Below are 115,343 nucleotides of genomic sequence, written 5' to 3'. Positions count from 1 at the left end.
CAATTCCATACTCTAAAACAACAGTCTTTAAGTATTTATTGCCGACATCAAAACTGATAAATGCAGGCTTCTCTTCGAGAGGGAAATAGAAGCTTTGCTCGCGCTCATGCACTCGGACTGTGAAAGTTTTTAGGTTCGGAGTTGAACGTGCCCAACTGTCATCGTCTGCTTCTTTTTCCGGCTTGTAACCGAACCCGATCGGAATTTTTAGGTCAAAGACATCTTTGCTGTTGCCGTTGCCATTTTTGCTGTCTTTTACCTGAGTTTGTGTTACAGTCACTTTTGCTAATTTGCTGTCACCATCCCAGGAATAAGCAACCTTATAATCTGGATGGCCGCCACGATAAACGTACTGGTCAAACAAAAACATGAGATTGCGACCGGTAGCCTTTTCTATCGCCCTGAGCAAATCGATCGTTTCTACAGTTTTGTGAGCGTTATCCCGCACAAAAGTGTGAATTGCTTTGTAAAATAATTCGTCACCTAACTCGGCGCGAATCATGTGATAAACGCAAGCGCCTTTTTCGTACAAATGGCGATCGTACAATTCAATGGCTTCGCGGTAAACGTGAGTAACCATCGGTCGGCGGTAGCGGGAACTGTCTTCTGCTAAATAACTGCGGGCTTCATTTAACATATAGTAAGCCGCGTCTTCTTTGCCATATTCTTTATCAGTCCACAGCACCTCGGAATAAGAAGCCATGCCTTCTTTCAGCCAAGCGTGGGACCAATGTTTAATTACTACTAAATCGCCGAACCATTGGTGAGCCAATTCGTGGGCGACTAAGCTTTCAGTACCTCGATTGTCGAGGGCGGCGCGTTCGTCTAGCAAGCACCTATCTGTTAGCAAAGTTGTCGAAGTATTTTCCATACCGCCGAAGATGAAATCATCGACGCAGACTTGAGCGTATTTGGGAAAAGGGTAAGGATAGCCAAATGCTTCCGAGAAGAATTCAATCATTTGAGGCGTTTTGCCCATGCTGCGCTTAGCGTCTGCTTCGCGGCTTCTTTCCACGTAATAATTAACTGGTTTGCCGTTCCATTCGTCTTTAATTTCGGCAAAATCTCCGACTGCTAAGGTCATTAAGTACGTCGGGTGTACCTGGGTTTGCGACCAGTGATAAATTTTCTCGTCTCCGTCGTTTTTTGTGCTAATTAATTCACCGTTGGAGATGGCAAAAAGTTGTCTGGGAACTCGCACTCTAATTTCCGAAGTTGCCAACTGTCCGGGATAGTCGAAACAGGGAAACCAGAAGCGGGAATCTTCGTCTTCGCCTTGAGTCCAAACTTGTGTTGGTTTGTCTGGATAGTTTTTGTCCGGGCCGACGAAATAAAGGCCGCGTTGGGGTTTTTCGACCGAGTAGTCGATCGCAATAGTAATTGGTTGGTAAGCTTCTGTTGGTTCGTGCAGTTGAATTTGCAGCACTTCGCCGTCGCTGTCGAAATTTTGCTCGGTTTCGCCAACTTTTACCGATTCAATGTTCAAGTTTACCGCATCTAAGGTTAATTTGTCAATACCGCTGCGGACTGGATTGATGCGGATGCTGCAAGTGCCGCGAAAGCTTTGTTTGGGAATATTCAGCACTAAGTCGAGGAAAATGTGCTCTACTTGACCGGGGCGATCCGGGTTGTAATGCGGCCGAGCACCGGGCATCTCGAAGGATTTGTGAGCGTTTTCAGAATCGAAGTAAGTATTTGACATTGTGATGGCAAAGTTGTGAGTCGAGCGGCGATCGCTGGCAGCGCCGATCCGGCTGAACTGCCAGCTTATTATAGAGTAGCGCGTCCTAGCTGCTGTTGTCGCTAAATTGTTAAAAACTGGGTCTATCGTTGAGGGGATGGAAAAAATGATTTTTTCGTTACAATATCAGCAAGGTTAATGTCTGCAATCATCAGCCTGCAATTGAAATTGAGAGGGAAATCTGCGTCAGTAACTCAACCCTAAAGGGATTGAGCTTGTAAGAGAAATTCTTGCAAGCTGTACTGACCAGCCTAAGTCTTAATTGACTACGTTTTTTGAGTCACGACACCCCGGAATGCGTAGCTAGTTCCTTGCTCTGTCATCTGCAATTAAACAGTTTTAAAGTCACTGAAACAGTGTTGCAGGTCGAAAAAGCTCTTAAAACATTGACCGACAAGCTAACATTACCCCGAAAGGGAGGCTCAATTGAGCGAACCATTATGCGTACAGGGTTGGGAAGTTTGAGATGGTAATTGTCCCATCGAAAGTGCATTACAAAAGTACACCAAATTGAACAACTCCAAGGCGGTAATGGGTAAAGAAAGATTCAATGCGGTTGAAACCGCTTGTGTGATCCACGCTCGCGTAGCCGAAGTGTCATTGTCCTCTCAGGGCTAAAGCCACTGAGTTTCGCACTTACTGAGATTCTTTATGACAGCTACACTATCAGTTCCCAGTTCCATCGAGTCTTGGCTTGGCGACGAAGCCGAAGACTTGCTCACCCATGAAGCAAAAGTTTCTAAAGATTTTTTGCACCTGCCGGGCCCGGATTGGGTCGATCGCATTTTTGCTCAAACCGATCGATCTCCTCAAGTTTTGCGATCGCTTCAGCAACTCTATTCTAGCGGACGCTTGGCAAATACCGGCTATTTATCCATCCTGCCAGTAGACCAAGGAATCGAACACTCAGCGGCCGCTTCTTTTGCACCAAATCCCATTTATTTTGACAGCGAAAACATCATCAAACTAGCAATCTCTGCAGGCTGCAATGCTGTCGCGACAACGCTGGGAGTTTTGGGAAGCGTATCTCGCAAGTACGCGCACAAAATCCCTTTTATTGTCAAGCTCAATCACAACGAGTTGCTGACTTATCCCAATCAATACGACCAAATAATGTTTGCTTCTGTCGAACAAGCTTGGAATTTGGGAGCAGTTGCAGTCGGAGCAACAATTTATTTTGGTTCCCCGGAATCGACGCGACAAATCCAAGAAGTCAGTCAAGCTTTTGCACAGGCTCACGAATACGGAATGGCGACAATTCTGTGGTGCTACCTCCGCAACGATATCTTTAAACAAGACAAAGATTATCACGTTGCAGCCGATTTAACCGGGCAAGCAAATCACTTGGGAGTGACAATTCAAGCTGACATTATCAAGCAAAAATTGCCCGAATGCAACAACGGCTATGCAGCAGTTGCTAAAGCTAGCGGTCACAGTTACGGCAAAACCGACAAGCGCGTTTATTCGGATTTAACAACGGATCACCCGATCGATCTAACTCGCTATCAAGTCCTCAACTGTTATGCGGGAAGGATGGGTTTAATTAACTCCGGCGGTGCTTCCGGGAAAAGCGATTTTGCAGAAGCAATTCGCACGGCGGTAATCAACAAGCGCGCTGGCGGCTGCGGCTTAATTTCCGGTCGCAAAACTTTTCAGCGTCCTTTTGAAGAAGGCGTAAAATTGTTCAACGCCATTCAAGATGTTTATTTGTCGCCTGAAATCTCGATCGCCTAAAAATTTACCGCACTCAATATCACCACCTAAACCTAGCGTGCACCTTACGCACAAATTCCCCTAAACGTAGGGTGCACACTCTGCACCTTACGTGATTAAAATTCCTTAATCTGGCGTTGCAACTTAGCTGTAATATTAATACTAGCTGAACATATATATAGCGGTTCTCAAGCGTGGTGAGGTATGGGGTGAGTCCTATGCCCTATGTCCTATGCCCTATGCCCTATGCCCTATGCCCTATGCCCTATGCCCTATGCCCTATGCCCGCGTGAGCACCTCATGTTACTGAGAAAGGCTATACAGACACAGTATATAATTTAAAAATGCCCCACAGCCTTGTTTTAAACCTGCGGCCAGTTGCACCAATTCCATCCCAGTTTTTAACGGGGCGGCATCTCCACGCTTTATTTTTGAACCTTGTGAGTGCTGTAGACAGCGATTTGAGCGCGTACCTGCACGACCAATCTCATGAAAAAGCTTTCACTTTAAGCCCTTTTCAAGTAAGCAGAAAAGAGGCTTACAAAAGTACCACGCCCCAGCCACAAAAGAGAGTTTTTCCTCCGGCTTCCCGCACAATATCTCCGGCTGTACAGTGGGAACACAAGCAAGCAATTCAGGAAAATACGCCGATTTGGTGGCGAATTTCTCTGCTGGATGACGGTTTGTTCGATCGCCTAACTCAACTTTGGCAGCAACTTAATTTCGCTCGCCCTTGGCATCTCGGCCCGACAAATATATACATTACTAATATTTTGAGCGAACCGCAATCAAACCAGCCGTGGGTAAACTTTTGTACTTACGCCGAATTGTTCGAGAGAGCTTCGGAAACTGAGCGCCAAATTGCTTTTACTTTTTGCACTCCTACTAATTTTCGGCAAGGTGTATACGATAGTGCTATGCCCACTCGTGAGAGTATTTTTGGCAGTTTAGCTAATCGCTGGAACAAGTACAGCCGGATTGCGATCGAACCTACTTTCACAGAAGCTATTTTTCCCAGTTTCTTCGATATCAGAACAGAAGTTAGTACGGATTCTCGCAGTAAATTTATTGGCTGCGTCGGCGATATTAGTTACCGAATTATGGGAGATATAGCTCCTGCTACTATCAAGCAAATTAACACTTTAGCAGATTTTGCGATTTATAGCGGAGTCGGGCGAAAGACGCCGATGGGAATGGGAATGACGCGCCGGTTGCATGATTTTTAATTATTCACCTTTGGGCTGAATTTCACTGACTATTTCATAAACATCAGTGTCTGGTATTTTCGCAAACAAAGGCGCCATCTGCTTCAATATTTCCTGATAAGCTTCGCTTTGATTGGCTGCCATATCTTCTACGCTTTCCCAAAAAATGATGGCAATACCTTTGTCTGTATTGGGCAATTGCAGCAGGTATGCTCCCTTAAAACCTGTGGCATAAGTTGCAACGGCTTTTTCAAAAAGTTGTTCTGCAGCTTCAAATTTTCCGGGTTTAAATTCGCCAATGGCAACGTAGGCAAACTGATGTCGGAGAAAGTCGAGAAATTCTGACATATCTTTTTCCTCACTTAATAGCGATACACTAAGTTATATTTTACCCGATCGCCCGAAATTTGTGAATATCGCTGTTTATAAGTAGATCGACCTAAAAAAACCTCACAGCGATCGCTCTCTCTCTTATTCTGCTCTATCCAACCAAACCATTAAATCGGATAAACTAGAAAATCCGACTACCTCCTCTACCAAACTCTCTAATTGCTCAACCGATAATTCCCCAATCCGCGAAACTACATCGGGATTAACTGCTCCTAGCCGTCGCTCCAGCAGACGCAGAATTAATGCTCTTTGACCTGCTCTAATCCCTTCTTGAATCCCTTCTTGACGGCCAGCTTGAATCCCTTCTTGCATCGCTTGAATCCTAGCTGGCTCCAAAGCTCGCTCCAAAGCTGGCTCCAAAGCTCGCTCCAGACCTTCTTCTACGCCCCTAGTAATTATTCCCCGCTGTTCTTCGATCGCCATTTCTTGGGCTTCCATATCCTCGAACTCTTTCAAGCTTAAGTTAGCCTCATTGGCAATTTGAAAAGCTTTTTCTAGTTCTGGAACTGTTTCCATTGTGGCTGGGATTGTTTCTAGATCGGGAGTATTTTTCAGAAAATAAATCCATTTATCTGTCAAACTTGTGAGTTCATCTAACTCTTTTTTGAACTTCGGCAACTCGACAAAAAACATTTCTACTTGGAGATGGGGATAATCAAATAGTTTCTCTTTTTCTTTGAAAACGAAATGAGAAATAACATCAGGTTGTTCTTTAAACATTTCAAAATCAGTAATCGTCAAAGCAATTACTGGTTGTAATCTAGGATAACCTTCTCTAATTTTGAGTTGGTTGGCATAGGTTTTGGCTAAGTTGTAGATGACTCGTTTTTCAAAAGCGGCTACATTCAGAACTTGCATTTCAATAATTACCGTCTTGTTGCCGGTAATTCGAGCTTTGACATCCAAATAACTATCTTTGAGTCCGCTAACGGTAGCAGCCGAGTAAGGGTCAATAATTTGCAAGTCTTGGATGATTGGCTCACCGGCGTAAATTAGAGCATTTAAGAAGCTGATGAGGATGTCTTGGCTGTCGGTAGAACCAAAGATTTTTTTGAAGGCAAAGTCTGTTTTAGGGCTGATAAATTTCATGATATTTTTCCTAATCTGTTTTATTGATTTATGAAAGATTTTGATGAAGCGCGCTCGCTTCGGGGCTGCGAAAACTGGGTCGCTGCAATAGCCCACTTGAATTTATGAAAATACGGGTGATATAAATTTAACATACAAGTAAAAATAAAACCAACATAAAAGTAACAGAAATGACCAAAATATTAGTAATTGAAGACAATAACTTAATTCGAGAAATGGTATTAGAACTTCTGGCATCGCGCGGTTTTGAAGCTGTAGGCGCTGAAAATGGAAAAGTTGGTATCCAGTTAGCTGCCCAAATTCCCGATTTAATTTTGTCTGATGTCATGATGCCGGAACTAAACGGTTTTGAAGTATTCGCAGCCGTGCGATCGCACCCTGCAACTGCCAGCATTCCGTTTATTTTTATGACAGCCTCGGAGATGGAAAAAGTCCTGGAACTCAAAGCAGACGGCTATCTCCAGAAACCTTGCAGCGCCACAGAAATGCTCGCGGCGATCGCCACTCAACTAGAAAAACCGACAGTTAGCAACCCACAACATCAAAAAGTACAGGACAATTCTGTGCCATCAAATCTCAGCTTGCGCGCCAGCAATCAAAAATCTCGGTTTGAGATTGCCTCGGTTTGCTCGCAATGACACGCACAGTAACGTTATGGATACATAAGTTGAGAGAATTTCAAATTGGTTCCCCCCAGGGGTGGCTTAGACTGGGTATGTTGAATTTGGTTAAATATTTATGAACGCACAACCCAAAGGCCGCCTTGTTTGGAACCACTCTACCCACCTTCCCGGTTTGATACCAATTTTAGAGCGCCTCACCCTAAAAATGGGCATTCAAACAGTCACTCCTGGGGTCATCAACAAAGTTAAAGGACACATCCCCCGCATGACATTAAGAGTGTCAGTACCCATCCGCGGGGGATTTAAAATCATCGCCAGACAAGGCAAAACCGTACAAGAAGTCTTTATATTAACCACTCTCAGTCAAGGGGACTTGGAAGAGATGATCGCCCAAACCCTAGCCAAGTGACAATATTTTCTTAGCAAGCAAAGCCCGAGCCTTAACTGAAGTAGTTTCATCGCTTTGGGTGATTTCCTCAAGTCTGGCCGAAACTTCCGCTAACCAATCCGGTTTAACAGTCGCAGCACCCGCCAAAGCTTGCAAACCCCCCGCTGCTGCGTAGCGAACCACCCATTCTGGATCTCGGGACGCTTGCAGTAGCGTTTTCACAGCGCGAAGTTGAGCATCTGCAATTTGTTCTGCCGGCATCAATTCCCAGCAAATCGTCCCCAAACCCCTAACCGCCGCCCGCCGCACGCTCAAAGCAAAGTCATTCGCCGCTGCATCAAGCAAAATCTCCAAACCCCTGGGGTCGCCAATTCCCGCCAAAGCCCGAACAGCCCAAGCTCTCGCCCCGTAATTGTAGCCGTCAAGCTGTTCTAGAAGCGGCAGCACCGCAGCTTCTCCGAGTTGAATCAGCCCGTCAACGGCGGCAACAGCGGCGCCTGGGTTGTTGTAACCGAGGACTGTAATTAAGGTAGGAATTGCTTGTTTTGAGGAAGCTGCCGCCAGTGCTTTGACTGCGTTTAACAAGCCTTCGGAAGAATCTGCTTGTTCGACAGCCTGAATTAGTTCTAATGCCATTTATTTGTAAGCTTTACCGTGACTATTGTAATTGTAGGTTGGGTCGATCGCGCGATCGAACTTTTTGCAGCGTGGGTGAGGCGCGGCGATTAACTTGAAAAGCTTACCCTGCTCGAAGTAGGACTGTCTTGGTTAAAGAGTCGAATCGGCAAAAAACTCGACTCGATACCCCCGCTAGGAATTCTTGCGCTGTGCATCCTCACCGCCTTGGCGCTTCCTATAAGACTTAGCCCAAGCATACCGCTGCGGATTTTTTTTCAGCAGATATTCCACAACTTCCCGACGCTTATTCTCATCCTTAGTATTTTTGACAACCTGCTTGAGTTCGGAATCTATATCTTCTGATTTAGCACCGCGTTTAATTGCCTCGTTAAACCAACGCTCACCCTCGGAAAATTGACTCCGCTCAAAACAAATAGCTCCCATCAAAGTGTAAGGATGATGACTCTGAGGCTGATACTCAATAGCTTTGAGCGCGCACTTTTGTGCATCATCTAATTTATCAACATCTCGAAAAGCACCGCCCCTCGTTGTTAGCAAAGCTGACTTGAGCTTATTTTCTTTGATTTGGTCGAAGTCCAGATTTTCTGTCACCTTCAATGCACTTTCCGGTTCATCTGCCTTGCGCCAATGACTGCTGGCGTTGGGCAAGTTCCATTTATCTCCAGTGCGCTCATATTCCCGATCGTAGAAAAGCGCTTCCAGCCTGTGGTAAGCCATAGCAATCTTTCCATGACTAGCTAAAAGTCCCTGTTGTATTAACTGAACAACTAACACAGGATCTAGACGCTCTTCTTTCTCCAATTTGACCATGATTGCGTAAAACGGATCGAAAGGGAAATCACGATCTATAATCCGATACTTGACCTTGAGAGCAGCAAATTCCTTTTCTTGGGCAAAAGTAATTACGTCTTCACGTCCATTCTGTTTCAGCCAATCAATATCAGCCTCACTCAACTGCTCTCCCGATTGAATCTTAGACTTCAGACTAGCAGCATATTTGTCAATAGCAAAAGTAATGACATCCTCACGTTCATTCTTTCGTAACTTTTGTAACCAATCAATATCAGCCTCACTTAACTGCTCTCCCGATTGAATCTTAGACTTCAGACTAGCAACATATTTTTTAATAGCAACAGTCATTGTCTCAGTCAGTTTACGCTTTTTCAGAAAGTTAATATCCGGCTCACCTAGCGGATTTTCTAAATCAATTTTTTTGAGAACTTTATACAGATGGCTAGAGAGGGATGAATCCTCATAAGTAGTAGCTTTATACTTAACCTTCAGTTCAGCAAAGTGCCGTGTTTGTTCAATCTCCAAAACAATGTTAAGCGTTTCGCTAAGTTGATACTCTTCTAGCCAGTTAAGTTCTGACTCGCTCAACTGCATATCTGCATCCAGGTTTTTCAGGATTTGATAGAGCGGACTACAGACAGATGTTTCTGGGTATTCACTAGCTTTGTACTTATCCTTGAGTTGGGCAAATTCAGCTTCTCGTACAGCTTTTTGTTGCCAAAAAATTTCTAGAGTATCAACCAGTTGGTTATTGAACAGCCAGTTAGCCTCTACATCACTTAATATTTCTCGTGCATCGAGTTGCTTGAGAATTTGATACAAGGGGCTATCAAGTGAACAATCTGGATATTCAGTTGCTTGGTACTTAGCCTTTAGTGCAGCAAATCGCGCCATATCTTCAGCGATAGCAACTGTTTGAGTCAGCCCCTGTTCTTGGAGATATTTAACTTCTAAATCAGTTAGCTGATTTTCTGAATCAAGTTTCCAAAGGATAGGATACAAAGGACTGGATATGCTTAGCCCTCTGGTTACTTTAAACTTAGACTTGAGTTGAGAAAAGTTAGCATCTAGTTTTCTTCGTTCTTCAGCTTTACGTTGTGGCTGTTGCTCGATAGCTTCTATTGTTTCCAAAAGCTCATGCTCTCGTAACCACTTCCGCTCAAATTTACTAATCTCAAATTCTAAATCAGCTTTTCGCAGAATGAGATACAGAAGACTAGAGGGAGATGAATCTTCATATTTTGTTGCTTGATACTTGGACTTCAGCACTGCAAAATGTTGCACCTGGACTTCAAAAGCGTTGTTGCTCATGGTGAATCCCCCGATTTATACTTCTAGCCGCTACACAACCATCTCCCAGCATTCCGCGATCGCCCGCAGTTAAAACCCAAACTTTTTTAACTGAAAACTCATCCAGATGGTAATATTATTTTAACAGTTCGGTTTCACCAACTACAGCTACAAACCTCAGTATTTTCACTGAAATTTATAATAATTAGTACCTAAAGCCCCCTCCCTCATTCCATCAAATAATCGGTCATAGATTCACGCGGATCAAACCGATAAAATAGTTCTCAACTCCATGAAATACAGATATGCGGTAGGGAAACAGCACGGCGCTCTGTCCTGAAATGTGCTGTCTCCTGAATGTACGGCAGACAATTGAGAATCGCTACAGCAATCCTATTTCATTGGTGAACTAATTTTTTAACTACCAGCCAGGAAGTCCCTCGGTATATTTAGAGGGGACACATCTGAGCGCTGCGCGAAGTACCCCGTTGGGAATTACGCCCGCGTGATGGAAAGAAGCGTCGGATGTCGCGGACGGAAGCCGACAATTATTTCTTTATACCCATTGATAATCTGGAAATACTCTGGTACTGTATTAGTCAGTGGGGGTGGAACTACCTCACTATAAAAAGCATGAGCAAAAAAGGAAATACGAAGCCTGCGTACTAACGGTACTCCGTTGAACGCCTGGTTTGTTCACAGTAAACTATCCATTAAATCCATAACGCGGATAGCTTCATCTGACAAAGATAGAGATTCTTGTTGATTGAGGTGATGCTCCAAAACTCCTTTGAGCGCAATCAATTTCAGGCTATTTTCTGCTAAAGTCTCAGAAATAGCTTGCGCTCCCGGCAAATAGCCGATCGCCCCCAAGTCCATCAAAGCCGATCGCCTCAACTGCAAATTATCCCCATTCAAAGCACTTACCAACCGCTCTCCGTAAACCCGCTCACCAGTTAGCTGATACATCGCCCGCGCCGCAGCGTACTGCACCCGCTCCACAGAATGTTCTAAAAAAGGTGAAATTAGCGGTATTGCTTCTGTCGCTTGCAGGGTTCCCAAAGCTTCAATTACCGAGTCGTAAGGTTGCACGAGGTGCGATTTTCCTGGCACTCGCACAGCCACAGCTACGCCCCCATCCAATAGCTTCATTAGCGGCTCAATAGAATCGCGATAGCCCAGCATTTCTAGAGCTTGAGCGGCCGCTTCTCGCACGTAATAATCAGCGCATTCCAAACAACGAATCAGGGCCGGTAAGGCTTGTTTGTCGCCCAATTTACCCAGAGCCCGCGCCGCATTTCGTAATAGGGAATAGTCGCCGATTTTTGTTTGTTCTGACTCTTCTTCCAATGCGGCAATTAAAGCTGCAATAGCTGCCGGTTCCTTGACTCGAAATCTGCCCACCCACCAAGCAGCATAATACCGGAGACTGTAATCTTGGGAGTGCAAATTTGCGATCGCCTGTTCAACAGTTAAAGACTCGCCCTCAGCTACACCCGCCGGCGCTGAGTCGGATTCGTAATAATCCATAGTGATTAGTTGTTAGTTATTAGTTATTAGTTATTCGGCTATTGAAATCGCTGCTACACAGAAAAAACCTGCAAGGGTTAGGGAAACTGGCCGATTAAAATCGCTACTAAACAGACAAAACCCGCCTGGGCGGGTTACATTAACTCTTAGTCCGCTTGGAGTGGACTTTGTTTGTCTAGGAGCGATTTTCATCGCCCCTTCTAGCTTATCTAGGAGCGATTTTCATCGCCCCTGCAACCAAACTATTGGTGATCGTGCGATGATTCATGGGATGATTCATGCGATGATTCTGCACCCGCGTTTAAAGGATGAATGCTGACAATTTTCCCGCCCATGCGAGTAATCCGCTGCATTTCTTGATTCATCCGATTGTAAGGCACGTTGATAAATGTACTCGCGCTCGATCGAATCGAATAATCCACATTATCTGTTTCATCGCTTTGGCGCAAGCCGACAACTTCATACCGAAAGCAGCGACCAGCCGAAGCTGTATTGCCACTTTTTCCACCTACAATTTGACCCAACATAAGCTTCTTGGTAATTGGTAATTCTGACTGTTGACTGTTGACTGTTGACTGTTGACTGTTGACTAAAAGCTAGTAACTGCCAACTACCAACTGCCAACTGATACCAATTTTTTATGAGGCTGCATAGAATCTGATCCCCCCTAACCCCCCGCCGGAGGGGGGGACAAGATTCTTCTCAAAGTCCCCCTTCTTAAGGGGGATTTAGGGGGATCGAGATATGTGCAACTTCACATTAAATTGGTATGACTAAATTGGAGTAATGCTGGCGATTTTCGCGCCCATGCGTTGAAATTTCTGCATTTGCGAGGACAACTCCTCAACAGGTACGATGAAAGCCTTGCTGCTGCGGCGCACGCTGGGATAGCCGCCCGTGCGAATGCCCGAAACTTCCACGCGCACCAGCCGTCCTTCTTTGCCGTAAGCTGCAGCGCCGCCGAAAGTGCTGCTGGGAGTTACGTTTCTGGCAGAAGGCCGATATGCCCAACCTTCGTTACCGCCAGAAGGCCCAACTACAGCCGTAGCGGTGTTAGTGCCGAGTTCGACAGCTAAGCGAGAGTTATTGCCTTCTAGTTGAGATGTATCGCTGTTTGCATAGCCGCGATACAACCGGAACATCCGGGTAAAACCGACGGTTTTTTGACCACGCTGGGTGTTAAAGCCGCGGTAGTAAGGGACGATACTTTCGCCAAAGTTTTCTTGATACTCTACTGAATCGATGTAAGAATCAATATCAGCGTCGTAGCCTTGTGTTTGGTACAAATCTAAGTGCTCAACTACTTCAGATTCGTCGTAGGGAGCGCGACCGAGCAAGTGTTTGTAGTTTAGTTCGATCGTCCGAGTTTGGAAGCTGTTGTAGAAAAACTTGGTTTTGTACAGTTCTGACTTAGCTACAGCGCGTACAAATTCTCGTACAGTCAAACTGCCGTCCCGCAGCAAAGACTCGGAACTTATAAGTCGCTCGGATTTCATTAAATAGTCGTTGCCCAGCACCTGACGGTAAACCGCACGAATCACAGTTTCAACGTCGTCTTTGGTGTAGTTTGGGCGCAGTTCTACCTTCGGCGCATCGCTCAATGCGGATGTTCCTAGTCTGGACGCTGCTGTTGTAATCGCCACCAGATTTTCTCCTAAATTATTAATGACAAAAGTTTTATGCTTGGTTGCACTTGAAATTTTTAGGACTAAAGATAATATGCCTCAAAGTAGGGTGTACACTGCACACCTTACATATCCACATAAAATTGAAGAATTTTTTAGCCTTAGTCCTAATTTGCTAAAGACGTTTCAAAAAAACGTCAATACACAAACTTTAAGCTGTGGTAATACTTACCACTTTGCCGCCACATTTGTTGATTTGCTGCAAGCGGCTCGAAAGTTGCTCGTAAGGCACGAGATATTCGGTAGTAGTCCGCCGCACTTGGGGCGAAAAATTAGCCGAACCTTGCATTGCGGTGACTCGGTAGAGTTGGCCGCGAGAACCGCCGGAGGTGCCGCCAAGGGCTTTTCCGGTGGAGGCCGTGTATATCGGCGAAGCCATATTTCTCGCTACTTCCCAAGTCAGGCGGGCTTGGGTTTGGTTTTGCGATCGATCGCTAGAAGCAAAACCCCGGTACAGTTGAAACATCCGGTTAAAACCGACGGTTTTTTGACCTCTTTGAGTCGCGAAACCGCGATAGTAAGGCACTATACTTTCGCCAAAATTTTCTTCATACTCAACTGAGTCAATGTAAGAATTGATTTCAGCTTCGTAGCCTTCTGCATTGTACAAATCAACGTGGAAAGCAATTTCCGACTCGTCGTAAGGAGCGCGGCCCAACAAATGCTTGTAATTAAGCTCAATTAACCGCGTTTGCGAGTTCGGATAAAAAAACTTTTTCCGATAAGTTTCGGAATGTGCAATTGACCGCACAAAATCTTTCACTGAAATCTGCCCTTGCAGCAGCAGAGATTCAGCACTGGTAAGTCGTTCGCTCGACATTAAATACTCGTTGCCGAAAACTTGGCTGTAAGCAGCGCGAATTACTGCTTTCGCATCCTCTTGCGTCCAGTGGGGGCGCAGTTCTACCCGTCCCGCTTCTTCAAATGCTTTTATTCCCAACCGTTCTGCTGCACCTAATCCCGCCATTTTCGCTTCTTCCTTTTTTGCTTTAAAAATTGAAAACTGCTTAAAAAAGTATTTGCAAAACTAGGCTTCGATCGCAGATGCCCGGAATTCTAAACAACCGCTAACACTTAAGCTAACAGCAGCTTACAATTCCGGGCATCACGCAAATCTAGCTCAGAGCGTTGATTGCGTAGTCGATGTAGGAATTCGCTTCAGTTGCAGCGTCGCCACTCAGACCGTGGTTGCCTTTGATGTACTTGAGAGCTTCAACGTACCAGCTAGGAGACAATTCAAATGTCCGGTTGATTTCGTCAACACCTGCAATCAGGTACTCGTCCATCGGACCGGTGCCGCCTGCAACTAAGCAGTAGGTTACCATGCGGAGGTAGTAGCCGATGTCGCGAGAGCACTTGGCTTTACCGGTTGGGGTAGAAGCGTAGTTAGGGCCTTGCATTTGTTGTGTGTACGGGAATTTGTTGTACACAGCTTGAGCTGCACCGTCGATCAAGCGCTGAGAGTTGGCGGTCAAAGCCTTGGCTGCTTCCAAACCGGCTGCTGCTTGGCGGAAACGTCCGAAGGCGACTTGCAGTTCAGTGCTGCTCAGGAAACGGCCTTGAGAATCGGCTGCGGTTACTGCTTCAGTCAAAGGGGTTTTCATTGTTCTGGTTTCTCCCTAATGTTGTGTTGTTTTTGTACAAAAATGATTGTTTGCAAAAATGCGATGCTCGCTTCTTTACAAGAAAGGTTCGCTTGGCTATTTTTAGCCGACTGCATTGGCTGCGCGGTCGAAGTAGCTGCCGATTTCAGACATCAGCGAGCTGCAATCACCACGGGTAACACCGTTGGGGTCGTTAGCGATCGCGATCGCTGCTTCTTTCATTTTTTGCACGCCGGCTGCAACTGAGCCACCGGGAACTCCCAGAGCTTGGTATGTTTCACGCAGACCGTTCAAGCAGCGGTCGTCCAAAACGCTGGCGTCGCCTGCAAATGTTGCATAGGTGACGTAGCGCAAAATGATTTCCATATCGCGCAAGCAAGCTGCCATGCGGCGGTTGGTGTACGCATTGCCACCAGGAGCGATCAGTTGAGGCTGTTCGGCGAACAGGGTGCGAGCTGCATTGGCTACGATGCTGGATGCGTTGCCGGTGATGCGGTTTACTGCATCAATCCGCTTGTTAGCGTCGGAAACCATGCTGCTGAGAGCATCTAGTTGACCCGGAGCTAGAAATTCGCCGCGAGCGTCTGATTGGGAAACCACTTTTGTAAATGCGTCAAACATGAAAGAACTCTCCTATTTGAGTTAATTGAGTTTGGTTGCGGTATAAAACCGTTAAGTTAAATTTGTTCAGGCTACGAGTGCCTGCAAGGGTTGAAATTTGATGCCAGCTAATCTGCTGGTCCCATCGATCTCTCCCTTTCCGCTACCTGCACTATTGTTACATTGCAACGGAGGTTTAAGAAACCTTAGAAAATTTTACACCTTTTATGAGATGCGACAAACCTTGTCAATCAGGGTTTTTGTTAACTTTGGCCTGTCGTTTCAACCCTCTGATAATCTTTATACAATGCTCGCCTGCGTTTGTTTATTACAAATTATTACAGAAACTTATCTCTCTAAGAAGGTAAATATTTGGGGTGCAAGTGCGGGCAAATCTCCTTCCGAGGGTAGATGCGCGAAGGTACGCATAAACGAAGAGTTTGCTTCGATCGCCCTGCCGTGGGGGTGGAACCCCCCCGAACCGTCCCGTGGGCCGATCGCCTTTGTTAGCTTTCTGTGGAAAAGCGGGATTGTTAAGAAGTGTTAAGTAAATTAAAGTTTTGGTAATAGAAGGCTGGGGGAATAGGGAAAAAAGCAAAAATTCTGCCCAATGTCAGGAGGCCTGCAAAATTCGGTGTGGGAAAAATCCCCAAGATTGTGAAGCCCCTCGCCAGAGCCTCAGCTTTTGCCGGAAATATCACCATTTGAAGACTAAACTCAGCCGTTGGGCATTGGGTAAAAGCCGAAGAAATTGCTAATTTTTAGTAGTAAGGTGGATAGGTGCTATCAGATACATTTAACCCGGTAAATCCAGGATTGCGCCTCGATATACTGTGTATGGCAGATCGGGCATCGCTTTTAGCGATCCCTAATAGGGAGGTATCTCTCAAAGCTTTCAACAAAATATTGAAAGCGCTATTCAATGCGTTACGTTTTTGGGGGCTGAGCCGTTACGCTTACTACGAAACTTTTTCGCTTAGTCCGATGCTTCGGCGCTGGTTTTAAACGGTAGCCTATCCTATTACATACTACCAATGTCTACCGCTATCTTCTAAGAGTTTACAAGAATTCGTTTACTATACGAAAACAGCCGTAGGCGTACAAAGGGCGCGATCGAGCCACCAGACGCATTGAAGTTAAAAGCTTTTTGCTTCCCCGGCATCGAACCGCCCCAAACCAGTCCCAAGTTAAACAGTTTTTTATTCAGAACTCAAAACTTAAAACTCTCTTACTGTAATCAGCCAGATGGATCGGCTGTAGCTGTCCGGCCACAACCACCTTTATGCCCCACGCTCGATCGTAATTTATGTCTTCAAATTCTCCCTCTTCTTGGCACACCGTAGCAATTGACCAAACTCTCCAGCAGCTCAGCAGCAACAAAGACGCTGGCTTGAGCAGCCAACAGGTGTCAGAACGCTTGCAGCAATACGGCCCCAACGAACTCGAAGAAACAGGAGGCCGCAGTCCGTGGTCGATTTTTGTCGATCAGTTCACCAACATCATGTTGTTGATGCTGATGGGTGTGGCCGTGATTTCGGCTTTCTTGGACATCAGGTCGAATACTTTTCCCAAAGATGCGATCGCCATTTTTTCGATCGTCATACTCAACGGCATTCTCGGCTTTTTCCAAGAGCAAAGTGCTGAAAAAGCCCTCGCAGCCCTCAAAAACCTCGCTTCCCCCCTAGTCAGAGTCCTGCGGGACGGCAAAACTTCGGAAATAGCAGCCAAGGAACTCGTACCCGGAGACGTGATGCTGTTAGAGGCAGGGGTAAAAATAGCAGCAGACGCACGCTTGATCGAAACATCAAATCTGCAAGTCAGAGAATCTGCTTTGACAGGAGAAGCCCTAGCAGTAACCAAGCAAGCAGAGCTAGAACTTCCAGAAGATGCTTCCTTGGGCGATCGACTCAACCTGATTTTTCAGGGCACAGAAGTTGTTCAGGGACGAGCAAAGGCGATCGTCACCAACACCGGAATGAAAACTGAACTGGGCAAAATTGCCACCATGCTTCAGTCAGTAGAAACCGAACCGACTCCCCTGCAACAGCGGATGAGCCAGTTGGGAAATGTTCTAGTCTCCGGAGCCCTAGCCTTAGTCGCAATAGTCGTCATCGGCGGCATGATTACCTTCCAAAACGGCGGCATCGGGTTCGATACCAGCAGGTTTGAAGAGTTGTTAGAAGTTTCTCTAAGCATGGCTGTGGCTGTGGTTCCCGAAGGACTCGCAGCAGTCGTGACAGTCACTCTGGCACTCGGAACTAGGCGGATGGTGAAGCGAAACGCCCTGATTCGCAAACTGCCTGCAGTAGAAACTTTGGGATCAGTTACTACCATTTGTTCTGACAAAACAGGTACTCTGACTCAAAATAAAATGGTAGTTCAGCTAGTCTCGACGGGCGACTGCACAGTCGCCGTAGCAGGCGACGGCTATGCCCCGATCGGAGATTTTACCGATCGCCTGACATCGGCCAAAATTAATAATTTAGAGGAATATCCAGAACTCGAATCTTTATTAATTGCCTGTGCAGTTTGCAACGACGCAGTATTGCAACAAGAACAGCAACAATGGCAGATTTTAGGCGACCCCACAGAAGGAGCTCTGCTGTGTGTAGCCGGAAAAGCAGGCATTTATAAGGAAAAACAGTCTCAATTGCTGCCACGGACGGCGGAATTTCCTTTTTCTTCCGAACGCAAGCGGATGAGCGTGATTTGCGAAGTGCCAGGCCGATCGGGACATTCGGGATTTCCAGCAGTTGAAGGACAGCAGCCGAATTATTTGATGCTGACCAAAGGTTCTCCAGAGTTGACTTTGGAGCGCTGCAAAGGCATTATAGTCGGCGATCGAGTACAACCTTTAACCCAGGAAATGCGCGATCGCATCCTCGTCGAAAACAACAACATGGCAAGCGGTGGTTTGCGAGTCCTCGGGTTTGCGTACAAACTCTGGGAAAACTTGCCGCCCGAAGGTTCTGAGGAAACCAGCGAACAAGACATGATTTGGCTGGGACTCGTCAGTATGCTGGATGCCCCGCGCCCGGAAGTGCGGGAAGCAGTGGTGAAGTGCCGCGATGCTGGCATTCGGGTGGTGATGATTACAGGAGACCACCAGTTGACAGCCAAAGCCATCGCCTACGATTTAGGTATTGCAACAGAGGGCGATCGAGTTCTCACCGGTCAAGAATTAGAAAAGCTCAGCCAAGAAGAACTCAAACAGCAAGTCGAACAGGTTAGCGTTTACGCCCGCGTCTCCCCCGAACACAAATTGCGGATTGTCCAAGCTTTGCAAAGTTGGGGCAAATTTGTCGCCATGACCGGCGACGGCGTTAACGACGCCCCAGCCTTGAAACAAGCCGATATCGGCATCGCAATGGGGATTACCGGCACCGATGTCAGCAAAGAAGCTAGCGATATGGTGCTCCTCGACGACAACTTCGCAACTATTGTCGCCGCCGCTGAAGAAGGGCGAGTGGTTTATAGCAATATTCGCCGCTTTATTAAATACATTTTGGGCAGCAACATCGGCGAAGTTTTGACAATTGCGGCCGCACCTTTAATGGGTTTGGGAGGAGTGCCGCTAACGCCACTCCAAATTTTGTGGATGAACTTAGTAACAGACGGCGTTCCCGCTTTGGCCTTGGCCGTGGAACCGGGGGAACCGAACGTGATGAAAAGGCCTCCTTTCAGTCCGCGAGAAAGTATTTTTGCGCGGGGTTTGGGTTCTTACATGATTCGGATCGGGATTATTTTTGCAATTTTGACGATCGCGATGATGTCCTGGGCTTACGGATATACCACCAACCCTAACCATGTTGGAGATCCCGAAGCTTGGAAAACAATGGTGTTTACAACTCTTTGTTTGGCGCAAATGGGTCACGCGATCGCAATTCGGTCTAACACTCAGCTAACTATCGAGTTAAATCCCTTCACTAATGTTTTTGTGTGGGGGGCTGTAATTGTGACTACTATGCTGCAATTAATGCTGATTTACGTTCCGCCACTGAGAGCCTTTTTCGGCACTCATTATTTAACGGGGTTTGAGTTGCTAGTTTGCTTCGGTTTCAGCGCTCTGATGTTTGTCTGGATTGAAATGGAAAAACTGTTTGTGCGCTTTTACAACAAATCTAGGAAATAGTGTTAACGGCTGACGGATAGTGAGCGATGTTTCATTATTCGTTAGATGGCTCTCATTCCGCGCTCTTCTCAACATCCGCAAGATATCCCGCAGGGGTTTTTAACCCCTGCCTCAAAGCAAAAGTCCTCGCTATGAGGACTGAAAAAACTATGTTTTAAAAATACAAAGAAAAATAAAGATTTTTCTGGCAGGGTGATTATCAATAACCCACGTCAACAGTCAACAGTCAACAGTCAACAGTCAACAGTCATTATATTATGTATTTAAAAACGCTGCACCTACGGCAGTTTCGGAACTACTTCGATCAAAAGGTAGCGTTTGACGCTCCCAAAACCATTTTAGTAGGAAATAACGCTCAAGGAAAATCTAACTTGTTAGAAGCGGTAGAGTTGCTTTCCACATTAAAAAGCCACAGGGTAGGGCGCGATCGCGATTTAATACTCGACTCAAAGCCGATCGGGCAAATTGATGCTACACTCGAACGTCAAACCGGAGCGATCGACTTAGCTTTAACTCTTCGCTCTGGGGCGCGTCGGACACTGAAGCTCAATGGTGAACCGCTGCGTCGCCATTTAGACTTTTTGAGCGTCTTAAATGTAGTGCAATTTTCTTGTTTGGATTTGGACTTAGTGCGTGGCGGGCCCGAAGGAAGGCGCAATTGGATCGATCGCCTAGTCATCCAATTAGAACCGATTTACGCTCACATTTTGCAGCAGTATAACCAAATTTTGCGCCAGAGAAACGCTCTGTTGAAACGTTCTAAAGAAATCAGGAAAGCTGAATTTTCCGACAGTTTTGACAAAATGCGATTTATCGGATCTGAAACTCCCGAAGACCAAAATATCACAGAATTCCCAATGCCCGATGCCCAATGCCCAATGCCCCATTCCCAATTCCCAATTCCCCGTTCAGAATTAGCTTTGTGGGACGCGCAGTTGGCGACAGCGGGCGCTCGCGTCATCCGCAGGCGCGATCGAATTTTGGAGCGATTGATGCCTTTAGCTCGAAATTGGCACCGTTCAATTAGCGGTTCAGCAGAAGTTTTGGATGTGAAATACGATGCTAATATTGAAGTAAGTTCAGAATTTATCGCTAAAGATAATCTCGAAGGAGTGCGGCAAGCATTTTTAGAGAAAATTCAAAAAAGGGCGATCGCAGAACAGTTTCAAGGAACCACTTTAGTCGGCCCCCACCGCGACGACATTACATTTACCATTAACAATACCCCAGCTCGTCAATACGCATCCCAAGGTCAGCAGCGAACTCTGGTATTAGCATTAAAATTAGCCGAACTGCAGCTTATTGAAGAAGTCGTCGGTGAAGCGCCTTTACTGTTGCTCGACGACGTACTTGCAGAACTCGATCTGAGCCGCCAAAATCAACTTTTAGAAACAATTCAAGAACGATTTCAAACTCTGATTACTACAACTCACCTAGGCGCTTTTGATGCTCAGTGGCTGCGACAAACCCAAATTCTCTCCGTCGTTGCTGGACAAATCAATCGATTTTAGATTTGAGATTTGAGATTTTAGATTGACAAATTTTCTGTTTCATGGTATGAGAACAAAAAAATGTAGAAAGTGGCATTATTACCTCAATTCGAGATAGGATAAAGGTTAATTTTGATTGCAGCTTTCGCTTCCATTTTTCTAACCCTTGTCAACGACCCAGGTCTAAAGACACTGGGCTTCTAGCCTAAGACTTAAACCACAGTTGACCAGACTAAGTACCTCGCGTACTACGTTAACGGTAAGAGTTTAAAGACCTACCAAGGGATGCGAAGCTAGTTCCTTGCTCTAGAAATTTAGGATTAAACAGACTTATTGGGTTAAATCAGTGTCCTAGATATAGTACCGGCCGTTAACTTTGTCGAAGCTAACATTACCCCGAAAGGGAGGCTCATAAAAGAGCGAACATTATGCGTACAGGGTTGCGAAGTTTGAGATGGTAATTGTCCCATCGAAAGTACACTACAAAAGTACACCGAATCTAGCAATCCCAAGGCGGTAATGGAAAGATTCACGCCGGTTTCAACCGCCGAGTCGTTTCCCTCTCAGCACTCTTCGTGACTGAGTTTCCCACTTACCGAATTTTTTATGAAGCATTACATTTCCCGTCTGTTAGCCCTGGTATTAGTTGTTGTCATCGGCGTAGCGGGCTGTACCAATGTTCCCGCCACTCTGAGTGGAGATTATGGTCAAGACACATTAGCATTAGTTAAGAGCTTGAGAACAGCGCTCACTTTGCCAGAGGGCACGCCGGAAAAAGCAGCCGCTCAAGCCAAGGCTCGCACAAGTATCAACGATTTTTTTGCTGAATACCGCCGCGATCCCGCTCTTACCAAGCTGGCCTCTTTCACGACAATGCGGACGGCATTAAACTCTTTGGCCGGACATTACAGTTCCTATCCAAACCGTCCCGTTCCTGAAAAATTGAAAAAGCGTCTTGAGTCAGAATTTCAGCAAGTAGAAGCTGCTCTTAACAGAGGATCTTAATCTCAAAATTTAGGATCAAGGATAAATTTTAATAATTCATCTTTCATCCTTGATATTTGAGTGTTAACAATTTTTAGTAGAAATATCAACTGCTTTTAGCGCCCACTGTATCCAGGCGCTTTTTTATGCAGCATTTAGGGAAAAAATACTGCAAAACCGTTTAATCGCGGAGTCTTGTCTTACCCGATCGCCCTTATGGAATTTAAATAGCCGCCAGATAGAATTTGCATTGTGCGATCGACTTATGCCATAACTAGGTTAACCCAAAAAAGTAGAAAATTTGTAGCTGCTTGTTGAGGGCGATCGGCAAAATGCGATCGTCACCCAATTTAAACCAGAAAACCCCATCCAACTCTCCCATGAAAATTGCACCAACTCGCATCGCGAATTTGCAACACCAGCGACGCTTTTTAAGTGCGGTAACTGCTGTTTTAACCAGTAGCTTCATCAGCCAGCTTGTTTGGCCGTTTATCGGAAATCAACCAGCTTTTGCCCAAACATCAGCCTATTGCCAATTATCCCCAGAACAAGTCAATCAAAAAGAAGACTTGCGCCGCGCCGCGCTGTCGGGAAAACGGGAATCTCAGCAAGCATATTTTGCTGTTTTGAACAAACACGCGCGGGAAATAGCAGAATGCCGCCAAAAAACTTGGCCCGAAACCCAAGCAATTTGGCTGCGTTTGTATCCCTGCGATGTCAGACCCGGAGAACTCGATCGAGTATTGGACAAAGTTGTGAATAAAGGCTACAACCAAGTCTATATAGAAACATTTTACGATGGTCAAGTGCTTCTCCCAGCCGCCGACAATCCAACGGCTTGGCCTTCTGTTGTGAGAAATCGCGGTTACGAGAAATACGATTTGTTAGAAAAGGCGATCGCCAAAGGCAAACAGCGAGGTTTAAAAGTATACGCCTGGTTATTTACCATGAACTTTGGGTATAGCTATTCTCAGCGTTCAGACAGACAGCAAACCCTCGCTATCAACGGTAAAAATCAGACAAGTTTAACAGTAAGCGAATACGCAGCAATTAACGAGGACTTCGGAGAAGTTCCGGGCAATCAAGCCTTTATCGATCCGTACAACCCACAAGCACGGCAAGACTATACTTTGTTAGTAAATCAAATAGTCAAGCGCAAGCCCCAAGGAATGTTGTTCGACTACATTCGCTATCTACGGGGCATCGGACCCGCTTCAGTTGCTACCAAAGTTCAAGACTTGTGGATTTACGGCCCAGCATCGCAGCAAGTTCTTTTGCAGCGGGCTAGCAATCAGCAAGGGCGAGATTTAATTCAGCGATATTTGACTAAGGGATTTATCAATCCTAATGACGTTCAAGCAGTAGTCAAACAGTATCCAACTGAGCGAGAACCTCTTTGGCAGGGTCGAGTTCCGCAGGCGATGTCAGTAGCAACTACAGCTTCTAGAAGGCCGAATGCCGCATCAAGATCGGCCTCAACAACTCCCGCCACTAACAAGCCAAACCCTGCAACTCCGACACCAAAACCGACACCGCCGCTTCCCGATACCGGCACTCTGCAAAAAGACCTGTGGAAACTGAGCGTTGCTCACGCAGTACAAGGGATTTTAGATTTTTTGGGGATAGCAATTCAACCCGCTCAAAGGATGGGAATTCCTGTAGGAGCAGTGTTTTTTCCCACTGCAAATCAAGCGATAAATCAAGGGGGATATGATTCGAGGTTGCAGCCTTGGGACACATTTCCGGCTGCAATGGAATTCCACGCCATGTCTTACGGAAATTGCGGGGATGTAAGCTGCATTGTGCCACAGGTGCAGCGGACAGTGAGTTTAGCGCCTCCGGGAGCAAAAATTATTCCTGCCATTGCTGGAGATTGGGGAAAACCTCTTAAAAATCGGCCGTCTTTGGAGATTCAAATGCAGGCAATTCGCGCCGCGACGCCGCAAATTAATGCGGTGAGTCATTTTGCTTTTGGGTGGCAAGAACCGGAGGATGAAAGAGCGCGGCAAACTTGCAGATTGTAGATACATTTCTGGACGCACAGGGTGTCATCATCTAGTTTTATGGTTGCGGAGCCTAAAAGCGTAGATTTTGGATCAATAAACCGGGTTTTTCTATCGGAATCGGCGGCGAACCACGATTGATTTGCCTAAAAAAAACCCGGTTTTTGCCTCAGTATTGATTGAGTGCGATCGACCTTTGGCAAAAAAAATTAATTTACCAAATTTTCGACCTAGCTGAACAATCAGGCATAATGAGATTGTTCAAAAATTGCTGGAAATGCAAGCGGGACAAAAACAGCCAATTGCCGATCGCAAATCCCAATGAACAGACATCTGGGCCAAATTAACTTACTCAGAATTTCATCTGCGTTCATTTGCGTTCATCTGCGGTTAAAAATCCAAATTCTGCTAAAGTTATTAATAACCATAAAACCCTTTATTAATCATAATGCAAAAACTACAAGCAAGAGATGTCAACCTCCGCTATCTAATCGATAACTTCGGTTTACAGCGAGTTCGTAACAGCGAATTTTTCCGAGAATGGCAAGAAAACTTACCCGAAGTAACAGACTCAGAAAAACAATTGCTCGATCGCGTTCAAGACATATACTTCAACTTGGTAGATAACCCGCCTGTATGGGAAAATGCAGTCAAGCTAACAATTATCAGCCCCATTTTGTTTATTGCCGGTCTGTATGAGTCTCCTTTTCAAGTCAAAGCCGAAAAGTCGATCGCAATTCAAGAGGAAGACGAAGGCAGAATCATCGAAGGCAGAATAGATATCCTAATTATGAAAGCAAACTTGTGGGTGACAGTAATTGAATCCAAACAACTTTCGTTTTCAACAGACGAAGCACTCGCACAACTCCTGACATATATGCTGGCAGATCCCAACCCAGAAACTCCTACTTTTGGCATGATTACCACAGGTGCTAACTTCTCTTTTGTCAAGTTAGTTAGAGGGGAAACTCCCCAGTATGCGCGATCGGCTGAATTTGTTATTTCCAATCCCGGCAATGAATTGTACCGGGTTTTGCAGATTTTAAAACGCCTGAGTCAACTTCCAGACTAGCAATAAAAGCCATTTTGAGTTATCTTTCAAAGCAGACAATATCTAATATCTCAAATTTCAAACTGGTGCGAGCATGGTAAATTACTGGATAGTCGGCGCTGTGGCAATAGCTTCTGTCTGCTGGGCAGAAATAATACGAGACTTTTATCACGTCGTGTCGCATTATTGGGCACCCCTGCAAAAGCTGCACACTTGGCATCACCGCGTTTTCCGCCCGAATTTGACCCCCGTCAGCGAGACAATTTACAAGCAAGCACACTGGCGTCACGACGTGCCCGAAGGTGCGGCGATGATGGTTTTAGGCTTGTTGCTGTGGGTTGTAGCTTATTTTGGGCTGCCGGAATATCACTGGGGTGCAGCCGCCGGTTGTATTTATACTTTAGGCTTTTTGTTGAGCGCGATCGCCCGCGCGATCGGCATCAAAGGTGCAGACGAATTAACCGACATCACCCACCAACCGGGAGACTTCCTGACTCCCCCTGGCAAGTGGTTAGTTAATAAACCTTATCACTGGCGGCACCACTTCGACAATCAAAATGCTTACTATTGCGGTACTTTCACCTTAATAGATAAACTTATGGGTACAGCACTTTCTCTCAAAGGCAAAACTGTAGCCGTCACCGGTGCATCTGGAACTTTAGGGCGTTTGCTACTCAAACACCTGCACAAAGCTGGTGCAAAAGTGATCGCCCTCTCCTCTGGAAATGAGGAAATTACTTTGAATTTAGACGGCGAAAATTTACCTGTGAAAACCGTAACTTGGCAAGCTGGCCAAGAGGCAGACTTAGCCCTATTGTTAGAAAAAATCGATATTCTCGTCATCAATCACGGGATTAACGTACAGCGAGAAAGAACAGGAGAGGCGATCGCAAACTCATACGAAATTAACACTTTTTCCGCGTGGCGGCTGATGGAACTCTTTTTCTTAACAGTCCGCACTAACGAAAACATCGCTTGCAAAGAAGTCTGGATCAACACTTCAGAAGCCGAAGTAATTCCCGCTGTCAGTCCTCTTTACGAACTCAGCAAGCGCGCCCTCGGAGATTTAGTCACCCTGCGGCGACTAGACGCACCCTGCATCGTTCGCAAACTGATTTTAGGGCCGTTTAAAAGCAACTTAAACCCGATCGGCATCATGTCTCCTGACTGGGTAGCACAGCAAGTTGTCAAACAAGCTAAAGCTGATGCCCGCAATATCATCGTGACAATTAATCCTTTGACTTTTATCATTTTTCCAGTCAAAGAGTTTTTTGTTTCCCTCTACTTCCAAATTTTCAGCCGGAAAGCGATTTCAGAGATTAAAGCAGTGGCGACATCGGAAAAATCTAGCGTTGAATCTAAGATTAATTAATCAACCAAAACCGGGTTTCCGCAGGGGCGGCGGCTGTGACTGTCCGCCCTGCTGCTAAATTCCACAAAACTAAAGCCTTTCTCACATCGTCACGAGTAAGCTGACGCCCCCACTCCCACAGCCGCAAACCCACTCTTCTGACTCATGGGGTAAAAACCGTTGGCGGGGAGTGGAATCGAAAGCTGTTTCGGGCCCCATTCCGAACATGGTTATGCTTACTGATATAAATTATTGAATATTATTACTAACTATTGTCTCTCCTGATTCACTTCTATCCGCACGGGGTACTGTACGCTACCCGTTGCTGGTGCGGAATGTGGGTGTCAACTATGGTCGTTGGTTAGTTGATAAGCTGTTCAGCATTTAAATAAAATGTCAACAAACAATCTAAGTCTTGTGGGGAGTAGGGGTTGGGCGTCTCGCCCGCCCTAAATATGCAATTTAAATGCGTGACAGCTTACATCCAAGACTCATAAGTGTAATTTGATAGTGGTGGAATTGGGCGATCGCGATCGTTAAATAGAACAAGCAGCACACCGATCTCGATCGGCAAAAATAAACTTTTGTAAAAGTTCAAGAAAATCCCGGAATTTACTTTGGGACAGACGTAATTAGTGAAATCACTGGTCGAACAAAGACTTTGGATAACAAGTATGAATTGATAAACTCTTTTCACACGTTGTCAGAGGCAGGCAAAAGTTTGGCGATCGGGATCTTCAGGATGCGTCCTTCCAGTTCATCTACCTTTTCCAAAGGAAAAACTAAAATGCCAAGAAGATCACTTGAAATCTTCGGCGATGGTCGCGTGTACGAAATAAAAGACGACCTAGCCGTTAAAGTCACCGAGACAAATGGGCAAGTAAAAGCATTAATTGATGCTTTAAAGTTCAGCGTGGCTAAAACATACAACATTAATCCTCCAGAAAAACAACCGCCTGATGTGGCAGAACGCAGAGGTTCAAAGCAAATCAATGGAGAAGGCTTTAAGCTTCTGACTACGTTTGAAGGATGTAAGCTAACTGCTTATGATGACGGCGGTGGAGTTTGGACAATTGGTTATGGACACACTGGCAACGATGTTTTTCCAGGACTGACGATTAGCCAAACGCAAGCAGAAGAATTGCTGAGCAAAGATTTAGAAAAATTTGAATCCTTTGTTGAGGATGCCGTGGAAGTTCAGCTCAATGACAATCAGTTTTCTGCACTGGTTTGTTTCTGCTTCAACGTGGGGCCAGGAGGTTTTGGAGATTCAACTCTTCTGAGGCTTTTGAACGAGGGAAATTATCAAGGAGCAGCTAATCAGTTTCCTGTGTGGAATAAGGTCAACGGTCAACCCTGGCTAGGGCTGACACGCCGACGATTGGCTGAACGATCGCTGTTTTTGGGAAAACCCTGGCAGTCATTCTTAACCTATGAAGGAACAGGCGAAGAAGTAACAGGTGAAACAATCTCAGAAGCACCTCGCACTTTGAAACTCACCGATCCTCTCATGCAAGGTGAGGATGTTCGTCAAGTGCAAGAAGCTTTGAAAACAGCAGGAATTAATCTCGAACCTGATGGATTCTTTGGCAATGATACTGACAAGGCAGTGCGGCAGTTTCAGCAGCAGAAAGGGCTAACGGCGGATGGTGTTGTAGGTGCCCAAACGCGAAAAGAATTGGGACTATAACATCGATTGTGTAACCAAATTCAAACCGATAGGAGAAAACCATGACTGACTCAAGCGATCTTCTCTTTAATCAACCTGTAATTGTCGAGGCCTGTGAAGAATTTGTCGAACGGGATCGGTTGGGAATTAGAGGCAGTTTCCCCGGATTGCTTCAAGATGCACCCATGTCTTCGACTGCGGTGGTAAATGGCTTATCCCAGCAGTTGATATATCAACTCCAACTGATTGTGCCAGATGCCTTTGTCAGTTTTGATGACCTGAATGTAGACTTGCTAGAGGCAGCCTTTCCCTATGTACAAGCCCCTGCAAAACAGGCACTCCAGAAAGCCATTCAAGATCGAGGTCAAACTATGCAGGTGAACTCTGCCTACCGCACGATCGCTCAGCAAATGCTGCTGTATAACGATCGCTTCAACAACTCTAATCCTGTAGCTCCACCGGGAGCCAGCAACCACCAAACTGGGTTAGCGATCGACATTGAAGATGCAAGAGGCTGGGAAGTTTATTTAATGCGGTATGGCTGGAATCCATTACCGGGCGATCCACCTCACTTCGATTACCAAGGTGGCGGCACGATCGATCTTCGCAGCAAATCAATACTCGCATTTCAGCAGCTTTGGAATCAGAACAATCCTAATGCAAAGATTAGCGAGGATGGCGGTTTTGGCCCTCAAACCGAGGATGCACTTAATCGATCTCCTGCTCCAGGGTTTCCTAAAGCGCCGTGGGATGGCAAACCCAGAACTTTGCGCTTGGCGATACCCAGAATGGAAGGTTCGGATGTACTCAAGCTTCAGGATGGTTTGAAAAAGGCTGGGATTGTAGTTGGGGCTGATGGTGAATTTGGGCCAGCAACAGATAAAGCCGTCAAGGAATTTCAGCAGAAGAAGGGTTTGAAGCCAGACGGAATTGTCGGACCAAAAACCCGCGAGCTAATGGCTTGAACTGTTCGCGATCGAATTAACAAAATCTTGAGCTGAAGGATACGTTGGTGTATCGGCAGAGTTTTCTGAAAAGCTTGAACTTGCGGCTCTAGAACTCTGCCGATACACCAACTCTCTGAGTTAAATACAGATGCTGGAGTGATGAGGTAAAAATGGCTGACCAACCCGATCAAACACTGAATTTTTACGCATTATTAATTGGCATTGACTACTACTTACCCAATCGGTTGTACAAGAGTCTTAAAGGAGCCGTGCGTGACATTAATCTTGTAGCAAGCTACCTCTCCGAGACACTGAAGGTTCCATCCGAACGGATTTTCAAGCTGACTTCTCCGAATCCTGAAGTCGCGGAAACAATCGAGACCAAAGACCCGGAACCAACTTATGAAAATATTGTGGCAAAGTTTAAGGCTATTACAGAAATAGCTCAGCCGGGAGAGCAGGTTTACATTCACTATTCTGGACATGGAGGACGGACGACAACTATTTATCCCGAATTGAAGGGGAATGACCAACTCGATGAGGGAATTGTGCCAATAGATGTTGGCAACGAATCTGGGCGCTACCTGCGAGATGTGGAATTGGCGACACTGTTGAAGCGGATGACGGACAAAGGGTTGATTGTCACCCTAGTCTTGGATAGCTGCCACTCTGGAGAAGCAACTAGAGGCGACGATGTTGCAATTCGAGGCCCCGGAGAAACCGACACAGCACTGCGAGACTCTGAAAGCTTGGTTGCCCAGCGACAGGAGCTGATCGCAAACTGGCAGGCTTTGACTGATGGGATTCCTGCAAGTATTACCCCTGGGCAGTGGCTTCCTCAACCTAGAGATTATGTATTGCTAGCTGCCTGTCGTCCTAGCGAGTATGCCTACGAGTATGCGGTGAGCGGTAAGGAGCGACATGGGGCGCTGACGTACTGGATGATCGATACGTTAACCAGTAGCCCTTCAGGATTGACGTACAAAACATTGCACGATCGCGTCAGTGCGAAAATTCAAAGCAAGTTCCCTCAGATGCCAATGCTGGTGGGCGAGAGCGATCGCTTTGTCTTCGGAGTTGAGCGCGGATCTTTACAATATGCCGTCAACGTGGTTGAGGTAATTGAGGCAGAGGTAACAGAGGCAGACTCAGAACCGAAGAAAGTCGTCAAGCAAGTTCGGCTGAATGCGGGGATGGCAAACGGTCTCAGTCCAGGTTATCGTTTCGCAATCTATGCGTTTGGCACGACAGATTTTACCCAGAAAAATAAGCAATTGGCGATCGTTGAAATTGCCAAAGTTGGTGCTTCTGATGCCTGGGCAGATGCGATCGATGTTCTGCGTCAGGACAAGATTGACCAAGGTTCTCCAGCAGTGATGCTATCAGCCCCTGTCGATTTAGTACAAGGAGTACGCGTTTTCAAAAAAGAGGTTGGTGACAAAGACAATCAACTGCCTCAAGCAATTGCGGACAAGCAAAATAATGCACTCTCAGCAGTCGAGGAAGCACTGACAGGAAATGGCTGGTTGAAACTGGCGGATGCCCAACAGAAGGAAGATTATCAAGTTGCGGTTAATCAAAAAGGGGAGTATGAGATTTGCACTGGTACACCGATCGAAAACCTCACACCTGCACTAAAGATTGACGACTCTGATGCTCCGCAACAAGTAGTGAAGCGATTGGTACACTTAGTAAAATATCAGGCGATTCAACAGTTGAGCAATCAATTTTCTGATTTGACGAGCAAATTAGAGGTGGAATTACTCACACAACCAAACTGGCGACCGGGGATGTCTAAAAAACCGCAGCCGTTTCCCGATCCGACTAATCTAGTTGTTAAATCGGGTGAGTACGCATTCTTGCGAATTAAGAATACTTCCTCTCAAGTTTTGAATGTTGCTGTGCTGGATCTCGAATCAAACTGGGCGGTTTCTCGCCTTCAACTCCAAATACCAGAGGCGATTTTTTATCCATTCAATCCCAATCAAGAAATGTTAATTCCGCTTGAAATCAAGCTACCGGATACTGGTAAATATTCCAAAGGAGCCGAAACCTTGAAAGTTTTTGCGACTGTCAGACCGAATGATTTTCGTTGGCTGGAGTTGCCCTCACTTGATGAAGAAATTGAGAAAAAGGCAGAGAAACTCTCTCGCGGCGATAATCCGCTGGGACAACTTCTGGCTGCGATCGGTGCTGATGTTGATACTCAACCAGAAATTCCCAGTCCTAAAGCAACAGCGATTTTCGATCCGAGTCAGGAATGGACAACGAAGGAGATTAAAATCACAATAGCGCGATAGGTGTTTGGTAAATTGGGCTATTCACCAGATTAGAACGGTTCGACTGCGCTCACCGACCACAGATTACTGCTTCTTTGTATAGCAATCCTAAATGATTCCGATAAATTTGTAGGGGTAGTGCCCCCGTGCCTACCCCCTATCTATCGGGCAACCACGGGGGGATTGCCCCTACAATAATTATGAGAATGATTTAGGATTGCTATATGAGTTCTCTGTTGAGTTCTGGAAGAGCCCTCAAATTATCAGAGGATGTTGCTTTGTATGTCAGAATTTCAACACAGCTACGCTCTAATTATTGGCATTAACGACTACAAAAACGGCATCTCTGCACTCAAAACAGCCGTCAGTGATGCGACAGAAATTGCCCGCATCCTCGAAACCGAGCATGATTACACCGTCACTCTGCTTCTGAATCAAGCAGCTACCCTCAGCCAACTTCGGCAGGTATTAGAGATAGAACTGCCGAAACAAATTCAGGCGGGCGATCGCTTTCTCTTCTACTTCGCTGGACATGGGATTGCCCTCAACGGTGAGGATGGCCCTGAAGGCTGTCTGATTCCTCAAAACGCTAAGTTGGGCAATGTTCGCACTTACCTGCCGATGTCAGACGTGAATAAAGCCTTGCTTCAGCTTCCCTGCCGTCACTTTTTAGGCATTCTCGACTGTTGTTTTGCGGGTGCTTTTCGCTGGTCAAGCCTACGCAAAGCGGTTCCTGTTGAACTGGTTACGATCCACAAAGAACGCTACGATCGCTTCATTCAAGACGCCGCATGGCAAGTCCTCACTTCGGCTGCCTACGATCAATCTGCATGGGATGCTTTTAACCTGAAAGACGATCGCGGGCAAATTGGAAGCCATTCACCGTTTGCCTCTGCCTTGATAGAAGCACTTGAGGGTAAAGCCGATGCTTTTCCACCAGCCGAACCCGGTAAGCCAGCCGGGGATGGTGTAATTACGGCAACCGATCTCTATGTGTATTTGCGCGATCGGGTTGAAATTGCGACTGAAGCGCGGGCTATTCGTCAGACGCCAGGGATTCATCCCCTCAAAAAACACGATAAAGGCGAGTATATTTTCCTGACACCAGGACACGCGCTTAATCTACCGCCCGCCCCACCATTGGATGTTTCCAAAAATCCCTATCGTGGCTTGTTACCCTTTGAAGAGGAACACAACAAACTGTTTTTCGGTAGAAACGAACTAATAGAAAAGTTACAAAATATTGTCCAAACTAATCCTCTAACAGTGGTTTTGGGTGCTTCGGGTTGTGGTAAATCCAGTTTGGTAAAAGCCGGATTAATCCCCAAATTGAAACAGCAAAAAAGCGACAAATGGTGTATTCTATCACCAATACGCCCCGGAGCAACACCTTTTCAAGCCTTGAATAATGCGCTGATTGATGCCCAATTACCCAAAATTGAATTACAAAATCAACAAAAAACTCTGAGTCAAAGTATTGCGGTTTGGGCTAAAAATCATCCCGATTCCCATTTATTAATCTTTATAGATAAAAGCGAAGAAATAATTACACTCTGTCAAGATGAGGATGAGCGCCCGGAATTTTTCCAACAAATACTTACAGCAATTGATGCCCATCGGGATAAATTACGAGTAGTGTTAAGCCTACGTTCTGACTTTGAAACCCAAGTCAGAGATGCTGGCTTAAAGTGTTTCCCCACAGTCCTTAAAAAAGAAGTAGGAAACACTGACACTGAGCTTAAAGAGCGTTGGCTCAACGGACGATTTATTGTACCAGCGATGACACGAGCCGAACTACGGGAAGCAATTGAGAAACCCGCTGAAGCACGGGTAATGTATTTTCAACCCCACGATTTAGTAGAACAATTAATTAATGAAGTGGCCGATATGCCGGGAGCATTGCCACTGCTTTCTTTCGCGTTGAGGGAACTTTATCTAAAGTATTTAAAGCGACAACGGGATGCAGAAAACGGAGGGAGCACAATTGACCGGGCGCTGACTCAAGAAGATTATCAAGCTTTGGGAGGAGTCATCCAATCGCTAACTCAAAGAGCTGATGAGGAATATCAGGCGCTAGTTCAAGAAAATCCAGCTTATAGCCAAGTTATCCGTCATGTAATGCTGCGGATGGTAGCCCTGGCTGGGGGTGAATTAGCGCGCAGACAAGTCCCGTTATCGGAATTGGAATATCCGCCAGATAAAAATAGTTTAGTTAAGAAAGTAATTGAGCATTTTAGCACAGCCAGGTTGTTAGTGAAAGGGCAAGATGCAGAGGGGAATCCCTACGTGGAACCAGCCCATGATGCTTTGGTGCGGGCTTGGCAAAAGCTGCTGAATTGGGTAAAAGAGGAGAAAGATTTAGCACTGCAAAGGCGTTTAACTCCATCCGCTTTAGAGTGGAACGCTGGGCAACAGGCAAAGTTTCTTTGGAATGCTAATCCCTATTTGGATGTATTGAATAAGGAGGTACTCAACTCCCCTGATAATAATTGGTTAAACCAGGTAGAAACTGAGTTTGTGCAGTACAGTTTGCAAAAAAGGCGAAACAGTCAGCGTAGTTTGGTTGCCACTGTGACAGGAGTCATTCTTTCTCTAAGTGGATTTGCCATTTTTGCTGCATATCAGTGGAGACAAGCAGAAATAGGACTAATTGATGCTTTAACACAATCTTCAAAAGCTAATTTCGCGGTGAATCGAACTTCTTTTGATGGCCTGATTGATGCACTGACAGCTAATAAGCATTTGCAACAATTACCTTGGGGCAGCACAGACCAAAAACTCCAGACTAATGTTCTCACAACTCTGGCACAATCCGCGAGCTGGGTAAGGGAGGAAAACCGCTTGCAAGGGCATCACAAGGCTATTGAGAATGTTAGTTTTAGTCCGGATGGTCGGATGTTTGCTACAGCTAGCGACGATCGCACAGTTAAGTTGTGGCGACGGGATGGAAGTCTAGTCAAAACTTTGTTAGGACATACAGAAGCGGTGATGAGCGTCCGTTTTAGTCCTGATGCGAAGAAGATTGCTTCCGGCAGTCTAGATGGAAAAGTCAGACTTTGGGACAGTAACGGCAACCTGATACGGGTTATTCATGCTCATAATAATTATTGGGTGATGAGTATCAGTTTTAGTCCAGATGGAAAAACAATCGCTACTGCCAGTGGTGATAAAACCGTAAAACTCTGGCGGTTGGACGGTCAATTGATGGGTACCCTTAAAGGACATCAAGGCTTGGTAAGGCAAGTGGGTTTTAGTCCTAGTGGCGATCGGATTATCACAGTCAGTGATGATAAAACCGTAAAACTGTGGAGTCGGGATGGCAAGACTCTAATCAAGACTCTCACCAAACACTCTCAGCCTGTTAGGAGTGTAGATTTCAGTAGTGACGGTCAGATTTTTACCACTAGTAGCCGAGATGGAACAGTCAAGATATGGAATCGAGAGGGGCAACCTTTAAATACCCTTCGGCATTCTGGAGGGGTATGGAGCGTTAGTATCAGTCGGGATGGACAAACCATTGCTTCTGGCAGTGAGGATGGAACCGTAAGACTATGGGCACAAGATGGCAGATTACTGGATACTTGGGTAGGTCATAACGGGCCCATTCCCTGTGTTACTTTTAGTCCAGATGGAAAAATGCTTGCGACTGGAGGTAACGATAACATCACGAAGCTTTGGCAGATCGATCGAAACTGGTTAACTGTTTTGTTTGGACATCAGCAAGAGGTGAATTCGGTTCAATTTAGCCCAGATGGTAAACGGATTGCCAGTGCAAGCTCTGATGGAACAGTGAGGATATGGAATCGAGAAGCTAAGCTACTTTTGACTCTGAAAGGACACAACAGTAAGGTGAACGCCATTAGCTTTAGTCCTGATGGAAACACGATTGCTAGTGGCAGCGATGATAACACAATCAAGATTTGGGGTCTAGATGGGCAACTCCAAAGAATACTGAAAGGGCATAGAAAGAAGGTCCTATCTGTTAACTTCAGTCATGACGGACAGACAATTGCCTCTGCCAGTGCTGATGGAACCGCGAAACTTTGGAGTTTGGAAGGTAAAGAACTGAGCACCCTAAAAGGACACAAGAAGAGAATGTTGAGTGTGGCTTTTAGTCCTGATGGACAAACAATTGCCACTGCTGGTGATGACACAACGGTAAAATTATGGACTTCTAGGGGGCAAGAATTCCGAACACTGAAAGGACATACAGATGTAATTTGGTCCGTTAGTTTTAGTCGTGATGGAACACAAATCATTACTGCTAGTAATGACAAGACAATCAAACTTTGGCACCGAGATGGAAGGTTAATCACCACACTGAGAGACACTGCTGCGGTCCTTGATGCCAGCTTTAGTCCTGATGGAAAAACGATCACCTCTGCGAGTAGCGATGGCACAATAAAGCTTTGGCAACGGGATGGAACGTTCATCACTTCCCTGAATGGGCATACTGCGGCGGTGCAGACGGTGAATTTCAGTCCCGATAGCAAATGGTTGGCCTCTGCCGGGTCAGATAAAGTTGTTTTGCTATGGAATGTCTCAGATATTAGTTTTCAGGGGTTGTTAGAGAAAGGATGCAACCATATCCGCAATTACTTGCCAACTCAATCAAAAAAAGTAAAAGAATTATGTAATTGATGTCAGTTTTGCAAGTTAACTATTAGGACATTCTACTGTCTTATCACAACGCGATCGCCAAAAGCTTGGGTTCCATCAGTAGGCAGACTATCCAGCGCAAAAAAATCCCGTTCTTGAATGCTTTTGTCATATTGCGATTTTAATCCTGGAGTAGTTTCCCGATCGACCATCAAAACACCTATTCTATAATCGTAATTATCCGCTCCTTGTTGTAGACCGATGCCCAGGGTTACTTGCCATTCTCCCTCTGTGGCATGATAGTTATTGATTATTAACACTAAATAGAATTTACCTTCTATTCTCGCGTATACATAAGCCCACATACTTGCACCTTCATCCAAGTTCTTGAAAGTACCCCTACATTCACATCGAGCAGGAACTTTGCTTCTCTCAGCAGGTTCTATCATCTGAATTTCCGGTTGCGGCTTTGATCCAGTAAGTTTAATATATGTGTCTGTATCTCCCGTCATGGGCAAAGCAGCGGTCCTTCCCTTTAAAAATGCCTGATCTATACCCCCTTGATTGAGAACTTTACCTTCTAAATATCTGTAAAAGTTTTTGGAAAATTCGACGGCGGCTGTTGTCTCAATATAACCCTCTACTCCAATCACACATTGAATGTGTTGAGCAATTAATCTGGTAGCTTCAGATGAATAGCAAAAATTGAGAATCACACAGTTCACGTCTGTGGCGTTACTAAAAAATGCTGCTAGCTCCTCTGCTTTTACGCGGTCTATTTTCTTATTATTATCGGGGTTTGGGATCTCGACTGTTCCATCGGGTTTTCCTTCTCCACAAATATGAATAATTTGAGGGACAGGTTTTGTCTGCTGAATTAGATCCGAAATCTCCCCAACAGAGGTGACATATTCAGAATCAAGATCGAATCTACTGTTACTGCCGCGTATAACAGTTTTGATTTCTCGCAACTCCTCCGCTATGCCTATATTAGGAGTGTGCGTTGCTATATACATAATTTTTTGTTTGTCCTGTGTCACTTCATTCATCTGCTAAGTTTACTCCCGTTTATGTATGTAAAAATATGTGTTGGGTTCTCCCCACTATTTATTTTGGATTTCCGCTTGCTTGGTTTGGGTTTCCGCCTCCTCCAGGCTGACCCTTTTTAACTCTATCTCCTCCAGCTTGGTTTTGGTTTCCGCCTCCTTCATCCTGATGCTCTAGAATTCCACTTCCTCTGATTGAAGCAAGATAAAGGATATATTGGTCACGCCATTTTGTCTTATGTAGTTCTTGAATAGCAAGTAGTTCGTTTTTGTCGAGTTCTAGCTCTGCAATACTTTCACTCTGTTTTATTTTTATGATAACAGAATTTTTTGTTATTTGAATTGTACCATAGGCAAAAAAAAGCTCGTCCAGATCGGATTTAGTAATATTAACTGGTAAGCCACTAACCTTTATCATTGTCAACTACCTCTAATCAATCAAAATAACAACCAACTATTTGGGAAAAGATTATAAAACCAAGCACACAAGTAGATGACAGAGAAGTTTTTAAAAGTGATTCACTATCTTCTGTGATTTTATGATTATAGGTTAGATGTTCGCAAGCAATATTAATTTTTGTTGCTATTTGTTTACTTTCATTGAATTCTTGAATAAAAGTAAACAAATAGTGCGATCGCCATCTCTGCGACGATTATAGAATCGATTATCGCCTTACCCTAGAATTTCTGTTGCTAATTCAAGTTTGTAGCTCAGATTGCAGGTTTTACCAAGCTTTTTTCCCAAGTCTCGCAAATTCCAGTAGCCAGGTATTTGGAAACTTTTTTAATGATTAGAGTAGCCAGGAGAGTAGCAACAGCAGGAGCTAACCCAACTCCACTGACTAAAACAGGAGCCAGCATCCCAGCCGCTTTAGTATAGTTCTGATTGACTGTTTCATCTAAAATCTTCTGAGTCTCTGCATCGTCCCCGAGGGGTTTGCACATAAGTTGGTAAACTAAGGGGTTGACGCGATCGAACAACTGGCGACCAGCATCTAGAAATCTTGGATCGATCGCTGCTCTAGCCGCAACGTTGACATCAATAGATTCCAAGGAAGCTGGGTCTACCCCTGTTGCTCCACGTCCAGCAACATCATCCCCTATGGCTTGTACGCGAGAGCCTAGCTGAGCTTCCAATACATCATCATCCAGCTCCCACAAACTTGCCACAATGGCTTCAACGTCTGTCATTTCTACTTATCTCCAGGCTTTACTTAACAATAGAGTTACTGATTATTCTGGGGATATAAAAATATCTTCCGAAACCAATCAAGCTAGTTTAACCAAAATATAGTGATATTTCAAAAATCTCAACTATTCTTATCATTTTTTGATTGAGCCATTATCTCTCAGGAGATGAGCCGTGTTCGCGACTAATATCATTCCGGGTGGGCCGGAATGATATTACCCAACAAAAGAAGCCGGGGGTAGCGCGGGAGATCGTTTTACTTTTAATTAGAACGACCTACTTAATTACTAACCTCAGCCATTTCAATCACGCGACCATCGTAATCCTTAACCAAAAAATTCAGAGGCTTTTCCCGGCGAATTTTATAACTAATGCCGCGAGTTTGTACCCTCATCAATAGCTGATCCAAACATTCGCGATCGAAACAAACGTGACGCGGGCGATTTTTTTCCCCTGCACCGGCGCCGCTAATAATGTGCAGTTGCGTATTTTTCATCAACTGATACCACAAACCATCGGGACTCCCCATTGTTTGAGAGGTCGTTGCCCTCCCGACATTCGGCGACAAATACAGCGGATCGATACCTGTTGTCCCCAAAGTTTGCTCGTAATTGTAGTAGTAGTGCAGCGGCACTTCTGCTACGGGCAGGTTTAGCATACCTTCATAGAACTCCCTCGCTTGTCCGAGATCCGATACCATCACGGTGTGTACCTTCGGAGCACTGGTGAGAAACATCCACATCGCCCCCGCATAGGCGGCCAGCAGCATCACCATAATCCCTTGAGTCGAAAACAAGCTGTCCAGGGACGGCAAAAAAGAGCTCAAGTACAAAGGCCGAAGTCCAAAAGCAATAAAACTAACTGCTAGAGTCATGAATTATAAGAAAGGGTAAACAACGAAATTTATCAAGATTGCAGTCGCGATCGCCCGCGAGACTTAAACTATTAGCTTAGCCATCTATGTTAGCAAAAACTAGCGGTTAGGCCCTACCCGATGAAAGTCTTTGTCTACGGCACTCTCAAACCGGGGGAGTGCAACTACCTCCGCTACTGCGAAGGAAAAGTTGTGAATGCTTACCCCGCGATCGCCCGCGGTCAACTTTTTGCGCTGCCGATCGGCTATCCTGCGATGATGGCCGGAGATGGCACAGTCTGCGGTTTTCTCCTCAGTTTCGCAAACTCGGCTATTTTGGACGATTTAGACCGATTGGAAGACTATCATCCGCTGCGGGAACCGACACAAAACGAATATCAGCGGCAGGAAATTGAAATCTTCGATCGACACCTCAAACCTTTAGGCACGGCTTGGGCTTACTTCATGTTACCCGATCGCGTTCGTTCCCTAGGAGGCATCTGGCTGCCCGACGGCACGTGGGAAAATAGGTTTTTCACCAAATAAGGTGGTTAATGCCGATGAGCTTAGTTAATAGCTATTGCCGTGCGATTCGGCGGATCGAACCTGTAACCGTAACCCCGAATAGTTTTAATAAACTGCGACGCATTAGCATCAACTTGAATCATTTTCTTGCGAATCTGGCCGATATGCACGCTAACAACTTGCTTTTCTCCTGTGTCGTCGCAGTTCCACCCCCAGATTTTTTCAATTAGCTGTTGGCGACTCCAAGATTGACCGGAATGACTAGCCAAAAAATACAAAATATTAAATTCCAAGGCTGTTAACTTGATAATGCGATCGTTGAGTGTTGCTTCCCGACGCGCTGAATCGATCGCGAATTGATCGAATACAATACGTGATGAAGTGACAGGCCTCATACCAATTTTTTATGAGGCCCCGTAGAATGCGATCCCCCCTAGCCAAGAGGGCGGGCACGGGGGCACCGCCCCTACTAAGGGGGGGACAAGATTCCGATCAAAGTCCCCCTTCTTAAGGGGGATTTAGGGGGATCGAGATATGTGCAACTTCACATTAAATTGGTATCATCCGTCTCAACACAACTTCTATACGAATTGCCAAGTCTGCCAAACCAAAGGGTTTGCAGATATAGTCATCAGCACCTGCAGACAGGACTTTAAGTTTATCAGCTTCGTCGGTGCGGCTGCTTAGCATAATCACAAAAACATTAGTACGGCGATGCATTTCCTGGCAGAGGTGATAGCCTGTAGTATCCGGCAAATTCCAATCAAGAACTACTAGCAGTGGCTTTAATTTCTCAAACAATTCTAAAGCAGTCTCGCCATCTGCTGCCGAATCTACTTGATATTTCTGATTTAAAAAACGATGAACAAGATTGCGGATTGATGAGTCACTCGATTTTAGATTTTAGATTTTAGATTTTAGATTTTAGAATTGAAGCATTGACCCCACGGATAAATTCGGGGGCAAGTTTCATCGAATACAGGTTTTTTATTTCTGGACTGATGAATCCGGGGGCTTGTATCCTGGATGCTTTCGGTCATCATCCACAACGAGAATCTTGGGAGTAGTATCAGTAGTCATAACAAAAAAGTTTCTTCCTAGCGTCAATTTAAAGCTGGCAATTACAGCACAGCTTTAGTGGAGCGTAAATCCCAGATCGTTCCAACTAATACAGACTTTTTTGGGGCAATTCTTCTCTCAACTTCGCTTGAATGTCAAAAGGCTCTCCCCAATCCCAAATTTTTACTTCTAGGTGTTCGTTAAATACCATTATTTCAAGCTCTATCGGAGTTTCTAATGGCAGATTTTTGTGAGCGTGGCGAACAGCATTCGTAAACCCTTCAATCACAGCAAGTTTACACTGATGCAAAACGACTAGGGGAATTGGTAGAGGATCTAGCTGTTCAACCCACGATAAAACTTGAGCAACAGCCTTGATATCAGTATTTATTTGAAGGCGGATTTTTTGAACTAGCTGGTTATAACTTGGCTCGGATTGGGGAAATCGTTGCTTTTGAAACCCGAAATTAAAGCTGGTTAAAACATCGATAGCCCGCTTAAAAAAACCATCTTGAATGCTGCTTTGGGATGGTACTAGACCAGGCTGCTGATAATATTTTACAATGAACAGACAGTTCCGACCGTCAGAAGTGCGGGTATAACTTAGCTCATCGGCAATTTTGCCAATAATTTTTATACCTATCCCACCTGACGGAATTTCATCTATGTTATCTATCATGGTGCTATCCTTTGTCATCATTTAATGTGTACTTTTTTACCTAAAAAAGACAGTGGCATTCTGAACGATTAAGTTTGCATGATTTATGCCTGACTTTTCCCGTATGCCGTGCAGTTGTTGTCCCGATCATTTTCTCTTTTTTGATCGGGTCTTGACAAACTCAGTTTGCGATCGCTAAACTGATCGAAAACTGACGTTGACAATTAGATAAGTAAATTATACAATGACCACCCTCAAAGCCTCTGAGGAGGGATTAGTAAAAATTAAGCAAGCTAGAAGAGAAAGGGGCTCGACTATAGAAGACCCGATATGGCTAGTAGAAGCTAGTCAAAAATTAGAGCCCGATCGAACTTGGACAGAAGCCGGGCCCTATGCTGATGGCCTCTCGCTGCCCACTTGGAGGCGTTTTTTAGGAGGAAGAGAACCAATTAAAGCCAATGCTTTCAGGGCTTTCTGCAGGGTTTTGCAGTTGAATTGGGAAGAAATTGTCGATCGTCCTCCTTTAGCCCCCCCTTACCAAGAGGGGGTTGGGGCAGGGCTGTTTAATTCTCACCAAAAACATGAATTTTGTAGGGGTAGTGCTACCCCTACTCCCCGTGCCTACCCCCGACCTAGAGGATTCGATCGGCAGATCCGACCAAGAGGGCCGGCACGGGGGCACGGCCCCTACGGATAATGAAACAGCCCTGGGGGTTGGGGGGGTTAGAGATTTTTGCCAACAGCATATTGATTCGGTAGTGGAAGAGATCCGGCAAAAATGCCACAGCAAAATCCAACAGCTTTACAGCAAAATGCAACTGTTGGATATTGCACAGCCCGTTGATGTCAGCAACCTTTATGTTGAAGTCAACATTTTGGAGGAAATTACCAGTTGGCAGCCGGGAGAAATTCGCGATTTACTCAGAGACTTCAACCCAGATGCAGATAACTTTAACCGCTTGGGTTTAGGCAAAGTGCGCCAGAAACGAGTACCAGGATTGGATGCGGTGAAATCTCACTCTAAACTGATGGTACTCGGCAAACCTGGTTCCGGTAAAACTACCTTTTTGAAACACATCGCCCTTCAGTGCGATCACGCAAAATTTGAAACAAACAAAATACCGATTTTTATCCCCCTAAGAACCTTTGCTGAAATCCCTAATCTTGACTTATTAGAATATATCAGCGACGAATTTGCTTGCGGAGTTGAGGCGCGATCGCAAACTGAATTCGTACTCAGTCAAGGCAAAGGGCTGATTTTATTGGACGGCTTAGATGAAGTGCCAGAATCAGATAGCGATGCAGTCGTCAGACAGATTCGTCAGTTTGTCCAAAAGTATTACAACAATCAGTTTATTATTACCTGTCGAATTGCCGCTGCTAAGTACCGATTTCACGACGAAGCTTTTACCTGTGTTGAGGTAGCCGATTTTAATAACAAGCAAATCGCTGCCTTTGCTCGCAATTGGTTTGTGGCATTTTCCCAGAATCTGGAGGCAGGGAAAGCTTTAGCGTCTCAATTTGTAGAGCAGCTAAAAATGAATAAAAATCAGCAAATCCGAGAACTGGCAGTAACGCCTATCTTGTTGAATCTGACTTGTTTAGTATTCCAAGCCAAAGCAGATTTCCCATCCAACCGAGCCAAGTTGTATGAGGAAGGACTGGAAATTATGCTCAGAAAATGGGATGAAACTAGAGGCATTCAACGGGATGAAGTTTATCGAGATTTGAATTTGTGCCGCAAGAAACATTTACTTGCTTTTGTGGCAGCTATTACTTTTGATCGGGGCGATTACTTTTTTGAAAAAAATCAAATCCAACAAGTGATTGCCGACTATCTAGCTAACTTACCCGATGCCACAACTGACCCGGTTCAGTTGGAGAGCCATAGTGAGGTTGTGCTGAAGGCGATCGAGGCACAACATGGCTTATTAGTGGAGAGGGCAAGAGGGATTTATTCGTTTTCTCATCTAACATTCCAAGAGTATTTTACTGCTACAGAAATAGTTAACAATTCCACTCCACAAGCTTTGGAGAAACTGGTCAGCCACCTGACCGAGAAGCGTTGGCGAGAAGTCTTGTTTTTAGCAGTTGGGATGTTGCCAAAAACTGATGACTTGTTACTATCAATGAAACAGCAAGTTGATGGGATGGTTGCTGAGGATGAGCAGTTGCAGCAGTTCCTAATGTGGGTAAGAAATAAATCTTTTTCCATTAAGGCTCCCTATAAACCATCAGCTATCCGCGCTTTTTATCTGGGTCGAGAGGTAGAGCGCGTTAGTAACCCTCGTTCGGACTTGAATTTTGACCTAAGTTTGATCCGTATTCTTGGTTATGCCATTGACCATACCTTTAAACCACCCCTTGAACTTTTTTTCTTGGACTTTACTTCTTATTATGACAATGAACGTGACTCTGGCTTGGCTACTGAACGCCACTCTGACTTGGCTACTGATATTGTTCTTGACGTTGCAATGGTCTATGCAATTGACCTTAATATTCCCTATATTTATGCTGCAGCATCAGGTCGCAATCTTCTCTCTATCCTCGCCTTTTCTCTCAATTTAAATCTTGAACCAGAATTGAAGCAATCTCTGCAACAACTCAGAGACCAACTATATGCTTCAGCATATCCAAACAGAATACAGCACTGGTGGAGAAGCGAGCGGGAGTGGTGGAATGCTAAAGGTCGAGATTGGACTCAGCAATTAATAAATGTGATGATTAAGTATCGCAATATAGGTCGCAATTGGATATTCAGCGAACAGCAGAAGTCATTGCTGAGGAAGTATTATGATGCTAATAAATTGCTAGTAGATTGCCTCAATAGCGGTTGTAATGTATCTCCTGCTGTGCGGCAGGAAATTGAGGAGACATTGCTGTTGCCGATCGCACATATCCAAAAAATCGATGGCAAGTGCGATCGCCCGCTCTAATTCCACTAGCTACCTACTCCGATATTAAGATGCGATCGCCCCACAATTCGTCATTCAAAGCCGGGAAAGCGTCAAAGGATATATCCACCTTGAAAAACTGGGAAAAACGGCAAAAAGCCCCCTTTTTTAGGGAGCTTAGCAACTTTCGTTATTGCTCAAAACAGAAATCCTACTGCGCCTTTAGCAATTACTTTTGAGGGGTGGCTACGCCAACTTTGGGAATATCCATGATCGGTGCATTCACCCCAAGCATCAAATCATTGGGATTAACCATCTCCACCAGAGGCTCGTTTAAAGCCATAATCAAACCGTCAGATTCAGCAGGAACGGGCGATCGAGCAAACTGAGGAGCAAACAATTGGCGATCGCCACCGACACCAGACACCACCGCAACCAACAAAGCTGCGATCGCACCTCCACCCACAATCCAAGTTCGTTTCGGCTTGCGTTCCACCCGCTGCAAAACCTTCGTCGCCAACTCCTCGGCAGATTGTTCCGCAGCAGGCACCGGCATTGCCTGAAAACTCTGCTGCATCATCAGCAGTCGCGAGTACAAACGCTTCGTAGTGGGGTCATTTGTCAGCCACTCCTCAACTTGCCGGCGTTCTGCTGCCGTCACTTCGCCATCGAGGTAAGCACTTAGCAATTCAAAGCGATCGCGCATCATAGTAGTTACATTGCCCTGGGCATAATTGTTGTTAACTTCAGTTTCAGCGAGTGAATCCCCCACGCCTTGCTGATTCTGATTTTTATCGGATTCAAAGTTACCACTCATAATTTCAGACTTGCTCTAATTGGGGAATCACGCACTCGGTATTAGAATGATTTACTGCTTACTTATATTTTAAAAGAGAAGTTTTGATGTCACAGCAAACTTCACCAAATCTTCTTAACCCGCCTCTGAAATTACTCTTGCTAATTACCATCGAGATATTTTTGCAATTCCAACTGCAATCTTTGGCGAGCTCTAGCAATTCTCGACTTGACAGTTCCCAGAGAAACTCCGGTCATTTCGGCTATTTCCTCATAGGCTAAACCTTCTATTTCTCTCAAAACAATTGTCGTGCGGAATACTTCCGGCAAATCTGCGATCGCCACCCGCAACTGGTCGTAAAATTCTCTAGTCGTCAAATCTTCATCAGGCCCCGGACTGTCGGCCGGAATTTCCCAATCAACCTCGCCATCTTCCAGGGTACGGGGTACGTCGAGCGACAGCGGAGTTCGCACCCGCTTGCGCTTCCGCAACTCATCGTAAAACAAATTAGTGGCGATGCGGCTCAGCCAGCCCCGAAATTTAACAGGCTCTTGCAAGCGGTTAATATTGCGGTAGACCCGAATCCACACTTCCTGAGCCAAGTCTGCTCGGTCTTGCCAGTCAGGGGCCAAGTGATAGAGAACCCTGTCTACGTGGGACTGATACCGCTTCAACAGTTCTGAAAAGGCCGTGGTCTCAGGTCGATTTCCTTCCTGACACCGCAACACCAAGTCATAATTAGAGAGTTTTTCGGCTGGCAATTGCACTCTTTGAACGGTCGCCACAACCGCAGACCAGGACACGGAAATAAAGTCGCTCATCGGTGGAATTGGCTCATCGAACATTCCACACTTTTTGACGTTACGAGATCGTAACAAGTTCCCCTCTTCAATCTCAAATCTCAAATCGATTGACTAATGCCCGACAACCTCGCACGCTCCAATACTAACCCAACTGCTAGAACCGTCAGCCCAATGTTCCTTTTTCCAAATCGGTACATTGTGTTTGAGCGTATCTATGGCGTACTGGCAAGCTGCAAACGCTGAGCCCCGGTGGGGACAGCCAACAGCCACCAATACGCTGATTTCGCCCACCTGCAAGTGTCCGACGCGGTGGTGAATAGCGACCCGATTGACATCGGCCCACTGGCGGCGGATTTCAGTAGCAATTTGCTGGAATACTCGCACGGCCATCGGTTCGTAGGCTTGATATTCTAGGGAAACTACAGCTTGACCGTCAGTTTGGTTGCGGACTGTACCGCTCATTATTACCACGGCTCCGTTCGCGGGGTCATCTGCCAAAGCGTATATTTCCTCTACAGACAGGGGCGCTAAGGTAATGGCGAAGCTGTCGGATTCATGGCGTTGAGGAATTGTGCCGAGAGAAAGTGCAGCGAAGGAGTTCATTGCGAAACAAGTGGTGCTGGAGAACTCGATCGATCTTGACACAAATCAAGTCGCGATGGATTTGTCTTGCATCCTTGTCCGGGACACTGGGAGGCTAATCTTGAGACCCCTCTTGTAGCACGGGCAAGGGCTCGATGCCATCTTCCCGAACTTCTGCACCAGTGCGATCGGCGACACTATGACTGACCCCAAGCAAATTAAGATTGGGCTTGAAGACGAGCCGGATGCTTGTTCGATATAATTAACTGCCGATCTTGCTGTAGCAGTTCAATAAATAAGCACCAAAATAAGTAGTGTCATTCGCAACTCAGTACAAGCCATTTCCTACCCCAATCGATAACTTCGTTCCCTTTTTAATGACACAGTTAAGTTTAATTCTGCCCGGAGTTCTGATCCGCGTCGGCAAAATTTTTAGCAGCCGATGTAAACTTTATTTATTTTTTTGTTCCGGAAAGCTACATCAATGACATGATATACCTGTGCAGGGTTCAGGAACATTAGCCAATACTCGGCAACAGCAAGACCTTAACGCCCTTTTGTGGCTTTTCTGAAACATAAGTTAATAATTTGGGCTGTTAATTGAGGTTTTGACCTGAGTCTGCACCAAGAAAGGTTAACAACAATCACGAGGAAACTATGGAAGCACTAGCATTGAGCCACTCTTTTGTTGCTTATGAATCTCCAGAGTCCGAACTCCAGGTCAAGTCGTTAGACCAACTGGGCTTGAAAATTCCTAATTCTGCATGGATAGGCGTCGCAGGTATGGCAGTAGCCCTATCTGTTCTGAGTGTCGGTGGCGAAGCCCAGGCGGCAAATTGCTACCGCAAACACTGTGGCCATCGCGCTCATCACAGCCATCACAGCTACGCCAAAGTTGTCACGAATGGCGGCCGACTGAATATCCGCCACCGCCCCAGTAGCTGTTCTGGTGTAATCGGCAAGTTATATTATGGAGACCACGTAAAATTGACCGGTCGTTACAAAAAGGGCTGGGCACAACTCAAAGGTGGCGGCTGGGTGTCTGCGTCCTGGCTTTCCTAACTCTTAACTAGAGCAATTTACGTTTCTAGAAAGAGTTTTAATCGTTACCCGGCCATACTGGGTAACGATTATTTTAAATATGGGCTCGATCCTGAAAATCAGGGAATATCCGAAATTCATGACTAACAACTAACAGCCTAAACTTTACCCCCGCCGATTAGATAAAGTAATGCCATCCGCACCGCCACGCCGCTGGTAACTTGCTGAGAAATCAGGCTAAACTGGGCATCGTCCATCAAATCCGAACTAATTTCCACGCCACGGTTAACCGGGCCCGGGTGCAACACCTTCACATCCGGCTTGCAGAGTTTGAGTCGATCGCGCGTAATCCCGTACAAAGAATGGTACTCTCGTAAACTCGGCAGCAAATGGTCGCTCATCCGTTCCTTTTGCAGCCGCAAAGTCATCACAAAATCAGCATCTGCCAAAGCAGGTTCCAGATGCCAGTGCAAAAATAACTTGCCTTCCCTACCATCGCCACACTCAGCAAACAACAGCGGTAGCAAAGTCGGCGGCCCGGCCAAATGAACCTCTGCCCCAGAAGCCGTTAGACTCCAAATATTAGACCTAGCCACCCGCGAATGCAAAATATCCCCTACCACAGCAATTTTTTTGCCCGCTAAAAGTTCCAGCCGCGGACTTTCGGTATCTAACAGAGCACAAATAGTAAATAAGTCTAGCAAACCTTGCGACGGGTGTTCGTGCTGGCCGTCTCCAGCATTGAGAACGCTGACTCTTGACCCCAAGCGATCCATTTCCGAAGCAATCGTGCTGGGAACTCCAGCTTGTTCGTGCCGGATCACCATCAAATCCGTTCCCATCGCCAGATAAGTCTTAGCCGTATCCAGAATAGTCTCCCCCTTCGTCAGAGAAGAACTTCCCGGGGTAAAATTTAGCGTATCCGCCGACAGCCGTTTCGCCGCCAACTCAAAACTATTGCGAGTCCGGGTAGAAGGTTCAAAAAACAAATTCGCGACCACTTGACCCTGCAGGGCCGGCACTTTCTTCGTGCGGCGGCCGAGCACCTCCCGAAAACTGGCCGCAGTTTGCAGCACTGTATCGTATTCGTCCGAGGTAAAATCAGCCAGAGTGAGAATGTGTCGCCTTGTCCAAGTCATACAATTTTAGATTTTAGATTTTAGATTTGAGATTGACTCAATCAGGACGGACGATGGGTTTGGAACTTGCTTGTACGCCCGCCCTGCTGTCGCCTTTGAATGTTCGATCGACATTTAGGGGTGGCGATCAACAGTATCCAACAATTTTCGATCGCTTTTGCGGTGAGTAGAGTTATAATGAGTTGATGTAGCTCCGACCCCACTCTCACAGCGAACCCAGCGTCGAAGGTGAAACAGGTGTGGTTTACCCGCAGGAAAGCGGAAATTACGCTGTAGCAGCCAAAGCGCAGTAGTTGCAGTTTCTCCTACGCAAACTCAGCCTTGTCAAGAACAAGCCGAACGCAGCCCTTGCATCTGCCACTATGTGGAAACAACAATGTGGAAACAACAATGTGGAAACAACAATGTGGAAACAACAATGTGGAAACAACGATGTGGAAACAACGATGTGGAAACAATCGAGGCGGCAAACCTCCCACTGTCGATCGACAGCATATAGCGGGACATTTCAAAGATGATTAATTCTTTGAAGTCGGTCTTGACTCTTCAGTCCTGCTTATAGGGCCTTGTCAAAACGAACTCTGTTAAGATACAAGTTAAATATGTAGCTTCCCGACAAAAATCTACACGTATCTTGGCGAGACTGTTCTTGGCGAAACTGCGGTAAAAAGTGTGAGATCGGAAGTGGTAATTCACAAAATTTAAACAATTCAAGAGGTATTATGAGCCAGAAGGTTATACAGCCGATGGTTAAGTTCCAGCGTCAGGTGCATTCTCTCGTCACGTCTGACATTATCAAGCCGACAGACAGTATTTGGAAAATTGCTCTTCTTTACGGCGACGAATGGCCGTACTGGAAACAGCAATTGCTAGAGTTTGATTTTTCTATGCAAGACCCCGTGAGCGAGTTGATAGCTGTAGAAGCTTGGGACGAAGAATAACAGAGGAGACGGAGGACTGGGGTATCGGAGAGAAATTTCGAGGTGATCGGGTAAATTTTCTTTAATAAATTTCCGTTGCTAAATTCTTCCCTCTTCCCTTTTCCCTTTGCCCTCTTCCTCATAAATTCTGACTTTTGGCTTTTGAGTTTTGACTTCTGACTTTTGTTAAAGCGAAGCTGCTAAAGCTCGAGCTAATTGTTGAGCAGTTTGAAAGCGATCCCCAGGCTTAGCTGCCGTGGTTCGCAAAATGGTCTCTCGCAGCTTGGGGGCGATCGTCGGAATATTATCGAGCTTAAACCCGTAACCTCCAGGTATTTTCCCGTAAAAGTTTTGAGGGCTTTGGGCCGTCAGCAAAAAAATCAAAGTAGGCCCAATAGCATATAAATCCGACTGAGGCAGAGGCTGTCCCCGGTCTTGTTCTGGTGCGGTGTAGCCTTCAACGCCGATGCGAGTGCCCGGAGGAGTGCCGATTTCTTTAACGGCTCCAAAATCCAGCACTGTAATGCGATTGTCCCGGTGCCGCACCAGCAAATTAGCAGGTTTAATATCCCGGTGGACGATCGGGGGTTTTTGAGAGTGAATGTAGTCCAAAACCTCACAGGTTTGGCTCATCCACTCTATTGCTTGTTGGGGAGCAACAGGCCCGCGGTTGTAGATGCGTTTTTCTAAATCCTCGCCGTGGAGCATTTCCATCACCAAGTATTTTTTGCCCCCTTCCACAAAAAAGTCAAAAAACTGAGGAATTCCCGGATGGTGGAGGGCCTTGAGAGTTTTAGCTTCACGTTCAAACAGTTCTTGAGCTTTGACTATTTGAGCCATGTCAGCATTCATTTCCTTGAGGACTACCAGAGAAGCTGCGGGGGAACTTCCGGGTTGTTGAGCTTTTGCTTTCTCTCGATCCCAGGCTAAAGTCGTTGTCCCCATACCGCCTTGGCCCAAAGTTCTCAGCACTTGGTAGTGGCGCACCGTGCGATCGACTTTAATCGGTTCGCCGCAGTGGATGCAGAATAAATTCCCCGGCGGGTTTCCCGCGTGGCTGCACCGTGGGGCGGCGAGATTGACGGTGGGGTTCGCCTTAATTTGGCCGCCGAGTTCAATAGTAATCACTTGGAAATGCAGAATTGGGCCGCCCCGCGCCAACTGGATCAGGGCACCGTCGGATATCCAACCCTGAGACATGAGAATACCGTTAACCAAAGTGCCATTTGTCCCGGAATTGACTAAGTACCACTGGCTGGATCTCCCGCTATTAACTCTTTGCAATTCCAGATGCTGCCGCGACACTAGAGCATTGGGGAGCACAACGTGATTTTCAGGAGAGCGACCGATGCGAATAATGGATTCGCTCTCGAAACTCCACTGTTGCAGGGGGGTCTGTTTTTCTGGATCTAAAAGAGTCAGCAGCATTTTCGATTGATGTGGTTGAACTCCCTGATTTGGCAGTGAGAGTGGGCGGGAATTTACAGATTTGGGGCGTAGGGCTTTGAAAAATTAGAAATTAAAAATTACTTATGAGCTTCACAGGTTAGTTTCAGGAAAACTTTATAATATCCTGATTATGATTAAAGATTCCATAAACAATTAAGTTATAAATAGTTTTTTGGGAACAATTATCCGTAAAATTTCTGAGGGGTCGATCGCTCCTTAAAACACAGTCGATCGATTTAACACTTGAAACTACAAAAACTAGGTAAACAATCGCTAAATTTTTACGTAAATTTGCTGTAGCAGCAGGTTGTGATTTACGCCCCACATCTATAGGTAGGGCGGGCACTTCCCACCTATGCCCAAATTTCCCCGACAGCGATCGAGTATAAAGCAGATTTCGCATCAGCCCGCCTGCCGACTGACTTCATTTTAGTTAATTTTTTTTTCATGAGACTAACTATTTTTATAAGTGAAAGCTCTTTCAACTATGATGAATCCACTTACTATCAAGCCAATTTTTCCGGTAGATTCCCGGAACCGAGTCTCAAAATTAAAGCTACGGATAAATGGTTGGTACTCCACAGCTTTTCTGCAATCTTATGGGTCTGCAATCAGTTTTTGAGCAATCAAACTGAAGCTGTTTCAACACCGGATACCTAATAACAGAGCGAGTAGTAAAGCCTGGCCCGAAAAAGGCAGAAGCTGTTTCCTTTCCCTGCAACAATTGCCGATTTAACCCAGGGGGTCACGGGGGAAAGCACCACCTTTTAAAAAGTTGGCAGCATCGAAAGTCTAAAATCGAAATGCGCCTACCTGCGCCCGAATGATAATTGCCGTGATATTGTCGTGACCGTTGCGTTTGTTGCCCAGTTCAATCAATTGAGCAACTCCCTGGTCGAGATCAGCTTGGGGATTGAACAGGGGTTCGAGAGTGTTCTGCCAGTGAGTTTCCAACAAATCATTATCTGTCAGGCCGTCCGAAGCCAAAATTAATAAGGTATCTTCGCACAAGTCTAAAAACTGCACCTCTGGCTTGAGAAAATTACTGTCTCGCGGGCCGATGGCTTGAGTTAGTTGATAGGCGTCGGGACGGGCATAAGCAGTTTCCGGGTCAACCCCGCGCTTAATTTCGCGCTGCCCTACTTCGTGGTCTGAGGTGATTTTTTCTAGGGTTTGTCCCTTTCTCAGTCGGTAGAGGCGGCTGTCGCCGACGTGGGCAACGGCGAATTGGGTGTCTTGAACTAAGACTGCGACTAGAGTTGTACCCATGCGGGCGCTGCCGGAGCGTCCGTCCTTTTGATTGATTTCAAAGATGGCTTTGTTGGCTAGCAGCACTCCCTCGCGGATGGTGTCTGCCGGAGGTAGTTGATTTTCCCAACAGGTTTGAAAAAATTCTCTGAGGGTTTCAGCGGCTAGTTGACTGGCTACTTCTCCGCTGTCGTGTCCGCCCATGCCGTCGCAGAGAATGTAAAGCCCTTTGGTTTGAAAGATGCGACCGAACGAGCTTTCGAGTTTGTTGAGCTGAGTCCAGATGCTGAAGAAATCTTCGTTGTGGTCGCGGGTGCGGCCAACATCGGTGAGGCCTGCGTCTTCTAAGCTGTAAATCTGGAGTGGCATGGGCTGGGTTAAGACCTCGCCAACCTCGGGGGGGGACTCGTCGAGGCTGCGGTAATGCCTGCGTGTCGGGGTTGAGCTTGGTGAAGGTGCGGGTTGGAGTTCGAGGGGAACTGTTTCTAGGCGCGATCGCAATTCTTCGATTGTGTTAATCTCGCCTCTGTACATTTGTTGCAGCAGTTCGAGCAAGGCGCCAAACTGAGTGCGATGATCGGACTGGCTAAATATCACCTGCCACAATTGCCCCAAATCTACCAGTTGCAGGTTTGAGCCGGGGGGTTCGGGATAGAGGTATTGCAGTCGCAAAGAGGCCAAGGAAAAGGAAGAGTCGGGGTTGACTCGCAAATTTGTCAGTTCCAACAAGCTTTGCCGACAGCGCCAGGGCTCTAGGGCAGCCCAGAGTTCTGTCATTTCGTGCAGCCAGTATAAAATTTGCTGGGTGGAAGTTTCGGGTTGACTCCAGCGTTCTACCAGCAGCGGCCATTGGGAGCAGTCTTCTAGCAGCAGCACTGCCTGTTCGTTGTCTGACCAGCTATCGTGAATGACTGGCAGGTTGTGAGAGAATTGCCACCGGAGTGCCAGATAAGGTTCAGCTATGCCTTGGCAAAGCTCTGCTAAGGCGGAATTGGTTGAATTTTCTCCGCGTTTGATTGCTGCGCTATATGGGGATGTTCGTCTGGCGACGCTGGCAGAGTTGGCTGCTAGCATGGCTTTGAGGGGTGACATTTCCAGCGGCTGACAGTCCAATACTGTTACTTCTACTGTGTCTGAGCGTTTTCTCGGCGGCACGGTTTCTAGGAGTTGGTAGCGCTGCTGAGTGTCTAAATAAGCTCCCGCTGGCTGGGAAGGGATTAAATATTCTGAATTGGCGATGGGGAATTCTGGAGATGGGGGGGAGATGTCAGCTATGTTTGGGCTGTCGGAGTTCTCTGTTGCTTCCTGGATTTGTTTAGGCTGTGGTGCGGTTGTAAAATTCGGCTCAGATGCGGTTATTTCGCGCTCTGGTGCTGTAGTAGAGCTTTTTTCTGTTGTTTGAAAGGATGGTGGTGCGATCGCCCCCACGGCTACCACAGGGTCACTTTCTGTGCTGCTGAATTCGCCGTCGCTTGGCTGTGGAGAAGTTGATGCGACTGCTATTGGGGGTTCGGCTGGGGTGGTTATTTCGGTTTTAATGGCGTCTGTGATTGGTTCAGGAGAGTTTTGGCGCGATGGGATTTCTGGAACCATCTCTGCTTTTTGGGGAAATTCGGCTGGGGGTAGGGTTGACTCCTGTGGCTCGACTGCTGGAAAATTCGATCGACCGCAGATAATGGCCCGCCACACTTGACCTGTTGTGACGCCACAATTCTGACATAATGCGGCGCTAAAAGCGACTTGGGCACCGCATTCGTGGCAAGGTTTGTAAATTAGGGAATTTCCGCATTGTTGACAAAACTTGTTTGGATTGGGATTTTCAAATTGGCAGCGGGGACACAGAAGCATAGGGGTTTTAAATTGGAGATGGGCGATCGAGTGAAAGCGGTGGGGAGTTTTGGGTTGTGGCCTGTGAGTTAGGAGTTATGAGTTTTGGGTCTGACTCGCAACGGATAACTCCCATTGCCCTATGCCTTATTTTATCGGGATGAATTCAGAAGTAAGATATTTCTTAGAACTGAGATGTTGCATCGGTGTCAGGAATACGCCTCTTAAGCCACATCTACAACAACTTCTCTCGCTTCAGGGCCCCAAAAGCCAGCCCCACCGGTGGTAACAGCGTGCGGGCCCGACAATAAAAGTTATCTCATGAGTGGAACGGGCCGAAGAGCCCGTTCTTAACAATGGTGCAATATGTCAGTCAGAACTCATGTGTTCCACCATTCTCAATAAGCTTTTTATGAACAGGCAAGATGCCTGTTCCACAAAAAGTGAATTTTCTTGTGGGTTGGGCGGGAGAGCCCGCCCACAGAAGGGTTATTGATAATGGTGCAATATGTCAGTTAGAACTCATGTGTTGTACCCTTCTCAATTACTTGTTTAGGAACAGGCAAGATGCCTGTTCCACAAGAAAATTCATTCTTTGTGGAACAGGCATCTTGCCTGTTCTTGAGAATAGTCCAATATCTCAGTTAGAAGGGATTTGCTGTAGAATCTTCTTGGAAAACGGTTTCTCGGGCGATCGACACAATGGTGGAAAGGGGTACTTCACAGAAATATTTCCGCCGGAATTGTTCTTCGGAGACTGCTGCTAGGAATTGCGCTGCAAAACGGGCGGCGATGGGGGAATTTGGCACGGAGGATTGGATGGATTGGCTATCTAATAAGGATTTGGGGATTTGATCGGGCGCGTCTTGCTGCTGTGCGGTTTCGGGTTGTCTGGTGATGTGGAAAGCTCGATCGCGATAATTGATTTTAAAACCGAGATATGTTAGGGTTTTGAACCCTAGTTGCAAGGAGGTGTCGCTGATGCCGAGTTTCTGGCGGAGTTGCTGTCTGGTGACGGGTTTTTTGGTGCGGCTGAGGTATTTGGCGATGCCGATTAGCTGTTGGCAGATTTGCTGTGGGGGTACGAATGGGGGTAATGTGTAGGCGATCGCGAGTTTTTTCTGAGTGTGCTGTGCTTGCCGAAACCAGATCCGCAGTTCGTCCCAGCTTGCGGGGCATTCTTTGAGGACGATCGAGTTTTCGCGATCGACCATTTCGGAATTGTAAACTAGATTGTCGATCGACATTGAAGATTCTAAGTTTGTGCTGGCTGCTAACAACTCTTCATCATTATTTCTCTTGCGCCAGTCTACGATCCAATCTATTTTAGTGGGCGAATTGATTGGGTTGTCTTCCGTGCGTTCCCGCACTGCTACGAGACGCACTTCATATCGCGATTTGTAAGTATTAAAATCTAGTTCTACCGTAACATCGCAGCGACCTTGGGGAACTTCGTTCTGATTGTGTCCCCACCAAATGCCGGGAAATCCCGTATCGCTAGATTCATCCCTAATTATAAATTCTGTTTTGATATATTCTACTTTTTGCCCTTTCAAATCCTTAATTTTTTGATTCCACAGATTGTCAAACCAGCAGTTTTCAATCAGCAATTTGGGTGTGGGGTTGCCCATACCGCACGGTTCGAGCAATTTTAGTTCTTGAAATAAGTCTTTGCCTAATTCGGAGACAGTAATTTTTAGGTCGGCTTGAACGGGGGCGGCTGTTAAACTATCTGTGCTGTATTGTTGCCGCAGTTGCTGATTTACCGCATCGGTAAATAGGGGGATATTTTCAACGGGAAGACTTAATCCGGCGGCGAAGGGATGACCGCCAAATCTGTGCAATAAATGCGCTTGGTCTTTGACTAATTGGTAAAGGTCGATTTGATTGGCGGAACGCGCCGAACCCCTGGCAATTTTGGATGGGGAAAGAGTTGGTGATTCTGAATCTAAGAAAGAGGTAAATTGCGTTTCTGGGGTATTTTCGTTAATTTCTTCGCTTCCTTCTGTGCTGAATAAAATCACGGGACGGCCGTATTCTTGGGCGATTTGTCCCGCTACTAATCCTAATACTCCTACGGGCCATTGGGGGTCGCTGAGGACGATGACGCTAGTAGTTGAGAGGTCGAGTTTGGCTAATTTGTAGGCGGCATCTTTGGCAACATCTTTTTGTAAAGATTTGCGCCGGGAGTTGGCAATTTCGGTTAAATTTGCTAGTTCTTCGCAGCGTTTTTTGTCGCGGCTGGTGAGGAGTTCTACGCAGAAGCTGGCGTCCCCTTGAATGCGGCTGACGGCGTTGATTCGGGGGCCGAGGCCGAAGGAAATGTCGGTTGGGCGATCGCCCGATCTTTTGCACAGTTCGAGCAATTTTGCAACTCCTGGGCGGGTGGGATTTGCGATTTGTTTTTGCAGTTGTTGGATGCCGATTTGTGCTAGGTAGCGGCTGTCTCCTGTAAGTTGGACTAAATCGGCAATTAAGCCGATCGCTACTAATTCTAATAAATCTGTGAGCGGGCGCTGCGGAATATCCGGTAATGTGTGATATAATGCTTCAACTAATTTGTAAGCTACTCCCACTCCTGAAAGGTTAAATAGTTGGTGGTTTGGGGGAAAGTAGCGGGGATTGATAATGGCTGTAGCTGGCGGGCGATCGTCTGGTAATGTATGATGGTCGGTGACAATTGTATCGATGTTTAAGCTGGTGGCATATTCGATTTCGGCGATGTTTGTACTGCCTGTATCGCAGGTAATAATTAAGCTAATTCCCGCTTTTGCTAAGGCATCTATTCCTGTGATATTGAGTCCGTGAGATTCGGTTAATCGGTTGGGAATGTAATAAGTTAGTTGGTCGTTTTGAGTAAAAAATTCTCCCAGTCCATCCCACAAAACCGAGGTTGAGGTAATGCCGTCGGCGTCGAAGTCTCCCCAAATTGCAACTTTTTCTGCGCTGTTTCGTGCTTGCTGGATTCTTTCTATCGCCCAGTTCATTTCTAGCCCGAATTCAAAGGGACTTGCTGGTTGGTAAAGTTGGGGGTTTAAGAAACCGGGTATTTGTTCGGGGTTGTGAATTCCTCTATACCAGAGAAGTGCAGCGGCATAGTTTCCGGGGAGTTCTGGTGCATGGTTTCTGACAGCTTGGATCAGCCAAGCTGGGGGCTGGGATAGGGGTTGAGTTGGCAAATTTTTAAGTAGTTCAGTCATAAGTTATTTCATTAATTCCTGTAGGGGCGGGTTCACCAACAATCTTTCATTCACATCCACAATATCTATAAACCCGCCCCCACCGGGGACTAATAGTTGGCATAGTAAAAGATTTGAATTAAATAGACATTTCCTCAATGATAGCAAGATTTGGCAGCCAATCTGTGGGAGTTTCTGCGGAAAGATTGGATGAGGAAGCTGTGTTGTCTGTTGTGCGGTTGCAGCGAGTGGCAAATTGACAGGAATTGCAAAGATTGGAACTAATTTCTACTTGGGGTAAGAATTCGCCGCCTTCGGTATAGCGCTGTCGCCAGTCGGTTAGCTGCTGCAATAGGTGGGTTAAATCTTGTTTTGTGCGATCGTGTTCTGTTTGGTTGTAGGAAAATGTGAGTTTTTGCGGCGGTTCTTCTCCTTGCAATTGTACGAACCAGTATGTCATGGAAACTTGTTCGGGGGAATAGTCGCTGGTTTCTACTAAAACATATAAATAGAGGCGAGTTTGCCAACTTTCGGCTATCCATTTTGATTTTTGAGGGCGGGGATAGGTTTTCCAGTCGAGAATTTGCGCGGCGTTTGGTTCTGCTATTAGCAAGTCATAGATAACGGTGAATAGGTAGTCTTGGAAAATTAGGGTGCGGGGGTGTTCGGCTTGGCGGAAAATGCGATCGCTATTTTCTGAATTAGCGAAAAGTTCGGGTGCGGTGTTGATAAATGCTGCCACACAGCGTCCCAGTTCGGGGTCTTGTTGGATGATGAATTCAATGGGAAGTCCGAGTTCTCGCTGCTGCATTAATAGGTGAAAGTGGCTTCCCCATGTGAGTTTTTCTTTGTGTTCTGGGGATGCGGTGGTGGCGAGTAGTTCGAGGTAGCTGTGTTGGAATTTGCGGGGGCATTCTTCGAGAATTTTGAGTTGGGTTTGGGATAGTCGGAGCATTTTTTTATGATTTTAGATTTTATATTTTTTATGATTGTAAGGGGTAGAGATTTTTTTTTAACCGCAGATGTCGGCAGATGGACGGAGATAAACGCAGATAAATTAGGGCGATCGCATTTTTGGAGGAGAGTACGCGCGTGCGTAGCTATCCCGTAGGGAATCGCCCTTTGCTTTCCCAAGTGCGATCGCTTTATACATATAAAAGCTGATTAGCGATTTCATCAGCCGTTAGCGTATTTAATAAAATGGCAACCCGTTGAGCAATCTCATAGGCGTTCTTTTGAGGGATCACAATAATCCCCGAATGTTGTTTTCCTTCTCTCATATAATCTAGATGCAGTCGCTCAAAGTCTACGCGATTATGGGTGAGCAAACATCGCTCCATAGATGCTGGGTAAGCTAATTGTTGGCTATCGGATTTACTCAGCATTCCCTGTTCGCTGGTTGTCGTCACATCGAACCCTCTAGCCAGCAGTAAAGTAGCTACAAGCCTTGAAACATCTTCATCTGTATAAATAGTTGCAAACAGTTTCACGGCTTTCTCATTGCAGCTTTAACAGCAGGATGAATCAATTCTTCAGGAATTCGATTGCGCTCAATATAAGTATTTATTTCTTCCTGGTTATCCAAATAAAAGCTCAGCGCGTCAAAAATTTGAGCTAATTTCAGGTGAGGTAAGTGCATCGGGATTTCTTCAGGAGTAATACCCAAACGCCACAATTCCACGATCGCCCGAACGGAAGTCCTGGTTCCTGCGATAATTGGTTCGCTTTGCAAAATTTCAGGGTGACGTGCGACATAACGCGAAACAGATTGTACATTCATGGCAGATTAACAGGGCAGATATATTTTTATTATATGTTATTATTTCAGCTAAAAGTGTGCAAAAAATTGAGAAGCATTAAGCGCGATCGCCCTTTTTTACAAGTGCGATCGCCCGTTCAGATCGATCCAACGCTAATTAATCTTCCCCTAACTCTAAAAACAATAATTCCAAGTCTCGATCGCCCCGCAGAACGCGAGCAATATCAATCCCGTCCGATCTCGGGTAATAAAAAATTAAATAATCCCTAACAATAAATCCGCGCAAGTTGGGGGATAACCTCTCATAGCGTTTGCCCATATTGGGAAATTCGGCGACAAGTTTACATTTTTGACGAATTGCATCAAAAAGCTCGCTGGCTGCCCTGGAACTATTGCCAGCAATGTACTCACAAATCTCATTCAAGTCTCGGACGGCTTCATCTGAAAATGTATAACTGTTCATGCCCCTGACTGTTCTCTTCGATCGATCTTTTCTTGAATTTTGGCAAACACAATTTCTCCATCTGTCACTTGTCCCTTAGCAATTTGTGCAGTTCCCACTGCTATTTTCTGGCGGAGTTCTTCGATGCGTTGTTTTCGTTCTCTTAAAAGTGCGATCGCTTCTCCAATTAGTTCTTCAGCGCTGCCATATTTTCCGCTTTGAATTTGCGATCGAATAAACTCTTCGTATTCCGGCTTTAAGACAATATTCATTGACTTGCTCCTTTAAATCACAGAAAGGTTACTGCACGATCGTGACATCTTTTGTAGATTAGCTTAGCACAAATATCAACATTCTCAGAGATTGTGGCTGCCCTAAAGTCGAGCTTGAAAAAATTATTGTGAATCGCCTGCGATCCTCTTCGAGGGCTTCGCTAACGCACTTTTCGCCAACCTCTCTACAACTTCCCAATTTGTTGAGCAAACCACATCGCCGCCGTCCCATTTCCCTCACCCAAAAGTTTCAAAGTATCCGACAGCAAAGCAATTGGCAATCCCTCAAGCGCACCGGAAATTTCGCATTCATGATATTTCCCGTTTTCCTGCAAGCGAAATGCCAAAACTCTCTCGCCCTTAATATCTACTACCCAATACTCAGGAATTCCCAAAGCAGCATAAAGCCGCTTCTTTTCATCTAAATCGCTGGCCAAAGTAGTATCGGCTATCTCCCCGACTAAATCGGGAACTCGCGACTGATTCAGATTAATTCGGCGAGGTTCCCCTTTTTGCCATTGGTGGAAATCTCCGCCGATGTATAAAACTTTATCTGGTGCACCCGCTCCCACTTTAGGTTTCTCAATTACACAACCGCTGAGAGAATCAAAAGTTTGTCCTATTTTGGTAGTAAACCACACGAAAAATATGATAGTAAACAGATCGTTAAATCTGGCGTGCTGAGGCCCTTCATTACCCATGTCTATCCAAAGATATCCTTCATAAAAAAATATTCTGGCTTCCTCCAAAGATGGATCTTCGCAGGCTGCTACATAATCTTCCCATGTCGCGGCTTGCCATTGAGGAATTTCACCCACTTGAGGCAAGATGAATTTTACAGTTGTAGAAGTCATGATTTAAAAGCAAATTGAGGATAAAATTATCCTAACTTAAGTCGCTATTTATAGCCAAAGGAAGAAGGAAGGCACTACACGGATACACGAATGAATTATCGAGTCTGAGTCATTCTTAAAAAGGAAGAAGGAAAATACAAGAAAGATCGACTTGAAGTCAGACGAAGGGGCGGGCACGGGGGCACCGCCCCTACAAATGGCGATCGCAATCCTTGTGCTTATCGAATTGCTGTGGGCGCCGCAATTGGTACTTCTAAATCTGGCTGCAAGTCAAAGACTACGACAAGCGTTGCTTGAGGCATCAGTTGGCGCAGACACAGCAAGTGCCCGTCAGCATCCGATCGACTGCGAAATCGCCCCACAATCGCCCGCTGCATACTGGGCATGAGTTTGGCGATCGCCCAAGGGTAAAGGCGTTTTTGGTACGCGATCGCCCCAGGATTCGCAGCGAATCCCTGTTGATAACCGTTTTGTGGCATGATGGTTTAGTATCCTCTATGGACTACAGGAAAGGGCGTTAGTAAGTCTCTTGCCGGAAATCGACTAACGCCTCTACTACTATGATTAAACACCAAACTCACCTCATGTGTCAATACTTGGCGCTAAATATTCACACTTGCTATATTGAAAGGTTTATTCAGCTATGGATTTGAGAGCCTTGAGAGAACGTGCAGGGCTGACAATCTTAGACGTAGCACGGGAACTAGAATGCGCGGAGTCTTCAATTCGCAACTGGGAAAAAAGCCGAACCTTGCCAAAGATGGAAGTTTGGCAAGTATTCCGAATGCGAGATTTGTATCGATGTAGCGAAGCGGAGTTGATGCTAGCTGTCAGAAAGTCAATGCCGACGGAAAAGAAAGAACAGACAAAACTGACAGAGTAAGAATCCTCTGGATTTATTAGAGAATGTAAAGTATTGTAGGGGCGGGTTTTACAGAAAATAATTGTCTAAAATCGATCATCTTTTAAACCCGCCCCCACCCAACGGCAAATCCCCATCTACCTGTAGGATCAGGTTTATGAAACTGTGGGCTTTGCAATTAGGTCGGGGCGGGTTTTTGAGATTGTGGGTCTTAGGCTGAGATTTTTCGTAAAACCCGCCCCTACATCAAATAATAACTTGGTAATTAGGTCGGGGCGGGTTTTTGAGATTGTGGGTCTTAGGCTGAGATTTTTCGTAAAACCCGCCCCGATATCAAATAATAACTTGGCAATTAGGTCGGGGCGGGTTTAAAAGATTGTGGGTCTTAGGCTGAGATTTTTCGTAAAACCCGCCCCGATATCAAATAATAACAAATCACTCTTTTGTCAAGACAAAAACACTGTCTTTATTCCCCCGTCCAATCCGCAAATCTTTATCCAAATAAGTAATATCCAGCCATCCCTGCTGTTCGCGAGTATCCAGCCCAAAATCTACAGCCGCGAACTTTTTCCCCGACTCAATCTCATCGATAAACTTCCCCGGATATTCATAGCCAATCAACCTGCTTAAACCTACTATAGACCGCTCAAACTTCACCTGCACTCGCCGTTCGGAAGTTGGCTCAAATCTCGCCGCCACACTGACAATTCCTTCCAAATAAGGCAAGCCGTAAAGTTCGCCAATGTTGTAAATTTTAGATTCTTTGACGCGGATAGATTGATAAATTTGACCTAATTTGACCAAGGGAAAACTGTCCAGATTCAGCAGTTCGCGGCTGGTGGTGTACAATAACCGCCAATCACCATTTAAAAGCTCTGCAGCTTCGACAGGGCGAGGCGTGGGGTTGTAATCTTCCAATTGGGCGATCGCACTTAAAATCGCTTGTTTGTCGCTGGGAGTCGCCAGCAAACCTCGATTCTTACCAGCAATTATCTCTAAGAGTGCAGATTTTCTAAGCATGATTTTTTAAGAAGGAAGAACACGGATTTTGACACGAATACACGGATTAATTATCGAAGGTGAGGCAAAAGTGAGACCGCTCTTTTCTTCAGTCTCAAGCGAGAGGGAGGAAATTTTGTGTAGTAGCGATATTAATCGCCGAGTCCGCAGAGTATTAAGCTGTTGTGCATTTAAATAGAATGTCAAAAAACAATATAATTCTTGTGGGGTGGGCGTCTCGCCCGCCCTGAATATGCAATTTAAATGCGTGACAGCTTAACAACTAATTACTAAGATATCAAATTTCACCAAATAAAGCAAAGTCCGATACAGGTCGGCTAATTCTTGCTCGTTTTTAACGTAGCGTCGGATAAGTTCCCCCACGCCGATCGCACCTTCCTGCTTAATTATCTCCAATATCTCCATCTGAATGCTAACAGATATTCTCCTATCCTCACCAAAACTGGTAAACCTAATTGTCTGTACCTGCTTTAAAAGTTCTGGTGTGGCGATCGCACCCAGACTCAGCATCATCTCATTGCTTAAACTTCTAGTCGCATAATGGCCCAATACCCGAAACGGATCGTCGCCTAGGGGATAAGGCGGCTTCCCAGGTTTTAAAGGTGCTGACTCCGGTGCCGCAAGGCGAATTTCTGCTAATTCCCGCCACAATTGTTCGTAAGCAGCAATTACTACTTTCCAATCATAAATTTCCCTCGCCCTTTGTCGGGCATTTTCCCCCATCCGCTTTCTCAATTCGGGGTTTTCAATTAATTGACACAACGCCAGAGTGCAAGCATCAATGTCAACTGCTGTCGCGAGAGAAGTGTGACCCATGTAAGTCGGCCAATTTAAGCTGTCGTCAAGATAATTTAGCGCTAAATCTAAACAAGATTCGGGGGGCGGGATGAGTGTGGGAATGCGGAAGCCGTCTATTTCGTGGCGTACAGATTCTTTGTATCCGTTCCAATCGGAGACTATGGCCGGCAGTCCGTTTGCCATTGCTTCAATTGGCGTCAGCCCAAAGGATTCTTGAACGTTGTCCGAAAGCGAAATGAAAATGTCGGCGGCCGACCAAATATTTATTCTAATTTCCGGCTTTCTCCCATCTAAAAAAATAGCATTCACGGAGGGACAAAAGATTTGCGCGCTATTTTTAAAGTCGGGTTCTTCTCTCGGATCTTCGATCCAACCTGCTTGAATTAAGTGGATTTTGGCTTTTGTCTGTTGTGCGGCGCCCTCTAGGGCGATGTACATCGGTACCGGATGAGCTTTTGCAGAAAAAATCAATCGACCGACAAATAACACAACTATATCTTCGGGAGAAATGCCGAGTTCTTGTCGCAGTTGGCGGCGACTATTAACTGCTTCCACACCCTGCGGAAACGCGCTGCAATCCACTCCTAGGGGAATAACCGGCAATTTGACTAAAATTTCCGGTTTACCGCCGTTGCGCTGGGCTAAATATTCAGACCACTCCCTCATAACTCCTTCTACTGCTGTTTTCACCGCTTCAGAGGTGCAGATCAGGGCGTCCCAAGGCTGCATGGGTGCGGTTATCAAATCGCCGATCGCCCCCATGATGTATTTTGTACCGATCGTGTGAGTAACGCCGCAAACGCTGTAGGCCCGCTGATCGACAAATCTGCGCGCCCAAACCATCTGCGACAGAAGCGGATCGGGTCGGTAAATTGTGCCCGGTTGAGATAGCAAATCCGGTCGTTCTGTGGGAATCCAGCGGACTTTCCGAGGTTTTTGCAGCCAAGGTTGGATGTGCGAACAAAACTCCTTAAAGGTTGTTTTGCTGTCGGCGTAACAGTAGAGAGAGTCAGCGGTTCCGTGTTGGACTAAGCTTTTGAGAAACCCTTCTCCGGCTGAATGACGCCCCAGAAGTTTTTGCCCTCCGGTGTCGTAGCCCTCTTTGTTGTATAAAACCGCTGCCGTTATATCCATTCTGAGATTTATTGCTTGAGAGTTGACTGAAGAAGCCAGACGGCATTCGAGCTCAGGCTTTGATGAAAAACCAGGAGACTGTTGTGAATCAAACCCTTGCCGTTAGCGAAGCTTGCAGAATACGATCGCCACTTGTCCCGCGATATCTTAAAGACGATCGTCTTAGATTACAATGCTTACGGCTAAAGAAGGATTGGCAAGAGCGGATTTTAGTGTTATCCTCATGCCCATGCTTGGGGGCGATCGCCTTTTCGGTCTCCCATCTTATCCCGATCCGGAACCAAACAGTGCCTGTGGTATAATGCTTTAGCCTTGCTAAATGCCCGATTTGCAAGTGCTTGATCAAAGGAGCAGTTCGTCGGCAAAACGTTACCTCTACTCGATCGCGTCTTTGTCTTTAAAAACCAATAATCATGTACAACCCATCTCTGCGTCAAATTCCTCGCCATTTACCTGCGGATGTAATTCCATTAAAACAGCAATCTTCTCTTTTAGACTGGTTGGAATCTAACAATCGCCTGTTAGCAAGGGATGTCCAAGAACCCGACTATCTGCACGAAGAAGAAATTTCGGAACTTATGGCAGTTGACGACAGTCCTTACGATGATTTAGAAGAGGAAGTAGAAGAGGATGTGAGTGTAGGCGAAGAATAACGGGTAAAAGGGTGAAGAAATCAACCGGAAACAGGGAAGAAAAACTAAGAGATTTCTCAATCTCCTGTATCGCACCCTATTCCCCATTGTCAATTGCTTATTCTCAAATAGTGTGTGGTGAGGAGTGTTATGGATAACTTTTTGGATGAGAAAATCCCTTTTAGTCTGCCTTTCAAACTTACAGGCAGCAATTTATTCCGGCTGCTGGGTGTGGGACTCTGCACTGTAGCGATCGGTTTAGATGTAGCAGCGGATAGATTTTTGAATTTACCTGCATCGCTATTTATGCCGCTAATTGTTTGTGCTTTAGTTGCGTCGGGGTTGGGCTATGCAGTTGTACCCCTACTCCAGCAACTAAAAGCAGGACAAATAATTCGCGAAGACGGCCCCCAAGCTCACTTAAAAAAAGCGGGAACGCCGACAATGGGAGGCATCTTTTTTATACCTGCTGGGGTAGCAGTCGCTTTACTTTGGTCTAAGTTTAACTCAGATGTTGTTGCCGTATCGGCTTTAACTTTAGCTTACGGTTTCATTGGCTGGATTGATGACTGGCAAATTCTGCGACGCAAGTCGAACAAAGGTATTTCACCTCGGATGAAATTGGCTTTGCAAATAAGTTTTGCTGCTCTATTTTGTCTGTGGCTGATGTTTCATCAACCAGCAATTTCTACGAATGTTGCTTTGCCTTTCGGTTGGGTATTGCCATTAGGTTTGCTGTTCTGGCCGCTGGCTGGTTTTGTGCTAGTTGCCGAAAGCAATGCTACTAATATTACCGATGGTGTTGACGGGTTGATGGGAGGTTTGGGGGCGATCGCACTTTTGGGATTAGGCGCATCTGTAGCCTCAACTTCGCCAGAATTAATGATATTTTGCGCTTGCATCAGCGGCAGTTGTTTAGGTTTCTTAGCACACAACCGCAATCCAGCCAAGGTGTTTATGGGCGATACAGGTGCTTTAGCTTTGGGCGGTGCGTTGGGTGCGGTAGCTTTATTAACAAATAGCCTTTGGATATTATTAATTATCAGCGGGATTTTCTTTATTGAAACGCTGTCAGTAATTGCTCAAGTAGGTTATTACAAAGCTACAAAAGGCCCGGATGGCATCGGCAAGCGTCTGTTAAGAATGGCTCCACTGCACCATCATTTAGAGTTGTGCGGCTGGTTGGAAACTCAGGTTGTTGGGATATTTTATTTAACAAACGGGGTGTTAGTGTTAATGATTTTGATGTTTACTAGCAACAGTTAACCGCGGATTTGGTAACGGATTGTGCAGGGGATGCAAGAGATATTTTCTCCTATTTCAAAGAAACAGGCAAGATGCCTGTTCCACAATAACTCAATGCAGTTGTGGAACAGGCATCTTGCCTGTTTAAGGGAAAGAAACAGGCAAGATGCCTGTTCCACAATAACTCAATGCAGTTGTGGAACGGGCATCTTGCCCGTTTAAAGCTAAAGCAACACGCTTTTGGACTGTTCCACATTTCTTAGTCTCTTAGAGAGGGACTTCGTTTCTGTAGTAAGTAGCAGTTTCAACCGCCGAACAATCTATAATATCCCTAGTTAATGCAATGGAAATAAAAAAAATCAGGGGCAATATTGGAAGAACTGTTTCATTGACAAGCCTTCTATTGCTGGCTGCTAGCTTAGTTTTTTACTGGAACCTCGTTAGGCTGGGTTATGCTGTTCCAATTCCCTACATTTTAGACGTTTTCTGCTTAAATAACTGTCCGGCTGATGATTTAAATATTTTGCATACCCAATTCCCGCCCGATAATTTATTAAACTACGACAAGCCGCTAAGACACATTTTAGGCGAACCAGATAAGTTAGATAAAAACAGAATTTCCATCCTAGTTGAAAAATCAAAATACAGGCTGACTCTATACGATAGCAAAAAGCCAGTAAAATCTTATCCTGTAGTATTTGGTGGCAACCCCACAGGTGATAAATTAAAAGCAGGGGATTTGCGGACGCCGGAAGGTGTTTTTAGGATTAAAGATATGTATCCTCACGAAAGTTGGTCAAAGTTTCTGTGGCTGGATTATCCAACTAAACAATCTTGGCGCAAACACGTAAAAGCCAAGCAAAACGGTACAATTGGCTGGGGCGATAGTGTAGGCAGCGAAGTCGGGATTCACGGCGTTCCTGCTAATTCGGATAATATTATAAAATATCGATCGAACTGGACTTTGGGCTGCGTTTCGCTGGAAAATAAGGATGTTGAGGAGTTGTATCAGTTTGTGCAGAAGGGAACGCCAGTAGAAATTAGTCCGTAGTCAGCAGTCAGTAGTCATTAGGAGGAAGTACAAACATTAATCCGTGTATCCGTGTCATAATCCGTGTTGTGCCTCCTTCCCCATGAACAACAAAATGTTTTTACCGGAAGTTTCGGTGGTAGTGCCAGTTTACAATGGCGAGGCAGATTTGCCGGATTTGATCGAGTGTTTACGATCGCAAACTTATCCGCCACACAGTGTAGAATATCTCTTAGTAGACAATAACAGTCGCGATCGCACTTCAGCAATCCTCGCAACAGCAGCTAAGTTGGATCAAATAACCATTCGCCACCTCACCGAAAATCAGATTCAAAGTTCCTACGCCGCCCGCAATAAAGGAATTCGCGCATCAACAGGCGAAATCATTGCATTTACTGATGCAGACTGTCGCCCGGAATCTGACTGGCTGGAAAATTTAGTTAAACCATTTTTAGATGTAGAAATCGCACTTTCAGCCGGGGAAATACTCGCATTGCCCGGTAAAACTATTTTAGAACAACACGCCGATCGCCAAAATACTTTATCTCAAAAACATACACTCGCTCACCCTTTTTGTGCTTACGGCCAAACAGCCAACTTAGCTGTACGGAGGCTAGTTTTACAACAAATAGGATTATTTCGCCCTTACCTCAGCAGTGGCGGCGATGCGGACTTATGCTGGCGGATTTTGCGGGAAACATCCTATAAAATGTATTTTGCCGAAAATGCGATCGTCCGACACCGCCACCGTTCTACAATAAAACAGTTGCAAAGTCAATGGTATCGGTACGGCGAATCTAATAAATATTTACACGAACTCCACGGTGTCGATTTGATGCGAGAATTCACCACAGGGGAATATTTTTACCGGCTGGCTAGGTGGCTGTTAAAGGAATTTCCGGTGGCAGCGGCCAAAAGTGCGATGGCCCAAGCCGATATGGTAGATTTGTTTAATACGCCGATCGGTCTAGTGAATGTTAGGGCAAGGTCGATGGGACAGCGCCAAGCCAAACTTCCAGAATCAGCTTGGCAGATTGAGCGGTTTTAATCGGTTTTAATATTTTAGAGCAATAAATTATTGTGCGATCGCACTTGCGATCGACAAATATTCGTTTGTACACAATCCGCCCTTATATACATATAAGTATAGTTTATCAGTACAGATAAATAAGCTGAATCCGAAATATGAAAATTTAACGCAATACTTAATATAAAATTAATAAGTCTATTCTGAAGCGCTCGGTTTGACGAGGGGAAGAAACTCAGAGGCAAACCCCAAAATTTTCTTTACTTCTGCCTTCGGGCTTTTCACTGCTGTCGTCAGCGCGTTGGGAATTATTCTCATAATTTTAAATTTTTGTAACCTTTACAAGTAATGCCAATGGCTCAAATCTTACTCCAGACCGTTTGGTTTATACCTTGCTATCCACTCATCGGCGGAGTTCTGTCGATGCTGTGGTTTCCGGCAATTACCCGTCGCACGGGGCCAAGACCATCCGGTTACGTGAACGCCATCTTAACCTTGTTCGCTTTCTTACACGGCGTCATAGCCCTGACAGCTATCTGGAACCAACCGGCACAACACCAGTTAATTCCCTGGCTGAATGTAGCAGGTTTAGACTTAACCATTCCCGTAGAAATCTCTACTGTCACCGTCGGGGCGACAGTTTTGATTACCGGACTGAACTTGCTGGCGCAGATTTATGCTTTCGGTTACATGGAAATGGACTGGGGCTGGGCTAGATTGTTTTCCCTGATGGGGCTGTTTGAAGCGGGGATGTGCGGCTTGGTACTGTGCAATTCTCTCTTCTTCAGCTACATGATTTTGGAAGTTCTGACTTTGGGTACTTACCTGCTAGTCGGGCTGTGGTTCAATCAGTCTTTGGTGGTGACAGGAGCCCGCGACGCTTTCTTAACAAAGCGGGTGGGTGACTTATTCCTGCTGATGGGAGTAGTCGCAATTCTGCCACTGGCTGGAACTTGGAATTTTGACGAGTTGGCTGTTTGGGCTCAGACTGCAAAGCTTGACCCTACTGTAGCGACGCTGTTGAGCTTGGCTTTGATTGCCGGGCCGATGGGTAAGTGCGCTCAGTTTCCCTTGCACCTGTGGCTGGATGAGGCGATGGAAGGCCCGCTGCCGGCGACGATTTTGCGGAACACCGTAGTTGTCGAAACTGGTGCTTGGATATTGATTAAGTTGCAGCCGGTGATTGCTTTGTCGCCGATCGGACTGAAGACAACTATTATTGTAGGCGCTGCGACGGCGGTTGGTGCTTCATTAATTGCGATCGCCCAAATTGACATCAAGCGCACGCTTTCCTATATTGTCAGCTCTTACATGGGCTTAGTATTTATCGCCGTCGGCACCGGACAAGCCCAGACAGCCCTGACATTGATATTTGCCTACAGCTTGGCAATGGGTTTGCTGGTGATGAGCATCGGTTCGGTAGTTTGGAACAGCATCACTCAGGATGTCCGCTCTCTCGGCGGTTTGTGGGCAAAGCGGCCGATATCGGCCATATCGTTTATTGTCGGTAGCGCTGGATTGGTGGGACTGCCGCCCTTCGGCTGCTTCTGGGCTTTAGAAGACTTCACATCCGGGCTTTGGCAAACTCATCCTTCCTTGTTAGGAATAGTGCTGTTTGTAAACGGCGTCACTGCTTTTGGGTTGATGCGCGTCTTCGGTTTAGTTTTTGGCGGCAAACCAAAGCAAATGACCGAACGCTCGCCGGAAGTTCACTGGCCTTTTATCTTGCCGATGACTGTTTTAATGGGCTTTACTTTGCACGTTCCGCACTTGCTGGCTGCGTGGCATTTATTGCCGGGGGCAAGTTTGAATTATACCGCAACCGGACTGCTAGTTTTGTCAACGGCGATCGGCATCGGTGCCGGAGCATTTGTTTACCTGAACGAAAAATGGGAAAAACCGGTGCGAATTGGTTCTCAAGCTTTGCAAGACTTTTTTGCTTACGACTTTTACACTGCCAAACTTTACCGAGTAACAGTGATATTTGCAGTCGGTCTAGTTGCTCAAGTTATCTCTTGGATCGATCGCAATATTGTTGACGGTTTCGTAAATTTAATCGGTTTTGCAACGGTTTTCGGCGGGCAAAGCCTCAAATACAACGTTAACGGTCAAACTCAGTTTTACGCCCTAACAATTCTGTTCGGAGTTGCGCTTTTGGGACTACTGATAAGCTGGCCGCTGCTAGCTCGCCTGTCGCTGATTGTAGGCGGGTAAAAAGATATAAATTTTAAGATTTTAGGTGACAGTTTTAATCTAAAATCTTAAAAGCATGAAGTCTTGAACAAAGATTTCCAACTCGTTCAAATAAGGCACATAAATGACCTCAAACAACAGACAATTCAATCTTTCCCGACGCAATTCCCTCAAATTTGTCGCAGGAGCCATTGGTACAGGGATACTTGCAGCACGAGCAGGCGCTGATTTGGCTGCACCCGAACCAGCAATTGCTCAAAATGACTCGACTCCCGATGCAGCTCTGCAAAAGTTAATGGACGGGAACAAGCGCTTTGTTAACAGAAAACGCCAAAGTCCCAACCAAGACTTACCCCGCCTCGTCGAAGTTGCCAAATCTCAAAAACCCTTTGCTGCTGTTCTCGGCTGTGCAGATTCCCGCTTTCCTTCGGAGATTATTTTCGATCAGGGATTGGGAGATTTATTTGTGTGTCGCGTGGCCGGAAATGTTGCTACTCCCGAAGAAATTGGCAGCCTGGAATTTGGCACGCTGGTATTGGGAGCAAAAGTGCTGATGGTAATCGGGCATAAACGTTGCGGTGCGGTAGAGGCAACCATCAAAGGAGCTCAAGTTCCGGGTCAAATTGGCAGTTTGCTCGACGCCATTAAGCCGGCTGTAGAAAGCTCGAAAGGCCAAGCAGGCGATCATCTAGAAAATGCCTGCAAAGCCAATGTTGTGCTGCAAGCTAAGAGGTTGAAAGCATCTCCTGTTATCTCTAAGTTAATTGAGGAGAATAAACTGAAAGTTGTGGGTGGATATTACGATTTAGACACGGGTGCAGTCAATATTCTGGTTGAGTCTTGATGCAATTTTAAAGTTATAATTTGGGAAAAAAGTAAGCTCTAAATTCTCAAATTATCAACCATAAAAGCGTGCAAAATTGATAGTTAATATCAAATACAGCAGTTCTCAATAAAGTGAGGTATGCCCACGGAGGCCACGGAGGCCACGGAGGCCACGGAGGCCGCTTATCAAGCGTGTACCTCATGTTACTGAGAAAGGCTATAAGTTAGCATCGGAATAGTAAATTCGAGTTAACTGTCAACCGTCAACCGTCAACCGTCAACAATCATTCCGGTGCAAGCGGAATTGATATTACTCTTCACTCTTCACACATTATGCTTAGTGCCTTGCTCTGGTTGCCCGCGTTGGGCGCTGCGGTAGTCGGGTTTCTGCCCGGAAACATCAACGGGATGCGGTTGCGTTCCATTGCCTCAGCTTTTGCTGCTGTTGTTTTCCTGTTGAATATCTGGCTGCTGACTCAATTCGATCCCGCCCATGCGGGACTGCAATTTCAAGAATATTTGCCTTGGATTCCGCAATTAGGTTTGAGCTACAATTTGGGCATTGACGGCTTGTCTTTGCCGCTGCTGGTTTTAAGTGCATTGCTGACGCTATTAGTCATTTACGGCACTGGCGAAAAGATGGAGCGCCCCCAGCTTTACTACGCTTTGATTTTGCTAATCAATGCGGGTGTTGCCGGAGCTTTGATGTCTCAAAATTTGCTGCTGTTTGTACTGTTTTATGAAGTAGAATTAATTCCTTTTTATCTATTGATTGCGATTTGGGGCGGAAAGCAGCGGGAATACGCTGCCATGAAGTTTTTGATCTACACGGCCGTTTCGGGACTTTTAGTGCTAGCAGCATTTTTGGGTGTGGCTTGGCTGAGCGGTTCTTTAAATTTCGATTACAGTGCGATTACCACTCAAGAATTGCCGAGAAATCTGCAGTTAATCCTGCTAACACTTTTGCTAATTGGGTTGGGAATTAAAATTCCTTTGGTGCCGCTGCACACTTGGCTACCGGATGCTTACGTGGAAGCTTCGCCAGCAACAGCAATTTTGCTGGGAGGGATTCTGGCGAAGTTGGGAACTTACGGTTTAGTGCGGTTTGGCTTGCAGATGTTTCCCGAAACTTGGTCGATTATAGCTCCCGGTTTAGCGATTATCGGGACTGTGAGCGTGATGTACGGGGCTTTGAGCGCGATCGCCCAAAAAGACATCAAACGCATGGTAGCCTATAGTTCGATCGGGCATATGGGCTACATCCTCGTTGCCTGCGCTGCGGGTACGAAGCTGGCATTAATCGGCGCTGTCGGGCAAATGGTAAGCCACGGCTTAATTTTAGCTTTGCTGTTTTATTTGGTAGGCATCATCGAAACCAAAGTCGGCACGCGGGATTTGGACGTACTCAACGGTTTGATGAACCCGATGCGGGGTTTACCCACTGCGAGTTCCCTGTTAGTTTTGGGCGGCATGGCAAGCGCCGGAATTCCCGGTTTGGTAGGTTTTATTTCCGAATTTTTAGTATTTCAAGGCAGTTTCTCGATCTTTCCAATTCCCACTTTAGTCTGCATTTTAGCTTCGGGTTTAACAGCAGTTTACTTTGTGATTCTGCTCAACCGCACCTGCTTTGGGAAGTTGGACAATGCCACGGCTTACTACCCTCCAGTTACGTTTGCTGAAAATATGCCGGCGCTGGTTTTGGCGGGCATCATTTTTGTGTTGGGAATTCAACCTGCTTGGCTGCTCAAGTGGAGCGAATCTACTACAAATGCGATCGTAGCCACTCTGCCGACTGACAGAAATACCCAAGTTGCTATTAGCTATCCTGGGGAAAAGTCAGTGATTGAAATCGCATCTACACAAACGAATTCCGCCAGGGAATGAATTCCACTGGGCTTATAGCGAAAGTCCTCTTAAGAGGACTAATGAGTTTTCTAGTCCTCTTAAGAGGACTTTAGCTGTGAGGCAGGGAATTCATTCCCTGCCGGACTTAGGGACTATCGGTTTTACGTTAAGTTCTCACAAATAAGCAGAGCCGGGAAGTAGATAAATATTCAATTTCACTCAACCAAAGGAAGAAACAATGGTACAAACTTCTAATAAACCAGCAACTAAACTACCTCCTTCCAAACACGAATTTGCCGAAATAATTCACAGGCTGGAAGCTGGTGGCGCGATGATTCCAGATACGCCGGAAAATCTGATGCAAATCATCGCTATTTGGAAAGCTTACGCGGTGCCGATGGACTTTTACTGGCGGGATTTGCTTTACATCGCCGAACGGGTATTTTTAAAGCCGCTTCCTTTCTTTAAATACTTCTTACCCCAGGAGTATTTAGATTTGCAAAATCACTATGCAGGCGACGGTGCAGATTTGCGGGTGTGGCGGGGGACTGGAAGCGCCCACCCGGAACTTTTGGAGTTCATGGAGAAGGGTGAAACTGGTAAAATGCCGCGGCTGTTTCACCATTTGTGGCACGATCGCATTAACATGGAATTTGCGGAAGAGTGCATGAGGGCGATGCTGTGGCACCGGGGCTTGTACGTCCCAACCAATCAATTCGATCCTTATTTGGACAGTGACGAATATAAGGCTAATGCCGATCGGGCAATTAAAGCTTACTTCAAAAAAGACCCGTTCATGCTGGCACTTCACAAAGCATTTCCCGAAATGTTTTTAGAACAGTGCCGCCAAATGTCTTATTACAGCAATCTCGGTTTATTCTGGGAAGTCATGGCGCCGGTGTTTTTTGAAGTTTCCGACTTGTACGACGAAGGGAAAGTTACCACCGTCCCTCAAGCTATGGATTTTCTGGTAAATGGCATATTTGCGATCGCCGGACGCCCGATTTACCACCACGTTTACATCGACGGCGAGAAGTACGAAATTATCCCCAAATCTAAAGGTTTCACTTGGCTTTACGAAGCAGCGTTACCTTACGTGGAAGCTGTATTTTATCGCACTTCGCCATTCCGAGGCACCAAATCTTACAACGCTCAAGCTAGAGAAGTTCCTGACGACCAAAAAGACTTCCACTACGGAGTGCTTTATGCAGACAAATTCCCCGTAGGTACAGCGGGGATTCCGCCGACTTTGCTAGCACAAGATATGCTGCATTTCCTGCCGCCTTATTTGAAGGATTTCTACAAACAGCGCTGTCGCGGCGAAGATGATATCCTCAATCAAATTGGGGTGACATTCCAGCGATCGATGTATTGCGTAACTTCGGCAGTGATTCAAGCTTTGCGGACTGCTCTTTTGTATCCTTTAGATGACCCGAATCCAAAGCATTTGAAGGCAAATCGGGCTTTCTTTGAGTCTCAGATCGATCGCTTCTGTCGCCCGGAATACGGCATGAAATATGCTGCGAAGTTGAATAATATTCAGACTTCGGATTATAGGTAGTCATCGGGCATGGGGAATGGGGCATCGGGCATCGGGAATTTGTTATTGCAAAAACTCCTAAGCTGTTCGGCATTTAAAAGACGATAGTATTGTGCGTCAGTACAGAAGTGTTTCCCGCATAAGCGCGTAAGTATTCACTCCTGACGCACCCTACAAGCCTCGTTAGTGGTTTAAATGCTCCACAGCTTAATGATTACCGATTACTATGCCCCATCCGATTTTAGATTAAAATTACCAATTGATCTAAAATGTAAAATTGTCCAATGTCCAATGCCCGATGCCCGATGCCCTATGCCCCTTCCCCAATAACTATGGACAGCAAACAGCTAGCCAAATATATCGAAGCAACCGATGGGATTTCCAAACCTTGGCTGTTGGTGCAACTGCGGCTGAAAAAATTGCAAGAAAGGCGATCGGAGATTTCGGCTGAAGAGTATATGACAGAACTTACCGACATTCACAAAGACTTAATGAATCTGGGGGAATGGTGGCTGGGTATCGAGGATGAAGTGTTTTAAAATTTAATTGAAAGTTCAAGTAGGATTAAGTCGATCGCACTTTAAAATTTCTCCATCAAATCTTTTTCTTGGGCATAGACATCTCGTAGCTGTTGCAGCGCCGCCCCAGAAATGACCGATTTAACAGTAGCTACCAAAAGGCCCCACTCCAGCAAGCTGTCAACTGAAACAGCTTTTTTGAACTTGTACGTGTAGAATTTCGTCCAAAATGCTGGTGCTTGCTTGCTTTTCCAGCGTTTGTACCATCTGCCAAAATCTTGAGGTGCGATCGGCTGTACTTCCAAAATAGGGGGAAAATCGGCGTAGCTGACAAAACGGCTGATGCCTTTGGCGTGCACGTAAACCATGTAGCGACAACATTCTATTCGGTAAATCTCATCTGCTGCGATATTGAACAGGAGTGCAACTGTTTCTTCTGTAACGAATCTCGCCAGCGGATGCAGGATTGGAGATTTATGAATTATTCTGGATTCTGCGATCGTTCGCGATTTTGCCGGAGTTTCTGATATCATGGCTAGTACACCTCTGGATATGGTTAGTAGACTTCTGGATATGGCAAATGCACTTTTTGATAGAAAGAAATAATCTGTCCAGATGAGGTTTTACAGACGATCGCCCTTTAGTTTTCCAGGCCGGGGGGCGATCGCTCTTTACATATAAAATTGTACGACGCAATTGCATCAAGTGTCAAGCATGGGTTTAGTCAGGCTAAAAATTCGGGAACTAGCGGCGGAGAAGGGCTGGACGCTTAAGGAAGTATCCGATCGTTCCGGGGTAATTTATAGCACAGTCAGAAGCTATGCTCGTCGTCCTGAAATGGCAATGGTTGACTTTACTTGCCTGCGGAAGTTAGCTCGGACTTTTGATGTGATGATTGAGGACTTAGTTGAGGTTTTGGAGGAATAGGTCGATCGACCTTAAGTTGTCTAGACCGGGCGATCGCTTTTTTAGATGCAATTATCTTAAAACGCAACTGCATTATTTGTCAAGCATGGGTTTAGTCAGAGTTAAAGTGCGAGAGCTAGCGGCCGAGAGAGGCTGGACATTCAAGGAGGTGGCTGAGCGATCGGGCGTGATCTATAGCACCATAACCAGCTATGCTCGTCGTTCAGAAATATCAATGGTTGACTTTACCGCCCTGTACAAGTTAGCGCGGGCATTTGATGTGATGATTGAGGACTTGGTGGAGATTATTGAGGAATAGGTCGATCGTTCGCGATTTTGCCGGAGTTTCTGATATCATAATAGACGCATCTCTTGATTGTAGGTGTGTACATCTTTTTGTTGTAGATGTGCAGGACAGAGATTATCTGTCCACATTAGGTTTAATAGGCGATCGCCCTTAGTTGTCCAGACCAGAGGCGATCGCTTTTTAAGATATCTAATATTAAACGACAGCAGATTGTCATTTGTCAAGTCAGTATGAGCAAAGGCTTAGTGAGGTTGCGGATTCGGGAGTTTGCGGCCCAGAACGGCTGGACACTTAAGGAAGTTTCCGATCGATCGGGCGTTGGTTACAGCACCATCAGAAACTACGCCCAATGTCAAGGCATGACAACCGTTAATTTTGCCTACTTGCACAGGTTGGCTCGCACGTTTGACGTAATGATTGAGGACTTGGTGGAGATTATTGAGGAATAGGTCGATCGACCTTTCCACTTTTCCCCTATAAACCCTTCTGTTTCGTCTTGTCAAGACGCGCTTAAGCACTTTGCATCGCAGCTAAAAGCTCAGCTTAAAGATGCTAAGATTTAGTCAAAGTTGTTAATCTCCCGTTACCTTTGTGACTAGAGCCAGTACCGCCATTGGGGTTAGCCCCATAATTAAGGAACTTGTGCAGAAAAAGGCGCTAGCAACCAGGCTAACGCTCAAGGAAATCATCTATGTCGGGATGCTGGCGATCGACGAGTTGGACGAAAAGCGCTTGCAAGAGTTGGCTGATCAGGTGCATCAAATGCAGGTGAAAGGGGAGATTTGAGGCGATGAGGGCGATTCCCTACGGGATAGCTACGCTTCACGCCATTTTGGTGAAGTGAGGTTCGGGGCGATCGCATATTCAAAAATTTTCCCGCCTATATTTTTCGTATAAATAAGCATCTCGCAGTTGTTGCAAAGCTGTTTCTGAGAATAGGGATTTGACTACAGCTACCAAGAGGCCCCATGACAACTGTTTATCCACAGTAGTAGCGTATTTGAATTGATGTATATAAAATTGTGTCCAAAAATCAGGTGCTTTTTTGCCTTTCCAGCGTTTGTACCATCTGCCAAAGTCTTGAAGTTTCGGTAATTCTACTTCTAAAATTGGCGGAAAATCGGCATAACTGACAAACCGACTGATGCCTTTAGCGTGGAGGTAGACCATGTGGCGACAGCATTCGATCCGGTAAATCTGGTCTGTTGAGATATTGAACAGCAGTGCAACAGTTTCTTCTGTGACAAATCTTGCCAGCGGATGAAGGACTGGGGACTTGTGGATAATTTTGGAGCAGGCGAAGGTGCTGGATTTTAGCTGGAATACTGCTATCATGGTGAATAACTTAGACAGTTGATACCTGTCTACATAAGTTTTAAAGGCGATCGCCCTTAAGTTGTCTAGACCGGGGGCGATCGCTTTTTTGTATTTATTACACTATAGCATGATTAACTGTAGTTAGTCAAACATCATTCTACTTAATCGGATTGAGGATGCTAACATCAAGGAAAGTTGTTATTAATAGTTGATTATTCTTCGTGGCTAAAACTAATACTGCGATCGCGGTCAGTTCCGTGATCAAGGAAGTCATTCAAAAACAAGCGCTAGCGACCAGACTAACTCAGAAAGAAGTAGTGTATTTGGGAATGCTGGCAATTGATGCACTCGATAAGGAAAGCCGCCAAGAGTTGGCGGACAAGGTGCATCAAATGCAGATGAATGGGGAGATTTGAAGAGATAAGGGCGATCGGTCTTTTGGTGAGGTTCGGGGCGATCGCGCTTCTCAAAACTTCAAGAACTGGCGAGCTTAGCTTTTTGATTGCTTGTATGCTCTTAGGATCGCGAATTAAATAATTTACACTCTTGAAAGTGGGGAGTAGGGGTTGGGCCTAAGATCCCGCCCTTTCTGGACGGGCGGGACGCCCATCCCACAAGAACCATCACGCATTGTAAGTTATTTAATTCTCATTCCTTAGCCAATTTAAGCCGCGCTTAGCACCTAGTTTTTTCTGCATATCTTCCAGAGAACTGTTACAAAAAAATCCCCCGCTAGAAGGCGGGGGATTTTAGTTAATTACCTAGAAACCAGACTTCGGAATTACCCGAATTTCCCGGCTGTCGAGGCAATTACAAAGGCCGCGTAAGTGAGGACGTTGCCCACAGTAAAGTGAACTAAGCCAACCAAACGACCTTGGACGATCGACAAAGCAACAGGCTTGTCTTTCCAGCGAACCAAGTTAGCCAAAGGAGTGCGCTCGTGAGCCCAAACCAAAGTCTCGATCAACTCTTGCCAGTAACCTCTCCAAGAGATCAGGAACATGAAACCAGTTGCCCAAACAAGGTGTCCGAATAAGAACATCCAAGCCCAGACTGACAAGTTGTTAGTACCATACGGGTTGTAACCGTTGATCAACTGAGAAGAATACAGCCAGAGGTAATCGCGGAACCAGCCCATCAGGTAGGTAGAAGACTCATTGAACTGAGCCACATTACCTTGCCAGATGCCTAGGTGCTTCCAGTGCCAGTAGAACGTTACCCAAGCTAGGGTGTTCAACATCCAGAATACAGACAGGTACATCGCGTCCCAAGCAGAGATGTCGCAAGTACCGCCACGGCCGGGGCCGTCGCAAGGGAAAGCATAACCGAAGTCTTTTTTGTCCGGCATCAGCTTAGAACCGCGTGCATCCAGAGCGCCCTTGACCAAGATCAAGGTGGTGGTGTGCAAGCCTAGTGCGATCGCGTGGTGAACCAAGAAATCGCCAGGTCCGATCGCCAAGAACAGAGAATTAGTACCGCTGTTAATCCCGTCCAACCAGCCTGGGAGCCATACGTTGCCGTAGTTGGGCCAAGCGGTAGAAGCAATGCTGTCAGGGTTAGACAACAGCACGTCCATGCCGTAGAGAGCTTTTCCGTGAGCAGCTTGGATGAACTGTGCGAACACTGGTTCAATCAAGATTTGCTTTTCAGGAGTTCCGAAAGCAACTACAACGTCATTGTGAACGTACAAACCGAGAGTGTGGAAGCCCAAGAACAGCGACACCCAGCTCAAGTGAGAGATAATCGCTTCTTTGTGCTGCAACACGCGATCGAGCACGTTGCCTTTGTTTGCTTCAGGATCGTAGTCCCGCACCAAGAAGATAGCTCCGTGGGCGAAAGCGCCGACCATGATGAATCCAGCAATGTACTGGTGGTGGGTGTAAAGCGCAGCCTGAGTCGTGAAGTCCTTACCTATGAAAGCGTAGGGAGGCATCGCGTACATATGCTGTGCTACCAAGGAGGTAATTACGCCCAAAGCAGCGAGGTGAAATGCCAGTTGGAAGTGCAGGGAGTTGTTGTAGGTTTCATACAAGCCTTGGTGAGGCAAGTTGAACTGACCTTCACTCTTGCCGCCGACCAAACCCGCCTTAGAATCCAACATCTCTTTGATGCTGTGACCGATACCGAAGTTAGTCCGGTACATATGACCGGCAACGATAAACAGAACTGCGATCGCCAAGTGGTGGTGAGCGATGTCTGTCAGCCACAGGGATTCTGTTTGAGGGTGGAAGCCACCCAAGAAAGTCAGAATTGCGGTTCCCGCGCCTTCGGAAGTACCGAAGACATGGTTCGCTGCATCTGGATTCTCGGCGTATACGCCCCAGTTACCACTGAAGAACGGAGCCAAACCGGCCGGGTGAGGCGGGGTAGACAGGAAGTTGTCCCAACCTACGTGCTGTCCGCGAGATTCGGGGATAGCAACGTGAACCATGTGACCAGTCCAAGCCAAAGAGCTGACACCGAACAAACCAGCCAAGTGGTGGTTGAGGCGAGATTCAGCATTTTTGAACCAAGACAAGCTGGGGCGGTACTTGGGCTGGAGGTGCAACCAACCTGCGAACAGGAATACAGCCGCCAGTAGTAGCAAGAAGATAGCTCCTTGATACAGGTCGGCGTTTGTCCGAATCCCTTGGGTGAACCACCAATGGTAGACACCGGAGTAAGAGATATCCACCGGGTTAGAAGCGCCCCCTTGAGTGAAAGCTTCTACTGCAGGAGCGCCGAATTGCGGGTCCCAAATCGCGTGAGCGATCGGGCGGACGTTTAGAGGGTCTTTAATCCACTGTTCAAAGTTACCTTGCCATGCTACGTGGAACAGGCTGCCCGATGTCCACAAGAAAATGATTGCTACGTGGCCGAAGTGAGAAGCAAAAATCTTTTGGTAAAGATTTTCTTCGGTCATGCCATCGTGGCTTTCAAAGTCGTGTGCTGTGGCAATCCCGTACCAGATCCGCCGTGTGGTCGGGTCTTGGGCAAGGTCTTGGCTAAATTTTGGAAATTTCGTTGCCATAAGCCTTGATTAATCCTGAATCCTGAACAAAATTGAAGGGATTCGGTTCGGAGTTTGGATTCTCGATTTGAGATTCCTCCCAAATCGAGAATCCAAAACCTAGGGGTAGTTTACCCTACCGAAATGATTCGCGCTAGGAAAAATGCCCACGTAGTGACAATTCCTCCTAGGAGGTAGTGAGCTACACCCACAGCCCGACCCTGAATAATGCTCAGAGCGCGAGGCTGAATCGACGGAGCTACCTTGAGCTTGTTGTGAGCCCAAACAATCGACTCAATCAGTTCTTGCCAGTAGCCGCGGCCGCTGAACAGGAACATCAAGCTGAAGGCGAAGACGAAGTGTCCAGCTAGGAACATCAGACCGTAGGCCGACAGTGCCGAACCGTAGGACTGAATCACCTGAGAAGCTTGCGCCCACAGGAAGTCCCGCAGCCAGCCGTTAATCGTGATCGAACTTTGTGCGAAGTTGCCGCCGGTAATGTGAGAAATTGTGCCGTCTGACGATACTGTTCCCCACACGTCCGACTGCATTTTCCAGCTAAAGTGGAAAATCACGATCGAGATGCAGTTGTACATCCAGAACAAGCCTAGGAAAACGTGATCCCAACCAGAAACTTGGCAGGTGCCGCCACGGCCGGGGCCGTCGCAAGGGAACCGGAAGCCCAAGTTGCCTTTGTCAGGAACCAAGCGAGAACTGCGTGCAAACAACACGCCCTTCAAGAGAATCAGGACTGTAACGTGAATGGTGAAAGCGTGGATGTGGTGGATCATGAAATCCGCCGTACCCAACTCGATCGGCATCATCGCTACTTTGCCGGCGACTACTACTGCACCGCCGCCAAAAGCGTGGCTGACGATTTCCGTAGCATTAGGCGCTGTTGTGCCCGGAGCCAAAGCGTGGATGTTTTGCACCCACTGGGCAAATATCGGACGCAACTGAATCCCGGTATCCGAGAACAAATCTTGAGGACGACCGAAAGCGCGCATCGTGTCGTTGTGAACGTACAAACCGAAGCTGTGGAAGCCCAAGAATATACAAACCCAGTTCAGGTGGGAAATGATCGCATCTCTATGACGGATCACGCGATCCAACAAGTTGTTGACATTTCCAGCGGGATCGTAATCCCGAACCATGAAGATTGCTCCGTGAGCGGCTGCTCCAACAATCAGGAATCCGCCAATCCACATGTGGTGGGTGAACAGGGATAGCTGAGTCGGGTAGTCGGTCGCGATGTACGGATACGGAGGCATCGCGTACATGTGGTGGGCGACGATGATGCTCAGAGAGCCCATCAGTGCCAAGTTAATCGCCAGTTGCGCGTGCCAAGAAGTAGTCAGGATTTCGTAGAGACCTTTGTGACCTTCACCAGTGAAGGGGCCTTTGTGGTTCTCTAGGATTTCTTTCATGCTGTGGCCGATGCCCCAGTTCGTGCGGTACATATGACCAGCGACGATGAATAGCACTGCCAAAGCTAAGTGGTGGTGTGCTGTATCAGTCAGCCACAAACCGCCTGTGGTGGGGTTCAGACCGCCTTTGAAGGTCAGGAAGTCTGTATATGCGCCCCAGTTGAGGGTGAAGAAGGGGGTTAAACCTTTAGCGAAACTCGGGTAGATGTCAGCCATCAAGCCCGGTGTCAAAATCCACTCGTGCGGCAGGGGGATGTCGGCAACTGTTTTGATCAGCTTACCGCCGACTGTCAGCGGTGCACCTGCATCGATCGCGTCCATGCAAGCATTGATCGGCAGAGCAACGTGAATTTGTTGTCCTGCGAAGCCCAAGCACCCGCAGCCTAACAAAACTGCCAAGTGGTGGTTCATCATCGATTCCACGTTCTGGAACCATTCCAGTTTCGGAGCGCGGACGTGATAGTGGAACCAACCGGCAAACAGCATCAAAGCTGCCATTACCAGGGCGCCGATCGCAGTGCAATATAGCTGGTATGAGTTAGTGATGCCGTTGGCGCGCCACAGTTGGAATAGACCAGAGGTGATCTGAATCCCGTGAAAGCCGCCGCCTACATCTGCATTTAAAATTTCTTGACCAAAAATCGGCCAGACCACTTGAGCGCTGGGCTTGATGGCTGTAGGATTTGTCAGCCAAGCTTCGTAATTGGAAAATTTAGCGCCGTGGAAATATGCGCCACTCAACCATACGAAGATTACTGCCAAGTGGCCGAAGTGAGCGCTAAAGATTTTGCGCGAAACGTCTTCTAAGTCACTTGTATGACTGTCAAAGTCGTGAGCGTTAGCGTGGAGGTTCCAAATCCAAGTGGTGGTTTTTGGCCCCTTAGCTAGAGTGCGATCAAAATGACCGGGTTTTGACCACTTCTCGAAAGAAGTTGGAACCGGATTCTTATCGACTACTACCCTAGCTTTTACCTCTCGCTCTGGAGGACTAATGGTCATGAAGACTCTCCTCTCGGTAAGACAAGGAACGAGAACTGAACACTGTACCGGACACTCCCCACGCTTGATTAGGCGGGGGATTCTCGAAAAAGCCGACACTACACGGCACTTTACTCTTTGCAGAGCTAGACGCAGGTGCATCGTCTCCCCAAGCATTTTGCTTCTGTGAAGAAGCCAGTTTCCCAGTGTCGCTAACAATGTGCCTGGGTACTGCCAACTCTTCTCGCTATCTGGAGCCGCCGATCGCGTCCTTGATTCAGACTTGATACGCCTGCTCCTTTTGAGGGAGTTTTATGAATTATAAGCTTGCTAGAGAAGTATTAATCGCTTGTTAACAATACTTAAAAAAGGCTCAATTCTTGATGTAATAACGCCTTTAAATCCCACAGTCCCTCGAAAAAGTCAAGGGGTACTGCCATTAACTTTACAAAACTCAAAGATAAGGTAATTTAGGAATACTCATTTGTAGATATATAGCCTTTCTCAGTAACATGAGGTGCTCTCGCGGGCATAGGGCATAGGGCATAGGGCATAGGGCATAGGGCATAGGCCTAAGCCTAGGACTCACCCCCATACCTCACCACGCTTGAGAACCGCTATATGTTTGGCAAAAAGGCCGCGGCAATTAAGAGTCGGAGAGGATGGGTTGCCCGCTGCTGCCTCAATCCGGGTTCCTACGCGACTTGGGAATTCCAAAGCCGGCAATTCCCCCATACTAAATTCATTTTTGGGCTATAGTTCCCTATGAGAAGGCTTCTAGGAGTATGGTTGCGTGATTGGGATCAATTGGCACAGAACGGTTGCGGGCAGGCTGCTGGCATTGTTGGCAGTAGCAGTATTAATGTTGGGTTTAGCAAGTTGTGGCGCGGGCAATCCCGAATTGCCCAAACCAGGGAACAAGAGCGGCTCAGCTACAGCCCCAGTAAACAGAATCTCAGAGGTTTCTCCCCCAGAAGCCATTCAACAACTGCGTCAGGCTCTAGAAATCTACCAGCCTCACATTAGTATTTTGAATCCAAAACCTGACGAAGTGCTTCAGGATATAAATGTGTCTGTTCAGTTCCAAGTTAAGGACTTGCCCATTTTCAAAGATGCAAACTTGGGTTTGGGCCCCCATCTGCAAGTTTTATTAGACAACCAACCTTATGCAGCAGTTTACGACATCAACCAACCTTTAACGCTCTCCGACTTAGATCCCGGAACCCATACCCTGCAGGTGTTCGCCGCCCGCCCTTGGGAAGAAAGCTTTAAAAACGAAGGTGCCGTGGCTCAAACCACCTTTCACATTTTTACCAAAACAGACGACAATAATCCCGATCGAACATTGCCCCTATTAACGTACAACAGCCCCCAAGGCAGCTACGGGGCAGAGCCCATCCTGCTCGACTTTTACTTGACAAATGCCCCCCCGCACGAAGTGGCGCAAGAAAATTCCCAAGATGAAATACTCGATTGGAAAATTCGAGCCACAGTCAACGGCGAAAGCTTTGCGATCGACCAGTGGCAACCTATATATCTTAAAGGATTCAAACCAGGCAAAAACTGGGTACAGCTAGAATTAATTGACGAGCGGGGAAATATCGTCAAAAACGCCTTTAATAATACAGTCAGACTGATAAATTTCCAGCCGCTTGGCCAAGAGCCTCTTTCTAAATTAGTGCGGGGCGAACTAACAGCCGCAGAAACTCGCAGTATAGTCGATCGCACCTACCAAGCCCCCGCACCCACACCAACCCCAACCCCCGAACCGACACCGACACCTGCATTAGAAAAAACACCAGTTGTCCCACCCTCACCAGCGGTTCCAGAAACCCCTGTTACCCAACCAAGCTTACAGCCAACAGTCGCTCCCGAAATTGCTCCCATACAAGTAATAGAACCAACACCGACAGCAACCCCCCAAGTCGAAGCGCCGAAAGTTGTAGAACCAATTCAAGCAATAGAACCGACACCGACAGCAACCCCCCAACTCGAAGCGCCGAAAATTGTAGAACCAGTTCAAGTAATAGAACCGACACCGACAGCAACTCCACAGTTAGAAACCCCGAAAGTTGTTGCACCAGTTAAAATAATAGAACCGACCCCAACAGCATCTCCCCAAACAAAAAAACAGGAATATAAAGGATACTACAATCGTTTCCGCAACTTCTTGCGTGAAGAACAGCAACCTGCTAATCCTTCAGAGCCACCAACCCTGCCAGAAATAACAGGAAAAGCTCCAGTACCAAAAGTAGTTGCTCCCGCGATACCAGAACAATCTCCCAATCTTGTACCGCCAACGCCACCAGTTGCCGCTGAAACTCCTAACCAGCCAACCAGCGAATTAGCCCCTCCCGAAACAACAGTTTCCCAACCAGAAAATCAGCCAAAATCCGAACAAAAAGTCGAATTTGCCACCTAACAAAAACTTTCTGGGCTTCGTGGCATGGGCGTCTCGCCCGTGCTCCAGTCGAATTTGCCACCTAACAAAATCTTTCTGGGATTCGTGGCATGGGCGTCTCGCCCGTGCTCCAGTCGAATTTGCCACCTAACAAAAACTTTCTGGGCTTCGTGGCATGGGCGTCCCGCCCGTGATCCATCTGCGGTCAAAAATCAAAAATTAGGACACTAAAAAATGACCTACCTCGAAACAGCCGCCAAATTCTACAGCGATGTTGCCGAAACACCCCAAATCGGACTTTGCTGCGTCCAAAGCAGTCCATTGCAATTGCCAGGATTAAAAATTCCCGAACAAATGCAAGAAATGAATTACGGCTGCGGCACAACCGTTCACGCCGCCGAACTCGTCGGCAATCCCTTCGTGCTTTATGTAGGCGTCGGCGGCGGCTTGGAAGCACTACAATTTGCATATTTCTCTAGACACAAAGGATCGGTTATTGCCGTCGATCCGGTTCCAGCAATGCGAGAGGCGGCTGCACGAAACTTGCAAATTGCTGCCCACGAAAATGATTGGTTCGATCCGAGTTTTGTAGAAATTTGTGAAGGCGATGCTTTTGCATTGCCGGTGCCGGATGCTTCTGTAGATGTTGTCGCCCAAAACTGCTTGTTTAATATCTTTGAACCAGCGGATTTAGCTAAAGCATTAAAAGAGACTTATCGGGTGTTAAAACCGGGTGGCAGATTGTTGATGAGCGATCCGATCGCAACTCGCCCCATTCCCCAGCATTTGAAGGAAGACCAACGCTTGCGGGCCTTGTGTTTGTCCGGCGCTTTGACATACGAAGAATACGTTCAACACCTTGTAGACGTTGGTTTTGGGCAAGTCGAAGTGCGGGCGCGCCGTCCTTACCGATTGCTCGACAAACACAATTATCAATTGGATGCGGATTTGCTGTTAGAAAGCCTGGATTCGGTGTCTTTCAAAGTGGATGTACCGGATGACGGAGCTTGCATTTTCACTGGCAAGACGGCGATTTATACGGGTTCTGAAGAGCTGTTTGATGACGGGGCGGGTCACGTTTTGCAGCGGGGAGTTCCGGCGGCTGTCTGCGATAAAACTGCTGGGAAGTTGGGGGGATTGATGCCCGATAAGGTGTTAATTACTGATTCGACTTGGCATTATAACGGCGGCGGTTGCTGTTAGATTTATTTCGGAATCGGGAGGTAGCGTTCACCGCAGAGATAGCTACCTCTTTAAACTCTTGCTGCTGATAGTTATCTCTGGACTGTGCCTCATAAAAATTATCATAGGAGTTATTGGATGAGTATTTTAGATATTTTAAAGAAGGAGAGCTTCTCGGTGAGTATGAAAAATATTTGTTGCGAAGGACATCAAGAGCGTGAAATTCTCAATCTCATCCTTTCATTCCTAGATAGTATGATTGACGAGCGAGGATTTGATGCAGTCCTTTATGAAATGTTGCAGAAGATTACTCTAAAAATAGGGGAATTGTTGAATGCAGATAGAGCCACAATTTTTATATTCGATGAACAGCCGAATGAACTCTGGGCAATGGTAGCAAAAGATGAAAATGGCAAAAGCCTAGAGATCCGAGTTCCCGCCCATGTGGGCATTGCGGGAGAAGTAGCCACGGAGAAAAAAGTGGTAAATATTCCCTATGATTTCTATGATGACCCACGTTCTGTAAACGCCAAAAAAGTTGACGACATAACAGGATATCGCACCTCTACAATGCTGGCTATGCCTTTGTTAAATGAAGAAACAGGCAAGTTAATCGCAGTAGTTCAACTCATTAATAAACTCAAGCCGAACCACCAAGATTATGGTACTTTAGACGAACAAATTGACAAGGTAGGGTTTACTCAAGCAGACGAACAAGTTTTTCGAGAATTTGCCCCGTCGATTCGCCTAATTCTAGAGTCAGTCCAATCTTTGTACGCCGCAAGTCAAAGACAACGGGCCGCGACAGGGCTGATGAACGCCATCAACGCTCTTTGTCAGAGCAGTCTAGACTTAGATGATACCGTGAAGCGGGTGATGGATGGGGCCCAAGAACTGATGAATGCCGATCGCAGTACCTTGTGGCTGATCGACGAAGATAAAGACGAACTCTGGACGAAAATCCCGATCGGCAGCGACCTTAAAGAAATTCGCATACCCAGAACAGCCGGTTTTGCAGGTATGGTGGCTCAATCGGGGGAACCCCTGCTGATACCCTTTGATGTGTACGACGACCCCCGCGCCGCCATGTGTAAAGAAATCGACAAAAAAACTGGCTACCGTACTTGCAGTATGCTGTGTATGCCAGTGTTTAACTCAGACCACAAATTGATTGGCGTCACCCTATTAGTTAATAAAAAACGAAAAGGAGAATACCCCCCCTACACCCCGGAAGATTGGCCGCAGGTCCCCGGACGGTGGAAAGCGAGTTTCAATCGCAACGACCTGGAATTTATGAAAGCGTTTAACATCCAAGCAGGAGTCGCCCTGCAAAACGCTATCTTGTTTTCCAAGGTCAAACAAGAAGAAATAAGACATAAAGATATAGTGCGATCGCTCCCTAACGGCGTCATCTCGACAGATGAAAAAGGTAACATTATTACCGCTAACGATCGGGCTAAACAAGTGCTAGGTGCTAGCGAGGGAGAAGTCGTAGAGGGTGTATTTTTGGGTGATTTAATTCAAATCGAGAATGAGAATTTTAGTCAATGGTTAAATGCTGCTTTGTCACCGGAAGGCGATCGAGATAGAGAGCAATATTACCCCAATCTGGTTCTATTGCCATTGCAAGGAGAACCCCAGAATATCAATCTGTGGCTTAACTCGATCGCAAGTGCGATCGAGCAGAATAAAATTAACGGTGTATTGGTTATTTTGGAAAATAACAGCAGGGAAAACCAAGGATAAAATTTGGGAGAAGCAAGAAGACTATATTGTTGGTGAACCCGCCTTGGAAGCCATATATTAATTAGCTTGGTATTTTCGGACATAACCTAACTATTCCTACTTACCAAGCTATAAGCTGAACTTGAGGCGCGACTGATTCCATACAATACCGCCTGATTAGCGCTTGGGCCTCTTCCCTGTCTTCTCCTGTGAATAAATTTAAAACTACTTCTTTATCTGGAGACGAGAGATATAACAAACCACACTCTTTTACCCGCGAATAAATTAAGGGAACTTTGGCAAAATCAAGTAAAGTAGCTTTTTTGCGATCGCGCTCTCTCGCTTCTGGGCTATCGTGGTATTGAGACTGAAACTCTACTACTAGGCAAGGATTGTAGTTCAAGTCTGTGATTAGAGCATCCACAGCACTGGGGCTAAATAAAAACTTTTTGAGTTCCCAGTCAAGGTTGCTGACTTGTTCGCAAATTTGGGACAAGCTAACCTGTGTATGGATTTTATAGTTTTTGTCTACACAGGTATGAAGAAACTCAAGCATTCTTTCTTCGTAAGAGTTGACAAGTCTTTTGGCTTTTACAGACATTAGTTTTGCTCCAGTATCAAGTTAATGATTTGTAGTTCTATGAGAAACCCCAGGTTCCTCATCTGCTTCATCAAAATCCTAAAAGTTAGTTTCCAAAGTCCGACTAATTTCGCTGTGTTTTGCTGCTAACTACAGCCGCTTCATAATCTAATATAATTTTTACAAAATAACCCAAAAACTCTTCTAAAATAGAACTATAACTAATACATACTTGGAATGTGTAAGGAAAAAGTTTATCTTGACTGAGAACCAGATAGCTCTCGGGGTCGCTCAAAGTATTGGGGTTAAATTCATCTAAAATTCTGCTGGGTAACACAGTTCCATATCCATATCCATCTTCATCTATTAACTTATTCAAATAAAAATCGCCTACTATTTCACCTTCCTCGAAAAGAGACCAATAGTTAGGGTGAAGTGACTCTAAAAATAAACTTTTCTTGCTTGGTAATACCCAAAAAATTCCTTTTATAATGTAACCTACGGTTAGTTCCTCTTCGATATATGTGTGAGACTTCAGTTGCAAAAGATATGGTTCTAAAACTTCTTCAGGAATAGAAATACATAAACCCTCTTTCCGCTGACCTAAAATAAGTTGATAACGTTTATCTCCTTTTCCAGGATTCTTAAGTCTGTATCCTACATATTGAGATGTTCGTTTCTCCTCAAACTTTTCGTAGAAACCAAGTTGCTTCAGCAAACGGGTAGCTAGCGATATCAAATCCTCTCCGCCTTCAATGACCTCAATTTTGGTTGAAATCAGGCGAGGGACTCCATTTTCTACCTCAAAGCGCTGGATGAGATCGTAGATGATCTTTGACATTGACCACTTCCTAAAAATCTTGGCTAAGGTTCCTAGAAATAGATTAAACCTGCCAGCCCAAGATGTCAAGTATCTTGGCTAAGATTCCTGGATTTGTCTAAACGATGGATTCCTTAAGTATTTATACGCAATAACGACGGTTGGGCATCTTCCCTCCCTTCTCCTTCTCAGCGCCTTCTGCACCCTCGGCGGTTTCCTTAACCTCCCTTTTTCCCCATGCCGCGAAACTTCCCGCTAAATTAAAGAAGTAAAAAAATTATTCACATCCTACCCAGGAGATGCCATGCCTCGCGTCAGAGCACCAGAATTCCCCGGAAACTACCCCTGGTTAAACACCGAAAAACCTTTATCCATTGAATCCTTAAAAGGGCGCGTCGTCCTCCTCGACTTCTGGACGTACTGCTGCATCAACTGCTTGCACGTCCTGCCCGACTTAAAATACCTCGAACAAAAATATAAAGATTCCCTCACGGTTATCGGCGTTCACTCGGCCAAATTTGAAAACGAAAAAGAAGTAGAAAACATCCGCCAAGCTATCCTCCGCTACGATATCGAACATCCTGTAATCGTTGACAGCGGCATGAAAGTTTGGCAAAGCTACGCGGTTCGCGCTTGGCCGACTTTAATGGTGATAGATCCTGAAAGTTATGTCGTCGGCTTTGTTTCCGGCGAAGGCAATAGAGAAGCACTTGACGAGTTAGTTGGCAAGTTAATTGCTGAATACAAAGATAAAAATGCGCTCAACTTTAAAGAACTCCGTTTTAGCTTAGAAAAACAGCGCAAACCAGTATCAACACCGCTGGCTTTTCCCGGTAAAGTGCTGGCATTTGCGATCGCTGCAACGGAGGCAAAACAGCTTCACCAACAGGGCGCGCTTTTGGGCGAAATGAGTCAGGAAAATGAATCTGTAGATGAAACTGTATTGCCCGGACCGGCTAATTCAGTCATACAAAACTTAGTGGGTTCTTGCTTATTTATTGCCGATTCCGGCCACAATAGGATTGTTGTCAGCACCCTCGAAGGTGAGGTGCTGCACGTTATCGGTAGCGGTAAACCGGGTTTAACTGATGGGAACTTTGAAGAGGCTGAGTTTTATGCACCTCAAGGTATGGCTTTTGATGCAGAAAGTCAAATTCTATATGTTGCTGATACGGAAAATCATGCTCTCAGAAAGATTGATTTTACGACTCAACGGGTAGAAACTGTTGCTGGTACCGGCGAACAAAGTCACGAAATTTCACCCCGCAGCGGCAAGGGTTTAGAAACGCAATTGAATTCGCCTTGGGATTTAGAAAGAGTTGGAAATAGACTTTTTATTGCAATGGCGGGTTCCCACCAAATTTGGGAAATGCAGTTAGACACTGGCACGATCGGCACTTATGCAGGTATTGGCCGAGAATCCTGTGTTGACGGAAGTCTTGCAGAATCTGCTTTTTCTCAGCCCAGCGGCTTGTCTACGGATCGATCGGAGTTGTTTGTTGCTGACAGCGAAATTAGTTCGATTCGCGCTGTGGGTATTGATGAAGACCCGAAGGTGCGTACAGTCTGCGGTAGCGGTGAATTGTTTGGTTTTGGAGATAAAGATGGTCGCGCTGAGGAGGTAAGGTTACAGCACTGTTTAGGTGTTGAATACGCTCAAAATTACCTCTGGGTTGCTGATACTTACAATCACAAAATTAAGCGGATCGACCACCGGGGCGGTACGTGCAGAACAATGATTGGAGATGGTACAGCAGGTTTGGTTGATGCTAAAGGTCTCAAGGCTCGATTTTTTGAACCTTCAGGGTTGAGTGCGATCGGGCCTCATTTGTTTGTTGCTGATACGAACAATCATGTAATCCGAAGAGTTGAGTTGGATACGCTGGAAGTCACAACTTTGGATTTCCCCAGTTTGTGCGCCCCGGATGTTTGTCTTCCTGATTAAGTCGATCGACCTTTTTTACTTCAGGCACGGTTCTCAATTCTCGTGATTGCCAGAAATATTGTGGTAAAGTAGGGTGCTCTTCGGCGCACCTTACCACAATTTTCAAGCCAAGTAAGTTAACCTAACAGCCATGGACGCAAAAACCAGGTTTCTTCAGGTAATTTGGTCATATACGCTCGATGGCCACAACGAGAAACCGGGTTTTTTTGGTCTCGTGCGTCCAGGACGGCCTAAATCGCATGGCGACCCAGAAAGCGGGTTTTTCACCGAATCTGCGGTCTACAACAGGTCTTTTCGTAAAAAAACCCGGTTTCTAAACAATCGTGCATAAGTCTTATGCTGTTAATTCAATGGTGAGTTAACCGGCGATCGCCCAATACGGTTCAGATAAGACTGATCCCCCCTAGCCAAGAGGGCGGGCACGGGGGCACCGCCCCTACGAAGGGGGGGACAAGAAGTTGCTCTTGCGTCCCCCTTCTTAAGGGGGATGCGAGGGGGATCTCCGGGGAATTAACAGTGTTAACTGAACTGTATTGCGCGATCGCCCGTATTAAATAATCGCAAAAATCCTCGCCCCAATCTAAAATTCCGCATAGCTCAGCAGCCGCACTATTTTTTCATCATCGTTCAATTCCCCGACAATTCGTCGCACGGGTTTCGGCCAGATTTTAATCAAAGTAGGAGTTGCTGAAATCTGATCTGCCTCAGCTTGGTCTGGATGTTTCAAAACATCAATTACTTTTAAAGTGTAGGGACGATCGAGGCATTGCTCTAAGAACTGATGTAAAGTTTCGAGGGTGCGTTCGGTGCTGGGGTTGCTGCCGGAAACAAACAGACGCAAAACGTACCCTTGAGTTTGTGGCGGTGGGGTGAGTGCTGTTGGTTTGGGAAGCCGAGTCTGCTGCGATTGCGGAAAGCCCAAGGGAGTTACTATCGAACTGCTCCAGTCCGATCGAGCTTCGGCGCTGGCATACTGTACAACTAAGTCGTGATTTTCCCAAAGTTCGGGGAATTGTTCGTGATAAGTAGCAATCGCCATCGGTTCGCACATTTCTTCGCTGCGGGGATGCCACACTAAGTCGCCAGTCCCAAAAATGGCGTTCAGCAGCGTTTGATGTCGCAGCACGGGGGGGTAAGCCTCGGCAGCAACCCGCACCTGCCGATCGCCTGGATCGAGCCAGGAGTCAACGGTTGCCGTGTAGCAAGGTATCAGAAAATGTGGCGGTTCCGACAAACCGAGAATCTCCTGTAGAGCTACGCACAACTGCAAGTGCCACCGAGTTTGCTTGCGGGGGTCTATGCAATAGATTAAGTCTCCCCCTGGTGTAAACAGCGCAATGCCTTTGAAAATTTCTGGCAAAATCGGGCGATCGACTTTCAATTCAGTACACCAATAAAAGTTAACAGTTAACAGTTAACTTTTAACTGCTAACTGTTAACACTCGACCTTTAGACTCGACCTCGGAGCATCTGAGCCATTTCGTTCGGGAACGGCGAGTTCTCTACACAAAGTTCTTCAGTAATCCGACCTTCTTGATAAAGGCCGTAGAGCGACTTATTCATCGTCGTCATGCCTTCATAAGTATCTTTGATCATGATTTGATTAATTTCCTCATTCTGGCCCTTCAGAATGTATTCCTTAACCACGTCGGTATTGATCATAACGTCGTGGAAAGCAGCCCGCTTTCCGTCTGTGGTTTTGCACAGCAGTTGAGCAATAATCGCCACTAGGGATTCGGAAATTGAGACCCGTATGGCATCCTGTTCTTCCGCCCCGAACATATCAAGAATCCGGTTCAGGGTCTTAACCGCACTGTTCGTGTGCAGGGTTCCTGCAACTAAGTGACCGGTTTGAGAGGCTTTGAGGGCGATTTCCACCGTCTCTCTGTCCCGAATTTCTCCTACTAGCAGCATATCCGGGTCTTGTCGCAGAGCGCCTTTGAGAGCGCTCATAAACTTGAGGGTGTGCCTGCCGACTTCCCGGTGCTTGATCAAGGATTTTTTGCTTTCGTGTACGAATTCTACCGGGTCTTCGATCGTGATGATATTGTAGGCTTTATTCTTATTGATGTAGTCGATCATCGCGGCCAACGTGGTAGACTTACCCGAACCTGTCGGGCCTGTCACCAAAATCAGCCCTTTGTGGTAGCCACATATTTTCCTAAATACCTCCGGCAGTTTCAATTCCTCCATTGTCAAGATTTTGGCAGGAATTAGTCGCAGTACCATCGCCGGGCCGGCCAAGGAGTCCATGCAACTGATCCGAATGCGGACGAACCCGAAGTCGAAAGCGCCGTCAAAGTCTAGGGTTTTTTGGAAAATTTCAATTTCTTCATCGCTCATGCACTCGCGCAACCAGCCAAAAAACGTATCTAAATCCGTCGGTGGATAGCCGATGTCGGCAATCTCGCCCCGCGTGCGGAAGCGGGGAACTTCGTTTACTCCGAGGTGAAGGTCGGATACTCCTTCTTCTTTGGCTCGGATTACTAGCTCTTTCAAAGTCGGAGATCCGCCGCTGCTAGAGATCGGGCCTTTAGGTGTGGCGAAGGATTGCGAGGCTGGTGCTGGTGCTGGTGGCGCTGCTGGTGCTGGTGCCGGTGCTGGTGCGGGCGGCGGTGCTGGTGGCATTCCTGCTGCTCTGGGGGGCATCCCTGGAGCTGGAGGGCGGGGCATTCCGGGCGGTGGGGGGGCTCCGGGTACGGGCGGGCGAGGAGCGGGCGGATGCTGTTGTGTCATATGCGCTACCTTAAGTTGGTGAGAAGGCTGACTCGAACAGATGATTTGTGGAAGTTGGACAATGCCGATCGCCATTGTGCGCGTCTTGCACAAAAGCTTAACTGTTGTTCTCAGTCTATCCTAAGAGGGGGTCATAATGCTGCACTACTAAGGAAATATTCTGCCAATTGGAGGATGCGATCGCTCTGGCCCTAGGAGCAAATAGGGATTTTCTACTTTGTGGGAGAATTTTTGTTAAGGAAAAGAGTTGTCCGCAGCCACGCAGTATAAATTGATACTTTATCCAAATATTAAGGACTTAAACGGATGAATTCTGTCGATCGGGCTTTTACTCCAGCTCTGGAGTTGGCGGAGTCGATCCGCACCCTGGAAGTGTCGCCTTTAGAAATTGTCAATCTGTACTTGGAACGCATTGAGCGATTAAACCCTGAGCTGGGCAGTTATTTTACTGTAACGGCCGAGCGGGCGATCGCCCTAGCTAAATCTCAAACGGAAAAACTAGCTGGGTTAAACAAGCCACAGGAATTGCCACCTTTTTTCGGAGTGCCGATCGCCATTAAAGACTTGACACCCGTTACCGGCGTTCCGTGTACATACGGCACTCAGGCTTTGCTGGGTAACATCTCTGCCTACGACGAGTCAGTAGTATGGCGGATCAAAGCAGCAGGATTTAACATTCTGGGGAAAACAGCAACCTCTCAAATTGGCTCATTACCTTACACCGAACCAGAAGGTTTCCCACCGGCGCGCAATCCCTGGAATTTAGACTATACACCCGGAGGTTCCAGCGGTGGCTCAGCGGCGGCTGTAGCAGCGGGTTTGTGTGCGATCGCCCAAGGTTCAGACGGCGGCGGTTCGATTCGAGGCCCAGCTTCCTGCTGCGGTTTAGTGGGCATTAAACCGTCGCGGGGGCGAGTTTCCTGGGCCCCTGTCGGAGATTACCTCAGCGGCATTTCGGCCAACGGCCCACTGGCGCGCACTGTAGCTGACGCCGCCGCACTTTTGGACGTGATGTCAGGCTACACAACAGGCGATCCGTACTGGCTACCAGATTCAAATCCGACTTTTCTAGAGGCTTCCCGTCAACAGCAGGGCAAACTGCGAATTGCGTTTTCTACGACTATTTCCCCTGTGGGCGAGGCTGCGCCTATCTGTCAGCAAGCGGTACTCGAAACAGTAAAATTATTGACAGATTTGGGTCATGATGTCGAACCTGGATGCCCGGATTTTACGGGTTTAATCGAACCGTTTATCGCAATTTGGCAGTCGGGGGCGGCGGCAAGTGGCATTCCAGGCCCTGCTTTGGAACCGATGAATCGCTGGCTGTTAGAAAGAACTATTTCGGCTGGGGAATATTTGCGGGCGGTGAATCAAATGCAGGTGATTTCACGGCGGATTGTGGGATTCTTTGAAAAATTTGATGTGTTAGTTTTGCCGACTTATATGCACTCGCCAATCCGGGTTGGGGAGTGGGCGGATTTGAGTTTTGAAGAAACTTTGCAGCGCATTATTAATTGGGTTGCTCCTTGTCCACCGTTTAATGCTAGCGGTTTGCCTGCGATCGCACTTCCTGCTATTTTAGATAACAACGGTTTGCCCGTCGGGATTCAAATTATCGGGCGGCCGGCGGCGGAAGCAACTTTAATTGCTTTAGCGGCGCAGATGGAAGCGGCGAAACCTTTCCCGGTTTTAGATTTTAAATAGGGAAGAGCAAGGGATAAAAGCACGTCTCTCTTTTTTAGGAGTATGCCACATCAGGATCTGTGTGCGGGGAACTAGAAATCTGGTTTTTCGCATAAATTTCTATTGACTGTTTGACATTTGAACAATCTGTTTGACATTTGAACAATATTGATGCAACGGCAAACGATAGGATTGAGAAAGGGGACAAATTTCAGGTTTAATTTGGGTAAAAAAATATAAAAAACTTCTTAAGGTACTTGACGTGTTTGGAAAAGAGGGTATAATCCTTTCAAATTAATTCCCGATGGCGGGTGTATCTAAAAAAATAGCTTATGTTTAACACAGCAGGACGGTTTCCAGAAAATCCGATTCCGGGAAATGTTGCGGGTGTTTCAGCGGAAATACTAGACTTATTTGGCAGTAAGTTCGATCGCTTAAATCAGATCCGGACAATTGCCGTAGGCGATACCAATATTTTATTTGATACCAGCTACGCTTTGACTGAAAAACGAGATTGGGCTGCTGCTGCTGCTGGTAGTGCGATCCTCTACGAGGGCTTCGCTAACGACCTTTTTGAGCAATTAACCGACTTCGAGATCCCATCGTCAGGAGGCGACAATCTTAAATTTGATAGTAGTCTCAAATCCCCGACCGCTACCTCCACTCAAGGTGAGATAGACGAACTGACAGGGATGGCTTTACCTGTTGGTGAACTCTCCCTATCCCAAACTTCTTCCCTATTTCCTGATGAAAACTGGGCTTTCAATTTTAAAGATTACACCATCGAGCACCAAGGTTTAAACACCCTCAACCTTAAAGTTGGTTACGGGTTAAAACCGGGAATTACCCCGAACGAATATCCAGATTTTGTTCCCATTTACCAAAGTATTGATAATTTCCTAGTTAACTACCCGAACGAAACAGATTTTTGGGAAATTGTTAACAAAAATTTGACGGAAAAGGTGCTTAATGAAAATCCGGTACTGACAGATGTTACGATTCAACTGGAAGTTTTGCCAACGGAGAGATTGCCCTACGAGCGCGCCAGTACAGTTTTCCGCAGTCAATCGGGCAAAATCGCAGAAGATTGGAATTTTTCAGTCAAAGACTACGCAATCAATCACCAAGGATTGAACAAGCTCAATCTCGATATAGATTACCAGTACAAGCCGGAAATCGCTCCCAATGAATATCCCGATTTTGTGCCAATCTACAAGAGCATTGATAACTTTTTAACCACATATCCGAACGAAACTGATTTTTGGGAAGTTGTCAATAAAAACTTGACTCAAAATATCCTCAACGAAAATCCTGCATTGGCGGCAATTAAGATAGATTTCAACGTTCTGCCAAGCCAAACCTTGCCCTACAACCGCACCAGCAAAGTTACTCGCACTCAACCCAGCAATCCTCAAGGAACTTTCCTAGTTGGCAATAGCCGGGGAAATAATGTACTTCGGTTTGACGGCAATACCGGCAATTTTCTAGGCGAATTTGTTTCACCGGGAAGCGGCGGTTTGTCCAATCCAGATACGATCGTTTTTGGACCCGATGGCAATGGCGATGATAAGTCGGACATTTACGTTAGTAGCGGCGAAAAGCCCGGAAATTCGGGAGAACCGACAGCATCTGCGGTATTGCGGTATGACGGAATTACTGGCGCATTTATTGACAAGTTTGTCGGCGATAATCCGAACACGGCGGCCGATGAAACTGGGGGATTGTTTCGCCCTTACGGTTTAGCTTTTGGCCCTGACGGTAATTTTTATGTCAGCAGTTTTTTGAGTGACCAAATTCTCCGATATAACGGCAAAACAGGACAGTTTATTGATGTATTTGCTTCGGGAAATCAGCAAGCGGGAGGATTGAATGGCCCGAACGGTTTACTGTTTGCTCCTGACGGCAATTTGTATGTGACAACGCAGGGGAGTGTTGCTCGGAATGGTCAACCAGATTATAGCGCCGGTTTCCCCAGTCAGGTGCTGCGTTACAACCCGCAAACCCGGCAGTCAAGTATCTTTGCTTCGCCCGATCCTTCGCCTCGGAGTCAGGGATTTGCAAGTCTTTTGGGAATGGCAATCGGGCCCGGTGACGGCGACCTTTATGTCAGCGATTTTGCTAACGATATCAGGCGCTACAATTTAAGAAGTGGGGAATTGGTCAAGGTTTTATCTACCAATTATACTGACACTTCCCCCAGTAGCAATTATGTAGGTAGTTTGGCTTTTTCGCCGATCGGCAATTTGTTTGCAGTTGGCTTTGACAACCGCGCCAATGCTAACAGTGCCGGCGCTGTTTTGCGGTATAATGGCAAGACTGACGAGCCGCTGCCACTATCGGGAAATTCTGGATCGAGTAACAGTTCTATTTTTGTCCCTCCCGACAGCAAGCTACAGCGTCCAATAGGAATTGCTTTCTTTCCGTCCGACGCTCAACTGACGCAGAAATGGAATTTTACATTGGCCAATTACCCCATTAATCATCAAGGGTTAAACAACCTGAATATTGATGTAAATTATAAGTACAAAGACGGGATTCAAAATTATGAGTATCCTGATTTTGTGCCTATTTACAAGAGCATTGACAATCTTTTAGTTAACTACCCGAACGAAACAGATTTTTGGGAAATTGTCAACAAAAATCTGACCGAAAAAGTGCTTGCTGACAATCCGGCACTTTCGTCGGTGACGGTTAATTTGGATGTTTTACCGACGAACCGATTGCCTTACGATCGCAGCAGTACCGTTACTCGCACTCAAGATGGTAAATTAGGCGAAGCATGGGATTTCAAGATTCCTAATTACTCGATCGATCACCAGGGTTTGAATAACCTCAATATTGATGTCAAATATCAGTACAAACCAGGAATTACCCAGGATGAGTATCCCGACTTTGTGCCGATTTACCAAAGCATCGACAGTTTCTTGACTAATTATCCCAATGAAACGGATTTCTGGGAAATTCTTAATAAGAGTTTGACGCAAAAGCTGCTAGCCGAAAATCCGGCTTTGGATTCGTTGCAAATTAATCTGGATGTTTTGCCGACAAACAGATTGCCTTACGAGCGAGCTAGTATTGTGTCGATCGCTTAGCCTATCATTTAAAATTAGATGGAAAAATCTTGACAAGAAATACATACTTAGCTACCGTAAGGGTACGGTTAAGTACGTTGCGTAGAAACCATGTTTTTTCGCGTCCAAGACTAACCCATTTAAATTGTCTGTTGTGGTGAAAAACCCGGTTTTTTTAAGAAACCGGGTTTCTGAATTAGGAGCGAGTTTGCCAAAGTCCATCTTGGGATATATGTCTGTGTCCCCCTGCATTTGATACCTAAATAGTTGTGGACGCAAATAGGATAAAAAACCAGGTTTCGGCGTTAAAGTCGGGAGCATCTCAGTTTTGCAAAAAGCATTTTTTTTATTATAGTGCGAGCGTCCCCGCTCGCGTATTCTACAAATCGCGAGCGGGGAAGCTCGCACTATAAATGCAAAACTGAGATGCTCCCTTAAAGTCGATCGCTCACAACCTGTTATGTTGATTCTTAACCGGGTTTTTGTGCCTTCAGCAAAAAATATAGTTTTTTTTATCGGAGTTCGTGATTCACCCAATTTCTAGTCATCAAACCCATATTTTCCCAATAAACCGACTTACTCGCGCCCAGTCTTACTTATTAAAAATTACCCGGTCGATTATTGATAATACCTCTTTAGATTGATAGACATTTTGATTATTTCCTTTTAAATATGGTAGCAGTTCGCTGCCAATATTTAGGGTGAAATTCATGTTAACTTCCGGGCCGATTACCGCTCCCGTTCCCGTTTTTCTAGTTCTTTTAGCAATCATGCTACTCGCGCCGCTGTTATTTGAGCGCTTGCGACTACCGGGAATAGTCGGTTTAATTATTGCTGGCGTAATCGTCGGGCCCAACGGTCTCAATTTGCTGCAACGGGACGCTACTATTGTTTTGTTAGGTACTGTAGGATTGCTGTTTTTGATGTTCCTAGCGGGACTGGAAACTAGCCTCGATGACCTCAAACTCAATGCAGACAAAGCTGTCATATTTGGGTTGGCTACTTTTTCGCTACCGATGATATTGGGGACAGCAGCCATGCTGCTGTTGGGATATAGCTGGCTGGCTGCAATTTTAGTCGCTTCTTGTTTCGCTACGCACACGCTTTTAGCACTGCCAATTCTCACAAAATTGGGATTGATGCGAACTCAGACTATTACTACGACTTTGGGCGGGACTTTAATTACGAATGTGTTGGGGCTGTTGGTGCTGGCAATTGTTGTTAAAGCTTTCAAAGGAAATCTCACTCTCGAATTTTGGCTGTTTCTAATTCCATCTCTTGCTATCTACACTTTTGGTACTTTGTGGGGAGTTCCCAAAATCGGTCGCTGGTTCTTTAAGAAATTTGGGCACGACGAAAATGCAGAATTTATATTTGTATTGGCAACCCTCTTTCTAGTTTCTTACGCAGCAGAACTAATTGAAATTGAGGCAATTATTGGTGCATTTTTATCGGGAATTGCAATTACTCAAATTATTCCCAAAATGAGTCCCCTGATGAATCGGATTGAGTTTATTGGGAATACGCTTTTTGTGCCGTTTTTTCTGATTTCTGTGGGGATGTTAATTGACCCGCTAATTTTGGTGAAGCAGCCGCAGTCTTTGTTGGTGGCGGCGGTGATGATTTTAGCAGAGGCAGTGAGCAAGTTTTTGGCAGCTTGGATACCGGGGAAAATATTTGGTTTTGGGTTTCCCAACATTATGGTAATGTTCGGCCTTTCTGGTGCTCAAGCTGCTTCTACTTTGGCTGCGATTACTGTTGCTTTTGACATTAAATTGGTCGATCGCGTAACGGTGAACGGCATCATTGCCATGATTTTAGTAACTTGTGTCGCTTCTCCTTGGATTGTATCTCGGTGGGGCCAACAAATGCAGCAGCCCGAGTCGAGTTTGTCGGCGGTTAGTTCGGGAAAGAATTCATGGGGAGATCGAGTTTTAGTGCCTGTTGCTAATCCGAATACGGAAGATAATTTGCTGCGTTTGGCTTTGATATTAGCAAAAAGATATCAGGGAACTTTGCTGCCGCTGCATATTTTGTCCGATCGCGGGGAAGCAATTTCGCCCGCAGATAAAATGCAGCAAACTCAACTTTTGACGGCGGCGCAAACTGTTGCCCATGCTGCTGCTTGTGCGGTTGAACCGATCGCGAGGATAGATGATGCGATCGATCGTGGAATCCTACGGAGTGCAACCGAACGCGAGGCTAGTTTAATAGTTTGCGGTTGGAAGGGATTTTCCACAACTCGCGACAATTTTTTCGGCAGCATCATTGACACAGTGATCAGGCGATCGCCCGTACCCGTACTGATTGCTCGATTTCCCGATCCTCTCCAGAATACAGCCAGAATTATTTTGGCGGTAACTGACAGCGAGTTGACTCGGTTTGGATTTCAGGAAACCGTGGATATTGCTAAGAGTTTGGCCGAGGAACTTAAGGCGAGTTTGCAAGTGTTGTTGGTGGCGACAAAACGGGAACAAAGCAACCAAAGTGCGGCGGAGGTGGAAATTCTCTCTGAGATACCAGTAAATCGGGTGCGGGGAAATTTTATCAAGCTAGTTTCGCAGAATTTGTTAGAACACGATTTGCTGATTTTAACAACAATTTCTCAGCAACAGAATATGTGGGACAAACCAGGAACTCTCAAAGAACCGGAAGCGCTAGCCCGGGTTCACGCAGATATTTCGATGCTTGTTGTTTATTTTCCTGTATCTTGAGGAATATATTAACCGCAGATGATGTTATGAATCTGCATTGATCTGCTGTTAAGATTTAATCCTAATCCATCCGATGCAACCGTCCATGAGATAACTAACTCCCGAAGTTTGTACTTTTCGGGCTGCACGTTAATATCAAATCCGTGGGTACCGACACTATTTATTTCTCTCTTCTCTTCCTGGGCGCCCTCTGCGCCCTCTGCGGTTTAATCATTCAAAAACAACCCGCCTAAAGCCCGGACGATCGTACCCACTTTGGCAAATTAATTTCGATCGCACCCCGATGGAGGCAATTTCTCGGCATCTAGGACAATTTCTCGGCATGGGGGAGAATTTTGAGAATATGGTGATATAGCTGGTAAAAGTATAGTCATCTATTACATGACATGGGAGGCCTTCGGCCCCTCCCCCTTCACTTTTACTTTGAGCGGATTGACCCGCCTCGGCTGAGCTACGCAGCTCCCTATCCCATTGCTCAATGCTTTTGGGAGTGCTTTTGCCACGATCGTGTAATACCCATTCACGGAGCGCATTAATTAACAAACCATCTGCGGTTTTGTACAAACCTCTGTGGATGTGTTTGCCAATCGGCTAGCTGGATGAGTGATAGGTGTGGCTCGTAAATTCATGCCGCGTTGAAAGCGGTTGCTTGGGCAGTCCAAATCCTTCTGATCAGTCAGCATATACTACTCCTGACTATCTTTGACGAGAAACTTAATGAAGTTTTACAATACCCCCTCTAGTTCAATAACGTAAAAATGAGCATCAGACCAAATTTCAGATGGTTTTCTTCAGTGGCGAGTGTTTTGGGTTCGATTTCGATCGGCCCTTTGAGCGGCGCGACATCCTCTGTAAAAGCTGCAGAAACGGTTGTTGTCCGCAAAGGTATTTTAGAATCGTCAATATCGGTTGCGGATTTGCGCGAACTCGCAGAAACAGGAAAAGTCCCCGCCAAACTGCAAGCATACGCCAATCTCCTGTCTGAGGAACAGCGGAGTAAAATTTTTCGGGCGCTGCAAGCGAAAATTCCCCTAAATGTAGTCGGCCTGAGCAACTTGCTAAATACGGGCATCGGCACTGGCATCCTGACGGATTTGACTACTGTCATACCCAGGCGCGACGGTGGGGGTGTGGAAGCGCTGCGAGCGGCTCTGGTGCAGGGAGCAAAGGCGCCGGAAGGCTTATCGATATTGAGTTTCATTGAATCTTATCCGAGCTCGCGCGTGGTGGTGGATATCGATCGAGCTTTCGCTGTTTTGGGAAATATGAACGTAAGTTTTTGGCAAACTCAGCGCTTTATGGCGGCGATCGCACCTCAGTTAGCAGCGGTTAAACCCGCGTTTAAGCTGCCTTTCGATCCCACCCAGCCAGGCCCTAATTTCGTGCAGGTACGGGCGCTAGATTTGAACGATAGCGCCCGCAATCGACCTATTCCGGTTGATGTGTACTGGTCGAGAGCTGCGACAGCCGACAAACCGACGATCGTCTTTTCTCACGGGTTGGGTTCCGTCCGCACGGATTTGCGCTACTTAGCCGAGCATTTGGCGTCTCACGGCTATGTGGTAGCAGCTTTAGAACATCCGGGCAGCAACGAGACGAACACAAATGCTGCGATGGCGGGGAAGTGTCCCTTGCTAGCTCCTCAAGAGTTTTTAGACCGTCCCAAAGACATCAGTTTTGTACTCGACGAACTGACAAAATTGAACGAAACTGATGATAATTTACAGGGTAAAATCGCGATCGAGCGATCGATAATAATTGGCTATTCCTTCGGCGGCGCTACAGCCTTGTCCGTGGCCGGCGCCGAACTGCAATTGAGCGGACTCAAACAAAGGTGTCAGGGGGATTTGATTGGGTTCAGCTTAGGCGAAGGCATTCAGTGCACGGCAGCCGGATTGCCCGAAGAACGGTATCAATTGCGGGATGGCAGGATTAAAAGGGCGATCGCCATGAATCCGATCACATCATTATTATTTGGAGAAACGGGCTTAAGTAAAATTAAGATTCCCACATTAATAGTAGCATCTTCTGCCGACAAAACAACTCCTGCCTTAGCAGAACAAATTGCCGGCTTTCCGAAAATTCCATCTCCTAAATGGCTAGTTGGTTTTGTAGGAGCAACCCACTTAAGCGTCAAAGATCCGAGTACAACTTTAAACCAAGTTCGCCGGCCGAGCACAGAAATTACCGGCGATGAAGTTGTCGGCGACCAAGCTGTTAGCATACGCAATTATATTAAAGCTGTAAGTTTGGCTACCGCCGCTCAACTGACTGCTGAAGCTGACAAATATGCAGTCTTTCTAACACCAGAATACGCGCAATTTGCTTCTACATCGGCAATCCCGGTGCGGCTAGTAACAGAAATTTCCCCGGAAATTAATACAGTCGTGCAAACTTTTATTCAAAGGAATAAGTAGTCATTAGTGATTAGTGATTAGTCATTAGTCATTAGTCATTAACTAATATGATCTCCGGTCAATTACCCGAAATTAGGTAGGGGCGGGTTCACCAACAATATCTGCCAATAATTGACAATCTCAAAAACCCGCCCCGGCCGGGATATTATGGTCAATCGATCGGACATGATATAATATCGACTCTCTAACGACATCGGAATTGATATTACCCACAGTCAGGACACCGCGCCGTGCCGTTTTCCTACAATTAATCGGGCGATGGTTACATCTTTCATCGAAGAAGATTGATGATTTTGGGGTAGGGAAACGGCACGGCCGCGTCCGAGATTGCTGAGGTCTATTTTTCTTCTTAAGCTATTTCTGATATTTTTTGTCCGTGCAAGGGCAAAATATAAGCAACCGCTTTCACAAACTCTACTCCCCAACTGCCATGCCTAAAAAAAATCTTATCCCGCTGTTGCTTCTGTTTGCAGCCCTGTTTACCCTTTACGGTGACACTTTAACTTTTCTCCCCAAACCTGTAAGAGATACTAGCGTGGCAAGTCGAAAGTTCTTCGTCGGGTTGTGGCCAGATTGGTTGAGGCCGAGAGATTTCAACGAGAAAAGGCAACAGGATATTGAGAAATTGCAAAAAAGTCCTAGCCCGAGTCGATAGTTTTGATCTACCAGCGAGAAACCCGGTTTCTCTAACAATACTTAGCCATTTTCTTGTAGGTTGGGTTAAGCGAAGCACAACCAAACATGACGATTTTAGATTGTAGATTTTAGATTTTTCCTCCAATCTCAAATCGATTAAACTTGAGATTTTAGATTTTCCTCCCAGCGGTAAGGTGTGCATTGCACACCCTACAGATAGAGGTTATGCGTCCCGACTGTTTTAGATTTGTACTCCCATCTAAAATCTAAAATCTAAAATCTAAAATTGATTAAGCCTGCTTTTTCAACCAGCTAAACATAGCTCGCAAATCTTTACCAACTTCTTCAATAGGATGTTCTGCTTCCTGACGGCGCATGGAGGTAAAACCTGGCTTGCCGGCTTGGTTTTCCAGAACGAATTCGCGGGCAAATTGGCCGGATTGAATTTCGCTGAGAATTTTACGCATTTCGGCGCGGGTTTGATCCGTGACGATGCGGGGGCCGCGAGTTAAATCGCCGTATTCTGCGGTATTGGAGATGCTGTCGCGCATTTTGGCGAGGCCTCCTTCTACTACTAAGTCAACGATAAGTTTAACTTCGTGCAAACATTCAAAATAAGCTAATTCCGGTTGATATCCGGCGTTAACTAAAGTTTCAAATCCAGCTTTAATTAAGGCGCTCAAACCGCCGCACAAAACTACTTGTTCGCCAAAAAGATCGGTTTCTGTTTCTTCGCGGAAAGTGGTTTCCAGGATGCCGGCTCTGGTGCCGCCGATACCTTTAGCATAGGCCATTGCCCGATCGCGCGCTTGACCGGAAGCATCTTGATATACTGCAAACAAACTCGGAACACCTTCCCCTTGTTCGTAAGTCCGCCGCACCAAGTGTCCGGGGCCTTTGGGGGCCACCATTACTACGTCTACATTGGCAGGGGGAACAACTTGGCCGAAGTGAATGTTAAAACCGTGAGCAAATGCTAAAACATTTCCTTCAGAAAGGTTCGGTTCGATTTGTTCTTTGTAAATAGTTTTTTGAACTTCATCGGGCAATAAAATCATGATGAAGTCAGCAGCAGCGGCTGCTTTGTCTACCGGGTGAACTGTTAAACCCGCGTCGGTTGCTTTGGCGGCAGATTTGCTACCGGGATACAAACCGACAACGACATTCATGCCACTGTCTTTGAGGTTAAGGGCGTGGGCGTGTCCTTGGGAACCGTAACCGATGATAGCCACCGTTTTGTTGGCTAAGATGTCTAGGTTCGCGTCGGTGTCGTAATACATACGGGCCATAGTGCTTGTCTCCTGAGATGCAAATTGGGTGATTGACTGCAAAACTCTCATTTTATCAAAGTAGGGTACTTTTTCTGCAGAAATTTTTAGGTTAAGATTTAGGCGAGGGAAAATTTAGGGATCTCGCGCTGAATTTAGCAGGGTTTCTCGCAGAGTCTGCGATCGTCAAATATAATTGTCAATAGCGTGCTGTGCATTTGGAAAAACCTCACATCTTGCACCATTCTCAAGAACAGGCAAGATGCCTGTTCCACAAAGAGTAAATTTTTTTTGTGGAACAGGCATCTTGCCTGTTCATAAAAAGCTTATTGAGAATGGTGCAACATCTCATAAAAATGCAACTAACTAACTTTTGTAAGATGAAAATAAAAGCAATACATCATGTGGCGATTATTTGCTCGGATTACGAAGCATCGAAGAAATTTTATGTAGAAGTATTGGGATGTTCCATTCTCAAAGAAACTTTCCGAACCGAGAGGAATTCTTACAAACTCGATTTGCGAGTCGGCAATGGCGACACCATCGAGCTTTTCTCATTTACCCATCCTCCTGAAAGAGTTAACAATCCAGAAGCTTGCGGTTTGAGACATTTAGCTTTTGCCGTAGAAGACATAGAAGCATCAGTTGCTTACTTAAAATCCCAACAAGTAGAAGTAGAACAAATTCGCCTTGACGAGATTACAGAAAAACGGTTTACATTTTTCAGAGATCCCGACAACTTACCCTTAGAAATCTATGAAATTTAAGGAGTATCCCGATTTTGTAAAGTCGCTCTTAAGTCAATAGGTGGGGTGTGCATTGCCCTAAAAACTGCATGATTCATTCCCAATCTAAAATCTAAAATTTAAAATATAAAATTGTATAATGGACTATATCATCAGAAACACAATCACGGTCGGATTGCCTGCTTTAATGCTATTTATAGCCATATTAGCTACAGGTAAAACAGGTAACGCAGCCGTTTGGTCGGGTTTGGTTAAAGTCGGCGGTTCCTTTGGTATCCTGGTCGGTTTAGGTGTGTTGGTATTTGCAGGAATTGTTGCCAATTATTTTAGTTATTTTGTGGTAGATAGTTTGCTGGTGAGATTTTATCAAAAGCGGCGAGTGTTGGAACAGCCAGAACAACTGGTAACAGAAATTGATAAATTGCCGATTACCAACGACCTTAAAATTAAGCTCAAATGGGCGGTGATGCACAGCAGCAACTACAAAATAATTAGCTTGAAGCACGTAATTTTAAAAGGGTTTATTATCGTCGCAACTGTAAATGCTGTATTGTCAATAGTCGGTTATTTGGGAGAATTCAACATTTTTTTTGAATTGACTTCTCATTTTAAACTACAATATCTGGTGGTTGGTTTCTCTACTTTTATATTCTTCGCTCTCGTGCGCTCCAAAAAAATATGGTTGCTGGTGAGCGCATTTTGCATTATCATTAATTTGGCGGAAATTGTTCCTTGGTATTTTCCAGCGCCAGCAGTTGCAGGAGCAAATCCCGGACACAACTTGCGGATTTTGCATTCAAATGTTTTAAGGGCTAATCGGCGATATTCTGAGGTGATATCGCTGGTTAAAGTAGAACAACCTGATATCGCGGTTTTTGTAGAAGTCAACTCAACTTGGGCAAAACAGTTATCGGTTTTAAGCGAGATTTTTCCTTACTCTTCTACCCAGCAAGAATCTGAGAGATTTGGCAGTGCAATATACAGCAAGCTGCCTTTAGAAAATTCTGCGGTTAAAGCCTTTTCAAATCAAAGAAAGAGCTTGTCGGCGGATGTTAAATTTCAAGGTAAAATCATTTCTCTGATTCTTGCTCATCCGACTGTGCCAGTCAAACAGGAGAGTTTTATCAATCGCAATAAACAGCTAGCAGCCATCGGCGAGTATGCAGCCCAAGTAAAAAATCCGCTGATTGTGGTTGGGGATTTAAATACCACAATGTGGTCGCCATTCTACAAAAATATGGTAAAAACCGGAAATTTGCGAAATGCGCGATCGGGCTTTGGCATTTTACCGACTTGGCCGACTTTTATGCCGCTAGCTTATATTCCGATCGACCACTTTCTAGTCAGCAAAGAAATTGGTGTTTTGAAGATTCGTACTGGCCGCAATGTCGGTTCGGATCATTTGCCGTTAATTACAGATTTGGTCATTTGAAGGAAGTTAAAGCAGTGACTGATTAGAAATCAGATATTTCACTATTTTTAGGAACGGGCAAGATGCCCGTTCCACAATAAAACTGAATTTTTGTGGCACAGGCATTTTGCCTGTTCTTCCCACATTAAAACTGAATTTTTGTGGAACAGGCATCTTGCCTGTTATTAATGATTTGATAGTGCCATCAAAGTAATATAAAATCTCAAATCATATAACTTTTATTCTCTCCAATTGTGCTTCTAAGTTCTCGATTAAATTATTTACTAACTGTAACTGGTACTGTTGAACATTAATATTTAATGGCTCTTTGCTTTCTTGAAAACAGATAACTTTTCCGGCGATTTCCTTGTAGTGTTGCAGCATGGAAAAAGTATCGGTACTGAAGCGAGCGAGATAGTTTTTAGCAGCCTCGCTGCAAATTTCCGTTACTTGATTGAGATAAGCTTCTGACGATTCAGGCGGCTTTTCATACCCAGTTCTTTTATTCAAAATATAGCTAGCACCGCCGACTACTGCAGCTCCCACAGGCCCGCCCAATAGCCAACCTAAGCCTGTTGCGATCGCCACTGGAGTCACTTCGCTGTCGATCGACTTTTGAGCGGGAGGTGGTGGCGGCTCCGGTAAACTGACTTGCGGGGATGGAGGAAACGAAATCAAAAGGGCGATCGGCTGTTCTTTCTCAAAGAATTCGCAAGCTTTATTTACCCATTCTGCGATGGTTTGCTGCTGATGTAAGGCCTCTCGCTGAAATTTTAGCTTCCACGCATCAAAACTCCCTTCCTGAAGCGACAGCGCCATTTCCGATTGATACCGCTGCAAAAGTGTGGGCTGGTAAAGCCAAATCTCGAAATCGGAAACGCTGGCTTGAAAGCCTTTTGATATCAGTTTTTCTGCTTTTTGTTTAATTTCAATTTTGTCTTTATGCTTTTTTTGAGCAGCGGCTATTTCTGCGGTGACATTTTCAGCTTTGGCTCGGAGAGATTGGCAAATTTTAGTAGCTATAGCTTCAATTCTGGGCAACTTAACTGCTAGTTGTTCCTGTTGAGCTGCCACAATACTTTGCAAAGCCGATTCAAAGGCGGCAATTCCTGTAGTTTGGGCGGCCGCCACATCTCCTTTTAGCCTAGCCCTCAAAGCCGGCAAAGCATCGACGCGGTAGATATTGCTGATATTGTTCGGCAAATTGGAGCGAAAACTTTCGGCAACAAACAACAACCGATTGTATACTTGTTTTTGGTCGTCTGGTTCGAGTAGATTGAGAAAATTGGCAACAAAGACGACTGTGTTGATGTTGCGATCGCTCAACCAATCTCTCAAGTTCTCCCGTTCGCCTAAAGTCATCAATTTGCGAGCATCTAAAACCTGCACAATTAAATCAGCCGTTAACAATTTATCCCGAACCAAATTATCCTGTTCTTCGCGGTCATTGGTTCCCGGCAAATCCAGCAATTCCACACCGGTTTGCAGGAATGGATGGGGACAGTAAACATTCACGGCCGCCACATCATCCCGCATTTGTCTCGCGTCGTCAAGGATGGCGTAGCGTTTCAAAACATCAGTCCCCCGTTCGCTAACTTCCGTGCCGTCTTTCAGGGTAATTTTTGCGTGCAATTCCTCACCGTAGTTGACATAAATGGCAGCACCTGTAGTGGGCACAAGGTCGATCGGCAAAGCACGATTTCCCAGCAAAGCATTGAGCAAAGTTGACTTGCCGTAATTAAACGGGCCAAAAACAGCAATTTGAAAAGTAGGTTTGGCGAGATAGTCGCAAATTGAGGTGGTATCTCGATACAGTTGGGAGTTTTTGTCAAGTTCGAGAATACCGAGTGCTGATTTGAGATTGTCGGTGAGGTATTGATAAATTTCGGGTTGTTGCATATTGTTGTTTTATTTCATTTAGCGGATGCTAGGAAACATTGATATAGCGATTCAATACTCTGCGACTCGACAGAAACATCAGCCTCCAATTTTTTCAACCGCTGCGATTCAGCCTGACAATTAATCTCGCGAGATTCCTTTTGAGCCAGCAAATTATCTAACTCAGATTTCCGAGAAGTAATATCAGCATTCATGCGATCGCCCACTTCTCGCCCGTAAACATCAAAACACTCTTTTACAGCATCGTGAATCGGCTGCCATTGGTCTTGAGCCACCTGCGGCAGATATTTCACTAGCTCTTTTTTCGCCGCTTTCACCAACTGTTTATGAGCTCCGTCTGCTTGCAAAACCCCAACACCCATCCCCAATAAAGCCAAGTACAGCGGCCCCAAAACAATCCCCGTCAAACTAGCAAGAATCGTACTGACGCTCAACACAGTGATTAAGTTGAGCAGGATATTTTTCCAATCAAAACCCGCTCCTGCCATTGCTACACCTGCCAGATTTCCGGTAGTTAACGAGAACAATCCCATCGCCCATTTTGCCCAACTGGGCGAGTTATCTTCGTTCGAGTTGCTGACTGCTGCTGGGATTTTTTGTCCCGTCAGTTTTTCGGTAATTTTTTCAGTCACTTTCGTGTAAGATGCTCCGTAATTTGCGGCACTTTTCGATAGCTGCGAAAATGCTGAATTCATTTCTTGTTCGGCCGTGAGAGTCCAAGCTGCTAGTTTGTCATTGATGTACTGCTCGAATGCTCGTTTGAGCGATGCTTCAAAAGCTTCTCGCTTGCCTTGGCTGAAGAAATCCAGAAATCTCAGTTCAGGTTGATACCGTAAGAAATCTGCTTCAAAGGTATTTTCTAAGTTAAGAACGTAGGCGCGGAAAGAATCTGCGATCGCCCGCGATTTACTATCTCTAACTTCGATAATTTCTCGTTGAAATTCATCCCGAATCTGAGTCAGCTTTTTAAACTCCGGCTCAACTGAATTAATCTTTTCCTTCAACTCATTGACATCGCGATCTAGTAATGGTAAGCGGCGTCCAACAGCTTCGCGGACACGAGCAGAAATTTGACGGGCCAAAGTCCTCGCCGGACGCAATTCCGAAATCGCCCTTTCCTGCGTCAAAAACGTATTTAGTGCCGCCATGAATTCGGGAAAACCAGTTCCTGCCAAATCCGCATCCGGGTTTTTCATCCGCAACCTGAGTGCCTTAATTGAGGTAATTGGAAACACTCGCTCGTCGTAAATGTCGTGGCCTTCTGTTAAACAATATTCAGCCAAATTAGCTTGAAAAACCCGCCGCAGTTTCCCTTCTGCTTCTGCCAATTCTTCAGGATCATCCGGGTCAATCAAACTTTCCCGCACCTGATCCCAAGCATTGATCAGGAAGAAAATGCTCAATCCGCGATTTTTGATGTAATTTTCTAGATAGCGTCTTTCACCCATTGTACAAGGCTGAGTTGCCCTGAGCACAAACAAAATAGCGTGGCAGTTGTTGATGTAACCGAGAGATAATTCATTGCGGGATTCTGTATCGTTCAGCCCGGGACTGTCTACTATTTCTATGCCTTTTTCCAGCAAAGGTAAGGGATATTCTACTACGGCGCAATCGATATCTGGAAATGCTGGTTTCTTTTCTTCTTCTAAGCGTTTGGCCTCAGCGGGGTCAATTGTGTAGTTCTGTTTAAAACTTTTAAAATCTAGCTGTTTTGGGCTTTTGCCGTCATTGAAATAAACGGTGACTTTTTTTTCTGAACCGTAGCGCAAAATCGTCAGCAAAGCTGTACAGGGATTTACATCGCTGGGCAGTAAGTTTTCGCCGATTAACGCATTGAGAAAAGTGCTTTTTCCGCGTTTCATGTCGCCTAGCACTAGCAGGCGAAAGACTCCTTGGCGCAAGTTTTTACTGGCGATATCAATGTCGGCGTTGTCTGTTTCTAAACCGAGTTTTCCCGATGCTTCTCCTCCTGCTAATTCTGATTGCTTGATGGCTGTGGCGATGTTGCTGAGGCGATCGGCAATTTCTCGGCGCACGGCGGCTACTCGCTCTAAATCGTTGAGAAAGTTGCTAGTTTCTACTTTAAGGTTCATGGCTGTTTCCTGATAGTTTCATGCTTGGGCTTTTCAACTTCTGTCTTCTTCAATAAACATTTTGTAAGCTATCAAAGCAATGCCTCCTACTATCAGCGCGGCTGCCAGCCAAGATGCTATGCGAACTGCAACGACAACAGCAATGACAATGCCTGTAAATTGAGCTGCTGCTATAATTTTTCGGCGCCACTGTTTGAGTTTGCCGTTAACTTGGCTTTCTGGTTCTTGGTACTTGCTTGTTAGATGTTCGGGCACTGAGCGGTCAATTTCGGCTTCTAGTTCGCGGAGCCGAATTTCTTGTTCTCGCTTCCGCAGTTCTTGTTCTTTGCGCCGGAGTTCTCGGGATTTGTTGTCAGGAGAATTCATAAATTTTAGCCTGTTTTCCGCTGGAAAAATGTGTTATTTATTGTCAATGTTGCGGATCGATAAGTTCTCTACGACTGTAACTCACATTTTCCCGCCTGTCGAGAAATGTTAAGAAATTTTAAAAATGGCGATTCCCTACGGGATAGCTAGCCTTCACGACTAATTAAGCCGATCGCCCTACGCCCTAGACTAGCGGCTGCAAATCATCAATAGCCTTCGGGCCCGATAGTAGTGCGATCGCACTCCGCTTCCGACAAATCAACCAAGCGCGATCGAAATAAGTTGCAGCCCGCTAATTGAGCTTTAGTTAACTTTGCTTTCTCCAAATTAGCTCGGCTCAAATCCGCATATCTCAAATCGGCATTCGTCAAATCTGCATTGTACAAATCCGCACCTTGCAAATTGGCTTTCTGCAAATTAGCACCTTGCAAATTGGCATGACGCAAATTTGCTCTTGATAAGTTTGCTCTTGATAAAGTTGCTTCCGACAAGTTAGCTTGATAAAGTTGAATGTCGCCCAATTCAGCATCTTGCAAATCAGTTTTATAAAGATTGGCTTGAGTCAAATTTCCGTAGGGCAAATAAGCTCGCCTCAGAACGCTACCAGAAAGATTTATTTCTGTCAAATCTGCTTGAAACAAGTTATGTTCACTTAAGTCAACGGCGTTAAAGTTTCGCTTGCCCTCAGCATACTGAGCCAGCAATTCCTCAGCGCTTAGCTTTTGCATTTTCATTCCTCATGACGACAGCTACTGCAGCCAATCCATAACAGTAATTAATGGTTATTATTCTGTGTATTTATACTTAGGCATTATTTTATGTTAAGCTTGTGTAACAACGATCTCATTTTTTCTAAGATTTTTTTTATATTTGTAAATTTTTGCCTTGCTCGACCAGTAAGCGGTTAGTAATGTCAAGATCGATCGAGAAACCAAAGTCAATCCTCTACTGAAATATGCCAGAACATCCTCTCTCCATTGCTCAGCACTACCACGAACGGACAAAATACGACCCTGAAACCATTGCTGCTAAAAGTAAACAGCTAGATTGGACAGAGCAACCTGTGCCTTTCAAAGAATATAAAATTGGAGCGTATTTTGACCTCAAGCCTTATCTCAAAGACCCCTCCGAGGATGCCGATGCCGATCCCGATGCCGCTTGGTGGCGTCGGTTATCTAGCTTGTTGCTGTGCAGCTACGGGTTGACGGCGAAAGTGCAGACGGTAGACGACAGCTACCTGTATTTGCGATCTGCACCGTCGGCGGGAGGGCTGTACCCAGCAGAGGTTTATTTAATCTCCCGTGGCACTGCCCAGTTGCCGGCCGGACTCTACAATTATCAGTGCAGAACTCATTCACTTGTTCATTTTTGGGACAGTCAAGTTTGGCCGGTCTTGCAAGCAGCTTGTTTCCAGTCGCCAGCGCTAGAAAATACCCAATTGGCGATCGCCATTACCACTGTTTTTTTCCGTTCTTCTTGGCGTTACGAAGACCGAGCTTATCGGCGAATTTTTCTAGACACCGGTCATTTATTGAGTAATATCGAGTTAGCTTGCGCCGTCAACGATTACCGACCTCACCTGATTGGAGGATTCGCCGACGAAGCTGTCAATGAATTACTGTACATCGACTCGGAGCAAGAAGGAGCGATTTGTGTAGTTGCTTTAGCCGACTTGCTAGATATTGACCAAAACTTGCCTAAATTTAAAACAGCTTTGCCCGGAAATACCACGACAGATTACCCAAAAATTTCCGAAGGTCAACTGTTAAAATACCTCCACAAAGCCACGCATTTAGAATCTGATCCTACCGGATCTGACGGCTGGAAACTGGATGAAAGTGAAGGGGAATTAGAGGATAAATACAACTTTCCATTTTGTACTAAAGTTTCGACGGTCACTCCTTCGATTCCTTGGGGAGTGAACCTGGAAACTTTAGAAAACACTATGCTCAAAAGGCGTTCTACCCGTGCTTATACAGGTGCTTCTTTAAGCTTGGGCGAACTGCTAGCTATGCTCGATTTTACTTACCAGCCGCAGCACTATATCGACCAAGGGCTAGACGGTTCTCCCGACTATTTCGATCTAAGTTTGATCGAGACTTTTATTGCTGTTTCGGGAGTGAATGGGTTAGAAGAAGGCTGTTACTATTACGCTCCGAAAGCTCAAGAATTGCGGCAAATTAGGTTTAAAAATTTCCGCAGGGAATTGCATTTTTTGTGTTTGGGGCAAGATTTAGGCAGAGATGCGGGGGCGCTGTTATTTCACACGGCGGATTTGAACAGGGCTGTAGCAAAATATGGCGATCGAGTTTACCGCTATTTGCACATGGACGCGGGTCATTTGGGCCAGCGGTTGAATTTAGCAGCTATGCAACTGCGTTTGGGTGTCAGCGGTATCGGCGGCTTTTTTGACGATCGCGTCAATGACGTTCTCGGTATTCCTGCGGGTGAGGCTGTGCTTTATATTACAAGTCTCGGAAGACCTCGATCGTAAGAATGACGTAGTTGTTATTTGTCAGTAGTATTGCTTCACTAAGCCCAGGCGCATCTAAATTTTACAGTCAAGTTTGATGAAATTAACATCTTACACCCTTCTCAAGAACAGGCAAGATGCCTGTTCCACAAAGAGTGAAATTCGGTGTTTCATAAAAAGTGAAATTCTTGTGGGGAGTAGGGGTTGGGCGTCCCGCCCGCCCTAAAAATACAACAGAACAGGCAAGATGCCTGT

94 protein-coding genes and 1 pseudogene (1 of these 95 running past the window's edge) are annotated in these 115,343 nt (G+C 46.0%); 48 read left to right on the top strand and 47 right to left on the bottom strand.

Going from position 1 to position 115,343, the window contains the following annotated elements; genetic code table 11:
• Positions 1-1,702, bottom strand: partial view of a M1 family metallopeptidase gene (locus tag QUB04_RS08230; RefSeq protein WP_333283232.1) — the 5' portion only. Its footprint begins 929 nt before the window's first position; the window shows 1,702 of its 2,631 coding nt (coding positions 1-1,702); its start codon is at positions 1,700-1,702; its stop codon lies off the left edge, out of view.
• A 690-nt stretch (positions 1,703-2,392) separates the two neighbouring features.
• Between QUB04_RS08230 and QUB04_RS08225 the strand changes: the two genes are divergently transcribed.
• Together QUB04_RS08225 and cas6 are read left to right on the top strand one after the other, a co-directional pair.
• Complete coding sequence (locus QUB04_RS08225; protein ID WP_333283230.1) at positions 2,393-3,475, top strand: class I fructose-bisphosphate aldolase; 1,083 nt, start codon at positions 2,393-2,395, stop codon at positions 3,473-3,475.
• Positions 3,476-3,798: 323 nt separating this feature from the next.
• On the top strand, positions 3,799-4,680 hold the full coding sequence (gene cas6, locus QUB04_RS08220) for a CRISPR-associated endoribonuclease Cas6 (protein ID WP_333283228.1): 882 nt from the start codon (positions 3,799-3,801) through the stop codon (positions 4,678-4,680).
• Here cas6 and QUB04_RS08215 read toward each other — a convergent pair whose 3' ends face one another.
• On the bottom strand, positions 4,681-5,007 hold the full coding sequence (locus QUB04_RS08215) for an antibiotic biosynthesis monooxygenase (protein WP_333107428.1): 327 nt from the start codon (positions 5,005-5,007) through the stop codon (positions 4,681-4,683).
• Between the two features lie 123 nt (positions 5,008-5,130).
• On the bottom strand, positions 5,131-6,138 hold the full coding sequence (locus tag QUB04_RS08210) for an Rpn family recombination-promoting nuclease/putative transposase (RefSeq protein WP_333283226.1): 1,008 nt from the start codon (positions 6,136-6,138) through the stop codon (positions 5,131-5,133).
• Between the two features lie 170 nt (positions 6,139-6,308).
• Here QUB04_RS08210 and QUB04_RS08205 point away from each other — a divergent pair, with 170 nt between their 5' ends.
• Both QUB04_RS08205 and QUB04_RS08200 read left to right on the top strand, forming a co-directional pair.
• Positions 6,309-6,776: a response regulator gene (locus QUB04_RS08205; RefSeq protein WP_333283224.1), complete on the top strand. Its 468-nt coding sequence runs from the start codon at positions 6,309-6,311 to the stop codon at positions 6,774-6,776.
• A gap of 100 nt (positions 6,777-6,876) precedes the next feature.
• Entirely contained in the window at positions 6,877-7,170 is a 294-nt protein-coding gene (locus QUB04_RS08200; protein ID WP_333283222.1) for a DUF2103 domain-containing protein, read from the top strand.
• Here the strand turns inward: QUB04_RS08200 and QUB04_RS08195 are convergent.
• The 8 genes from QUB04_RS08195 to QUB04_RS08160 all read right to left on the bottom strand — a co-directional run bounded on the left by QUB04_RS08195 (position 7,159) and on the right by QUB04_RS08160 (position 15,310).
• Entirely contained in the window at positions 7,159-7,785 is a 627-nt protein-coding gene (locus QUB04_RS08195; protein WP_333144465.1) for a HEAT repeat domain-containing protein, read from the bottom strand. The genes QUB04_RS08200 and QUB04_RS08195 overlap by 12 nt on opposite strands.
• A gap of 174 nt (positions 7,786-7,959) precedes the next feature.
• Complete coding sequence (locus tag QUB04_RS08190; RefSeq protein ID WP_333283219.1) at positions 7,960-9,891, bottom strand: hypothetical protein; 1,932 nt, start codon at positions 9,889-9,891, stop codon at positions 7,960-7,962.
• A 675-nt stretch (positions 9,892-10,566) separates the two neighbouring features.
• Positions 10,567-11,400 carry a HEAT repeat domain-containing protein gene (locus QUB04_RS08185; protein ID WP_333283217.1) on the bottom strand — a complete coding sequence of 278 codons (834 nt, stop codon included), beginning with the start codon at positions 11,398-11,400 and terminating at the stop codon, positions 10,567-10,569.
• A 242-nt stretch (positions 11,401-11,642) separates the two neighbouring features.
• Entirely contained in the window at positions 11,643-11,927 is a 285-nt protein-coding gene (locus QUB04_RS08180; protein WP_333146098.1) for a phycobilisome linker polypeptide, read from the bottom strand.
• 246 nt (positions 11,928-12,173) lie between these two features.
• Positions 12,174-13,043 (bottom strand): phycobilisome linker polypeptide, encoded by an 870-nt coding sequence (locus QUB04_RS08175; RefSeq protein WP_333146100.1) that lies wholly within the window; start codon positions 13,041-13,043, stop codon positions 12,174-12,176.
• Positions 13,044-13,236: 193 nt separating this feature from the next.
• Entirely contained in the window at positions 13,237-14,052 is an 816-nt protein-coding gene (locus QUB04_RS08170) for a phycobilisome linker polypeptide (RefSeq protein ID WP_333283216.1), read from the bottom strand.
• A 148-nt stretch (positions 14,053-14,200) separates the two neighbouring features.
• Entirely contained in the window at positions 14,201-14,689 is a 489-nt protein-coding gene (gene cpcA / locus QUB04_RS08165) for a phycocyanin subunit alpha (protein WP_006631256.1), read from the bottom strand.
• Between the two features lie 102 nt (positions 14,690-14,791).
• On the bottom strand, positions 14,792-15,310 hold the full coding sequence (locus QUB04_RS08160) for a phycocyanin subunit beta (RefSeq protein ID WP_333283214.1): 519 nt from the start codon (positions 15,308-15,310) through the stop codon (positions 14,792-14,794).
• A 286-nt stretch (positions 15,311-15,596) separates the two neighbouring features.
• Between QUB04_RS08160 and QUB04_RS08155 the strand changes: the two genes are divergently transcribed.
• From QUB04_RS08155 to QUB04_RS08105, 11 genes are all read left to right on the top strand, one after another.
• Entirely contained in the window at positions 15,597-15,836 is a 240-nt protein-coding gene (locus tag QUB04_RS08155; RefSeq protein ID WP_333283212.1) for a hypothetical protein, read from the top strand.
• Between the two features lie 759 nt (positions 15,837-16,595).
• Positions 16,596-19,421 (top strand): cation-transporting P-type ATPase, encoded by a 2,826-nt coding sequence (locus QUB04_RS08150; RefSeq protein ID WP_333283210.1) that lies wholly within the window; start codon positions 16,596-16,598, stop codon positions 19,419-19,421.
• Between the two features lie 257 nt (positions 19,422-19,678).
• The gene (locus QUB04_RS08145) at positions 19,679-20,932 is read left to right on the top strand and encodes a DNA replication/repair protein RecF (protein WP_333283208.1); all 1,254 of its coding nucleotides are present in this window, start codon (positions 19,679-19,681) and stop codon (positions 20,930-20,932) included.
• Positions 20,933-21,517: 585 nt separating this feature from the next.
• Complete coding sequence (gene psb27 / locus QUB04_RS08140; protein ID WP_333283206.1) at positions 21,518-21,916, top strand: photosystem II protein Psb27; 399 nt, start codon at positions 21,518-21,520, stop codon at positions 21,914-21,916.
• A 359-nt stretch (positions 21,917-22,275) separates the two neighbouring features.
• Positions 22,276-23,919, top strand: a complete 1,644-nt coding sequence (locus QUB04_RS08135; protein WP_333283205.1) for a family 10 glycosylhydrolase — start codon at positions 22,276-22,278, stop codon at positions 23,917-23,919.
• A 427-nt stretch (positions 23,920-24,346) separates the two neighbouring features.
• The gene (locus QUB04_RS08130) at positions 24,347-24,970 is read left to right on the top strand and encodes a restriction endonuclease subunit R (RefSeq protein ID WP_333283203.1); all 624 of its coding nucleotides are present in this window, start codon (positions 24,347-24,349) and stop codon (positions 24,968-24,970) included.
• A gap of 73 nt (positions 24,971-25,043) precedes the next feature.
• Entirely contained in the window at positions 25,044-26,321 is a 1,278-nt protein-coding gene (locus tag QUB04_RS08125) for a bifunctional sterol desaturase/short chain dehydrogenase (RefSeq protein WP_333283201.1), read from the top strand.
• A gap of 766 nt (positions 26,322-27,087) precedes the next feature.
• Positions 27,088-27,990, top strand: coding sequence for a glycoside hydrolase family protein (locus QUB04_RS08120; RefSeq protein WP_333283199.1), 903 nt, complete (start codon positions 27,088-27,090; stop codon positions 27,988-27,990).
• Positions 27,991-28,031: 41 nt separating this feature from the next.
• Positions 28,032-28,934: a peptidoglycan-binding protein gene (locus QUB04_RS08115; RefSeq protein WP_333283196.1), complete on the top strand. Its 903-nt coding sequence runs from the start codon at positions 28,032-28,034 to the stop codon at positions 28,932-28,934.
• Positions 28,935-29,086: 152 nt separating this feature from the next.
• Positions 29,087-31,216 carry a caspase family protein gene (locus QUB04_RS08110; protein WP_333283194.1) on the top strand — a complete coding sequence of 710 codons (2,130 nt, stop codon included), beginning with the start codon at positions 29,087-29,089 and terminating at the stop codon, positions 31,214-31,216.
• A gap of 261 nt (positions 31,217-31,477) precedes the next feature.
• Positions 31,478-35,836 carry an nSTAND1 domain-containing NTPase gene (locus QUB04_RS08105; RefSeq protein WP_333283192.1) on the top strand — a complete coding sequence of 1,453 codons (4,359 nt, stop codon included), beginning with the start codon at positions 31,478-31,480 and terminating at the stop codon, positions 35,834-35,836.
• Positions 35,837-35,868: 32 nt separating this feature from the next.
• On the opposite strand, the gene QUB04_RS08100 is transcribed toward QUB04_RS08105, so the two are convergent.
• From QUB04_RS08100 to QUB04_RS08085, 4 genes are all read right to left on the bottom strand, one after another.
• Positions 35,869-36,834, bottom strand: coding sequence for a hypothetical protein (locus QUB04_RS08100; protein WP_333283190.1), 966 nt, complete (start codon positions 36,832-36,834; stop codon positions 35,869-35,871).
• Positions 36,835-36,901: 67 nt separating this feature from the next.
• Positions 36,902-37,258, bottom strand: a complete 357-nt coding sequence (locus QUB04_RS08095; protein WP_333283188.1) for a hypothetical protein — start codon at positions 37,256-37,258, stop codon at positions 36,902-36,904.
• A 293-nt stretch (positions 37,259-37,551) separates the two neighbouring features.
• Positions 37,552-38,031 (bottom strand): hypothetical protein, encoded by a 480-nt coding sequence (locus QUB04_RS08090; RefSeq protein ID WP_333283186.1) that lies wholly within the window; start codon positions 38,029-38,031, stop codon positions 37,552-37,554.
• Positions 38,032-38,309: 278 nt separating this feature from the next.
• Positions 38,310-38,903, bottom strand: a complete 594-nt coding sequence (locus QUB04_RS08085) for a glyoxalase-like domain protein (RefSeq protein WP_333283184.1) — start codon at positions 38,901-38,903, stop codon at positions 38,310-38,312.
• Positions 38,904-39,023: 120 nt separating this feature from the next.
• On the opposite strand from QUB04_RS08085, the gene QUB04_RS08080 reads away from it, so the two are divergent.
• The gene (locus tag QUB04_RS08080) at positions 39,024-39,428 is read left to right on the top strand and encodes a gamma-glutamylcyclotransferase (RefSeq protein ID WP_333283182.1); all 405 of its coding nucleotides are present in this window, start codon (positions 39,024-39,026) and stop codon (positions 39,426-39,428) included.
• 20 nt (positions 39,429-39,448) lie between these two features.
• Here QUB04_RS08080 and QUB04_RS08075 read toward each other — a convergent pair whose 3' ends face one another.
• From QUB04_RS08075 to QUB04_RS08065, 3 genes and pseudogenes are all read right to left on the bottom strand, one after another.
• Positions 39,449-39,802 carry a response regulator transcription factor gene (locus QUB04_RS08075; RefSeq protein ID WP_333283180.1) on the bottom strand — a complete coding sequence of 118 codons (354 nt, stop codon included), beginning with the start codon at positions 39,800-39,802 and terminating at the stop codon, positions 39,449-39,451.
• A gap of 169 nt (positions 39,803-39,971) precedes the next feature.
• Positions 39,972-40,286 (bottom strand): annotated as a pseudogene (locus QUB04_RS08070) (response regulator transcription factor); the annotation flags it as partial.
• A gap of 286 nt (positions 40,287-40,572) precedes the next feature.
• Positions 40,573-41,145: an ATP-binding protein gene (locus QUB04_RS08065; RefSeq protein ID WP_333140565.1), complete on the bottom strand. Its 573-nt coding sequence runs from the start codon at positions 41,143-41,145 to the stop codon at positions 40,573-40,575.
• Positions 41,146-41,368: 223 nt separating this feature from the next.
• Between QUB04_RS08065 and QUB04_RS08060 the strand changes: the two genes are divergently transcribed.
• Together QUB04_RS08060 and QUB04_RS08055 are read left to right on the top strand one after the other, a co-directional pair.
• Positions 41,369-41,821, top strand: coding sequence for a hypothetical protein (locus QUB04_RS08060; protein ID WP_333283178.1), 453 nt, complete (start codon positions 41,369-41,371; stop codon positions 41,819-41,821).
• A gap of 61 nt (positions 41,822-41,882) precedes the next feature.
• Positions 41,883-44,060, top strand: a complete 2,178-nt coding sequence (locus QUB04_RS08055; RefSeq protein ID WP_333283176.1) for an NACHT domain-containing NTPase — start codon at positions 41,883-41,885, stop codon at positions 44,058-44,060.
• A gap of 187 nt (positions 44,061-44,247) precedes the next feature.
• On the opposite strand, the gene QUB04_RS08050 is transcribed toward QUB04_RS08055, so the two are convergent.
• The 3 genes from QUB04_RS08050 to QUB04_RS08040 form a co-directional block, all read right to left on the bottom strand.
• Positions 44,248-44,835, bottom strand: a complete 588-nt coding sequence (locus QUB04_RS08050; protein WP_333140559.1) for a zf-HC2 domain-containing protein — start codon at positions 44,833-44,835, stop codon at positions 44,248-44,250.
• Positions 44,836-44,975: 140 nt separating this feature from the next.
• Positions 44,976-45,635, bottom strand: a complete 660-nt coding sequence (locus QUB04_RS08045) for a sigma-70 family RNA polymerase sigma factor (protein WP_041622468.1) — start codon at positions 45,633-45,635, stop codon at positions 44,976-44,978.
• 93 nt (positions 45,636-45,728) lie between these two features.
• Entirely contained in the window at positions 45,729-46,220 is a 492-nt protein-coding gene (locus QUB04_RS08040; RefSeq protein ID WP_333140557.1) for a molybdenum cofactor biosynthesis protein MoaE, read from the bottom strand.
• Between the two features lie 636 nt (positions 46,221-46,856).
• Between QUB04_RS08040 and QUB04_RS08035 the strand changes: the two genes are divergently transcribed.
• Entirely contained in the window at positions 46,857-47,261 is a 405-nt protein-coding gene (locus QUB04_RS08035) for an SH3 domain-containing protein (protein ID WP_333283173.1), read from the top strand.
• A gap of 137 nt (positions 47,262-47,398) precedes the next feature.
• Here the strand turns inward: QUB04_RS08035 and QUB04_RS08030 are convergent, their stop codons facing one another.
• Positions 47,399-48,379 carry an aspartate carbamoyltransferase catalytic subunit gene (locus QUB04_RS08030; RefSeq protein WP_333283169.1) on the bottom strand — a complete coding sequence of 327 codons (981 nt, stop codon included), beginning with the start codon at positions 48,377-48,379 and terminating at the stop codon, positions 47,399-47,401.
• A 32-nt stretch (positions 48,380-48,411) separates the two neighbouring features.
• Between QUB04_RS08030 and QUB04_RS08025 the strand changes: the two genes are divergently transcribed.
• The 3 genes from QUB04_RS08025 to QUB04_RS08015 all read left to right on the top strand — a co-directional run bounded on the left by QUB04_RS08025 (position 48,412) and on the right by QUB04_RS08015 (position 49,320).
• Positions 48,412-48,549, top strand: a complete 138-nt coding sequence (locus QUB04_RS08025) for a hypothetical protein (RefSeq protein ID WP_333283166.1) — start codon at positions 48,412-48,414, stop codon at positions 48,547-48,549.
• Positions 48,550-48,769: 220 nt separating this feature from the next.
• Positions 48,770-48,901 carry a hypothetical protein gene (locus tag QUB04_RS08020; RefSeq protein ID WP_333283163.1) on the top strand — a complete coding sequence of 44 codons (132 nt, stop codon included), beginning with the start codon at positions 48,770-48,772 and terminating at the stop codon, positions 48,899-48,901.
• A 200-nt stretch (positions 48,902-49,101) separates the two neighbouring features.
• Positions 49,102-49,320 carry a DUF4327 family protein gene (locus QUB04_RS08015; protein WP_193973492.1) on the top strand — a complete coding sequence of 73 codons (219 nt, stop codon included), beginning with the start codon at positions 49,102-49,104 and terminating at the stop codon, positions 49,318-49,320.
• 165 nt (positions 49,321-49,485) lie between these two features.
• On the opposite strand, the gene QUB04_RS08010 is transcribed toward QUB04_RS08015, so the two are convergent.
• The 10 genes from QUB04_RS08010 to QUB04_RS07965 form a co-directional block, all read right to left on the bottom strand.
• The gene (locus QUB04_RS08010) at positions 49,486-50,727 is read right to left on the bottom strand and encodes a protein kinase domain-containing protein (RefSeq protein WP_333283159.1); all 1,242 of its coding nucleotides are present in this window, start codon (positions 50,725-50,727) and stop codon (positions 49,486-49,488) included.
• An 813-nt stretch (positions 50,728-51,540) separates the two neighbouring features.
• A complete protein-coding gene (locus QUB04_RS08005; protein ID WP_333283155.1) occupies positions 51,541-53,844 on the bottom strand; it encodes a serine/threonine phosphatase in 2,304 nt (767 codons plus the stop codon).
• 623 nt (positions 53,845-54,467) lie between these two features.
• Positions 54,468-57,023: a DHH family phosphoesterase gene (locus QUB04_RS08000; RefSeq protein ID WP_333283152.1), complete on the bottom strand. Its 2,556-nt coding sequence runs from the start codon at positions 57,021-57,023 to the stop codon at positions 54,468-54,470.
• Positions 57,024-57,141: 118 nt separating this feature from the next.
• Positions 57,142-57,957: a PD-(D/E)XK nuclease family protein gene (locus QUB04_RS07995; RefSeq protein WP_333283148.1), complete on the bottom strand. Its 816-nt coding sequence runs from the start codon at positions 57,955-57,957 to the stop codon at positions 57,142-57,144.
• A gap of 190 nt (positions 57,958-58,147) precedes the next feature.
• Positions 58,148-58,492 carry a DUF5615 family PIN-like protein gene (locus QUB04_RS07990; protein WP_333283144.1) on the bottom strand — a complete coding sequence of 115 codons (345 nt, stop codon included), beginning with the start codon at positions 58,490-58,492 and terminating at the stop codon, positions 58,148-58,150.
• Complete coding sequence (locus QUB04_RS07985; RefSeq protein WP_333140545.1) at positions 58,489-58,782, bottom strand: DUF433 domain-containing protein; 294 nt, start codon at positions 58,780-58,782, stop codon at positions 58,489-58,491. Before QUB04_RS07985 ends, QUB04_RS07990 begins: the two co-directional genes overlap by 4 nt.
• A gap of 136 nt (positions 58,783-58,918) precedes the next feature.
• Positions 58,919-59,224, bottom strand: coding sequence for a type II toxin-antitoxin system RelE/ParE family toxin (locus tag QUB04_RS07980; RefSeq protein WP_333158798.1), 306 nt, complete (start codon positions 59,222-59,224; stop codon positions 58,919-58,921).
• Positions 59,221-59,475 carry a type II toxin-antitoxin system ParD family antitoxin gene (locus tag QUB04_RS07975; protein WP_333105636.1) on the bottom strand — a complete coding sequence of 85 codons (255 nt, stop codon included), beginning with the start codon at positions 59,473-59,475 and terminating at the stop codon, positions 59,221-59,223. Before QUB04_RS07975 ends, QUB04_RS07980 begins: the two co-directional genes overlap by 4 nt.
• A 185-nt stretch (positions 59,476-59,660) precedes the next feature.
• Entirely contained in the window at positions 59,661-60,329 is a 669-nt protein-coding gene (locus tag QUB04_RS07970) for a Uma2 family endonuclease (RefSeq protein WP_333283141.1), read from the bottom strand.
• A gap of 218 nt (positions 60,330-60,547) precedes the next feature.
• Positions 60,548-60,808, bottom strand: a complete 261-nt coding sequence (locus QUB04_RS07965; protein WP_333283138.1) for a hypothetical protein — start codon at positions 60,806-60,808, stop codon at positions 60,548-60,550.
• A gap of 164 nt (positions 60,809-60,972) precedes the next feature.
• Here QUB04_RS07965 and QUB04_RS07960 point away from each other — a divergent pair, with 164 nt between their 5' ends.
• Positions 60,973-61,212 carry a helix-turn-helix transcriptional regulator gene (locus tag QUB04_RS07960; protein ID WP_333228438.1) on the top strand — a complete coding sequence of 80 codons (240 nt, stop codon included), beginning with the start codon at positions 60,973-60,975 and terminating at the stop codon, positions 61,210-61,212.
• Positions 61,213-61,626: 414 nt separating this feature from the next.
• On the opposite strand, the gene QUB04_RS07955 is transcribed toward QUB04_RS07960, so the two are convergent.
• Both QUB04_RS07955 and QUB04_RS07950 read right to left on the bottom strand, forming a co-directional pair.
• Positions 61,627-62,211 carry a PAP/fibrillin family protein gene (locus tag QUB04_RS07955; RefSeq protein WP_333283136.1) on the bottom strand — a complete coding sequence of 195 codons (585 nt, stop codon included), beginning with the start codon at positions 62,209-62,211 and terminating at the stop codon, positions 61,627-61,629.
• Positions 62,212-62,466: 255 nt separating this feature from the next.
• Positions 62,467-64,143, bottom strand: coding sequence for a glycosyltransferase family 4 protein (locus QUB04_RS07950; RefSeq protein ID WP_333283133.1), 1,677 nt, complete (start codon positions 64,141-64,143; stop codon positions 62,467-62,469).
• A gap of 413 nt (positions 64,144-64,556) precedes the next feature.
• Between QUB04_RS07950 and QUB04_RS07945 the strand changes: the two genes are divergently transcribed.
• The 9 genes from QUB04_RS07945 (at position 64,557) to QUB04_RS07905 (ending at position 75,019) form a co-directional block, all read left to right on the top strand.
• Positions 64,557-64,796: a DUF3134 domain-containing protein gene (locus QUB04_RS07945; RefSeq protein WP_006631296.1), complete on the top strand. Its 240-nt coding sequence runs from the start codon at positions 64,557-64,559 to the stop codon at positions 64,794-64,796.
• Between the two features lie 129 nt (positions 64,797-64,925).
• Positions 64,926-66,041, top strand: coding sequence for a phospho-N-acetylmuramoyl-pentapeptide-transferase (gene mraY / locus QUB04_RS07940; protein ID WP_333283130.1), 1,116 nt, complete (start codon positions 64,926-64,928; stop codon positions 66,039-66,041).
• Between the two features lie 367 nt (positions 66,042-66,408).
• On the top strand, positions 66,409-67,071 hold the full coding sequence (locus tag QUB04_RS07935) for a L,D-transpeptidase (protein ID WP_333283127.1): 663 nt from the start codon (positions 66,409-66,411) through the stop codon (positions 67,069-67,071).
• 82 nt (positions 67,072-67,153) lie between these two features.
• Complete coding sequence (locus QUB04_RS07930; RefSeq protein WP_333283124.1) at positions 67,154-68,098, top strand: glycosyltransferase; 945 nt, start codon at positions 67,154-67,156, stop codon at positions 68,096-68,098.
• Between the two features lie 333 nt (positions 68,099-68,431).
• The gene (locus QUB04_RS07925; RefSeq protein WP_333283121.1) at positions 68,432-70,291 is read left to right on the top strand and encodes an NAD(P)H-quinone oxidoreductase subunit F; all 1,860 of its coding nucleotides are present in this window, start codon (positions 68,432-68,434) and stop codon (positions 70,289-70,291) included.
• A 103-nt stretch (positions 70,292-70,394) separates the two neighbouring features.
• Positions 70,395-71,114, top strand: a complete 720-nt coding sequence (locus tag QUB04_RS07920; RefSeq protein ID WP_333283119.1) for a carbonic anhydrase — start codon at positions 70,395-70,397, stop codon at positions 71,112-71,114.
• Positions 71,115-71,428: 314 nt separating this feature from the next.
• On the top strand, positions 71,429-72,979 hold the full coding sequence (locus QUB04_RS07915; RefSeq protein WP_333283116.1) for an NADH-quinone oxidoreductase subunit M: 1,551 nt from the start codon (positions 71,429-71,431) through the stop codon (positions 72,977-72,979).
• Positions 72,980-73,178: 199 nt separating this feature from the next.
• Positions 73,179-74,501 carry a CO2 hydration protein gene (locus QUB04_RS07910; protein WP_333283113.1) on the top strand — a complete coding sequence of 441 codons (1,323 nt, stop codon included), beginning with the start codon at positions 73,179-73,181 and terminating at the stop codon, positions 74,499-74,501.
• 311 nt (positions 74,502-74,812) lie between these two features.
• Positions 74,813-75,019, top strand: a complete 207-nt coding sequence (locus QUB04_RS07905; RefSeq protein ID WP_333055353.1) for a hypothetical protein — start codon at positions 74,813-74,815, stop codon at positions 75,017-75,019.
• Between the two features lie 41 nt (positions 75,020-75,060).
• On the opposite strand, the gene QUB04_RS07900 is transcribed toward QUB04_RS07905, so the two are convergent.
• Entirely contained in the window at positions 75,061-75,531 is a 471-nt protein-coding gene (locus QUB04_RS07900) for a hypothetical protein (RefSeq protein WP_333283110.1), read from the bottom strand.
• Between the two features lie 181 nt (positions 75,532-75,712).
• Here QUB04_RS07900 and QUB04_RS07895 point away from each other — a divergent pair, with 181 nt between their 5' ends.
• From QUB04_RS07895 to QUB04_RS07880, 4 genes are all read left to right on the top strand, one after another.
• Positions 75,713-75,925: a helix-turn-helix domain-containing protein gene (locus tag QUB04_RS07895; protein WP_006631307.1), complete on the top strand. Its 213-nt coding sequence runs from the start codon at positions 75,713-75,715 to the stop codon at positions 75,923-75,925.
• A gap of 85 nt (positions 75,926-76,010) precedes the next feature.
• The gene (locus QUB04_RS07890) at positions 76,011-76,223 is read left to right on the top strand and encodes a helix-turn-helix domain-containing protein (protein ID WP_006631308.1); all 213 of its coding nucleotides are present in this window, start codon (positions 76,011-76,013) and stop codon (positions 76,221-76,223) included.
• A gap of 218 nt (positions 76,224-76,441) precedes the next feature.
• Positions 76,442-76,660, top strand: coding sequence for a helix-turn-helix transcriptional regulator (locus QUB04_RS07885; protein ID WP_333283107.1), 219 nt, complete (start codon positions 76,442-76,444; stop codon positions 76,658-76,660).
• Between the two features lie 142 nt (positions 76,661-76,802).
• Positions 76,803-76,997, top strand: coding sequence for a hypothetical protein (locus QUB04_RS07880; RefSeq protein ID WP_333283104.1), 195 nt, complete (start codon positions 76,803-76,805; stop codon positions 76,995-76,997).
• 78 nt (positions 76,998-77,075) lie between these two features.
• On the opposite strand, the gene QUB04_RS07875 is transcribed toward QUB04_RS07880, so the two are convergent.
• Positions 77,076-77,546 (bottom strand): hypothetical protein, encoded by a 471-nt coding sequence (locus QUB04_RS07875; RefSeq protein WP_333283101.1) that lies wholly within the window; start codon positions 77,544-77,546, stop codon positions 77,076-77,078.
• A 203-nt stretch (positions 77,547-77,749) separates the two neighbouring features.
• Here QUB04_RS07875 and QUB04_RS07870 point away from each other — a divergent pair, with 203 nt between their 5' ends.
• Positions 77,750-77,944 carry a hypothetical protein gene (locus tag QUB04_RS07870; RefSeq protein WP_333211449.1) on the top strand — a complete coding sequence of 65 codons (195 nt, stop codon included), beginning with the start codon at positions 77,750-77,752 and terminating at the stop codon, positions 77,942-77,944.
• A 365-nt stretch (positions 77,945-78,309) separates the two neighbouring features.
• Here the strand turns inward: QUB04_RS07870 and psaB are convergent, their stop codons facing one another.
• Entirely contained in the window at positions 78,310-80,538 is a 2,229-nt protein-coding gene (gene psaB / locus QUB04_RS07865) for a photosystem I core protein PsaB (RefSeq protein ID WP_333140504.1), read from the bottom strand.
• Between the two features lie 110 nt (positions 80,539-80,648).
• Positions 80,649-82,943 carry a photosystem I core protein PsaA gene (gene psaA, locus QUB04_RS07860; protein WP_333140502.1) on the bottom strand — a complete coding sequence of 765 codons (2,295 nt, stop codon included), beginning with the start codon at positions 82,941-82,943 and terminating at the stop codon, positions 80,649-80,651.
• 772 nt (positions 82,944-83,715) lie between these two features.
• Here psaA and QUB04_RS07855 point away from each other — a divergent pair.
• The 3 genes from QUB04_RS07855 to QUB04_RS07845 all read left to right on the top strand — a co-directional run bounded on the left by QUB04_RS07855 (position 83,716) and on the right by QUB04_RS07845 (position 88,251).
• Complete coding sequence (locus tag QUB04_RS07855; RefSeq protein WP_333283097.1) at positions 83,716-85,344, top strand: hypothetical protein; 1,629 nt, start codon at positions 83,716-83,718, stop codon at positions 85,342-85,344.
• A gap of 213 nt (positions 85,345-85,557) precedes the next feature.
• Entirely contained in the window at positions 85,558-86,526 is a 969-nt protein-coding gene (gene arsM / locus QUB04_RS07850) for an arsenosugar biosynthesis arsenite methyltransferase ArsM (protein WP_333283094.1), read from the top strand.
• Between the two features lie 117 nt (positions 86,527-86,643).
• The gene (locus QUB04_RS07845) at positions 86,644-88,251 is read left to right on the top strand and encodes a GAF domain-containing protein (protein WP_333283091.1); all 1,608 of its coding nucleotides are present in this window, start codon (positions 86,644-86,646) and stop codon (positions 88,249-88,251) included.
• A 100-nt stretch (positions 88,252-88,351) separates the two neighbouring features.
• Here QUB04_RS07845 and QUB04_RS07840 read toward each other — a convergent pair whose 3' ends face one another.
• Positions 88,352-88,831 (bottom strand): DUF2726 domain-containing protein, encoded by a 480-nt coding sequence (locus QUB04_RS07840; protein WP_333283088.1) that lies wholly within the window; start codon positions 88,829-88,831, stop codon positions 88,352-88,354.
• A gap of 103 nt (positions 88,832-88,934) precedes the next feature.
• The gene (locus tag QUB04_RS07835) at positions 88,935-89,651 is read right to left on the bottom strand and encodes a hypothetical protein (RefSeq protein ID WP_333283084.1); all 717 of its coding nucleotides are present in this window, start codon (positions 89,649-89,651) and stop codon (positions 88,935-88,937) included.
• 283 nt (positions 89,652-89,934) lie between these two features.
• Here QUB04_RS07835 and QUB04_RS07830 point away from each other — a divergent pair, with 283 nt between their 5' ends.
• Positions 89,935-91,575, top strand: a complete 1,641-nt coding sequence (locus QUB04_RS07830; RefSeq protein ID WP_333283081.1) for a thioredoxin-like domain-containing protein — start codon at positions 89,935-89,937, stop codon at positions 91,573-91,575.
• Between the two features lie 580 nt (positions 91,576-92,155).
• On the opposite strand, the gene QUB04_RS07825 is transcribed toward QUB04_RS07830, so the two are convergent.
• Both QUB04_RS07825 and QUB04_RS07820 read right to left on the bottom strand, forming a co-directional pair.
• Positions 92,156-92,956 carry a circadian clock KaiB family protein gene (locus QUB04_RS07825; RefSeq protein ID WP_333283078.1) on the bottom strand — a complete coding sequence of 267 codons (801 nt, stop codon included), beginning with the start codon at positions 92,954-92,956 and terminating at the stop codon, positions 92,156-92,158.
• A 68-nt stretch (positions 92,957-93,024) separates the two neighbouring features.
• Positions 93,025-94,311 (bottom strand): type IV pilus twitching motility protein PilT, encoded by a 1,287-nt coding sequence (locus QUB04_RS07820; RefSeq protein WP_333283258.1) that lies wholly within the window; start codon positions 94,309-94,311, stop codon positions 93,025-93,027.
• A gap of 306 nt (positions 94,312-94,617) precedes the next feature.
• On the opposite strand from QUB04_RS07820, the gene QUB04_RS07815 reads away from it, so the two are divergent.
• The 4 genes from QUB04_RS07815 to QUB04_RS07800 all read left to right on the top strand — a co-directional run bounded on the left by QUB04_RS07815 (position 94,618) and on the right by QUB04_RS07800 (position 104,196).
• On the top strand, positions 94,618-96,015 hold the full coding sequence (locus tag QUB04_RS07815) for an amidase (protein WP_333283075.1): 1,398 nt from the start codon (positions 94,618-94,620) through the stop codon (positions 96,013-96,015).
• A gap of 311 nt (positions 96,016-96,326) precedes the next feature.
• Positions 96,327-99,086, top strand: coding sequence for an NHL repeat-containing protein (locus QUB04_RS07810; protein WP_333283072.1), 2,760 nt, complete (start codon positions 96,327-96,329; stop codon positions 99,084-99,086).
• Positions 99,087-99,775: 689 nt separating this feature from the next.
• Positions 99,776-101,779, top strand: a complete 2,004-nt coding sequence (locus QUB04_RS07805; protein ID WP_333283256.1) for a cation:proton antiporter domain-containing protein — start codon at positions 99,776-99,778, stop codon at positions 101,777-101,779.
• A gap of 758 nt (positions 101,780-102,537) precedes the next feature.
• Positions 102,538-104,196: an alpha/beta hydrolase gene (locus QUB04_RS07800; RefSeq protein WP_333283069.1), complete on the top strand. Its 1,659-nt coding sequence runs from the start codon at positions 102,538-102,540 to the stop codon at positions 104,194-104,196.
• 926 nt (positions 104,197-105,122) lie between these two features.
• Here QUB04_RS07800 and ilvC read toward each other — a convergent pair.
• The gene (gene ilvC / locus QUB04_RS07795; RefSeq protein WP_333283066.1) at positions 105,123-106,172 is read right to left on the bottom strand and encodes a ketol-acid reductoisomerase; all 1,050 of its coding nucleotides are present in this window, start codon (positions 106,170-106,172) and stop codon (positions 105,123-105,125) included.
• 308 nt (positions 106,173-106,480) lie between these two features.
• On the opposite strand from ilvC, the gene gloA2 reads away from it, so the two are divergent.
• Positions 106,481-106,867, top strand: a complete 387-nt coding sequence (gene gloA2 / locus QUB04_RS07790) for an SMU1112c/YaeR family gloxylase I-like metalloprotein (RefSeq protein WP_333283063.1) — start codon at positions 106,481-106,483, stop codon at positions 106,865-106,867.
• Positions 106,868-106,985: 118 nt separating this feature from the next.
• A complete protein-coding gene (locus QUB04_RS07785) occupies positions 106,986-108,278 on the top strand; it encodes an endonuclease/exonuclease/phosphatase family protein (protein ID WP_333283060.1) in 1,293 nt (430 codons plus the stop codon).
• Positions 108,279-108,485: 207 nt separating this feature from the next.
• On the opposite strand, the gene QUB04_RS07780 is transcribed toward QUB04_RS07785, so the two are convergent.
• The 4 genes from QUB04_RS07780 to QUB04_RS07765 form a co-directional block, all read right to left on the bottom strand.
• Positions 108,486-110,156 (bottom strand): dynamin family protein, encoded by a 1,671-nt coding sequence (locus QUB04_RS07780; protein ID WP_333283057.1) that lies wholly within the window; start codon positions 110,154-110,156, stop codon positions 108,486-108,488.
• A gap of 14 nt (positions 110,157-110,170) precedes the next feature.
• Positions 110,171-112,249: a dynamin family protein gene (locus QUB04_RS07775; RefSeq protein WP_333283055.1), complete on the bottom strand. Its 2,079-nt coding sequence runs from the start codon at positions 112,247-112,249 to the stop codon at positions 110,171-110,173.
• Positions 112,250-112,282: 33 nt separating this feature from the next.
• Positions 112,283-112,615, bottom strand: coding sequence for a hypothetical protein (locus QUB04_RS07770; protein WP_333283052.1), 333 nt, complete (start codon positions 112,613-112,615; stop codon positions 112,283-112,285).
• A gap of 206 nt (positions 112,616-112,821) precedes the next feature.
• Positions 112,822-113,343, bottom strand: a complete 522-nt coding sequence (locus tag QUB04_RS07765) for a pentapeptide repeat-containing protein (RefSeq protein WP_333283047.1) — start codon at positions 113,341-113,343, stop codon at positions 112,822-112,824.
• Between the two features lie 227 nt (positions 113,344-113,570).
• Here QUB04_RS07765 and QUB04_RS07760 point away from each other — a divergent pair, with 227 nt between their 5' ends.
• Positions 113,571-115,109 carry a SagB/ThcOx family dehydrogenase gene (locus QUB04_RS07760; protein ID WP_333283044.1) on the top strand — a complete coding sequence of 513 codons (1,539 nt, stop codon included), beginning with the start codon at positions 113,571-113,573 and terminating at the stop codon, positions 115,107-115,109.
• The last annotated feature ends 234 nt before the right edge of the window (positions 115,110-115,343 follow it).

Origin of the sequence: Microcoleus sp. D2_18a_B4 (assembly GCF_036702475.1) — a bacterium.
GTDB lineage: Bacteria > Cyanobacteriota > Cyanobacteriia > Cyanobacteriales > Microcoleaceae > Microcoleus.
This window is presented reverse-complemented; position numbering and strand designations above follow the sequence as displayed.

Excerpts from the sequence above, each read along its gene's own strand:
- QUB04_RS08225 (WP_333283230.1), top strand. The coding sequence starts at position 2,393 with ATGACAGCTACACTATCAGTTCCCAGTTCCATCGAGTCTTGGCTTGGC.
- cas6 (WP_333283228.1), top strand. The coding sequence starts at position 3,799 with ATGCCCCACAGCCTTGTTTTAAACCTGCGGCCAGTTGCACCAATTCCA.
- QUB04_RS08215 (WP_333107428.1), bottom strand. The coding sequence starts at position 5,007 with ATGTCAGAATTTCTCGACTTTCTCCGACATCAGTTTGCCTACGTTGCC.
- QUB04_RS08210 (WP_333283226.1), bottom strand. The coding sequence starts at position 6,138 with ATGAAATTTATCAGCCCTAAAACAGACTTTGCCTTCAAAAAAATCTTT.
- QUB04_RS08205 (WP_333283224.1), top strand. The coding sequence starts at position 6,309 with ATGACCAAAATATTAGTAATTGAAGACAATAACTTAATTCGAGAAATG.
- QUB04_RS08200 (WP_333283222.1), top strand. The coding sequence starts at position 6,877 with ATGAACGCACAACCCAAAGGCCGCCTTGTTTGGAACCACTCTACCCAC.
- QUB04_RS08195 (WP_333144465.1), bottom strand. The coding sequence starts at position 7,785 with ATGGCATTAGAACTAATTCAGGCTGTCGAACAAGCAGATTCTTCCGAA.
- QUB04_RS08190 (WP_333283219.1), bottom strand. The coding sequence starts at position 9,891 with ATGAGCAACAACGCTTTTGAAGTCCAGGTGCAACATTTTGCAGTGCTG.
- QUB04_RS08185 (WP_333283217.1), bottom strand. The coding sequence starts at position 11,400 with ATGGATTATTACGAATCCGACTCAGCGCCGGCGGGTGTAGCTGAGGGC.
- QUB04_RS08180 (WP_333146098.1), bottom strand. The coding sequence starts at position 11,927 with ATGTTGGGTCAAATTGTAGGTGGAAAAAGTGGCAATACAGCTTCGGCT.
- QUB04_RS08170 (WP_333283216.1), bottom strand. The coding sequence starts at position 14,052 with ATGGCGGGATTAGGTGCAGCAGAACGGTTGGGAATAAAAGCATTTGAA.
- cpcA (WP_006631256.1), bottom strand. The coding sequence starts at position 14,689 with ATGAAAACCCCTTTGACTGAAGCAGTAACCGCAGCCGATTCTCAAGGC.
- QUB04_RS08160 (WP_333283214.1), bottom strand. The coding sequence starts at position 15,310 with ATGTTTGACGCATTTACAAAAGTGGTTTCCCAATCAGACGCTCGCGGC.
- QUB04_RS08155 (WP_333283212.1), top strand. The coding sequence starts at position 15,597 with ATGCTCGCCTGCGTTTGTTTATTACAAATTATTACAGAAACTTATCTC.
- QUB04_RS08150 (WP_333283210.1), top strand. The coding sequence starts at position 16,596 with ATGTCTTCAAATTCTCCCTCTTCTTGGCACACCGTAGCAATTGACCAA.
- QUB04_RS08145 (WP_333283208.1), top strand. The coding sequence starts at position 19,679 with ATGTATTTAAAAACGCTGCACCTACGGCAGTTTCGGAACTACTTCGAT.
- psb27 (WP_333283206.1), top strand. The coding sequence starts at position 21,518 with ATGAAGCATTACATTTCCCGTCTGTTAGCCCTGGTATTAGTTGTTGTC.
- QUB04_RS08135 (WP_333283205.1), top strand. The coding sequence starts at position 22,276 with ATGAAAATTGCACCAACTCGCATCGCGAATTTGCAACACCAGCGACGC.
- QUB04_RS08130 (WP_333283203.1), top strand. The coding sequence starts at position 24,347 with ATGCAAAAACTACAAGCAAGAGATGTCAACCTCCGCTATCTAATCGAT.
- QUB04_RS08125 (WP_333283201.1), top strand. The coding sequence starts at position 25,044 with ATGGTAAATTACTGGATAGTCGGCGCTGTGGCAATAGCTTCTGTCTGC.
- QUB04_RS08120 (WP_333283199.1), top strand. The coding sequence starts at position 27,088 with ATGCCAAGAAGATCACTTGAAATCTTCGGCGATGGTCGCGTGTACGAA.
- QUB04_RS08115 (WP_333283196.1), top strand. The coding sequence starts at position 28,032 with ATGACTGACTCAAGCGATCTTCTCTTTAATCAACCTGTAATTGTCGAG.
- QUB04_RS08110 (WP_333283194.1), top strand. The coding sequence starts at position 29,087 with ATGGCTGACCAACCCGATCAAACACTGAATTTTTACGCATTATTAATT.
- QUB04_RS08105 (WP_333283192.1), top strand. The coding sequence starts at position 31,478 with ATGTCAGAATTTCAACACAGCTACGCTCTAATTATTGGCATTAACGAC.
- QUB04_RS08095 (WP_333283188.1), bottom strand. The coding sequence starts at position 37,258 with ATGATAAAGGTTAGTGGCTTACCAGTTAATATTACTAAATCCGATCTG.
- QUB04_RS08090 (WP_333283186.1), bottom strand. The coding sequence starts at position 38,031 with ATGACAGACGTTGAAGCCATTGTGGCAAGTTTGTGGGAGCTGGATGAT.
- QUB04_RS08085 (WP_333283184.1), bottom strand. The coding sequence starts at position 38,903 with ATGACTCTAGCAGTTAGTTTTATTGCTTTTGGACTTCGGCCTTTGTAC.
- QUB04_RS08080 (WP_333283182.1), top strand. The coding sequence starts at position 39,024 with ATGAAAGTCTTTGTCTACGGCACTCTCAAACCGGGGGAGTGCAACTAC.
- QUB04_RS08075 (WP_333283180.1), bottom strand. The coding sequence starts at position 39,802 with ATGAGGCCTGTCACTTCATCACGTATTGTATTCGATCAATTCGCGATC.
- QUB04_RS08065 (WP_333140565.1), bottom strand. The coding sequence starts at position 41,145 with ATGATAGATAACATAGATGAAATTCCGTCAGGTGGGATAGGTATAAAA.
- QUB04_RS08060 (WP_333283178.1), top strand. The coding sequence starts at position 41,369 with ATGACCACCCTCAAAGCCTCTGAGGAGGGATTAGTAAAAATTAAGCAA.
- QUB04_RS08050 (WP_333140559.1), bottom strand. The coding sequence starts at position 44,835 with ATGAGTGGTAACTTTGAATCCGATAAAAATCAGAATCAGCAAGGCGTG.
- QUB04_RS08045 (WP_041622468.1), bottom strand. The coding sequence starts at position 45,635 with ATGAGCGACTTTATTTCCGTGTCCTGGTCTGCGGTTGTGGCGACCGTT.
- QUB04_RS08040 (WP_333140557.1), bottom strand. The coding sequence starts at position 46,220 with ATGAACTCCTTCGCTGCACTTTCTCTCGGCACAATTCCTCAACGCCAT.
- QUB04_RS08035 (WP_333283173.1), top strand. The coding sequence starts at position 46,857 with ATGGAAGCACTAGCATTGAGCCACTCTTTTGTTGCTTATGAATCTCCA.
- QUB04_RS08030 (WP_333283169.1), bottom strand. The coding sequence starts at position 48,379 with ATGACTTGGACAAGGCGACACATTCTCACTCTGGCTGATTTTACCTCG.
- QUB04_RS08020 (WP_333283163.1), top strand. The coding sequence starts at position 48,770 with ATGTGGAAACAACAATGTGGAAACAACAATGTGGAAACAACGATGTGG.
- QUB04_RS08015 (WP_193973492.1), top strand. The coding sequence starts at position 49,102 with ATGAGCCAGAAGGTTATACAGCCGATGGTTAAGTTCCAGCGTCAGGTG.
- QUB04_RS08010 (WP_333283159.1), bottom strand. The coding sequence starts at position 50,727 with ATGCTGCTGACTCTTTTAGATCCAGAAAAACAGACCCCCCTGCAACAG.
- QUB04_RS08005 (WP_333283155.1), bottom strand. The coding sequence starts at position 53,844 with ATGCTTCTGTGTCCCCGCTGCCAATTTGAAAATCCCAATCCAAACAAG.
- QUB04_RS08000 (WP_333283152.1), bottom strand. The coding sequence starts at position 57,023 with ATGACTGAACTACTTAAAAATTTGCCAACTCAACCCCTATCCCAGCCC.
- QUB04_RS07995 (WP_333283148.1), bottom strand. The coding sequence starts at position 57,957 with ATGCTCCGACTATCCCAAACCCAACTCAAAATTCTCGAAGAATGCCCC.
- QUB04_RS07985 (WP_333140545.1), bottom strand. The coding sequence starts at position 58,782 with ATGAATGTACAATCTGTTTCGCGTTATGTCGCACGTCACCCTGAAATT.
- QUB04_RS07980 (WP_333158798.1), bottom strand. The coding sequence starts at position 59,224 with ATGAACAGTTATACATTTTCAGATGAAGCCGTCCGAGACTTGAATGAG.
- QUB04_RS07975 (WP_333105636.1), bottom strand. The coding sequence starts at position 59,475 with ATGAATATTGTCTTAAAGCCGGAATACGAAGAGTTTATTCGATCGCAA.
- QUB04_RS07970 (WP_333283141.1), bottom strand. The coding sequence starts at position 60,329 with ATGACTTCTACAACTGTAAAATTCATCTTGCCTCAAGTGGGTGAAATT.
- QUB04_RS07965 (WP_333283138.1), bottom strand. The coding sequence starts at position 60,808 with ATGCCACAAAACGGTTATCAACAGGGATTCGCTGCGAATCCTGGGGCG.
- QUB04_RS07960 (WP_333228438.1), top strand. The coding sequence starts at position 60,973 with ATGGATTTGAGAGCCTTGAGAGAACGTGCAGGGCTGACAATCTTAGAC.
- QUB04_RS07955 (WP_333283136.1), bottom strand. The coding sequence starts at position 62,211 with ATGCTTAGAAAATCTGCACTCTTAGAGATAATTGCTGGTAAGAATCGA.
- QUB04_RS07950 (WP_333283133.1), bottom strand. The coding sequence starts at position 64,143 with ATGGATATAACGGCAGCGGTTTTATACAACAAAGAGGGCTACGACACC.
- QUB04_RS07945 (WP_006631296.1), top strand. The coding sequence starts at position 64,557 with ATGTACAACCCATCTCTGCGTCAAATTCCTCGCCATTTACCTGCGGAT.
- mraY (WP_333283130.1), top strand. The coding sequence starts at position 64,926 with ATGGATAACTTTTTGGATGAGAAAATCCCTTTTAGTCTGCCTTTCAAA.
- QUB04_RS07930 (WP_333283124.1), top strand. The coding sequence starts at position 67,154 with ATGAACAACAAAATGTTTTTACCGGAAGTTTCGGTGGTAGTGCCAGTT.
- QUB04_RS07925 (WP_333283121.1), top strand. The coding sequence starts at position 68,432 with ATGGCTCAAATCTTACTCCAGACCGTTTGGTTTATACCTTGCTATCCA.
- QUB04_RS07920 (WP_333283119.1), top strand. The coding sequence starts at position 70,395 with ATGACCTCAAACAACAGACAATTCAATCTTTCCCGACGCAATTCCCTC.
- QUB04_RS07915 (WP_333283116.1), top strand. The coding sequence starts at position 71,429 with ATGCTTAGTGCCTTGCTCTGGTTGCCCGCGTTGGGCGCTGCGGTAGTC.
- QUB04_RS07910 (WP_333283113.1), top strand. The coding sequence starts at position 73,179 with ATGGTACAAACTTCTAATAAACCAGCAACTAAACTACCTCCTTCCAAA.
- QUB04_RS07905 (WP_333055353.1), top strand. The coding sequence starts at position 74,813 with ATGGACAGCAAACAGCTAGCCAAATATATCGAAGCAACCGATGGGATT.
- QUB04_RS07900 (WP_333283110.1), bottom strand. The coding sequence starts at position 75,531 with ATGATATCAGAAACTCCGGCAAAATCGCGAACGATCGCAGAATCCAGA.
- QUB04_RS07895 (WP_006631307.1), top strand. The coding sequence starts at position 75,713 with ATGGGTTTAGTCAGGCTAAAAATTCGGGAACTAGCGGCGGAGAAGGGC.
- QUB04_RS07890 (WP_006631308.1), top strand. The coding sequence starts at position 76,011 with ATGGGTTTAGTCAGAGTTAAAGTGCGAGAGCTAGCGGCCGAGAGAGGC.
- QUB04_RS07885 (WP_333283107.1), top strand. The coding sequence starts at position 76,442 with ATGAGCAAAGGCTTAGTGAGGTTGCGGATTCGGGAGTTTGCGGCCCAG.
- QUB04_RS07875 (WP_333283101.1), bottom strand. The coding sequence starts at position 77,546 with ATGATAGCAGTATTCCAGCTAAAATCCAGCACCTTCGCCTGCTCCAAA.
- psaB (WP_333140504.1), bottom strand. The coding sequence starts at position 80,538 with ATGGCAACGAAATTTCCAAAATTTAGCCAAGACCTTGCCCAAGACCCG.
- psaA (WP_333140502.1), bottom strand. The coding sequence starts at position 82,943 with ATGACCATTAGTCCTCCAGAGCGAGAGGTAAAAGCTAGGGTAGTAGTC.
- arsM (WP_333283094.1), top strand. The coding sequence starts at position 85,558 with ATGACCTACCTCGAAACAGCCGCCAAATTCTACAGCGATGTTGCCGAA.
- QUB04_RS07845 (WP_333283091.1), top strand. The coding sequence starts at position 86,644 with ATGAGTATTTTAGATATTTTAAAGAAGGAGAGCTTCTCGGTGAGTATG.
- QUB04_RS07840 (WP_333283088.1), bottom strand. The coding sequence starts at position 88,831 with ATGTCTGTAAAAGCCAAAAGACTTGTCAACTCTTACGAAGAAAGAATG.
- QUB04_RS07835 (WP_333283084.1), bottom strand. The coding sequence starts at position 89,651 with ATGTCAAAGATCATCTACGATCTCATCCAGCGCTTTGAGGTAGAAAAT.
- QUB04_RS07830 (WP_333283081.1), top strand. The coding sequence starts at position 89,935 with ATGCCTCGCGTCAGAGCACCAGAATTCCCCGGAAACTACCCCTGGTTA.
- QUB04_RS07820 (WP_333283258.1), bottom strand. The coding sequence starts at position 94,311 with ATGACACAACAGCATCCGCCCGCTCCTCGCCCGCCCGTACCCGGAGCC.
- QUB04_RS07815 (WP_333283075.1), top strand. The coding sequence starts at position 94,618 with ATGAATTCTGTCGATCGGGCTTTTACTCCAGCTCTGGAGTTGGCGGAG.
- QUB04_RS07810 (WP_333283072.1), top strand. The coding sequence starts at position 96,327 with ATGTTTAACACAGCAGGACGGTTTCCAGAAAATCCGATTCCGGGAAAT.
- QUB04_RS07805 (WP_333283256.1), top strand. The coding sequence starts at position 99,776 with ATGTTAACTTCCGGGCCGATTACCGCTCCCGTTCCCGTTTTTCTAGTT.
- QUB04_RS07800 (WP_333283069.1), top strand. The coding sequence starts at position 102,538 with ATGAGCATCAGACCAAATTTCAGATGGTTTTCTTCAGTGGCGAGTGTT.
- ilvC (WP_333283066.1), bottom strand. The coding sequence starts at position 106,172 with ATGAGAGTTTTGCAGTCAATCACCCAATTTGCATCTCAGGAGACAAGC.
- gloA2 (WP_333283063.1), top strand. The coding sequence starts at position 106,481 with ATGAAAATAAAAGCAATACATCATGTGGCGATTATTTGCTCGGATTAC.
- QUB04_RS07785 (WP_333283060.1), top strand. The coding sequence starts at position 106,986 with ATGGACTATATCATCAGAAACACAATCACGGTCGGATTGCCTGCTTTA.
- QUB04_RS07780 (WP_333283057.1), bottom strand. The coding sequence starts at position 110,156 with ATGCAACAACCCGAAATTTATCAATACCTCACCGACAATCTCAAATCA.
- QUB04_RS07775 (WP_333283055.1), bottom strand. The coding sequence starts at position 112,249 with ATGAACCTTAAAGTAGAAACTAGCAACTTTCTCAACGATTTAGAGCGA.
- QUB04_RS07770 (WP_333283052.1), bottom strand. The coding sequence starts at position 112,615 with ATGAATTCTCCTGACAACAAATCCCGAGAACTCCGGCGCAAAGAACAA.
- QUB04_RS07765 (WP_333283047.1), bottom strand. The coding sequence starts at position 113,343 with ATGCAAAAGCTAAGCGCTGAGGAATTGCTGGCTCAGTATGCTGAGGGC.
- QUB04_RS07760 (WP_333283044.1), top strand. The coding sequence starts at position 113,571 with ATGCCAGAACATCCTCTCTCCATTGCTCAGCACTACCACGAACGGACA.